This is a genomic window from Bacteroidota bacterium (genome assembly GCA_019637975.1).
Classification (GTDB): Bacteria; Bacteroidota; Ignavibacteria; order UBA10030; family UBA6906; genus CAADGV01.
The window spans coordinates 57,672-146,735 of sequence record JAHBUR010000010.1; the positions used below are offsets into that span (position 1 = coordinate 57,672).

At 51.8% G+C, this 89,064-nt stretch carries 75 protein-coding genes, 1 tRNA gene and 1 riboswitch (1 of these 77 cut by a window edge); of the genes, 17 read left to right on the forward strand and 59 right to left on the reverse strand.

What is annotated here, in order from left to right; genetic code table 11:
• The 6 genes in view from KF749_07290 to KF749_07315 are tightly spaced (at most 18 nt apart) and all read right to left on the reverse strand, a layout consistent with a single transcriptional unit that may run on beyond the window.
• On the reverse strand, window positions 1–737 hold the 5' end (the start) of the coding sequence (locus KF749_07290) for an ATP-binding cassette domain-containing protein (protein ID MBX2990957.1). Its footprint begins 790 nt before the window's first position; the window shows 737 of its 1,527 coding nt (coding positions 1–737); the start codon lies at window positions 735–737; the stop codon falls past the left edge of the window.
• Window positions 738–1,601, reverse strand: coding sequence for a hypothetical protein (locus tag KF749_07295; GenBank protein MBX2990958.1), 864 nt, complete (start codon window positions 1,599–1,601; stop codon window positions 738–740).
• Window positions 1,598–2,707 carry a hypothetical protein gene (locus KF749_07300; protein ID MBX2990959.1) on the reverse strand — a complete coding sequence of 370 codons (1,110 nt, stop codon included), beginning with the start codon at window positions 2,705–2,707 and terminating at the stop codon, window positions 1,598–1,600. The genes KF749_07295 and KF749_07300 overlap by 4 nt, the downstream gene beginning before the upstream one ends.
• Window positions 2,704–3,618 (reverse strand): hypothetical protein, encoded by a 915-nt coding sequence (locus KF749_07305; protein MBX2990960.1) that lies wholly within the window; start codon window positions 3,616–3,618, stop codon window positions 2,704–2,706. Before KF749_07305 ends, KF749_07300 begins: the two co-directional genes overlap by 4 nt.
• Window positions 3,597–5,396: a hypothetical protein gene (locus tag KF749_07310; GenBank protein MBX2990961.1), complete on the reverse strand. Its 1,800-nt coding sequence runs from the start codon at window positions 5,394–5,396 to the stop codon at window positions 3,597–3,599. Before KF749_07310 ends, KF749_07305 begins: the two co-directional genes overlap by 22 nt.
• A gap of 18 nt (window positions 5,397–5,414) precedes the next feature.
• The gene (locus KF749_07315) at window positions 5,415–7,640 is read right to left on the reverse strand and encodes a hypothetical protein (GenBank protein ID MBX2990962.1); all 2,226 of its coding nucleotides are present in this window, start codon (window positions 7,638–7,640) and stop codon (window positions 5,415–5,417) included.
• 142 nt (window positions 7,641–7,782) lie between these two features.
• On the opposite strand from KF749_07315, the gene priA reads away from it, so the two are divergent.
• Window positions 7,783–10,311: a primosomal protein N' gene (priA, locus tag KF749_07320; GenBank protein MBX2990963.1), complete on the forward strand. Its 2,529-nt coding sequence runs from the start codon at window positions 7,783–7,785 to the stop codon at window positions 10,309–10,311.
• A 2-nt stretch (window positions 10,312–10,313) separates the two neighbouring features.
• Here priA and KF749_07325 read toward each other — a convergent pair whose 3' ends face one another.
• Window positions 10,314–10,682, reverse strand: a complete 369-nt coding sequence (locus KF749_07325; protein MBX2990964.1) for a hypothetical protein — start codon at window positions 10,680–10,682, stop codon at window positions 10,314–10,316.
• 199 nt (window positions 10,683–10,881) lie between these two features.
• Between KF749_07325 and KF749_07330 the strand changes: the two genes are divergently transcribed.
• From KF749_07330 to KF749_07350, 5 genes are all read left to right on the forward strand, one after another.
• Window positions 10,882–11,259, forward strand: a complete 378-nt coding sequence (locus KF749_07330; GenBank protein MBX2990965.1) for a hypothetical protein — start codon at window positions 10,882–10,884, stop codon at window positions 11,257–11,259.
• Window positions 11,260–11,279: 20 nt separating this feature from the next.
• Window positions 11,280–11,993: a hypothetical protein gene (locus KF749_07335; GenBank protein MBX2990966.1), complete on the forward strand. Its 714-nt coding sequence runs from the start codon at window positions 11,280–11,282 to the stop codon at window positions 11,991–11,993.
• Between the two features lie 83 nt (window positions 11,994–12,076).
• Complete coding sequence (locus tag KF749_07340; protein ID MBX2990967.1) at window positions 12,077–13,144, forward strand: histidine kinase; 1,068 nt, start codon at window positions 12,077–12,079, stop codon at window positions 13,142–13,144.
• A gap of 37 nt (window positions 13,145–13,181) precedes the next feature.
• Complete coding sequence (locus tag KF749_07345; GenBank protein MBX2990968.1) at window positions 13,182–13,907, forward strand: LytTR family transcriptional regulator DNA-binding domain-containing protein; 726 nt, start codon at window positions 13,182–13,184, stop codon at window positions 13,905–13,907.
• Window positions 13,908–13,959: 52 nt separating this feature from the next.
• Complete coding sequence (locus tag KF749_07350) at window positions 13,960–14,421, forward strand: EamA family transporter (protein MBX2990969.1); 462 nt, start codon at window positions 13,960–13,962, stop codon at window positions 14,419–14,421.
• A 42-nt stretch (window positions 14,422–14,463) separates the two neighbouring features.
• On the opposite strand, the gene KF749_07355 is transcribed toward KF749_07350, so the two are convergent.
• The 3 genes from KF749_07355 to KF749_07365 form a co-directional block, all read right to left on the reverse strand.
• On the reverse strand, window positions 14,464–15,642 hold the full coding sequence (locus KF749_07355) for an aminopeptidase P family protein (GenBank protein MBX2990970.1): 1,179 nt from the start codon (window positions 15,640–15,642) through the stop codon (window positions 14,464–14,466).
• A gap of 99 nt (window positions 15,643–15,741) precedes the next feature.
• A complete protein-coding gene (locus KF749_07360; GenBank protein ID MBX2990971.1) occupies window positions 15,742–16,578 on the reverse strand; it encodes an ABC transporter permease subunit in 837 nt (278 codons plus the stop codon).
• Between the two features lie 7 nt (window positions 16,579–16,585).
• Complete coding sequence (locus tag KF749_07365; GenBank protein ID MBX2990972.1) at window positions 16,586–17,509, reverse strand: ABC transporter ATP-binding protein; 924 nt, start codon at window positions 17,507–17,509, stop codon at window positions 16,586–16,588.
• 121 nt (window positions 17,510–17,630) lie between these two features.
• On the opposite strand from KF749_07365, the gene KF749_07370 reads away from it, so the two are divergent.
• The 5 genes from KF749_07370 to clpX all read left to right on the forward strand — a co-directional run bounded on the left by KF749_07370 (window position 17,631) and on the right by clpX (window position 22,685).
• Window positions 17,631–19,316 (forward strand): GAF domain-containing protein, encoded by a 1,686-nt coding sequence (locus tag KF749_07370; protein MBX2990973.1) that lies wholly within the window; start codon window positions 17,631–17,633, stop codon window positions 19,314–19,316.
• A 46-nt stretch (window positions 19,317–19,362) separates the two neighbouring features.
• Window positions 19,363–19,444: transfer RNA gene (locus KF749_07375), tRNA-Leu, on the forward strand.
• A 54-nt stretch (window positions 19,445–19,498) separates the two neighbouring features.
• Window positions 19,499–20,773 (forward strand): trigger factor, encoded by a 1,275-nt coding sequence (tig, locus tag KF749_07380; protein MBX2990974.1) that lies wholly within the window; start codon window positions 19,499–19,501, stop codon window positions 20,771–20,773.
• A gap of 41 nt (window positions 20,774–20,814) precedes the next feature.
• Entirely contained in the window at window positions 20,815–21,429 is a 615-nt protein-coding gene (gene clpP / locus KF749_07385; GenBank protein MBX2990975.1) for an ATP-dependent Clp endopeptidase proteolytic subunit ClpP, read from the forward strand.
• Complete coding sequence (gene clpX / locus KF749_07390) at window positions 21,426–22,685, forward strand: ATP-dependent Clp protease ATP-binding subunit ClpX (GenBank protein ID MBX2990976.1); 1,260 nt, start codon at window positions 21,426–21,428, stop codon at window positions 22,683–22,685. The genes clpP and clpX overlap by 4 nt, the downstream gene beginning before the upstream one ends.
• A gap of 80 nt (window positions 22,686–22,765) precedes the next feature.
• On the opposite strand, the gene KF749_07395 is transcribed toward clpX, so the two are convergent.
• The 13 genes from KF749_07395 to tkt form a co-directional block, all read right to left on the reverse strand.
• On the reverse strand, window positions 22,766–26,305 hold the full coding sequence (locus tag KF749_07395) for a T9SS type A sorting domain-containing protein (protein MBX2990977.1): 3,540 nt from the start codon (window positions 26,303–26,305) through the stop codon (window positions 22,766–22,768).
• A 57-nt stretch (window positions 26,306–26,362) separates the two neighbouring features.
• A complete protein-coding gene (locus tag KF749_07400) occupies window positions 26,363–26,755 on the reverse strand; it encodes a hypothetical protein (GenBank protein MBX2990978.1) in 393 nt (130 codons plus the stop codon).
• 159 nt (window positions 26,756–26,914) lie between these two features.
• Window positions 26,915–27,547: a T9SS type A sorting domain-containing protein gene (locus KF749_07405; protein ID MBX2990979.1), complete on the reverse strand. Its 633-nt coding sequence runs from the start codon at window positions 27,545–27,547 to the stop codon at window positions 26,915–26,917.
• 810 nt (window positions 27,548–28,357) lie between these two features.
• Window positions 28,358–28,846: a T9SS type A sorting domain-containing protein gene (locus tag KF749_07410; protein MBX2990980.1), complete on the reverse strand. Its 489-nt coding sequence runs from the start codon at window positions 28,844–28,846 to the stop codon at window positions 28,358–28,360.
• A gap of 968 nt (window positions 28,847–29,814) precedes the next feature.
• On the reverse strand, window positions 29,815–32,112 hold the full coding sequence (locus tag KF749_07415; GenBank protein MBX2990981.1) for a S8 family peptidase: 2,298 nt from the start codon (window positions 32,110–32,112) through the stop codon (window positions 29,815–29,817).
• A 31-nt stretch (window positions 32,113–32,143) separates the two neighbouring features.
• Window positions 32,144–33,034: a DMT family transporter gene (locus tag KF749_07420; protein ID MBX2990982.1), complete on the reverse strand. Its 891-nt coding sequence runs from the start codon at window positions 33,032–33,034 to the stop codon at window positions 32,144–32,146.
• Window positions 33,031–33,696, reverse strand: a complete 666-nt coding sequence (locus KF749_07425; protein ID MBX2990983.1) for a hypothetical protein — start codon at window positions 33,694–33,696, stop codon at window positions 33,031–33,033. The genes KF749_07420 and KF749_07425 overlap by 4 nt, the downstream gene beginning before the upstream one ends.
• A gap of 18 nt (window positions 33,697–33,714) precedes the next feature.
• Complete coding sequence (locus KF749_07430) at window positions 33,715–34,074, reverse strand: carboxymuconolactone decarboxylase family protein (GenBank protein MBX2990984.1); 360 nt, start codon at window positions 34,072–34,074, stop codon at window positions 33,715–33,717.
• Between the two features lie 21 nt (window positions 34,075–34,095).
• Complete coding sequence (locus KF749_07435) at window positions 34,096–34,485, reverse strand: hypothetical protein (protein MBX2990985.1); 390 nt, start codon at window positions 34,483–34,485, stop codon at window positions 34,096–34,098.
• A gap of 165 nt (window positions 34,486–34,650) precedes the next feature.
• Window positions 34,651–36,192 (reverse strand): glucose-6-phosphate dehydrogenase, encoded by a 1,542-nt coding sequence (zwf, locus tag KF749_07440; GenBank protein MBX2990986.1) that lies wholly within the window; start codon window positions 36,190–36,192, stop codon window positions 34,651–34,653.
• Window positions 36,193–36,308: 116 nt separating this feature from the next.
• Window positions 36,309–37,424: a transaldolase gene (gene tal, locus KF749_07445; GenBank protein ID MBX2990987.1), complete on the reverse strand. Its 1,116-nt coding sequence runs from the start codon at window positions 37,422–37,424 to the stop codon at window positions 36,309–36,311.
• A 24-nt stretch (window positions 37,425–37,448) separates the two neighbouring features.
• On the reverse strand, window positions 37,449–37,898 hold the full coding sequence (gene rpiB / locus KF749_07450; protein ID MBX2990988.1) for a ribose 5-phosphate isomerase B: 450 nt from the start codon (window positions 37,896–37,898) through the stop codon (window positions 37,449–37,451).
• Entirely contained in the window at window positions 37,895–39,985 is a 2,091-nt protein-coding gene (tkt, locus tag KF749_07455; protein MBX2990989.1) for a transketolase, read from the reverse strand. Before tkt ends, rpiB begins: the two co-directional genes overlap by 4 nt.
• Before the next feature lie 302 nt (window positions 39,986–40,287).
• On the opposite strand from tkt, the gene KF749_07460 reads away from it, so the two are divergent.
• The 3 genes from KF749_07460 to KF749_07470 all read left to right on the forward strand — a co-directional run bounded on the left by KF749_07460 (window position 40,288) and on the right by KF749_07470 (window position 43,631).
• Window positions 40,288–41,655: a sigma-54-dependent Fis family transcriptional regulator gene (locus KF749_07460; GenBank protein ID MBX2990990.1), complete on the forward strand. Its 1,368-nt coding sequence runs from the start codon at window positions 40,288–40,290 to the stop codon at window positions 41,653–41,655.
• Window positions 41,656–41,733: 78 nt separating this feature from the next.
• Window positions 41,734–42,819 carry a hypothetical protein gene (locus tag KF749_07465; GenBank protein MBX2990991.1) on the forward strand — a complete coding sequence of 362 codons (1,086 nt, stop codon included), beginning with the start codon at window positions 41,734–41,736 and terminating at the stop codon, window positions 42,817–42,819.
• Window positions 42,816–43,631 carry an RNA methyltransferase gene (locus tag KF749_07470; protein MBX2990992.1) on the forward strand — a complete coding sequence of 272 codons (816 nt, stop codon included), beginning with the start codon at window positions 42,816–42,818 and terminating at the stop codon, window positions 43,629–43,631. The genes KF749_07465 and KF749_07470 overlap by 4 nt, the downstream gene beginning before the upstream one ends.
• Before the next feature lie 104 nt (window positions 43,632–43,735).
• Here the strand turns inward: KF749_07470 and KF749_07475 are convergent, their stop codons facing one another.
• The 11 genes from KF749_07475 to KF749_07525 form a co-directional block, all read right to left on the reverse strand.
• On the reverse strand, window positions 43,736–44,062 hold the full coding sequence (locus tag KF749_07475; GenBank protein ID MBX2990993.1) for a hypothetical protein: 327 nt from the start codon (window positions 44,060–44,062) through the stop codon (window positions 43,736–43,738).
• Window positions 44,063–44,080: 18 nt separating this feature from the next.
• Window positions 44,081–44,350 (reverse strand): hypothetical protein, encoded by a 270-nt coding sequence (locus tag KF749_07480; GenBank protein ID MBX2990994.1) that lies wholly within the window; start codon window positions 44,348–44,350, stop codon window positions 44,081–44,083.
• 240 nt (window positions 44,351–44,590) lie between these two features.
• The gene (locus KF749_07485) at window positions 44,591–45,217 is read right to left on the reverse strand and encodes a T9SS type A sorting domain-containing protein (protein ID MBX2990995.1); all 627 of its coding nucleotides are present in this window, start codon (window positions 45,215–45,217) and stop codon (window positions 44,591–44,593) included.
• 523 nt (window positions 45,218–45,740) lie between these two features.
• Complete coding sequence (locus KF749_07490) at window positions 45,741–47,480, reverse strand: T9SS type A sorting domain-containing protein (GenBank protein ID MBX2990996.1); 1,740 nt, start codon at window positions 47,478–47,480, stop codon at window positions 45,741–45,743.
• Window positions 47,481–47,616: 136 nt separating this feature from the next.
• Window positions 47,617–48,213, reverse strand: coding sequence for a response regulator transcription factor (locus KF749_07495; protein MBX2990997.1), 597 nt, complete (start codon window positions 48,211–48,213; stop codon window positions 47,617–47,619).
• Between the two features lie 91 nt (window positions 48,214–48,304).
• Window positions 48,305–51,451, reverse strand: coding sequence for a hypothetical protein (locus KF749_07500; protein MBX2990998.1), 3,147 nt, complete (start codon window positions 51,449–51,451; stop codon window positions 48,305–48,307).
• A 143-nt stretch (window positions 51,452–51,594) separates the two neighbouring features.
• The gene (locus KF749_07505; GenBank protein ID MBX2990999.1) at window positions 51,595–51,801 is read right to left on the reverse strand and encodes a hypothetical protein; all 207 of its coding nucleotides are present in this window, start codon (window positions 51,799–51,801) and stop codon (window positions 51,595–51,597) included.
• A 68-nt stretch (window positions 51,802–51,869) separates the two neighbouring features.
• Window positions 51,870–53,654 carry a T9SS type A sorting domain-containing protein gene (locus KF749_07510; GenBank protein MBX2991000.1) on the reverse strand — a complete coding sequence of 595 codons (1,785 nt, stop codon included), beginning with the start codon at window positions 53,652–53,654 and terminating at the stop codon, window positions 51,870–51,872.
• A gap of 158 nt (window positions 53,655–53,812) precedes the next feature.
• Window positions 53,813–55,210 (reverse strand): sodium:solute symporter family protein, encoded by a 1,398-nt coding sequence (locus KF749_07515; protein ID MBX2991001.1) that lies wholly within the window; start codon window positions 55,208–55,210, stop codon window positions 53,813–53,815.
• Window positions 55,210–55,875 (reverse strand): thiamine diphosphokinase, encoded by a 666-nt coding sequence (locus KF749_07520; protein ID MBX2991002.1) that lies wholly within the window; start codon window positions 55,873–55,875, stop codon window positions 55,210–55,212. Before KF749_07520 ends, KF749_07515 begins: the two co-directional genes overlap by 1 nt.
• The gene (locus KF749_07525; GenBank protein MBX2991003.1) at window positions 55,872–58,304 is read right to left on the reverse strand and encodes a TonB-dependent receptor; all 2,433 of its coding nucleotides are present in this window, start codon (window positions 58,302–58,304) and stop codon (window positions 55,872–55,874) included. The genes KF749_07520 and KF749_07525 overlap by 4 nt, the downstream gene beginning before the upstream one ends.
• Before the next feature lie 76 nt (window positions 58,305–58,380).
• A riboswitch (TPP riboswitch) is annotated at window positions 58,381–58,490 on the reverse strand.
• Between the two features lie 213 nt (window positions 58,491–58,703).
• On the opposite strand from KF749_07525, the gene KF749_07530 reads away from it, so the two are divergent.
• The 3 genes from KF749_07530 to KF749_07540 all read left to right on the forward strand — a co-directional run bounded on the left by KF749_07530 (window position 58,704) and on the right by KF749_07540 (window position 63,029).
• Window positions 58,704–59,870: a PEGA domain-containing protein gene (locus KF749_07530; protein MBX2991004.1), complete on the forward strand. Its 1,167-nt coding sequence runs from the start codon at window positions 58,704–58,706 to the stop codon at window positions 59,868–59,870.
• A 192-nt stretch (window positions 59,871–60,062) separates the two neighbouring features.
• On the forward strand, window positions 60,063–61,406 hold the full coding sequence (locus tag KF749_07535) for a hypothetical protein (protein MBX2991005.1): 1,344 nt from the start codon (window positions 60,063–60,065) through the stop codon (window positions 61,404–61,406).
• 186 nt (window positions 61,407–61,592) lie between these two features.
• A complete protein-coding gene (locus KF749_07540) occupies window positions 61,593–63,029 on the forward strand; it encodes a WD40 repeat domain-containing protein (GenBank protein ID MBX2991006.1) in 1,437 nt (478 codons plus the stop codon).
• 6 nt (window positions 63,030–63,035) lie between these two features.
• Here the strand turns inward: KF749_07540 and KF749_07545 are convergent, their stop codons facing one another.
• The 25 genes from KF749_07545 to KF749_07665 form a co-directional block, all read right to left on the reverse strand.
• Window positions 63,036–63,797: a hypothetical protein gene (locus KF749_07545; protein MBX2991007.1), complete on the reverse strand. Its 762-nt coding sequence runs from the start codon at window positions 63,795–63,797 to the stop codon at window positions 63,036–63,038.
• A 36-nt stretch (window positions 63,798–63,833) separates the two neighbouring features.
• Entirely contained in the window at window positions 63,834–65,198 is a 1,365-nt protein-coding gene (locus KF749_07550; protein MBX2991008.1) for an FAD-dependent oxidoreductase, read from the reverse strand.
• A 131-nt stretch (window positions 65,199–65,329) separates the two neighbouring features.
• Window positions 65,330–65,704, reverse strand: a complete 375-nt coding sequence (locus tag KF749_07555) for a hypothetical protein (protein MBX2991009.1) — start codon at window positions 65,702–65,704, stop codon at window positions 65,330–65,332.
• A 54-nt stretch (window positions 65,705–65,758) separates the two neighbouring features.
• Window positions 65,759–66,424 carry an HAD family phosphatase gene (locus tag KF749_07560; protein MBX2991010.1) on the reverse strand — a complete coding sequence of 222 codons (666 nt, stop codon included), beginning with the start codon at window positions 66,422–66,424 and terminating at the stop codon, window positions 65,759–65,761.
• A gap of 7 nt (window positions 66,425–66,431) precedes the next feature.
• Window positions 66,432–68,105: an energy-dependent translational throttle protein EttA gene (ettA, locus tag KF749_07565; GenBank protein MBX2991011.1), complete on the reverse strand. Its 1,674-nt coding sequence runs from the start codon at window positions 68,103–68,105 to the stop codon at window positions 66,432–66,434.
• Window positions 68,106–68,236: 131 nt separating this feature from the next.
• The gene (locus KF749_07570; GenBank protein ID MBX2991012.1) at window positions 68,237–69,685 is read right to left on the reverse strand and encodes a hypothetical protein; all 1,449 of its coding nucleotides are present in this window, start codon (window positions 69,683–69,685) and stop codon (window positions 68,237–68,239) included.
• Between the two features lie 16 nt (window positions 69,686–69,701).
• Window positions 69,702–70,910, reverse strand: a complete 1,209-nt coding sequence (locus KF749_07575) for an outer membrane protein transport protein (GenBank protein ID MBX2991013.1) — start codon at window positions 70,908–70,910, stop codon at window positions 69,702–69,704.
• Window positions 70,911–71,141: 231 nt separating this feature from the next.
• Entirely contained in the window at window positions 71,142–72,437 is a 1,296-nt protein-coding gene (gene fahA, locus KF749_07580) for a fumarylacetoacetase (GenBank protein ID MBX2991014.1), read from the reverse strand.
• 33 nt (window positions 72,438–72,470) lie between these two features.
• The gene (locus KF749_07585) at window positions 72,471–73,358 is read right to left on the reverse strand and encodes a hypothetical protein (protein ID MBX2991015.1); all 888 of its coding nucleotides are present in this window, start codon (window positions 73,356–73,358) and stop codon (window positions 72,471–72,473) included.
• Window positions 73,355–73,828, reverse strand: coding sequence for a thioredoxin family protein (locus KF749_07590; GenBank protein MBX2991016.1), 474 nt, complete (start codon window positions 73,826–73,828; stop codon window positions 73,355–73,357). Before KF749_07590 ends, KF749_07585 begins: the two co-directional genes overlap by 4 nt.
• Before the next feature lie 26 nt (window positions 73,829–73,854).
• Window positions 73,855–74,871, reverse strand: a complete 1,017-nt coding sequence (locus KF749_07595; GenBank protein MBX2991017.1) for a WG repeat-containing protein — start codon at window positions 74,869–74,871, stop codon at window positions 73,855–73,857.
• The gene (locus KF749_07600) at window positions 74,868–77,573 is read right to left on the reverse strand and encodes a T9SS type A sorting domain-containing protein (protein MBX2991018.1); all 2,706 of its coding nucleotides are present in this window, start codon (window positions 77,571–77,573) and stop codon (window positions 74,868–74,870) included. The genes KF749_07595 and KF749_07600 overlap by 4 nt, the downstream gene beginning before the upstream one ends.
• A 52-nt stretch (window positions 77,574–77,625) precedes the next feature.
• Window positions 77,626–78,135, reverse strand: a complete 510-nt coding sequence (locus tag KF749_07605) for a DUF1572 family protein (GenBank protein MBX2991019.1) — start codon at window positions 78,133–78,135, stop codon at window positions 77,626–77,628.
• A gap of 9 nt (window positions 78,136–78,144) precedes the next feature.
• Window positions 78,145–78,714 carry a hypothetical protein gene (locus tag KF749_07610; protein MBX2991020.1) on the reverse strand — a complete coding sequence of 190 codons (570 nt, stop codon included), beginning with the start codon at window positions 78,712–78,714 and terminating at the stop codon, window positions 78,145–78,147.
• Between the two features lie 29 nt (window positions 78,715–78,743).
• Window positions 78,744–79,124 (reverse strand): sulfurtransferase, encoded by a 381-nt coding sequence (locus KF749_07615; protein ID MBX2991021.1) that lies wholly within the window; start codon window positions 79,122–79,124, stop codon window positions 78,744–78,746.
• A gap of 303 nt (window positions 79,125–79,427) precedes the next feature.
• The gene (locus KF749_07620; protein ID MBX2991022.1) at window positions 79,428–80,021 is read right to left on the reverse strand and encodes an NUDIX hydrolase; all 594 of its coding nucleotides are present in this window, start codon (window positions 80,019–80,021) and stop codon (window positions 79,428–79,430) included.
• On the reverse strand, window positions 80,018–80,413 hold the full coding sequence (gene apaG, locus KF749_07625) for a Co2+/Mg2+ efflux protein ApaG (GenBank protein MBX2991023.1): 396 nt from the start codon (window positions 80,411–80,413) through the stop codon (window positions 80,018–80,020). Before apaG ends, KF749_07620 begins: the two co-directional genes overlap by 4 nt.
• A 34-nt stretch (window positions 80,414–80,447) precedes the next feature.
• The gene (locus tag KF749_07630; GenBank protein MBX2991024.1) at window positions 80,448–81,812 is read right to left on the reverse strand and encodes an FAD-dependent monooxygenase; all 1,365 of its coding nucleotides are present in this window, start codon (window positions 81,810–81,812) and stop codon (window positions 80,448–80,450) included.
• Window positions 81,813–81,852: 40 nt separating this feature from the next.
• Window positions 81,853–83,127, reverse strand: coding sequence for a kynureninase (gene kynU / locus KF749_07635; GenBank protein ID MBX2991025.1), 1,275 nt, complete (start codon window positions 83,125–83,127; stop codon window positions 81,853–81,855).
• Window positions 83,128–83,258: 131 nt separating this feature from the next.
• On the reverse strand, window positions 83,259–84,479 hold the full coding sequence (locus tag KF749_07640; GenBank protein ID MBX2991026.1) for a DNA polymerase: 1,221 nt from the start codon (window positions 84,477–84,479) through the stop codon (window positions 83,259–83,261).
• A gap of 73 nt (window positions 84,480–84,552) precedes the next feature.
• Complete coding sequence (locus tag KF749_07645) at window positions 84,553–85,560, reverse strand: amidohydrolase (protein ID MBX2991027.1); 1,008 nt, start codon at window positions 85,558–85,560, stop codon at window positions 84,553–84,555.
• Between the two features lie 126 nt (window positions 85,561–85,686).
• On the reverse strand, window positions 85,687–86,211 hold the full coding sequence (locus KF749_07650; GenBank protein MBX2991028.1) for a 3-hydroxyanthranilate 3,4-dioxygenase: 525 nt from the start codon (window positions 86,209–86,211) through the stop codon (window positions 85,687–85,689).
• A 23-nt stretch (window positions 86,212–86,234) separates the two neighbouring features.
• Window positions 86,235–86,654, reverse strand: coding sequence for a Rid family detoxifying hydrolase (locus KF749_07655; protein ID MBX2991029.1), 420 nt, complete (start codon window positions 86,652–86,654; stop codon window positions 86,235–86,237).
• 36 nt (window positions 86,655–86,690) lie between these two features.
• A complete protein-coding gene (locus KF749_07660) occupies window positions 86,691–88,133 on the reverse strand; it encodes an aldehyde dehydrogenase (GenBank protein MBX2991030.1) in 1,443 nt (480 codons plus the stop codon).
• A 67-nt stretch (window positions 88,134–88,200) separates the two neighbouring features.
• Window positions 88,201–88,989, reverse strand: a complete 789-nt coding sequence (locus tag KF749_07665) for an SDR family oxidoreductase (protein MBX2991031.1) — start codon at window positions 88,987–88,989, stop codon at window positions 88,201–88,203.
• Between the last annotated feature and the right edge of the window lie 75 nt (window positions 88,990–89,064).

Here is an 89,064-nt window from a genome sequence, read left to right on the forward strand (position 1 = left end):
TTCTCCAGCGCAAGCGTGTCTCCTTTCAGCGTGACCTCTTTGAATGCGAGTTTGTTCATCACATCCTTATGACTCACGTTGATTTTCTCAATCATCGAATAATCATGCGTGATGAGCAGGCAGGTGAAGTTCACTTTTCTGAACCGTTCGAGCAGCATATCGAGAAACACATCACGATACACATTGTCGAGACTTCCGGTCGGCTCGTCAAACACGAAGATCTCGTATTCGGATGGCTGCTTCCGTTCGATAAGGAGATCGATCTTCTTGAACGCCATCGCAAGCAGGATGCGCTGCTTCTCGCCGCCGCTGGGACGGTGTGGCTCCGGATACACCTCGACAATCTTCTTGATATCATCCGGCGGCGAATGTTGCCACAACGCGCCGAGGATGGTATCTTCTCTGTTCGAGAATCCAAGACTCCCCTCACGCATTTGCGTCGCAAGCGTCATCAACGGATTCAGATGGGTTGAAGGTTCTTGAAAGACAAAAAAACTTTGATGCTGCAGTTGTGCTGTTTCGGGGCGGGAAAGATACTTCCGATACGGCTCACCGTCAATGGTGATATCAAGTTCGTCGGGATCCAGAAGTCCGTATAACGCTTTTGAAATGAGCGACTTCCCAATTCCCGATTCTCCCAGAAGCAGCGTGATGCGGTTTTCCGGGATCTCGAAGTTATCAATCGAGACGAGCCTCCTTTTTCCCGCGGCAATTCTGATGGTTCGGCTGATAGTCATTTACAGTCGGTGCCTCTTCACAAATCCATTGGAGATTTTATAGAGGCACAGAAGCGTGAATACAATGGTCCACGCCGTGCTGATGCCCTGCAAGTGCTGGAAGAAGAGTGAGCTGACATTCCTGAAATTCGTCACGACCGTGCCGATGGCAAGAATATCCTGCTTGCTGTCCATCGTTGCAAGAAGTCCGCCCAGCGTTGTCGGGAAATTGCTGAGACTCACGTCGGTGGAAAGGCCGACCGACACAATGAAATCCACGCTGCATAAGAGAAAGATGGTGGCGCCAAACACCGAGATCATTTTGTGAAGAAGATGCGCACGGCTGTTCTTGAACAGAATTTCCGTATTGATAATTCTGCTTTCACTGATGCCACAGCACAGCATGGCATCAAAGAAATCCGATTTCATATAGAACGCTATTCTCTCCCGGATCACATCCGTGACTTCGAGAAAAACGAATACGCTGATGACGAACGACATCCAGACGAGTTGGGCAGTCTGCGTCCTGAGAATATCACCTTGAATGAACAGAGTGAGCACAACATATCCAATCAAGATACCGACGATTTGAGGTACTGAACGAATCAGGTTGAGAAGAAATGTCAGAAACAGATAGGGGATGCGCGTCCGCGACTCGTCGAGGAAATGCATCGCCAACGCAGCCAACCATCCCAACAGAAAGGCAAGCAACACCACAAGCGTGCCGACAATCAGCGTGTTGAGGGATGCGGCACTCAATCGGGCAAACGCCGCCGGATTGAGATATAGTGTGTTCCACAACCACAGACTGCCGAGACCCGCAAGCCAGATGAACAGCCAGAGCTTGTCTTTTGCCCGGAAGATATTTGGCCGAAGGAACCTCATTGCTGCTTGTTCCCGAATTTCCGTTCTTGCCGATGCGACCAGAGGTCAACAGCAATCTCTGTTGCCTTTACGAGAAGGAAAATGCTCAACACAATGGCAAGCACAACATCGTACTGCTTGTAGAGAATGTTCTTCAGCATCTCATAGCTCAGATGTCCCTGGATATTCAACGCCATCTCTATAATGACAAGTCCCGTGATGAGAAAGGACGCGTGTTCTTTCAGTGTCGGCTGGAACTGATGCCGCGCATTGAGATAAATATGCTGGAAGACATGCGACGGGAAGCGCTTGCGTAGCCGGAATATGCTGCCTTTTGAAATACCGTCCCCGGCGTGCCAGGCGTAGGAGTTGTAGAGGTTCTTGACAACCGCCGTTTCGACATACCCCTTCCTGCTCTCCGCAACGAGAAATGTGAAGAAGCGGTTTGTGTAATTGATGAGAAGTCCGTTCGAGATCACGCCAAGAAGGATCATGAAGATGTAGGAATCTGTATCGAATCTCGTTTTGAACGAATACGCGATAACGTATGCGGGTGCGAAAAGAACAACGTATGCCATTCCTTTGACAAGCGCTTTCACCAGAAGCCCAGCAGCCCGTGGAACCGACCGGTTGCCTGATGATGAGAGATGATCGAAGAACGTTTCGAGATATGATGAACGGCCTTGCTTCATCTGAACGAACCGGATGGTTCCCAACGTTTGGGCTCCGTAATAACTCAGCGCAAGGACAACAATGTAGATGACGATGAACTGAAGATACATACCAAGAAGGTCCTGCGCCTTGGCAGCCGTCAGCCCACGATCTCCTCCTCCGGTTTTGTACAATTCGTTGGTAAATTGCTCACGCCTGAAATCGTCAATAGCCCGCAGAAGAGAATCATTCTTACCGGAGGCTTCGGGGTGGAAGATGTTCAACGACTCACGAAACAGCGCCCTGTCCAACGGATTGCCGAAATCAACGAACTCCAACGCCACATATTTCTGAACATCACCGCTCTGCGCCGTCCTCGTGTGCAGATTCTCTTGCCGAAGCAGATGAATAAGCCCGGCAAACAGCGCCGTCACCAACAGTATGCTTACCGCATGTTCGACAAAACGTGCCTTCACTTCTTCTCTCCCCCGCTAATCTCAATGCGGCCGGGCGTGCTTGACACACGCAACGATGTTCCCAGAATTACTCCCTCAATGGATTTGCCCAACAGTCGCGTACTCTCTGAAAAAGCATCGGCAGAAGCCGCGGATTCAAGTACACACAATGCTGTGTTGCCCTGTTGCTCGACTTTCCATTGCGGCGGCTGCAATTGGTGCGACGATTCCCGATTGAAGAAGTCGTACAGCCGCGAGAGTGTAGCGTTCACTTCCTGCACGCGAACACGGATGAGCGGCAGCGTTCGTTCCAATTGTTCGAGTGTTGATGTGCCCGCTTGTTTGAGAATCCTCCAATCACGTTCCGCTCTCGATTCTCCGAACTGAATCCAGCCGAAGCGGCTTCCGGCACCCAGCGTGCGAACGTAGGCAAATCCCTGATGCTCGAACAGCCGGACGACAACGGCACCTTGAGCAAGCGGCGATTTCTGTGTCCTTGCCGGATCGTGCAGAATAACGCGGTTGCCGCTCAAGACTTCAACCGTATCGCCAAGCAGAGTCGCATTGCGATATGTTCTCTGAAACATCCCACCTTCCACTCCCGCTAGTTGCCCGCCAGTATCTTTCTCGAAAAAGTAGATCCGGTTTCCAACCTCCACCCTCATGCAAGGAGTGAAACCGTCGCCCAACATATCGTCGGGATTGAGAATTCTGAAGGGAGTGAACGGAAGAAACTCCGCCTTCTCACTGTTGGTAATTTGCTGCTGGTATTGATTGTAGACGAAAAGAAGGCGGACTTCCCCGAGAACGAGAAAGTCCGCTTTGGTGTTTGCAGAAACCGGAGACAGCAGCAGGAAAAGCGCTGTAATGACAAACGCTGTTCCGCGCATAAGCCGTATGACGAAGGAAACTACTTTGGTTGCTCTTTCCATTTCTTGATGGTCGAGAGCTGCGAGGCCACGCCGTACAAATCAATGCTTGTGCTGTCGAACTGTGTGCTGAAATACGCCAGCGACGGCAGAGAAAACATCCACGCACCGAGACTCAACTGATTTTCCAGCGCATCAATGCGGCGTGAAAATTCCTGCTTATCCCCGATCTGCCGTGTCGCCATGAAGCCGTAGATATATTGCAGCAACTGGTTGATGTCGGCCTGATCGGGGCCGCCCAGTTCGGCATCGAGCCTGAAGAAATTCTTCTCCGCCTTCCATGAAGCCGGGCTGACTCCTCCGCCGTCCGGTGTTGTCACAAGATTGATGCGGTACGTTTGCAGGTCAGGCTCACGCAGGAAAATGTCGTACAAGTCGTACAGGAAATTACTTCTGTAACCGCTGATGGCAACGAGCAGGGCGTCGTAGTTCCCCCGCTTAACGTCGTCGTTCTGCACCGCAGTCACCTTCAACCTGCCGCGTGAAATTCCCGGACTGTTGATGACATCAATCAGGTCGGCGTATTCTTCACGGAATCCAAAATTCATACACGCCGCAATGCGGACGGTATCAGGCAGAATTCCCATGTTCACAGGCATATCGGTGACAAACGGCGTCACGACGCTATCTTCGACATAGTAGGATGATGTAGGAAACACGCTCTTGTTTACATAGTCATCATAGTTGTTCCTGTTCCCCCTGTAATCAATTATGTTCCGTTGCTGGGGTGTCCCGACTTTGTACAATGCGCTGATCACCTGCTTGCCGTTGAGCATCGAACGGACAGCCAATCGTTGTTCGCGGTTGAGACGCTGCGTGTTGAACAAAACGGCAAACAGCGTCGTGCTGACATTGGACTTCACAAAGAATTTCGTGCTGTCATTCAAGATCGGTGAGAGACTGCCGAACGGCGTATCGAGCAGAACGTTGATGCGATTGTTCTTCAACTCCGTCGTGAATGTGCTGTTGTCAATGAACGGCGACAACATCACGCTGGCGATATTTGCAGTCCCGTCGGGACTCTTGTGATAATTCGAAACGCCTTCCTTCGGGGGCAACATCAGGAATGCGTTGCTGCCGATTGTGTAGTTCAACGCATTCATGTCGGAACCGTCCGGCAGAACCTTGAACGACAACACTTCTTTGATATCGGTTTCCTTCCAGATGCGGTCGCCGCGGAATCTCATGCGAATGACGTTACTCGCATCCGGTCCTTCAAAAGCAAGCGGGTCAATTGCCTGAGAGACAAGAATGTAATCGGGAGAGAGACTCCCCAGCGCCTGAATACGCCGCAGCGTGAAATTCAAATCAGCGGCACTGAAGAGATGCTCACGCGTCTTGTCAATCGACTTGAGTTCATCTTTCTCCATCGTTGCGGTATAGCTGTCGTGCCAGTACTTGTTCGTTTTGAGCCGCACCGACACGATATTGTTCTCGTCTATGCCAATCAATTCTCCCAAACCATCTTCATACACTACGCCGCTGGCATCGGCGGAGATATTAAAGAGTCCATCGAACTGGATTTCTTCCAACTTGTCCGACAGCGCCGTTGAACTCGGCAAATGCGGATCAATCGTCGGTTTTTGATGGGAGATGTAGGGGATGACGATCATCCCGCGAAGTTTATCGAGCGTGAGATAATAGTACAATCCTCCGGCTATCAACAGCAGTACCGCGATACTTGAAGCGATGATGATGTTCCGCTTCTTATTCGACTTCGGAGGCGGAGGTGGCGGAGTCCAAGCCGGGATGGCGGTTTCCTGGGTCTTTTGTTCGTCCATAGTTTCGTTCTTCCTTTGCTAATTCTTGCGGATGATCGGCACTTGCGCCATTGTGCTCACTTCAAACACTTTGTATCCGGGATACTTGAAGCGAATCTCAAGCACGTTGTTTCCGTCTTTGTCCATTTGCACAGGCGAAATCTGCGACTCGTAATTGTTGTCCGCCGTCGGTGAGGTGACGGTGTGGCGTCCCTCGTTCTTGATGACTGTCCTGTTCAGCTTGATGGATTCGAACCATGCTTGCGTACCGGCTTTCTCTGCTACCTCCTTCGGAAGCTTCACGTTAATCTCAAACACCGGGAATTGCGCCTCCGACGGAATCTTGAGTGTGACTCTGAAGAGATATTCGTTCGTTCCGCGGGGATTGGTTGTCACGGGCATGACGAACAACTTGCGGTATTCTTTCGGCCTGATAATCCATTTCGAAACATTGGGGTCGCATTCATTCACCATCGAACGAATTTGGTTGTCAGTGCCCTTATAGTATTTGCCGTGCTCGACAACAGCCCGCGCCCTGTCAACGCCGCGATCGTTGATGTTTCGTGTGAAGTCGCGGTAAATTGCCGTAATCGATGCGGCAGGGAAATCATTGAACTTCAGCTTGTCAATGTAGTTCTGGACTTCGGCGCGTTTGCGCTGCACTTCTGCATCGCCGCTCGCCGAGAAACTGATTTGATGCACGGGCAGAAACGCAGAGTCGAGATACAATGCAGGCACATTGTCAATCGCCGCTTCGTTTGCTTTCACGAACGCGTCAACCCGCTGATGCGACACTTGCTTCACACGATTGAAGATCTCTCCCTCGAAAGAGCGAACAATCCTGTTTTTCTGTTCGTTCACCGCCGGAACTCCGGCGAACGAGGCGTTGTAGTGAATTTCCCGCAGCAACGCTTCCGCTGATGCCCACGAGTTGGCGCCGAGCCGTTGCGCACATTGCTGGGACATACCGAAGAGTGTCTCCGAAGCATTCACGCGTGCCGTCGCGTTGCGAATCTCGGCATCAAGCATGGTAGCGCACACATACCGGCCGTATTTTTCAAATGACAGCCTTCTTGATTCGGGAAGTTTTGACCGGGCGTCTGCAATTTTTGAAAGGAAGTCCGAGAACAGCGCTTCGGTTGTGAGCGGGGGATTTGCGGCAAACGCCCTGTCGATTTGCTGGAACTTCTCGTTCACCAACGCCATACCCGACGCTTCCACGTTGAACCGCTCGACAAACGACATCAGTGTTCTGAAATCGGCGGGCACCTGCACACCGCAGGCTTCGTAGAGTTTTCTCGCATTGTCGGCAGGAGGAGTGATGTTGATTTTCTTTGCATCATTCTTTGCACGCAGCTGATCGTCATAGAATGATGGCGCATCGGTAAGTCGTCTGATGAATGTTGTGCGGGCTTTTTCCAGAATCGGCCGCGGGAAGCGATCCCGCTGCACAACAAACTCCGCGAACTCGGGCGCCGCTTCAAGGAATGCCCCGATATTGCCGTGCGAATCCTGCTCTTTTTTGAAAACATTCAGGACGGTGGCATAATTCTCCTGGAACTGTAACTCATCGTTTGTCTTGTTGCGTAGCGCAGCGAAATTCTCGTACGCCGTATCGCGTGAGCTGGCGATATTGGGCGGGAAGATATTCTCCAACTTCACCAACTCACCCTTCATGCCGCGGATGTTCCTCGTTGCCCCGTCCAGTTGGCGGAGTTTTTCTGCGAAGGCAAATCCCGAGAAACTGAACCGGTCGTCAATCGAGTTGTAGGTATCGCGCTCAATGGTATTGTCGGCGAGAATTTTCTTGTATTCGGTGTATTTGTTCTCGAACGTGAAGCGCCATTGCGGCACGTAGCGGTATGTCATCTCCAATTCGACATCGTACGGAACGGATTCAATCACCCAAAAATATTCGGGCGGAAGCTTGCTGATCATGTACGCACTGGTGTTGTCATGCGAGGCGAGTTCATCAGGAATCTTCTGGAAGGGCCCGTCGCCGCCGTCAAATCTATCCGTCAAGAAGTACTGGAGGGCGGACTTCGCATTCAGCTTCAGCGCAAGCACGAATTGGTCGCCTTCCGGGCGCGGAAACTTGATAAAGTACTTCTTGTCCTTGTCAAGAGTAAAATTGTCCTTGCCGTCCTTCAGCTCAATGTAGCCCCGCTCGGCGGGCGAAAGCTCTGGCTTGGGCGAGAGTTCCTTGTACGCAGCGCAGCCGCCAAGCAGAAATCCAAAGAGTATCAGGGGGAAAATGCGTTTCATTGTTGCTCTCCGTTGTCGTTTGATTTTGGGCCAGACTAATATCTGAAAGTGGGGGGGATTGTTCAAGCCTTAAGTGGTTAAGTTGGCTTAATACCTTTTGTGAGTTCTTTGCCCTTCACTCCCCTTTTCCAGATATTCTCCCATGCCAGCACTTGCCAACGTTGCACTGCCTGTTGCAGTCGATTCGACATTCACGTATCAAATCCCGCCGGAGCTTGAGCAGTCTGCCGTTATCGGCGTCCGCGTCGTTGTGCCGTTCGGCAGAAAGTACACAACGGGATTGATCGTCGATCTTCCGGTTTCAACTTCTCTCACTTCTCTCAAACCTATTAAAGATGTGCTTGATGCATCGCCTGTCGTGTCAGATGAACTTCTGCACTTGTGCAAATGGATTGCCGATTACTATTTCGCCCCTCTCGGTGAAGTGCTGAAGACCTCGCTGCCGCACGGGTTCAGTTCGTCGAGCAAGAGAATGGTAAGACTCGCAGCATCTGCAACGCCCGAACAGATTGCCGAAGCGAAGCGTATCTCGAAGCAGAGAGTACGGCTCTTCGAGCTTCTCGCACAACATGAATCAGTCCTTTCTTCCGATCTCCAAAAGAAAACCGGACTCAAGAACATCAACACCATCCTGAACGAGCTCGCTGCGGCCGGATTGATTGAGACGGAAGAAGTTCTCCCGAAACAGAAAACCAAATTGCCGACGAAGGATGTCGTTCTTCTTGACAAACTTGACTCCGAACAACTTGCGGCAGCAATCACTGGACTCTCCAAGAAAAAGAAGAAGGCCCGCCAACTGCTCGAAGCATTAGACTGGCTGAAACAGCAAGGCACGCAGGAGATTTTCTTGACGGATTTGCTGAAGAAATCGGGCACAACGTCGGCGGCTGTCAAGGAGTTCAGAACGTCGGGACTTCTTGCCGTTGAGAAGAGGGAAATCAAAACGCAACAGTCCTTCGGCACGGAAGAACAGACGCTTGCGATTGCGTTGAACGAAACCCAGCAGAAGGTTCTTACAATTTTGCGGACGGCAATGGATGCCGGTACAAACAAGACGTTCCTTCTGCACGGCGTCACCGGAAGCGGCAAGACGCAAGTGTACATCGAAGCCATCCGGCGTTGTTTGGAAAGAGGAAAAACTGCCATCGTACTTGTGCCGGAAATTTCGCTAACGCCGCAGACGGCGCGGCGGTTCAAGAGTCATTTTGAAGAACGTGTCGCCGTCGTGCACAGCAACATGTCCGCAAACGAGCGGCACGAAGTGTGGCAACGGGCGCGGCGCGGGGAGTATCGCGTCATCATCGGGCCGCGGTCGGCGGTGTTTGCTCCGCTGCAGAATCTCGGCTTGATTGTGGTAGATGAAGAGCATGAGCCGTCGTACAAGCAATTCGACGGCGTGCCCCGGTACAATGCGCGGGATGTTGCCGTTGTGCGGGGGAAAATGGACAATGCCGTCGTCGTTCTCGGCTCGGCAACACCCTCGGCAGAGTCGTATTTCAACGTCCTGCAAGGCAAGTACGACCTGCTTGAAATGCCGAACCGGGTGGAGCAGATTTCCCTACCGGAAGTTCTGATTGTTGACATGACGGAGGAAAGGAAGCGCGAGTACTTCGCAATGAAAGAGGCGGCAACAGAAGAGAATCGTGTGAAGTTGCGCGAATTTCAGCAGTCGTCGTTCTCAAATCTGCTCCGCGAGAAGATTCAGGATCGTCTGAATAAAAAGGAGGGTATCATCCTCCTGCAAAATCGCCGCGGCTTCGCCCCGTTCATTGAATGCGTTGACTGCGGCAATACGTTGATGTGCCCCAAGTGCAACGTCACGCTCACGTACCACATCACCCGCAAGCACCTCCGATGCCATTACTGCGGATTGACGAAACAACCGCCTGCCGTGTGTCCACATTGCCAAAGCATCGCGTTGCAGCAGCGTGGCGCCGGGACGCAACGCGTCGAGCAGGAACTTGCGCAACTCTTCCCTTCCGCAAAATTGCTGCGAATGGATATGGACACAACGACGCGCAAGGGCTCGCATCAGCGGCTGTTGGAGAAATTCGGTAACGGCGAAGCGGACATCCTGCTCGGAACGCAAATGGTTGCAAAGGGGTTGGACTTCGCCCGCGTCACGCTTGTCGGTGTGGTTTCGGCGGACACGCAGATGTTGCTGCCGGACTTCCGTGCCTCCGAGCGGACGTTCCAGCTACTCACGCAAGTCGCCGGCCGCGCCGGACGCAGCACGCTGAAAGGCGAAGTGGTGATTCAAACGCATCAGCCTGATCACTATACGCTCAAGCACGTCATTGACCATGATTTCAAGAAGTTCGTCGAGGTAGAATTGGAAGAAAGGAAAGAACTCGACTACCCGCCGTTTTCCCGCCTCGCACTTGTCGAGTTCAAAGGGAAGAATGAAAACAACGTCAAAGCCGAAGCCGAGCGGTTCGTCAAGCATTTGCGCGCAATCCTCGGAACGTTCACCATCCTCGGCCCGTCGCCTGCCGTCATCAGCAAAATCAACAATCAATACCGCTGGCACATCATCGTGAAGAATCTCAAGTCGAAAGACCCGGCAGGAACCGAGCTGCGTTACGCGTTGCGCAAGTCGCTTGCGGATTTCGGAAGAAGGAAGTCGTCGGTGAAACTGACGGTGGATATTGATCCGGTGGGGTTGATGTAGGGCTATTTTTCGGAATCAATGATCTTCTGGGATTGTCGCTCAACATAATAATCAATCCCGATCGCTATCGCCTTCCTCAACGGCAACGTCAACAGGATAATGACGAACCACGCCAGCAAAACGCCAATCTGTCCCAACAAGATATCCGGCACATCAATCAGCAGCATACCAACGACAACAACTCCGGTGAGTCCTGCCGTTGTCATGTAAATGAAAAACCATCCCTCCTCCTCCCTGCGCTGGAACAAGCAACCACATTGCGTGCAGCGTTCCCGCAGGACGTTCCATCTCACATAGAGATTGCCTTCGCCGCATTGCGGGCATCGCAAGCGTATTGCGTAGCGGAGAATTGAACTGAGAAAGGGTGACATTAACGAAAGAGAGTCTGTTGAACGCGCGTTGGGTCAGGCATACCCCGTCCCACTGATGAACCTGCGCAACTTACCCTGTTTCACTTTCAAAGGCAAGCTCCATTCACCGATTCGGCGCCGCCGTTCGCCTAAATCACTCTAACATCTACAGCGGCTCATCGTATATTGGTGCAGAAGCACAAACACAAAGGAGATTTTCATGGATATGACAATGCATCGTTGGGCAAACGGGAGGAACATCATCGGTGCCGCATTGATTCTGCTCGGCGCCATCATTCTGCTCATGAACATCGGAATACTGGATCGCTTTCCCATATGGAAATTCTGGCCGGTGATTTTGATGGTCATAGGCATCAACAAATTCTTCGAGCCGTACAAACGGGCTGAAGGTTTCTGGCTTCTCGGTCTGGGACTGTGGCTTCAGTGGTCTGTGCTGCGACTCTATGATTACGGATTCAGCGATACGTGGCCTGTCGTGCTGATACTGTTCGGCGTGTACCAAGTCTGGGAAGCGTTTGAACGTGATGCACGAAAAAAGCAGCGGCTTGAACAAGCAAACACGATTTCTGTACATTGAACTATCATTCGAGGATTGTTATGGAAGAGAAAACCGGATTTCGCATTTCACCCCAGATTGTTTTGGGACTCATTATCGTGGCCGTCGGCGTGTTGTTCACGCTCGACAATCTTGACGTTCTCTACGCACGTGACTATCTGCGCTATTGGCCTGCACTCCTTGTCGTGTACGGCGTTGTCAAGATGTTGAACCCTGAGCGCCACGGCGGCAGATTTTGGGGACTCGTACTGACATTTGTCGGGGCAGCCCTTCTGATTGACAAGTTGTACATTCTCGAATTCCGGCTCTGGGACTTCTGGCCGTTGCTTTTGGTTGCGCTGGGTGCTATGATGATACTGAGAACGAAACAGGCGCCGTTCCGCTCCCCGATAAACCGGTGGGACACAAAGGATGTTGACAGCGACGCCATTGTCAACGCCTCTGCATTTCTCGGAGGGTCGCGCAGGAACATCCATACAAAGGATTTCCAGGGCGGCGAACTGACCGCAGTCATGGGTGGCTGCGATATTGATTTGCGCAATGCCGCCATTGCCAAAAGTCCGGCAGTGTTCAATGTGTTCGCCTTTTGGGGCGGTATCGAAATCAAAGTCCCGCAAAGCTGGGAAGTCTCGTTCGAAGGAACGCCCATCCTCGGCGGGTTCGACGACAAAACGTTTCACCAAAGCGGCGAACCGCAACAGCGTCTTGTTATCCGCGGCACTATTGTGATGGGCGGAGTGGAAGTGAGAAACTGATTGGAGATTGGGGATTACGGATTACAAATCGATATCCGTAATCTGCAGTCTGTAATCTGTAATCCGAAATCTGTCAACACACTATGCATCCCATATTTGCCGACAAACAACGACTCGCGCTGTACATGGCAGCCTGGCTGGTTATCGCCGGGCTGCTGTGTGTATTGATGGTGATGATGAACGCCCTTCAGTGGAGTGAAGCCGTCGCTCTACTTCTTCCGATGTCGTTCATCTACGCGTTCATGTGTCTTGCCTCCCTGTACGTCTGCAAAGCGTTTCCGCTTCAACAAACACCGTTTCTCAAAACTCTTTCGGTGGTCGTTGCTGCGTCGTTTCTCAGCTCGGGCCTCTGGCTTCTGGTCGGCAAAGGCGTTGCAACGATTCTGTCACGATTCGACCTTTTCGCAGGACTCACCGTTAAATTCGACAGCGGCATTCCGCTTCTCTTCGGCATCGGAATGTTGTTGTTCGTGCTTGCAACCGTTGTTCACTATCTGCTTCTTGCGTTCGATTCGGCGAGGGCGGCGGAACGCAAAGCGCTTGAACTTCAAGTGCTTGCGCGTGAAGCGGAATTGAAAGCGCTGCGTTCGCAGATTCAACCGCATTTCCTGTTTAACAGTCTGAACTCCATCAGTGCTCTCACAGCCTCGGATGCCGCCGCAGCGAGGGCGATGTCCATTCAACTGGCGGATTTCTTTCGCACGACACTGAAGTTGGGACAACAACAGTTCATTCCGTTAGTCGAGGAATTCAACTTGGCGGAAGGGTTCTTGTCTATCGAACGGGTACGGTTCGGATCACGATTGATGTTCGAGAAACGTCTTGCAGAGGGATGCGAAAACATCCCTGTTCCTTCCCTCATTCTCCAACCTATTGTCGAAAATGCCGTGAACCATGGTATCGCGCATCTCGTTGAAGGAGGGACGGTTACGCTTTCTTCCGAGAGAAACGAATCACTTCTCCGGCTTCGTGTCGGCAATCCGTGCGACCCCGGCCGGCCCCGAAGCAAAAGCACCGGTGTCGGACTTGAGAATATCAGGCGACGACTTCGTACACTCTACGGTGACGAGGCGCGACTCGCAATCACAAATGGGACACACGAGTACTCCGTGGAATTGACTCTGCCGGTTCACCACACGAGCAATACATAACAATCTTTCACCTCCAAGACTGATGACATCGGAAGTACTGAAAGCAATTATTGTAGATGACGAGCAACTTGCGCGACAGATTGTCCGTGAGTTCCTTTCCCATCATCCCGAAATCGAAATCGTTGCCGAGTGTCCAAACGGATTCGAGGCCGTGAAGGCGATTACGGAACTCAAGCCCGACATTCTCTTCCTCGACATCCAAATGCCGAAGCTGAGCGGGTTTGAGGTTCTTGAATTGATTGATCACGATGTCACCGTTATTTTCACCACGGCCTACGATGAATTCGCTTTGAAGGCGTTTGAAGTCCATGCCGCCGACTATTTGCTCAAGCCCTTCAGTCGTGAGCGGTTCGATGAGGCATTGGAGCAAACGAAGAAACGGATTCCTGACTCAACACGCCTCGATGCCATCGCCGAAGAATCAGCTTCGCGAACAAAGCCGCTGGAACGCATCCTCGTGCGTGACGGTGCAAAGGTGCATATCATTCCCATCGAAAGCATTGACTACATCGAAGCACAAGATGATTATGTTTCGATCAAAACAGAGGGCAAGAGTATTCTGAAACAGGCGCGCTTATCGGCGCTTGAGCAACAATTGGATGAGAAGAAGTTCATCCGCATTCACCGCTCATACATCCTCAACATCGAGCGCCTTGCCAAAATCGAGCCGTATGCCAAAGATAGCCGTGTTGCGATTCTCGCGGACGGAACGCGACTACAGGTCAGCAGAGCGGGGTATGCACGATTGAAAATTCATCTCTAGGAATCTGGTTTCCTTCGAATTCTTCAATTCATCAACAATCATCTACTATCTCATGAAGACTTATATCTTGTACGCAGTTATTGCGGGATTGGCATGGGGCATTGGCGGCTATTTTGAAAAATCCGGTCTGCGCGAGCTCGGACTGCCGCCGATTGCGGGAATATTTCTGCGAACTGCAGTTGCGGTTATATTGCTGGGACTCATCTCGATTCCAGCCTGGAAAGCATACACGCCATCGTCAAGTGTGAACGGATGGCTGATGATTATTATTGGTGGAGGGATTGTCGCAGGAAGTCTGGGCATGTGGAGTTTCTACGCGTCGCTTGCGACTTCGGAGAATCTCGGCGTGACGCTTGCAGTAGCCTTCGCGCTTTCACCGATTGCCGGAACAGTAATAGGACTGGTGAAGGGAACACAAGAGATTGACATCAAGACGGGATTGGGATTGCTGGCCATCGTGGGAGGCATCATCTTGATACAGCTTGCCCACCGGAGTCCGGAAAAGATCAACTAAGGAGAAGCCCCGGTTTTGTGGCCGGGGCTTCTGACATCTCCCTTACACTCTAATCAACTCTTCCTGAATCTCGCCCGTCACTTCCGGCACACCATCGTGACGGATGAACATGTTGACTTCTGTACGGCACGCCATATTCTCGTGCGGCAAATAGATGCCGGGTTCAATCGAGAAGCAGCAACCGGGCATGAGTTGCCGCTCGTCTTTTGTTTCAAGATTATCAATATTCCCGCCGTTGCCGTGCACTTCCTCGCCAATGGAATGCCCCGTCCGATGCACGAAGTATTTTCCGTACCCGGCCTTCTTCACGACGTTACGGCATGCGTCGTCAACTTCCCATCCGCCGCAAGCTTTCCCCTTCGCAAAGCGATCTTTGACAAGCGCGATAGCCGCATTGCGCGCTGCTTTGACTGTGTTGAAAATTTCCTGGTACTTCTTCGATGGCTCGCTGCCGATGTACCCGCACCACGTCACGTCATAATAAATCGAACCCGGCTTGTCCAACTTCGCCCACAAATCAATCAGTACAGTGTCGCCTTGTTTGAACGGCCGTGCATTTTCGGGAGTCGACTCGAAATGCGGGTCGGCGGGATGTTCATTCGTTCCTACAATCGGCGGATCGACAGTGACAAGTCCGTTTTCCTTGAACCGCCGCATGATGAATTGCTGGAGTTGGTATTCCGTCAATCCGTTGTTCGTTGCAATCGCATTGCGAATCTGGTCATACGCTTCCGCACGAACCTTGTCAACAATAACACCCGCCTCTTTGTGCATCCGATATCCTTCTTCACTGATTGTCGCCTCAAACATCTGCACAAGGTCGGCAGATGACACGACTTTGTGCTTGAAACTCTTCACCAGCTCGATAATCCCCGCATCCACCATGGAGACGGCGGGAATATGATTGAGAGGAGAGTATTGCATGGCGATCTTCTTCGGCGAGCCGAGCATTTTCTTCAGCGATGAATGCAACTGCTTCCACGGAAGGAAGATTTCCTTTTTCCCGGGCAACGAGTCGAGCTTACGGGGCTCAACACTGTGAACGAGCTTGCGCGGTTCACCCTTCGCCGGAATGTAATAGAACCAGCGGCGGGTCGTCATTTTCGTGATGTCGAGGCCGAGGACTCGGTAGGCGAGATGATCACGATTGTGGAAGTCACACAGCAGCCAGCCGTCAATCTTGCGTTCGCGCAGGGCTTGTTGAATTGCGGTGATGTTCATAATTCTTCCTTGATTGAATTGAGAATGGTCAGGTTTGTTTTGACGAAGCAGCGTCTTGATTTCTGTAGTTGTCTTCATGATAACGGCAATGCCCGCCAGTTAACTCAGCACATCCTTCTTGACAAAAATATACCAAGTAACCGCATAAAAGCCAATGATGAAACCACCGAGAACGCCGCCATGCTGCGCTATCGTTTGCCAGGGAATCGGATCCTCAAAGGCCATCTGCCAGATGTTGAAATATGTGGTGAACAGGTACGGTTTGATCGATTCAAAGAACTCGATCTGGATATTGGAAAGAATGAAGAAGACGATAATCACCGTCATCGTCCCGACAATCGGGCCGATGGCATTCTCCACCAACGACGAAAACAAATATGCGAGCGAAGCAACACACCACATGCTCCACGTCGCGAGTCCGAAAGCAATCAACATTCGCAGCGGTAACTGGGTCTGCGGAAGAATAGTCAGCACCTTGCCGGCAACAAGCAAATCACCGCCACCAAACAGATACAACCCGAGGCTAAGGCTTACCACCGCGAGAAAGAGGACAAGCGAAAATGCATAGAACAGTGTTGCAACATACTTCATGAGGAGAATCTTCGTGCGCGATGCGGGACGAATCAGCATCAGGCGAAACGTACCGCCTGTTGCCTCGCCTGCAAGCTGGTCGCCGGCAACAAGAGCAATGAGGAACGGAACATGTACCCACAAGCTATTCATGATGAAATAGGTGACGAAGTATCCGTTAAAGAGATTTCCGACAAAGAAAAAATCCTGCGACAAGTCACGCGTCATCCGCCTGACCATGCCGCCCCCTTCAAGCTTTAACGCAATCTCAACCAACGGAACGAGCACGGCAATGGCGATGAACCCGATATAGGTCCGCCACTTGAGATATGTTTTGAGAAGCTCGTTGCGAAGTATCGTGTTCACGTTTCCACTACGGTTCGTCGGATGGATGGTCTGTGATCGAAAGAAAATATTCTTCCAGCGAGCGCCGCGGGATCAACGCCCGTACGTGAACGCCTTCCGTAACCAGCATGGCATTCAACTCACTGATGTGTTCGGACGGGACTGTCACATCAAGTCCTTCGTTGCGGACGAGAACATCTTGAACATCCGGGTGCCGCCTCAGTACCGCAAGCGCTTTCTCTTGCGGATGGGCATCAACCCTGACCACGCTTCTGCCGTTGTTCAACAGTTCCCCGACTTTTCCCTGCACAACGAGTTTGCCGCGGTTGATGATTGCCATTGAGGTTGCCGTTTGTTCAATTTCGTTGAGAAGATGGGAAGAGAGGAATATGGTGATGGCGCGTTCTGTTGAGAGGCGCCGAATGAGCTCGCGCACCTCCTTGATTCCTTGTGGATCGAGTCCTGTTGTCGGCTCATCAAGGATGATGAACTCCGGTGAACCGAGCAGAGCCTGCGCTATGCCGAGACGCTGCCGCATACCATGCGAAAAAGTCTTCACCCTTTCATCGGCACGTTCACGCAACCCGACAAGCTCCAACACCTCATCGATTTCCTTTGCCGAACAACCGCCGCGCAATCCTGCTACAATCTGCAAATTTCTTCTTGCCGTCAGATACAGATAAAAATCCGACGCTTCGACCAATCCCCCAACATGCGACAATATCTCATTGCGATGGTACCGCAGCCGTTTTTCAAAGAGAAAAACTTCCCCCGCGGTGGGCCGCACAAGCGAGAGCAACATGCGAATGGTTGTGCTTTTGCCGGCGCCATTCGGTCCGAGAAAACCGAATACGTCTCCCCGTCGTACCTCCAGGTTGAGGTTGTGTACAGCCCACCGATTCTTGTATCGTTTGCTCAAGTTATGTGTTTGCAACACAATTGCTTCATGCATTACGGCAACGTCACAATTCTTGATTCTCCTGAGTGATTTGACTATACTAACACTGCAATTCTTGGCATGTTACTCCTCGTTGAGAACAGCCATCACGCCCTAATCAACCGCAAATCCTGCGATGCAACCGAAAAAACGAAAGCCTGCCAAACGTACTTCTGCCCCAAAAAAGAACGACCGGCATGTGCTGATTGAATTGGTGCAGAGCAACACCCTCTTTTCCAATGTAAGCAAACGTACTCTTGAACGAATCATCTCCAAACTTGTTACGCAGCATCACAAGAACGGTGAGACGATATTTGACGAAAGCACCAAAGGCCGTGATCTGTACCTGATTTTGACGGGCAAAGTCCACATCAAAAAATATACAAAATACGGAACGGAATCACTTTTAGCAGTTCTTCATGAACGGGACTTCTTCGGCGAGTTGTCTCTCATCGGGGGCTTTCCCCGGTCTGCGCGGGCGGAAGCCGTCGGCGATTGTACGATCATCTGCCTCGGATACGATCACTATCAGGCATTGCTGAAAGAAAGCAGAACGTTTGCGCAAAATCTCTTGCAGCATCTTGCTCTCCGGCTCCGGACAATCGACCAGATGTTCGTGTCCGAGCTTGAGCGGAATGTTGCATCGTACCAGGCACAATTGGACAAGCTGCAACTTCTGATCGAGGCAAGCAAAACCCTCAACTCAACGCTTGACAGCGACGAGCTTCTCGATGTAATTCTCACGGCAGCAACCACAAGTTTACGGGCGGATCGCGGCACGCTGTATTTGATCGACCCCGTTACACACGAACTCTGGTCAAAAGTCGTAAAGGGAGAAGGGGTGGTTGAGATTCGGCTGTCGATGGGCAAAGGCCTTGCAGGGTATGTTGCGAAAACTGGTCAAACAGTCAACATTGTTGATGCGTACAAAGACCCGCGTTTCAATCCGGAGATTGACAAGAAAAGCGGTTACAGAACGCATAACGTGCTGTGCATGCCGTTGCGCAACAAAGATGGCACGATTGTCGGCGTGTTCCAATTACTGAACAAACGAGGCGGCCCGTTCACCAAGGAGGATGTCGATTTCATCGATGCATTGTCGGTGCATGCATCGATAGCCATTCAAAACGCCCAAATGATCAGAGATCTCGTTCAGAGCGAACGCCTCTCGGCGATCGGCAGAATGGCAAGTACGATTATTCATGACATCAAGAACCCGATGGCAACCATGCGCATCTACGCGCAGGTTATTAAAAGCAAAACCCAGGACAGTGAAGCCGCCGAGATCGCCGATCTGATGATGAAGCAGGTTGACCGGTTTGTGACTATGACTCAGGAAGTGTTGGACTTTTCACGCGGGGTAAGCGAATTGCATGTGGAGCCGGTTGAACTGAAGGACGTTCTTCCGGCAATCCTCACGTTTGTTGATCACGATCTTGCTAAACGCGGAATTACATTTGTGAAGAACTTCGACTACACGGGCACTGTTTTGATGGACGCCGAGAAGATCATGCGGGTATTCCAGAACATTGCCGGCAATGCCGCCGATGCCATGCCCGAAGGTGGCACGCTGACGCTGACGATCAAGCCAAAAGGCGACAGGCTTTCGTTCGAGTTCAGCGATACCGGGCAGGGGATGCCCGAAGAGATACGCGCGAGAGTATTCGAACCATTCTTCACGCGGGGGAAAAAGCATGGTACCGGACTCGGCATGGCAATAGTCAAGAAAATCGTGGATGACCACAAAGGCTCCATCGAACTTGACTCCGAGACCGGACGCGGCACAACCGTTCGTATCCTGCTTCCGCTCGAATGCCCGTAAACGTTGTGGTTCCACCCGAAAAACCGTATCTTAATTCTGCTTTTTTGGGCACGTGGCGAAATTGGCAGACGCGCTAGACTTAGGATCTAGTGGGGTAACCCGTGGGGGTTCAAGTCCCTCCGTGCCCACGTGGCGTCTGTGAACGATGAGTTTTGAGAAAAAAATGAAAAGGGATTAGCGAGTTGGAAGTAACGATCAATAGCGTTTCCGATGTTCAGCGTGAAGCCGAATTCCTCATGACGCACGAGGAACTTCAGCCGCATTTTGAGCGTGCGTACAAGAAATATGCACCGAAAGTGGAACTCAAAGGGTTCCGCAAAGGTAAGGTGCCGATGGAGATGATCAAGAAACTCTACGGCGAAGCAATCGAGCAGGATGCGCTTGACGATATCGCCAATGAGTCGTTCCGATCGGCAATGATCGAACGCAACGTTGAACCCTTGGGCCGCCCGTCGTTGACCGATATGGATTTCAAACGCGGCGGACATTTCAAATTCACCATCAAATACGAAGTCAAACCAACCATCGAATTGAAGAAATACAAGGGCATTGCCGTCGAGAAGCCCGTACACCATGTAACGGATGAGGAGGTTGAATCCGAGATCGAACGTCTCCGCCGCATCAACGCCTCAATGTTGGGGGTAACAATCGTACGCGATGAAGGCGACCACGTTATCACTGCCGATGTTCAGGAACTTGCCGAGGACGGAATGCCGTTGGTAGGCAAGAAGACGAAAGATGCCCGTTTTTCCCTTTCGGATGAGACGCTTGTCAAGGAAATCAAGGAAGTCCTCGCCAAAGCCGAAGTCGGGGGTGAATACCGGGTTCGCTTCGAACAGCAGCACGGTGACCATGCGCATTCTCATTTCATTGCGATTTCCGTAAAGAAGATTGAGAAAGTTGAACTGCCCGATTTCGACGATGCATTTGTTCAGAAGGTCACGCAGGAGAACATTGCAACAAAGGAGGAGTTCCTTGCAAATGTTCGAACCGATATTCAGTCCTACTGGGCGGAACAGTCGGAGCGAAGAGTCGCCGATACAATCATTGATGAAATCGTCAAAGCTCACGAGGTTGTTGTACCGGGATCGCTTATTGAACTCTATCTCGATTCATTTATCGAGGATATGAAGGGTCGATCACGTGACAGCAAATTGCCTGCCGGATTTGACGAGGCGAAATTCAGGAATGAAAACCGCCAGTACGCAACATATCAGGCAAAATGGGGCTTGCTGCGGGAGGCGATTATCGAACAGGAGAAAATCGCTGCAACGGACGATGAGATCGAACAATACGCCGCTGACGAGGCTGTACGACTTGGTATCAAGAAAGAGCAGGTGGTGAATTATTTCAAAAGTTCCAATGTCGGTGCGGAACGGGTTATCGGACAAAAGCTGATGAAGCTGTTGCGCGACAACGCAAAGATCACGGAACAAGTGATTGAAGAAACACGTTAAACCGGTTTACGTATCTTTACCCGAATAGAAAGGATCAGGGGATGAGTTTCAGCACACAGAGTCAATTGGTGCCGATGGTTGTGGAGCAAACGGGACGCGGCGAGCGGGCGTACGATATTTTCTCGCGCCTTCTCAAGGAGCGTATCGTGTTCATCGGAACGCCGATTGACGACACGGTCGCCAGCCTCGCCATTGCGCAACTGCTGTTTCTGGAATCAGAGGATCCGGACAAGGATATAAATCTCTACATCAACAGTCCGGGAGGAAGCGTATCATCCGGTCTGGCAATTTACGATACGATCCAGTACATTCGTCCCGACGTTGCAACGATCTGCATCGGCATGGCCGCAAGCATGGGCGCTGTGTTGCTGGCGGGCGGAACAAAAGGAAAGCGTGCAGCATTGCCGAATTCCCGCATCATGATTCACCAGCCGTGGGGGGGCGTACAGGGCACGGCATCCGACATCAGCATTCAGGCTGAAGAAATTCTCAAAACGAAAAAGCGTCTGAACCAGATTCTCTCGCATCACACAGGTCAACCCCTCGAATCCATCGAGCGCGATACTGATCGTGACCGCTATCTCGCAGCCGAGGAAGCAAAGAACTACGGACTGATTGATACTGTCTATTTCAAAAAAGAGAAAGAGAAAAAGTGAATCAGCGTACACGAGGCAACGAGAAGATCCATTGCTCGTTCTGCGGGAGAAGTCCCGAAGAAGTGCAGAGCATCATCGCCGGGCCGGATGTCTACATCTGCGATATCTGCGTATCAAGCTCCGTGGATATTATCCGCAACAATCTTGCGGCGTTCACGGCTCGCAAGGGAATGAAAGGCGCGCTTACGCCATCACAAATCAAAACCGCCCTCGATGAGTATGTTATCGGACAAGAGCAGGCGAAGAAGAGTCTTGCGGTTGCGGTGTACAATCACTACAAGCGCATCGACGAGAAAGATCGCCTGTTCGATATTGATGATGTGGAGATCGAAAAATCGAATATTCTTCTCATCGGGCCGACAGGAACCGGCAAGACACTGCTGGCAAAAACACTTGCCAGGATTCTTGATTTACCGTTTGCAATCGCCGATGCCACAACATTGACGGAAGCGGGTTATGTAGGCGACGATGTCGAGACGATTCTGGTCCATCTTCTCCAGAATGCCGAATACAACGTGGAGAAGGCGGAACGCGGCATCATTTACATTGACGAAATCGACAAGATCGCCCGCAAAAGCGACAGCGCTTCCATTACCCGCGACGTTTCCGGCGAAGGTGTGCAACAAGCGCTGCTCAAGATTCTGGAAGGAACTGTTGCCGGCGTGCCGCCGAAGGGCGGCAGAAAGCACCCTGAACAGAGTCTCATCAACATCAACACACGGAATATTCTGTTCATCTGCGGCGGCGCATTCGAGGGGCTCGACAAAATCATCGCCCGCCGCGTGAACAAGAACCCGATGGGATTCGGCGCCGACATCAAAGGGAAACACGACTCGAACGGTACGGATATGCTGCAACTGGTGCAGCCTGAGGATTTGATGAAATTCGGGCTCATCCCGGAATTCATCGGTCGCATGCCGCTGATTGCCTCATTGCATGCACTGGGCGAAGAAGCGCTGCGTAACATCCTCACCGAACCGAAGAATGCGCTTGTCAAACAGTACAAGAAGTTGTTCCGTATGGAAGGTGTCGAGTTGCATTTCGAAGACTCGGCAATCAGGATGGTTGTGCAGAAGGCCATCGAGCGCGGCACAGGAGCCCGGGCGCTCCGTTCCATCATAGAAGAAGTGATGCTCGAGATCATGTACACCTTGCCCGAACGCGAAAACGTCGCGACCTGCACGATAACAAAGGATGTCATTCTCAAGAAGAAAGACCCTCTCTACACGTTCGAAGAGAGAAAACAATCTGCATAGACACTCAGGGGGTTCTTGAAAAACAACAAAGGCGAGCTTTTCACGGCTCGCCTTTCTGTCTTATGAGAGTGCCTGCCGTTCTATCGCGTCAAGACCATCTTCCGCGCCTCCGCAAACGTGCCTGCTGTCAGTCGATAAAAGTAGATTCCGCTGGCAACCGGCATTCCTTTTGCGTTCTTACCATCCCACGCTACGGTGTATGTTCCGGCACGTTGCGTTTCGTTGACGAGTGTCCGGATTTCCTGTCCGTTGATACTAAAGATTTTCAATACCGCGTTTTCCTGTCGCGGTAACTGGTAGCTGATACGCGTTTCGGGATTGAAGGGGTTCGGAAAATTCTGTTCGAGGGCAAAGCGGGACGGCCCACCGTTCCCTTCTGCAACATCTGTAATCCGCTCCTGAATTTCGAGATTGTCAATTGCCCAGCCCCAGCCGGTGACTCCCGCATCCGTATAAAGCCGGAACCGGACAAAGATGTTCTCGCCGGTATTGAATACATCGCGGAGATTCAGTTCGTGATGGCGAAACATTGTCGCGTTCCCGGGGGTTGACGTATTGTACGCATTCAACCACGCCGGGTCGTATGTTGCATCGTAGCCGTTTGCCAGCGGAATCCAGTTAATACCGTCCCGCGTTCCTTCGACAATAACATAATCGTAGAAGGACGGATCGCCAAACGGAGCGCCCGGTTCACCGGGTTCAACAAGGGCGACGTTATCATATGCAAGATATGCGTTTGTTGGCGCAACTATAATCGGGATTGTAAGCGTATACGTGTTGTTGAGATTGTTGCCATAGGGATGGGCGGTGTGAATTCCGCCGTCCGTAAATCCTGTCGGCGTCGTAACACTGAATCCAGTCCCTGTGAAATCACTTGTTGCAGCATTGAATGTATTCGAGTAGGCGGACCGCGCAGGGGCAATCACAATAACTGCGATACTCCTTGCGATAGAGGGGTACACAACTCCCCCTTTATAGGAAGCCACTGAGACCGTCAGCGTGCGAGCTTGAAGGACAGGATATTTGACAATGGTATCGCGCATCGCAACAGGATTGGCTCCGAGCTTGACGAACGGAGTGTCGTTGATGGCAACGATGGTCGAGTCATACAGCCCGCGCAACGTCACGGGAATTGAAAGCATCCCGTCCGGTGCCTGCGCCATCGTTCCAAGCAGCGGCTTGAACGTTTGACCTCCAGCAAGACCCGGTATGTTCACGCTCCAGATTCCTCTGCCGTGCGTCGCAAGCACAACTTCATCCTCAACATGCGTCATAAACCAAATGCAGGCTGCAGGCATACCGTTATTGGCAAGATGCCAGCTTGTGCCGTTGTTCGTGGATTCAAACAAACCGATCTCCGTTCCCGCCCACAAAACGTTCGGCGTATGCGGAAGGACAAGAAGATCATACACAGCAACGTCGGGGAAGCCGTTGTTGCTCGAAGGGCCGGGTATGTACCCGCTGATATCTTCCCACGTTTGACCGAGATTGGTTGTGCGCAGAATCTTTGGTTTCTGTGCAAAACTGAAGAGAACATAGGCTGTCGAATCCTCCCACGGATGCGTTGCAAGTCCGGAAATGCCCCCCATTGTTGTTCCCGTGAAGTCGGGAACGGGTGTGAACGTCACTCCCCGGTTCGTTGAAAGATGGATCTTGCCTGTCGCATCCATTCGCGAACCGGCCCACACGATATCCGGATTGGAGCGCGAAATTCTGACATCGTGGAAAGAACTGATTGCCCCCCAGGTGCCGCTGGGAATTGAAGTCAACACCCAGTTCTGACCGAAATTGGTCGAACGGTACACGCCGCTGGCGCCGACTGCGAACAGCAAATCGGGTTCCATGTTTGTCTTGGCAATTTTTGTGATGAACGGCGCATTGCCCGAACCCGTTGCCAATCCGCTTGTTGCGGAAACAAAACTCGATCCGCCGTTCGTTGATCGTCGCAAGCCGTTGTACTGCGAGCCGCCGATGAGTCTCAACGGATCGTCGAAGTGCCAAGAGGTTTCGTATCCGTCACCGCCGATTTGGGATGTCCATCCCGTCAAGGCATTCGGATCGATGGGCGAGCGCCACGTCCCGTTGTCCTGCATACCGCCGAAGTAGGCACTGGCGCCGGGACGTTTATCAACGCCGTAGAATTGGCTCGTGATCATACCATTGCCGGGATTAATCCAGCCCGTTGAGCTATCGGTAGAAATTCCCATACCTCCATCATTCGCATTGATAATACGGAATGAATTGTTCGGCTTCGGTATAATCATGAGGTTATGATGATCAACGTGAACTGCGCCGGCAGACATGGAGGCAATCGTACGCTGGGTCTCAGAGATCATCGTGATCACATAGAGATTCACGCCGCCGACGTACACGCGGTTCTCGTTTGTCGGATGTACAACAATCGTGTTATCATACCAGCCTTGCGATGAAAGCCAATTCACGTTCGTGCCGCTTACAGTTGTGAGAGTCCAACTGGCCCCTGCATTGGTGGTAACATAGAGATTGGAATTCGGCGTCCCTTCCGAGGCCGCGTAGATCTTATTCACGTTCGATGGGGCAATCGCAAGCTCGTATCTCCCCGTCTGATCATTGATGCCGCTTGACGAAAGGAACCACGTCTCTCCGGCATCCGTCGACTTAATGATCCCCTTTTCATCGATTGCCGCATATTGAATATCAAAGTTGCCGGGTGTTTCAATTATCTGAAGTACTTTCTTTACGCGGTCGAACGTCCCGATATCAGTCTCAAGATACACTTGATACCAACTCACACCGCCGTTTGTCGATTTATAAATACCCGACTTGTTCACGGTGTTCTGTTTGTAGCGTCCCGATGAGGTTGCCGCCAAAACAACATCCGGGTTCTGCGGGTGGACAATCATCCGGGCAATGTTGTTGAAGTTATCGTTGTTGATCGTGCTGGTAAGTTGAAACCACGTTTCGCCGCGATCTGTGGACTTGAGAATTCCATCTCCATTCACGACATCCACACTGAACATACTCTCTCCTGTTCCGACGTACATGATATTCGGGTTGGAGGGAGATTGGATAATCACGGAGGCGGCAAGGTTCGGCATATTCGCCGTCAACTCACGCCAGCTTGCCCCAGCATTTGTGGTTTTCCAGACGCCCCCTCCGACCGAGCCAAAATACCACGTATTATAATTCGGGTCTGCCGGATCGACGACGATACCTCTTGCCCGACCCGGAACATTGCCCGGCCCCCGACTGATCCAGGTAAGAATGTTTGGAGAAGTCGGCGCGCTGTAGCGTGCTTTTGTCAGCTCCGTCATTTTGTGGTTTGGAGGATACGCGTGAACCGCCTCGCCGTACGGGATGCGCATTTCGTGCAGAATGCGGGCAAACTGGTGTGGTGCTTCCGCCTTTGCTTCGCCCAGCCGGATCTTTTCAAGCGTCCTGACCCGGGCAGCATTCCGGATTCCTTCGGGCGAATCGGGATCGAGTTTGGATTTGAGTTTCAGCAATTGCTGATACTCACTCACTTCCTCCGCCGTCAGATACATGGCGTCATCAGTGACCTTGTCTTTGCCAAAAAAATACACACCCGAAATGCCGAGCGTTAGCAGAACAACAACTCCGATGAGTAGCTTCCGGTTCATGATATACCTTTCGGTGATGATGAAATGATATGATGGTTGATAACTAATCCGATCCGGTTATTTGGATGAGGTTCGTGTACTCAGGTCGTAGATTTCGGTGAACGCATCCGCCGTTTCGTCGCCTGAAATGTTGCCGGGAATCCGGACGATGGAGAGTTTTCCTTCCTCCAACCATTTTACGGTTCCGCTCTCCAACTCACGCTCGTACACAATTGAGTCCGCTGTTGTTGAATAGACGAAGAATGCGAGAGGTTGAACGCCGGGTTTCGGTTTCTCTTTCTTCACACACAAAACAAACTCGCCACCGCCGGGAACGATCTCAAACTCGCCGCCGAATCTCTCGTTTGCAAAGTACTCTGCCCTCTGCTCGCTGTTCGGCGCCCCGGAACAGCCCGCAAGCAGGAGAAGAAAAAACGCAACAACACGGTTTAGCTGATAAATGCCGGTCACTGACCAATCACGTTATGGAAGTAGAATCGAGAAAACCCGGAAAGGTTTTGTCGCGAGGGCTGCGAATAAGGTAAGCATTGAACGGGGGAAAAGTCAATACAAAGGGCGGAGTTTTCTCCGCCCTTCAGGTATTTCGTTCCTGTTGAGTTACTTGCCGGGCTAACGTACGAGAAGCATCCGCTTTGTTTGCACGAACGATCCCGCCTGCAACTTGTAGAAATACACCCCGCTCGCCTGCCCGGTTGCGTCGAACTGAACCGAATGGTTGCCTGCGTTTCTTCTCCCGTTCACCAACGTCGCCACCTCCCGCCCCAACATATCGTACACCGTGAGCGTAACGTCCGCCACGACCGGCAGTTGATACGTGATGGTCGTGGTGGGATTGAAGGGATTTGGATAATTCTGAGCGAGGAAGAACTCTGACGGCACGCCGTTCTCTGTTGATGGAGTGGAGAGAACAAAACTGTTGTACAAATTCAGCGCCTGAATAGCCGTGCTCTGCAATCCCGTTAAGTTGTACGCACACACAATTGCCAAGGCGAACCGCATCGTATCGTACGGCGCGAGGTGGAACGGACCAATAGCGAGAAGAAAACGCGTGTCGGACAAGGACGGGAATTCATCGGGCGCTATCCCGCCGGAACTCATCATATCGTAAGTTGCTGCATCCGAGTTTGGTATACCGGAAAGAGGAAACCTCTGAAACGTAATGCGCGCCGAAGAGGAGGGATCCAACAAGCTGACACCAAATGGCGTCGAGCCGGAATCAAGCGGATTGGCAACGTATGCCATTCGCGTTGAGGCAAAGAAGCCCGCAAAATTACGCGTGTGGAAAAGGGGCACATCGTTTGGGCCGACATCAGGATCCGCATACATACCGATGTAGCAGCTGTCAACCGTCCGCGTTGATGTATTGATGATATGATATCGAATAATCTCTATGCCCTCGTTGATGGGAGAGTCCCACGTGAATGAACTCTGGATCACCTTCAATCCAATAGGGGTATGTCCCGCGGGTCTGACATCGTAGTCCGTATACCGGCAGAAGAAGTTCTGATCCGCGACAGGCGTGTACGCCAATGACGTCCCCCAGTATGCATCCCACCCGGGAGGTTTCGGAGTACCTTGCCCATACACTCTCCAGATGGAATCAGCAGCGGTGAGTCCCGGAGCAAACTCAGTGAGAGTTGACACGGCCTTTGCCTTCGGACCGGTTCCCGTACCTGTTGTATCAATCAATCCCCCAACCCACATCCCGCCAATGTAGAGATGTTCGATCCGTGCACCGGCGGGAAAATCCAATCCGATGGAATCATGCGGAGGAGGTGTGATGAGATACGAAACCTTGCCCATCATCCCTCGATTGTCCATTTGGAGCAACATGGTTGTTCCCTGCTTTGCAGAGACAACATTTGGCTGCGCAACGATTTGACCGTAGATGAAAAGTGATACAGCGAGGGGAACCAACAGCAGGTGTTCTGTTCGAGAGTGTGTCATAGCTCTTCCCTTTCAGATAAGAAGTGAGGAATAGTTGACAGCCGAAATATACTACACCAAATGCCGAACTGCAACGGAAATCCGCAGCCCGGCATTCGGTAAGAATTACTTCACGACCATCATCTTGCGCGTCGCAACAGAGCCGGGAATCGAAAGTCTGTAAAAATAGACGCCGCTGGCCAATCCCGAAGTATTAAATTGTACCGCATACTCACCAGCAGTCTTCACTTCATCTACCAACGTCGCCACCTCCCGCCCCAACATATCGTACACCGTGAGCGTGACACCTGCCGCTGTTGGCAGTTTGTACGTGATGGTCGTGGTGGGATTGAACGGGTTGGGATAATTCTGAGCGAGGAAGAACTCTGACGGCACGCCGTTTTCTGTTGATGGAGTGGAAAGAATCAGACTGTTATATAAGTTCAATGCCTGAGCAGCGGCGTTCTGCAATCCCGTTAAGGTATATGCGCACATAATTGCTACGGCAAACCTCAATGTATCGGAGGGCTGCAAGAAGAACGGGCCGATAGCAAGGAGAATTTGAGCGTTGTAGAGTGACGGGAAGTCATCAGGGGCAATAGTCCCGGAACTCATCGCAAGATATTTTGGACCATCCGGGCTTGGAATATTGAAAAGGTAATATCGCTGAAACGTGAGACGCTCCGATGAAGGCGGATCCAACAAACTGATCCCGAACGGCGTCGAACCGCTGTCAACACGATTGTGGACATACGCCAACCTGTTGAGTGAATAGTAGCCTGTATGGTTGCGAAGATAGTATTGCGGTACGCCTGACGGACCGACATCAGCGTCGGCAAACATACCGACATAACAGCTATCAATCGTTCGTTGTGAGTTGTTAATGATATGATAGCGCATAATCTGAATAGGAGAGTCCCACGTAAATGAACTCTGGATCACTTTCAATCGCATCGGAACATGAGCCATGGGCCGTATATCATAATCGGTGTAACGGCAAAAGAAGTTTTGATCCGCAATCGGCGTGTATGCCAACGACGTTCCCCAGTATGCATCCCAGCCCGCGGGTTTTGGCGCGCCTTGGCCGTACACTTTCCAAATTGAATCTGACTGAGATTGGACCGGATAGAATTCATACAATGGACCGGCATATCCCTCGTACGCCGTCGAAACGACTCGAATCTTCTCACCAGTTCCGCTGAGTGTCGTATCAATCAATCCACCAATCCATAATCCGGCGGCATAGAGATGTTCAATCCGTGATTCAGCAGGGAATTCCAATCCGATGGAATCTTCCGGTGGTGGAGTAATGAGATACGAGACCTTTCCGATCGCTCCCCGATTGTCCATTTGAAGCAGCATGGATGTTCCCTGCTTTGCAGAGACAACAATTGGCTGCGCAGCTATTTGACCGTAGATGAAAAATGATACAGCGAGGGGAATCAACAGCAGGTGTTCTGTTCGGGAGTGTGTCATAGCTCTTCCCTTTCAGATAAGAGAAGTGAGGAATAGTTGACAGCCGAAATATACTGCACCAAATGCCGAACTGCAACGGAAATCCGCAGCCCGGCATTCGGCAAGAATTACTTCACGACCATCATCTTACGGGTCGCAACAGAGCCGGGAATCGAAAGTCTGTAAAAATAGACGCCGCTGGCCAATCCCGAAGTATTGAATTGTACCGCATACTCACCAGCCGTCTTTACTTCATCTACCAATGTCGCTACTTCCCGACCGAGAAGGTCAAACACCTTCAGCGTCACATGGTTGGTATTCGGGATTTGGTATTTGATGTTTGTTGTCGGGTTGAACGGGTTGGGATAGTTTTGAGAAAGAATGAATGCAGCGGGAAGTTCGGGAATCCCGGTCACATCCGTTACGATCAGGTTCAACGAATTGGCAATGCGCAGTTTGCCGAACCCCCACGTTGTGTTGGGAACGGTTCCGGTGTACTGATCGGCGATGGCGCCGGCTTGCAGAAGCGCCTTGACGTGCCTGTGTCGCAGTGTGGTGTCGGCTTGAAGCAGAAGTGCCGCTGCACCGGCAACATGAGGCCCGGCCGAGCTTGTTCCTCCGAACCCGGTGTACGTTACGTTGCGCCCGATGGTGTACACTGTACTGCCGGGCGAGGCAACGTCAACAATGCGGAAGCCGTCGAGACGGGTTCCTTTTCCGCTGAAGGTATTGATGTTGGTGTCGTTGGATTTGTTCTTGTACGCGCCTACGCCGATGGCGCTATCGGCGGTGGAGGGCCATGTTGCCGTATTGTCTTCGGAGGGAGAACTCCAACGCGCCAAGCCGCTCCAACTGAATCCGTTGTCGCCCAACATACAATCAATGCGCTTCGCCGTACCGCTTGTATTGACAACGCGAAGATTGTACGTCGTCGAGCCGCTTGATGCGATATACACAGCCATCATTGTGGTGTTGCGTGATGACGTACCTTTGTTGGAGTAAACGGATTTAGTCCCGATCGTGATCGTCGAACCGTCACCCGGCAGCGGCACAAAGCTGCTCGATGCAACTTGGAGCGATACGGTAACATCACTCGCGTTTCCCATCCATCTGACTGAAGGCCATACTTGCGATGACGAACCGCCCGTGAAGGTAATCGTTGTCGAGTCGCTGGCATTGACCGTGACTGTTTTCTGCATAAATCCGCCGGTGAGATTGCCGGCAGGCATTACTTGTACGATGCCGTTCGCCGCATACTCGTTGATCATGATTTCTTCGTTCGACGAACCGTCCAGATACTCCCACACCCATTCTCCATCCTCCACCAAAAACACATCGGCGCCCTCAGCCGCGGCCCATGCCATCATAGCCGCCAGTCCGGTAAAGAAACGGGGAGTGTTGTTGTACTCGATTGATCCGAAAATCATGTCGGCACCGGGGGCAATTCCGGCGAGACGGTGAACACCTTCGATTCCGCCGACGGCAATTCCCGCAACCGAAGTTCCGTGTCCGCCGTACGGGCCGGTATCAGGATTCGCATTGATCAAATCAATTCCGCGTCGCCGTACAACTCCGCTTGTTTCTCTGATTGCCCGGATCTTCGATGTCTTCAATCCGACCAACTTCTCCCCCACATTCAGTCGATTGTTGCCGTTTGCATCAAGCGCAATGAACCACTGCTCACCGTACGTCGGCGATGCTTCGGTGAATCCGGCACCGGTACCGGAGTTTCTCGTGCCGTCGTTGTTCGCATCATTGTAGAGAAAATCGAGATTCACGTCGTACACACCGCCTGTATTGCCGGAGTAGGAGATTTCACGGTATCGGAGGATTTCGCCCGGATCGGCAATTCCGTTTCCATTCAAGTCTACGGCATCAGTTCCCGGATCGAATACGCTGTTACTGTTGACATCGAGCCAGTTGAGCGTATCGCCATCGGCGAAGAAGAGCATCGGGTGAAAGAAATCCACACCCGTATCGAAGTCGGCAATGATCGCGCCTTTCCCGGTGATTTTTCTTCCAAGCTGATCGTTGCGCTGCCAGACAGTATCGGCCTGAATTTGCGGACGGCTGACATCGAGCGGAGGAACTCGGACGGGACGCCACGAAGGTTGAACGGCAATAATTCCGTGAACACGATCAAGCTTCTGCATATCATCAAACGTAACTTCAACGGGAAAGACTGTCTCGGAACCGAGCCGCTTTCCGTTGTACATCACAAAACGTACTCCCGACCGTTCCACAAGTTGAAGCAGGGCCTCATCCGGCTTTTCCGAAAATCTGATCGTGGCAGAAACCGGCACATCAACCTGTCCCGCTGCCTCGGCCTGACGTTTCAGAAAATCGAATCGAAAGTCAATACGAGATGATTGAGAGAAGGCGGAGAAGGCTCCGCACAATAGCAAAATGAGAGAAATGGTTTTCATGAGATTCCCTTCTGATCATAATTGATGAATATTAGCGCCGCGCAATCCACACACCTGCAATAGTAATCGCGGAGCCGAACACTTGAATCAGATATACTTGCTCGTCGAGCACAACGTACGAGACAACAAAGGCAAGGACCGGAACAAGATTACTGAAGCTGCTCGTCTTTCCCGGGCCCAGTCGTTGAACGCCGTACGACCAGAATGCGTTCGCAAGCCCAATCGAAAGAATCCCGGACACAATTGCCGCAACCCAAATTGTCCAGCCAACTGATGACCAGTCCGTCATGATTGCCGAAGGTACAGCCGCAAGCACAAGCCCTACTGCCCCGATGCCAATCATCATTGTTGCAAGATGGAGTGATGAGTAGCGGACAAGCAGAGGTTTTTGGAGATTTGTGCTGAATCCCCATAAAATCGCTGCCGCGAGGCAAACGAGATCGCCAATAATTTCATGTCCGCCCAACTGGAGTTTTTTTCCGCTTCCCGCAATAATCATGATCACGCCGGCAAGGGAAAGTCCCATGCCGAGCCACATCATTTCTTGAATTTTCTCCTTGTGCAACCGCGCGTGAAAGAGGATTGTCCACAGTGGAGACGTTGCCATGAGAATGGCGGCATTGCCCGCTGTTGTGAGCGCGAGGCCGACAATGAACGCGCATTGATACAACACGTTCGCAATAAATCCGGCCCGGAGAATACTCTTCCAATCTGATTTCTGAACGGGAGTCCAAACCGATGTCGAAAAGAACATCGCCGCCAGCACAAGAAATGCCACGACAAAACGGATGCCGTTGAACACAAACACGTCAAGATGGGAGATGGCAAACTTGGCAATCGGGAAATTGGTTGCCCAGATGATGACGACGAGAAGGAGAAGCAGTTGTGCACGCTGCTGGCGAATGCGCTCAAGCTCAGTCATGCAGCAGCCTTTGATGTGCTACGAGGCCGGCAGGCTGCAATGTACCCGCCGACATACAACGCCAGTCCGGACACAAGCAAATCGTACCGGTACGGCAGCGGCATACTGCCACGAACTGTCGCATCTGTATCGTTCATGAATGAATAGAGAATAGCCGCCGTGCCGAGAATGGCAAGCAACCAACTCAGGATGGCGGGAGCAAAGTACTTGTGAAGCGCAATGCGATAGACGATATCAACACCAACGACAACCAAAAGAGCCGCGATCAAGCCCGCTGACACTACCGGGCCAATCCACGGAACAGGAATCAAAAAGAGAACATCCCAATCAGTGAGCGAAGCCGGCCAGTCGAGAATCACCTTGAGCCACACATAATAGAAAATATCCCACACGCCGAAGGCAATACAGAAGTATCCGAATTTCTGCCAGCCTCTTCCCCCGGCAACAATTCCTATTGCAGCAAGCATTACAATCGTGGCTGCCTCGCGGGCAAGTTCAACCGCAAGATGCGTTGTACTAATCATCTTCAGCGGAAAGCTGAAGCCCTCAGGGTAGTACAGCGCGCGCAGATAGACGACGATGCTCGACTCGACAAACGCAAAAGCGATGGCGAACAATGCCACCCAGACAAGTTTCCGCACCGGAACATGATCACGCGTCATCTGTTTGCCTTTCAGCAATCACGCGTTGTTCTGTTCCGGTTCGTTGTATTCATCGAGAAATGCAACGGCACGGCGCAAATGCGGAATCACAATCGAGCCGCCGACGACCAGCGCAATGCTGAACACATCGTACAGTTCTTCGTTTGTGACGCCTTCCTTCCTGCACTCTTGGATGTGATAGGCAATGCAATCATCGCAGCGCAGAACCATCGAGGCGACGAGGCCGAGCATTTCTTTCGTTTTGACATCGAGAGCACCCGGCTCGTATGTCAACGTATCAACTCCGAAAAATCTCTTGATGGGCCGGTTTTCGATGGCGAGTATCCGCTCGTTCATTCTCGAACGAAAGTCATTGAATTCTTTTACCCTGCCGGACATACTTTTCTCCTTAGAAGTGGTTTAGTGGGATTCCAGCGGCGGCAGACTGTGCTTTACCTGCAGAGCCCGCAGTCTACCGATAGCTTCAAACGCTTCTTGCCAGCCGCCGTCAAGAACATCTTTCATGATTTCTTTGGTCTCGGAAATTGCCGCGTGTGTTGGTTCCGTCGAAGAAAACGGAAACGGAATGTGCAGGTATTCCTCGAGGGCCGCGATGTTCTGCCACACGACGGCGAATCCCGCGAACATTGTCAGGACGGCAAGCAGAACTTCCATTGGTCCGGCAGTTCTTCCGAACTGCCATCCGAGCGGAATACTCAAGCATCCCAACAGAACAATCACCCATCCCGTAATCGACGTCAGCCGGTACCGTTTCAGCACTTTGTAAAAGCCAAAATAGAAAAATTGCAACTCTGCGTCAGTCAACATTGCGTATAAGTTGGCGTTACGGTGAACACTATGGGCTTCATTTCAAAATGAACACGTCGGGCACCATCCTTCCGGCATCAGAAACAGTTGTCGCAGAAAAATGAAACTATCACAGCGACAATGAAGCTGGTATCAGCGAACTTCCGATCACGGAAATCTCCATCGTCGACCGTCTTTTGCGAGCAACTCATCGGCCTCTTTCGGACCCCACGTTCCTGAAGTGTACTCGTATATGTTGGAATTCTTGTTTGCAATCCATCCTTCATGAATAGGTGTGATGAATTGCCAGGCAACGTCAACGCTGTCGCCGCGGGCGTACAACGTCGCGTCTCCCAGCATGCAATCGAGAATCAGGCGTGTGTACGCATCGGTAAGATGTCCTCCGAAGGATGACCCGTAGCGGAAGTCCATCGTTACGGGACGCATCCGCAAGGACGAGCCGGGAATTTTCGAACTGAACTTGAGCGAGATGCCCTCATCGGGCTGGACACGAATCACAATAGTGTTGTGATCGATCGAGTCCGCAGGCAAATGCCTGAACAGATGGTGGGGAGTTTTTTTGAATTGAATGGCAATCTCCGTCACCCGTTTCGGCAACCTCTTTCCCGAACGAACATAAAACGGGACATCCGCCCAGCGCCAACTATCGATTTGAAGTTTCAACGCCACGTACGTTTCCGTCACGCTGTCCGGCGAAACGCCCTGCTCGGATTTGTACGCAGGCACAGAAGTACCATTCACAGTCCCGCTTGCATACTGTCCCCGCACCGAGTATTCGTGAACCTCTTCAGGCCGGATGCTGCGGATTGCCTGAAACACCTTCTGTTTCTCATCACGTACCTGTTGGGCATCGAACAAGACGGGAGGTTCCATTGCAGTCAGCGCGAGCAACTGCAGCATGTGATTCTGAATCATGTCGCGCATTGCCCCCGCATGTTCATAGTATCCGCCACGGTTCTCGACACCCACGGTTTCAGCCGCCGTTATTTGAACGTGATCGATGTAGTTTCTGTTCCAGATCGGCTCGAAAATCCCGTTTGCGAATCTGAACACCAACAGGTTCTGTACGGTTTCCTTGCCGAGATAGTGATCAATGCGGTAGACCTGCTCTTCATCGAACACACTCAACACTTGGCTGTTCAGTTTGCGGGCCGAGTTCAAATCAACCCCGAACGGCTTTTCGATGATGATCCGCACCCAGGCGTTCTGTCCTCCGGGTTTGTTCATCGCCGCGCCCGCAAGGCCTCTTACGATTGGCGAGTACATGCCCGGCGGAGTTGAAAGATAAAAAAGGACATTCTCCCCCACCTCTCTTGCTGCATTGATAACTTCAAGTTCTTTCTTCAGCTTTGGATATTCTTCCGGCCTGCCCGGATCGATAGTCACGTAGAACAATCCGCGAACGAACGTCTCCCATAGAGCCTTCTCGGAATCCTGAAATCTGCCGAATTCTTTCAAAGCTTTTAGCATGTAATCGCGGAACATTTCATGCGACATGCCTGTTCTGCCCGCGCCAACAATGGTGAAACCGGATGGAAGCACACCTTGCCGGGCAAGATCAAAAATTGCGGGAATGAGTTTCCGTTTCGTCAAATCGCCCGAAGCGCCGAAAATCACCATTGTACACGGGTCGGGCATTTTCTCGATGCGGCTTGATCCGGCGAGAGGATTGGGAAGTTCTGATTGCATAAGAGGTTACGGATTATTGAGTACGTTTGACTCGCAAGAAGGAAAGCCTTTCACCCGCAAAGGATGAAAGGCTTCTTCGGACACTCGGACAGAAACGAATCCGGATCACAGGCCAATTACATACGGGCTGCAGAAAATTCATTCCGCTTGTTCTGAAGATTCTGATAGAGGCCGTCAAACGATTTTTCGAAAGCGGCAACGCCGTCATCTTCAAGCTTCTGCAAAACCCATCGCATGTCAATACCTGCACGCGCAACATCGCACAGTGCCTCAAGCGCCTTGTCCATATCACGCTCGACAGTGAGCGCGGGCTTTGCATGTTCGAGAATCGCGTTGTATGTCGCCGGGGGTACGGTATTCACCGTGTACCGGCCAACGAGGGTCTCGACATAGAGCAAGTCGCTATAAGCGGGGTTTTTCGTTCCGGTACTTCCCCACAACGGACGCTGCGCAACGGCTCCTTTTGCCTTCAATGTCTTCCATCGTGTTGATGAGAACACATCCTTGAACGCTTGATAAACATACTTGGTGTTTGCGACTGCTGCTTTGCCCATGATGGCCTGCATCGCAGGATCGTTCTTCTTTGCAAGAAGATCATCAACCAGTGTATCAATGCGACTGACGAATACACTTGCAACAGAAGCAACATCACGAACGGGAAGTCCGACCTGAACTCTCCGCTCCAACCCTGCAACGAATGCCCGCGTCACCGCCCGATAGCGATCAACAGAAAATATCAGTGTAACGTTGATGTTGATTCCCTCGCTGAGACACTGTTCTATTGCCGGAAGCCCTTCCTTTGTAGCAGGGATTTTTACCATAAGATTCCTCCTGCCGACGAGATTCCACAGAAGGCGTGCCTCTTCAATCGTTTCTTGCGTCATCCGGGCTTTTGAAGGGGTCACCTCTATGCTAACGTACCCGTCGCGGCGGTTTGTACGCTCGTACACCTCGTGCAAAACGTCGCACGCCATCTGAATATCAGTCACCATCAACGCACGAATAATCTCCGCAGTATCGATATCCGGGTTCCTGGAAAGCAATCCGGCAATCTGGTCGTCATAATCCGTGCTGCCTGAAATGGCCTTGTCGAAAATGGTCGGATTGGAAGTAACGCCAAGCAGTCCTTCGTCCACCATTTTTTTCAGCTGGCCCGATTGCAGAACGTTTCGGCTGATGTTATCATACCAGATGCTCTGCCCGAGCTGTTCCAGTTTCCGGATATTCGTCATGTCGATGTTCCTCACTGTACAATTTTATTGTTGCTGTTGTTCAATATCGAGAATTTTCTTCAGTCTCCGGACGTGCCGTTCTTCATTGGTAAATCGCGCTGCCAGAAATGCCCGCGCTATTTCAAGTGCGGGCGCAACTCCGATGACGCGTGAACCGAGGCATAACACGTTCATATCGTCATGCTCGACGCCCTGATGCCCCGAGTATGTGTCGTGCGCAAGTCCCGCCCTGATGCCTCTGATTTTGTTCGCCGCGATGCAAGCACCGACTCCGCTGCCGCAGACGAGGATGCCGCGTTCCACTTCCTGTGTTGCAACCGCCTTCCCGATTTTGCGGGCAAAATCGGGATAGTCCGAAGCCGTTTCGTCGAACGCTCCAAGGTCAACAATGTCGTGGCCGTCTTTCTTTAACTCGGCAATGAGTTGGTGTTTGAGGGCGAATCCGGCATGATCTCCCGCAAGGGCGATTTTCATGCAAGCACCTTTTTTGCTGCTGCGACCACGGCCCCGGCTGTGATGCCAAAGCCCTTGAAGACTGCATCAACCGGAGCCGACATGCCAAATGTTGTCATCCCCACAAACTCGCCCTGCTGTCCGATGTATCGTTCCCATCCCAACTTCATTCCTGCTTCAACGGCAACGCGTGCTGTAACGGAAGGAGGCAATACACTTTCTTTGTACTCCCCGGATTGTTTTTCAAACAGTTCCCACGAAGGCATGCTGACAACGCGGGCACGGATTCCTTCCGAAGAAAGCTGTTCGTACGCTTTGACGGCGAGCGATACCTCCGACCCGGTGGCAAGAAGTAATACATGCGGATTCTTCTCGCCGATCAAAATGTAGGCGCCACGTGAAAGGTTCGCAGCAGAAGCACACTTCGTTTGATCAAGAACGGGCAGTTTCTGCCGTGTTGTGGCAAGAACGACGGGGCCGTCACGATGTTCAAGCGCGAACTTCCACGCGTATGCTGTTTCGTTCGCATCGGCGGGACGAAGAATAATCAAGCCGGGCATGGCACGCAACGATGCGAAATGCTCAACTGCCTGATGGGTCGGGCCGTCCTCGCCAAGCCCGATGCTCTCATGCGTGAAGACGAAAATGGTCGGATATTTCGATAGAGCTGCGAGCCTGATGGAGGGTCGCATATAATCAGTAAAGGCGAAGAACGTCGCCCCGTACGGAATCAGCATGTCACTCACAGCAATGCCGTTCATGATGGCGCCCATGCCGTGCTCGCGCACGCCGTACCGGATGTAGCGTCCGAGCCTGTTCGTTTTGCTGAAATCCGTCGAGCCTCTGAATTTTGTATTGTTCGATGGAGTCAGGTCGGCCGAACCGCCGAGTACAAGCGGCAGCTTCGGCATAATTGCATCGAGCGTCTTCCCCTGGGCTTCACGCGTGGCAAGCGGCGTAGCCGGATCGAACTTCGGAACATTCTCTTTCCATATCATTTCCCAGTTCCCGGGGAGTTTGCGCTCCGTAGCCCGCTTGAATTCCCTTGCCAGGTCGGGATGCGCGTTCTCGTAACCGGCAAACAACGAGTTCCATTCCGCTTCTTTCGTGGCACCTTTCTCAACTTCTTTCCGGAATACTGCCAGCGCTTCATCGGGGATGAAGAGTTTCTTCCCGGTATCCCATCCCAGTTGTTTCTTCGTTAATCTAATCTCATCATCACCGAGAGGCGAGCCGTGAGCATCGGCGGTATCGTGCTTGTTGGGACTGCCGTACCCGATGTGTGTACGCAACTTGATCAGTGAAGGACGATTGTTTTCGTTCCGCGCTGCAATTAGCGCCTTTTCAATGGCGTCGAGATCATTGCCATCTCCGCCGACTGTTTGAACGAACCACCCGTATGCTTCGTAGCGCTTTGCCGAATCCTCCGTGAAGGCAAGATCGGTACTTCCATCGATGGAAATATGATTGTCATCGTAGAGTACAACGAGTTTGTTAAGACCGAGAGTTCCGGCAAGCGAACACGCTTCCGATGAAACACCCTCCATCAAACAACCATCTCCCGCTATCACATAAATGGTGTAGTCGATAACCGGAAAGCCATCACGATTGAAGTATGCAGAAAGATACTTCTCCGCCAACGCCATCCCGACAGCATTCGATATTCCCTGCCCCAACGGACCCGTTGTCACTTCAACCCCCGGGGTGTGTCCGTATTCCGGATGGCCCGGCGTTTTGCTTCCCCACTGTCTGAAATTCAGAATCTCATCAAAAGACAAATCATACCCTGTCAGATGAAGCAATGAATACAATAACATGCAACCGTGTCCCGCGGAAAGCACAAATCTGTCACGATTCACCCACTTCGGGTTGCGCGGGTTGTGCTTGAGATGGCGGGACCACAAAAGATATGCGGCGGGCGCCATTCCCATCGGCATTCCGGGATGTCCTGATTTGGCTTTTTGTATCGCATCAATCGAAAGACAGCGAATAGTGTTGATGCAAAGTTCGTCCGATTCGGTCTGGCTCGGATGCCTCGGAAGTTTCGAGAGTTTATCCAATTGATCAATTGTAATTGAGGGGGATGAACCGGAGGATACGCTTGACATTAAAAAATTCCTTGAAATTCATCTGGAATGTTGAAACTAAGTCCTCTAAAGATAGGCATTTCTTTATGATTTTCAATCATTTTGCCATTGAACTTGCTCGAACGGAAGGCAGGTCACATTTTTACATATATATTTTGTAAAAACTACTAAAGATGTCTGTCCTTATGTCCGATAATCTGTAAAGAAACAGGTAAGTTCTACATAAATCGGTCAAAAGCGTTACAACTCTTGCTCAAAGGTGGATGAGTTTGGAGAATTGTGCTGCTTCGAGTAAGTAAAGTTCACATTTGAGGGGGTATTTTATGGCAAAGAAGGATCAAACAATTCTGGTGGTTGATGATGAGGAAACATTCAGATATATGCTCTCGACCCTTATCTCCGGGGCAGGATACACGGTTGAAACTGCGTCGGACGGCATAGCCGCAATCAACGCCATCCAGACAAGTCTTTACGATGTGGTTCTCTGTGATGTAAGAATGCCGAAGGTAGATGGCATTGAAGTGTTGAAATTCATCAAGACAAACTATCCCCGAACGGAAGTTGTGATGCTTACCGGAACAGCGGACGTGCGGATTGCCGTTGAGTGTATGAAAACCGGCGCGTACGATCACATTCTCAAACCCACAACATCGGACGATCTTCTTTCAACCATTGAGCGGGCATTGGAACACCAGCAACTTATCCGCAACAATGCCGTGATGAAAACTGAACTCGAACGGTTGCAAGGCAACGGCGACATCATTGGCGAAAGTTCGGCCCTGCGCAGGGTGCTGGACGTTGCAGCAAAAGTCGCTCCGACCGAATCAACGGTCTTGATTCAGGGGCCGGGCGGTACCGGCAAGGAACTGATTGCAAACTACATCTATCAACGCAGCGAACGGTACGGATTGCCGTTTGTGACGGTCAACTGCGCCTCCATTCCCGATACACTGATCGAGGCCGAACTGTTCGGCTATGAGAAGGGCGCCTTTACCGACGCCCAGAAGATGAAACCGGGCATTGTTGAAATAGCGGACAAGGGAACCCTGTTCCTCGACGAAATCGGCGACATCAGCCCGATCGTGCAGCCGAAAATCCTGCGTTTCATTCAAAGCGGGGAGTTCCGTCGTGTTGGCGGCAACCAAATTCTGAAAGCGGATTGCAGAATTCTTTCCGCCACGAACAAGAACTTGAAAGAGGAAGTGAAAGAAGGGCGGTTCCGTGAAGATTTGTTGTACCGTCTGAACGTCATTACCATCGAGTTACCTTCATTACAGCAGAGGCGTGACGATATTCCGCTGCTTGTCAATTCGTTCCTCACAACGAAAATGAAAACCCGCGTGCCGAAGTCGATCTCCGACAAGGCAATCGAGGTACTGCTTTCGTACGATTGGCCGGGAAATATCCGGGAGTTGGAGAACGTTATCGAGCGGGCGGCGATTCTTTGCCAGAATAACATCATTGAACCGCGGGATCTTTCGTTGCCGAATTCGCCGATGACGCTTCCTGCCGCGACCGACCGCGACAGCAAGGTCGGCACGACAATTCCCTTAAGGGAAATCGAGCGCATGCACATCGAAGCCGTGCTGCGAAGTTTGAGAGGCAATAAAACCGAGACGGCGAAGATTCTCGGCATCAGTCTGAAAACACTCTACACGAAAATCCAGCAGTACCAGCTTCGCTGGAATTAGGCAGTTCCCCCGACCATTGCATCATTGGCACGCAACTCGTAGTTTATTGCAGCCAATGATGCAATGTGAATTGTTGACATGATGCCATCTCCTCCCCACTCCCTGCTCCGAAGAAAGTCATTCGTATCACTGCTCTATCTCTTCACCGCAATGTATGTATTCGGCGTGTGGGTGTGGAGTGCAGATACGCCGACAACGTCGTTCAACAGTGACCCGCGTTCAAAACTCTCTGAACTGATTTACGGAACGGCACACAAACCCTACGTGCAGCGAGTGCTTGTGCCGCTTGTTACCCGAGGCGTTTTCTCGATCGTTTCAGGCTCCGCCATTGATTCAATTGAGAAGAGTCTCCTTGAACTTCCGAAAGTTCAAAAGGAAACGGCACGATTGGGTTGGGAGACGGATTTCTTCATGGAATACCTCATCGCTCTCGCATTTGCATTTGCCACGCTTGTGGCATTTCCATTTGTCATTCGAGAACTCTGGGCGAGGCTTTACAATACCGACGAGTCGATTACCGATATCATTCCCCTGCTTGCCCTGCTGGCACTTCCGCCGATATTTCCAACGGGGCCGCATTACATTTATGACTTGCCGGCGTTGCTCCTTTTCACGTCAGGCATGCTCTTCATGATAGAACAACGATGGGCCTTGTTCTATACAATCTTCGCTCTCGGATGTCTCAACAAGGAAACGATGGTTTTGCTCGCGTTGCTGTTTGCGATGTTGTATAGGAAGGAAATGGGGCAACAGACCCTTGTTCTTCATCTAGTTGCACAAGCATTCCTTTTTGCCGTGATCAAGCTGATCATCATGAATGCATTCGCTGACAATCCGGGGCCTGTCATGGATTTTCACCTCAATCTCAATCTGCACATCTTGCTATCGGGGTACAATCTCGTCCCAATGATTGTCGCGGGATTTACTTTGTGGTTGGTTTTCAGCAACTACAACAGCAAACATGTTATTCTCCGAGCGGCGTTATTGCTTGCTGTTCCTCTCGGATTTCTCGTATTGGTGAGCGGCGTTATCACCGAACTGCGGGCTGTTCTCGAGCTGTATCCAATCGTCTTGCTGCTTGCGCTGCACACCATCTTCTTCACTCTATTGAAAGTTCCGTACCAGAAAGAGCCTTTCCCCATCAATCCGGCGACGGGCAGATGAGTAATTTGAATATCGAACACATCATATCTCTCGACTCCCCGCAGTTGCAACCATACCGCACACTCCGCCGTCCGCAGGATCATCTTGATCAGGGAATTTTTGTTGCAGAAGGTGAGAAGGTTGTCCGCCGTTTTCTTGATTCGGATTGGAAAGTAATTTCCCTCTTGTTAACCCCTGAATGGTTGGAAGCAATCGTTCCTTCAACCACAGAATCTAGGTTGCGCGCTGCACAGATTTTCGTTGGAGGAAAGAATCTGCTTGAAACGATTGTCGGATTTCCCCTGCATCAAGGAATCATGGCAGTAGGAGAAGTGCCACGTGAAGCATCATTGGAGGCAACAATTCAGCGACTTCCCTCCCCGCATTTTCTTGTGGCGTTAGATGGATTGGTTCACGCCGAAAACGTCGGTGTTGTTGTTCGGAACTGCGCCGGATTTGGCGTTGACGGCATTCTCATAGGCAAAACGACGGCAAGTCCGTACCTTCGACGGGCTGTGCGCAACTCGATGGGCGGGATTTTCAAACTCCCCTGCAAGCACGTTGATGATTTGGCTGTTTCACTTGCATGGCTGAAAAACAACTACGCCACGCGCATCATCATCGCAGACGCACACGCTGAGACAACCGTTGACAGGGCGAATTTCTCAGGCAACATCTGTATTGTGTTCGGAAACGAGGATGCGGGAGTTTCCGAAGAAGTAAATGCCATAGCCACCGACCGAGTGCGCATCCCGATGCACAACTCAACCGACTCCCTCAACGTCGCCAGCGCAAGCGCGGTGGTGCTGTGGGAGGGAAGGAGGGGGAGATAAGATGCGAGCAAAAAAAATTGACTACATTCATCAATCCAACCCGGCAGTCTCCTGTCGGCAAGTCGGGATTGAAGCGGACCAGATTGAAATTCTGATGAGACTCGCTACTTGAATTTCACCGCAATGCCAGAAGCTCCGTTGCCGTACTGCACGAATCCAACGACAGCGTCAGCTCCAATCTTCGCTGCTTCCTCCTTGATGCGTGCAATATATTTTGCTCCATTAAGTTCATTATGCAAGGACACTGCAACGCTCCCCAATTCAACATAAGAGCGGCCAATGTCCTTCGAGGCATATATTCTTATTGTTTCCGAAGCGGTGGCCTGTTCTGATGTAATGCCGGGATTCAAAGTACTGAAGCCGGCAGTAGAGCCGCAACCTGCAAGCAAGGAGCCCAAAACACAAACCAGGATGACGGAATATGATTTCATTACGCTTGCTCCTCACTGTTATTGATATTTGACAACCATCCCGTGAACTCCATAAATTGACTCATAAATAGGGATGAAAAGAATGAACCCGGAGAGAATAACGTGAACGTCACTGCGGCTGTTGATGATCGCATTACCGCCTGCACTAGCGGCTTTTTCTCTGGCAAACTTTGATGCTTCGTCAAGTGAACTGCCTCGCGCAAAGACATACCCGATTTCCGTAATCGGCTTATCCAAGCTCTCATTTGTTGTGATGAGAATTTTGGCCGGCTCAGTTGGCGGGAACATTTTTTCTTCGTTCGTAGGAGCAAGGATTACGGGCTTGACACATGCGACAGCAAAAATTGCAAGCGCAGAGATCACACAGGAAAGCAGAAATCGAGACATAGTGAGTACCTTTCGCTTATGGGAAAAGTTTTCTTATACAGTGACGCCTTTCGTTCGTTACCTATTCCATCATGCTCGGCTTCGTTCTCCGAGGTCATTGTCCAAACCGAGTCTACCAAATCAAAGAGACTACCATCGACATCACCGCAACAGCAAAAGCTTCCTCGTCTCCACAAACCCTCGTGCTGAGCCTGTCGAAGCACTCACGGCCTGCATTCTGTACAGGTACACGCCACTCGCAAACGCCGCAGCATTCCACGTAGCCGAGTACGTTCCTGGACTCATTCGTTCGTTGACGAGCGTTGCCACTTCGCGGCCGAGGAGGTCGTAGATCTTTAGCGTGACGTCACTGGCGATGGGGATTTGGAAGCTGATCTTCGATTCAGGGTTGAAGGGGTTGGGGTAGTTTTGGGAGAGGGAGAAGATACTTGGCATACTATCCCCCTCTTTAACCGCTGTTACCGTGTCGTAGAGACGCCAGTTTCCTTCGAGGTCACCGTGGTTTTGGTAAATCGAAAAATCACGAATGTCATCGACGCCACCTCCCAATATTCCTAAGTCCTCAGCAATTTCGAATCGCCAGTAAGCAACAAGTCCGCTGTCGGCCGTGCTGTAGTACGGAGGACCTAACGTATCGTTCATGGTCGACTGAATCTGCTGTGCGGTACGAGATTGATTCCATATTCTAACTTCATCAATGATCCCCGTTGAAAAGGTGTTCACATTGCCATAGATTGCAGCTCCTATCAGAACCTTGGCATCCGACATATAGAAACCTGCCGAGCCCCTACGTTTACCTCGCAGAACCCCGTTTACATAGATTCTCATTGTATCATCTGCCACGCTGTAGGTTGCAGCAATGTGGGAGAATTGTTCTAATGGCAACACGCTGTCCGCATATAATTCAGGAGCTCCGGTTATTCCATCAGGCGATATCATATACAACGGACGCGACACAATACTACCCGTGGCTAACCACCAGCTTCCTCGCACTGAAGCCTCGGTTTTCCATTTAGTCATGATTGGACCGTAATGTAAGCTTGGTCTTACCCATGTTTCTAGCGTAAGGTGTTGACCCATCCCCAAACTCTGGCTACTCGGGATTCTCATATACGCACTGCTTCCATCCAGCCAAAGCCCACGACCAAGAGGAGGCTGCGCAACAAGAAGCGAAGTCCAGAACAACAACAGCAACGAACAATGAAGTGGCTTCATTTGAACACTCAAGACTCTGGAACTGCTAAGAATCGTACGATTTCAAACTTCTATTCCCAAAAAAGTCGACTCAGTTTCAACGCAACAGCAAAAGCTTCCTCGTCTCCACAAACCCTTGTGCTGAGCCTGCCGAAGCACTCCCTGCTTGCAAGCGGTAGAAATACACCCCGCTCGCAAACCCCGCAGCATTCCACGTAGCTGAGTACGTTCCCGGATTCATACGCTCGTTGACGAGCGTTGCGACTTCGCGGCCGAGGAGATCGTAGACCTTTAGCGTGACGTCACTGGCGATGGGGATTTGGAAGCTGATCTTCGATTCAGGGTTGAAGGGGTTGGGGTAGTTTTGGGAGAGGGTGAACGTATTTGGATACTGCTCATCAGGTTGCTCAATAACAGTGATGATTGGTCTGAACCTCCACGTAGGCGACCAAGCGCTTGAATCAACCGTGTTTGCGGCCTTTACGTGCCAATAATAATAATCAGCCGACGGAAGCGCGTTAATCATTTTGAATGATAAGGAATCGATTGATGAAACATCAAGGACATTGTTCTGAAAAGTAGAGTCCGGAGATACTTGTAGACGATATCTCAAGGCGGCTGGGGAGATCCTCCATCGGAACTCTGGAGTTTGCCCTGTTCCAACGCTGTCATTTCGTGGGAAGACGGGCTGAGGCACGTGCGGCACTGAGTTGCTTGTAAAGACATTCACATCATCAATATGGAACCCCTTGAGACTGGGACAACCAAAAGTATTACAGAATCCTGTGAACGTAAAAGCAACGCGAATGCGTTTTCCAGAGAAACTTGTCGGTAGGGTGAGTAGAGGAGCTATCCAAGGTGTTGAAGTAGAATACGATGCCAACACTGTCTCTTGGCTCCATCTTCCTCTACCAGAATCCTCCACCACAGAGACTCCCGCACTGGTGTAGCCAGTTCTTTCAAGGGTATACCGAAAACGCAATAGTAAGTCTTCGTTTGTTCCGAGGGCGGGGACACCCATACTAGGTGAAAAAAGTCTAACGGTGTAGGACGATGCAGGCACATGGCGACGATTGAGGTTAGTGCCGGCCAAAATGGGCTTACTAGGCGGAACAACAAATGTATCTGTCCCGACGCGGAAAAGGCCGTAATTATCCCACCACTTGTCAGCATCTGCATCAACGGTCCAGTCCTGGTCAAAGTCCCAAGCAATCGGAAGACCGTTGTTTCGGAACCGAGACTTTACAACCCGAACATCGTCAATTCGCCACCCTCTTCCACTAGGACATCCAAAGGTATTGCAGAAACCGTACAAGCGGAACCCTATGTTCACTCTCCTTCCTGCATATTGTGAAATAATTATAGAAACATCCCTCCAGTAATCGAGATTTAGATTCGAATTGTACTCCACAGATACAGTCTGCCAGGGCCCTTGATTTCCTGCCGAGTCCAGCCTAACCGCAACATATGCCCTGCAATAGGCATTGATGTTGTACCAGTGAGTAAAACCTATTCTCAAGTCTTCATTGTCTGAAATTCCGGGCAAAAGGATTGGGGGGGAAACAAGATATGTATCGAATCCAGTTGCGGGAACGTCACCGTTAAGAACTCCACCGCCAATTTTTCCGATCCGTGCAACATTGCTTGGTAGTGTTGTATCTTCTCCGACACTCCATAACCCGTTCGTTACCTGCCACAATCCCGGCCCAAATTCAAAGTCCTCCAAGAAAATCACTGAATCTGGACTATTTTGACAAAATACTCTGGTGGCCTCACCTATGCACAATGACAGTAAGAAAACCAGTGCAAGCCCCCATTTCCTTGTGGTTGCGATCATTGCTGCCTCCTACTACTCATGAGAAACATTCTTTTACTCAAAATATTACTTGAATGAATATGAACATGTAACCACCCCCAAGGGTGGTATTGTGGCTAGGGAGTTTTAGGGGAGGGGGTGACCGCAATCGGTAGGATTACCGCGACTGCATCTTCCTATAAATATTCCTGATGTGAAACTTCACCGTGTTTTTTGCGATGAAGAGCTTGTCGGCAATGGCTTTGTAGCTGTTGCCCTGGTCGAGGAGGGTGAGGACTTCGTTTTCGCGGGTGGTGAGCGGCTCGGGGGGCGGGGCCTTTTGGAAATGGCGGATCACTTTGCGGGCAATGGTCGGACTCATGGGCGCGCCGCCATCTACTGCTTCCGAGATGCCGTCGAGAAGCTCTTCGCGGCCCGCACTTTTGAGCAGGTAGCCTGTCGCTCCGCGGGTAAGCGACTCAAAAACGTTCTCGTTCTCTTCATGCACGGTGAGCATGATGACCTCTGCCGCCGAGAGTCTCTCTTTGAACATCGCCACTGCATCAACGCCCGTCATATGTTGCCGCTGACCCGGCTTATCGAACCCGATGTCGAGCAGGATAACGTCCGGCTTGTCGCGGGCGATGTTCCTGAGTGCAGACTCGCAGTCGGGATATTCGCTGACACACTTGAAGCCCCTCGCTCCGTTGATGAGTTTTGCGATGCCCCGGCGAAAGGAATCGTCGTCGTCAATAATGGAGATTTTGATGGTCATGTCGCCGCTTTGTCTGGTCTATTCAGGACACGGCGGAGCCGTGTCCCTACAAAAACCCATCGGTAGGGACACGCCTCCCGCGTGTCCTATTCTAGAATACTGCTGCGATCTTCTGAGAGAAATATACCCCTCGCATCCGCATGGAAACCACCACCCGCAAGGGTAGTTTTGCTGTGAGTGTGACGCGGGTTCCGATGCCGTTTGCCGGCTCGACGGTCAGGCCGCCTCTGAGGAGGGCAGCCCGGCGTTGCATGTTGTCCAATCCGTTGATGCGGGTGAGGTTCTCCTTGCTGAATCCGGGACCGTCGTCAGCGAGCGAGGCGACAAGCAAGCGCCCTTCGAGTGTGAACGTGAGGACGACGTTTGTGCATCCCCTCGCATGTCTCGCAACATTGTTCATCGCCTCCTGAAAGATGCAGAGAAGATTCTCGCGCCATCGCATGTTGAGACGGATGTTCTCCGACTCTTCCGGAAGCGCTGCAAGAGAAAATGCAATATCCAAATGGTCAAACAACTTGCCGCCAAATCCTGCAAGATGAAGGGCGAGGTCACGCAACGAGCTGAGCGTGGGATCCTGAAGCCATGTCGCCTGACGAACACCGAGCGAAAGTTCGTCAATCAGTTTGGTGACATCCTCCAGCGTTCTTTCCGCGGTTGCGGAGCCGTTCTTGAGGTCCTGCCGGGCAGCTTCCGTTTGCACTTTCAGCGTCGAGAGTATTGCGCCTCCCCTGTCGTGAACATTTGCTAAAATCCTTCGATGCAGTTCCTTGTCACGTTTCCTTCTTCTCCACAACGACGTAATGGCAACAATTCCCAACACAAACGGCACACCCGTGAGAAACCACCACGCTACCCAAAAGGGCGGGGAGATAGTCACGAAAAGTGTTGCAGGATTCGTACTCCACACGCCATCTCTGTTTGCGGCTTTCACTTTGAATGCGTACTCGCCAGGCTGCAAATCCGTGTACGTCATCTCCCGTTGACTGTTGAGCACGTTCCATGTTGTGTCATGCCCTTCGAGCATGCATGAGTACCTGTTTCTTGCAGGATCCTGAAAATGAAGTCCCACAAAATCGAATGTGATTGTGTTATCGGAATGAGAGAGCGAAACCTTCTCCAGAGACGAAATCGGCACTCGGAAGTCAACCCTCTTTCCGAATTTTTTGAATCCCGTGATGAGTACGTCGGGAGAAACGGGGTTCATGTTCTCTGCAGGGCGGAAGCTGTTCAATCCCTGAGGCCCGCCGAAAAACATTCTGCCATCCTTCAACTTGAGTGTTGCACCGAGATTGAATTGGTTGCTCTGCAATCCGTCAGCCACGGTGTATGTTCTTACAAATCCCGTAGTCGGATTGAACCTGCACAGTCCGTTGTTTGTGCTGAGCCAGAGATTCCCGAAATCGTCGGCGAGTATGCCGTAGATCGTGTTATCCGGCAGGCCGTCCCTTTCCATGTAATGTGTGTACAATCCCCGAGTCTTGTCGAAACGCTTCAGCCCTGCGCCGTACGTTCCAAGCCACAAGATGTTGGTGTCAAAAGGGTCGGATGCAACGCAGATGACTCGTGTCTCTGGAAGCACGGGGTACTTTCCTTCTTCAAAGGTATGTTGCAGTTCATGCGTCTGTTTGTCGAACCTGAGAAGACCATCGTTCCACGTTCCGAGCCACAGTGAGCGTCCGTCATCACATATTGAAAGAACCCACCAGTTGGGATCGTTGCGAAGTCCTGAAGAAGGGAACCGTCGGAATTTCCCTGTAGCGAGATCTATCGAAGCCAATCCCCCTTGATTACTTCCCACCCACAATGTCTTTCCTCCATCCCCGTGGAGGGTGTAAACATTTTTGTCGTCTCCTCCGTTCGGCAACTTGGGAGGAATAACGGGATGCGAAATCTTCCGCGTCTGCATATCAACCTGCATCACGCCTCCGGAGAGCGTGCCGAGCCAGAGAAAACTCTCATGTTCGACGATTGCGCGTACAGGGAATTCTTTCAGGGGAGGAGTATAGTCTCTGAATTCTTTCTTCTCCTCATCAAGAACACACACGCCGTTATCGGTGCCCACCCAGATTCGACCGTCCTTTCCCTCCGAGAGTGACCAGACAGAATGGTCGCCGCGCAGAAGCTGGCGTGAGGAACTATGCTTGTATAACAAAAACTGCTCGTGTTGCCGTCGCACTGTTCTCACTCCATCTCCACCTGAACCAATCCAGAGCATACCGCTCCGATCCGCGAAGAGGGTTTCTATCTTACGAGTGATTTTTGGTTGCGGCTCGACCGGGGTAAGTTTCTTGGTTCCGATATCCAGCCGCGCCACCGAGCCATCTGAGAATCCGAAGAGGAGAATCGAATCGCCTTCCGGATACATCTTCAACACAGGGCCACCGGCGAATTGACTTGGCGGTGGAACGGGAAGTTGTGTGAAGGTACGAAATCGTTCCAGTTTGGTATCAAAAACTACGACACGCCCGGTGATCGTCGCTGCATACACGATGTTTGGGAAGACCGGGTTTGAAGAACTCAAGGAGATCAAAGAATTATGGCCGTTCTCTCTCGTATCGGATGAATCTACCAGGAATCTCTTTAGAACCGAAGCATTCGCTGACAGCATCGTCAACCCGACCTCCGTTGCCAACCAGATGTTGCCTTCGTTATCTTCACAGATTGCACGCACATTGTCACTGCGGTCGCACAGTGCCAAACGTGGTTGATGTGGAACCGGAAAGAAGCGGGTGAACGTCTGATTCTCAGCATTGAATCGGTTGAGACCATGCTCGGTGCCGACCCAGACCGTGCCTCGTGAGTCCTCGAAAAATGAGATAACTCCGTTATCGCTGAGAGCCCCGGGATTGTACCAATCGGCGCGCCATCGTTCGCATTCGCCCGTGTGTGTATTCAGCCTGTTGAGTCCGCCGTTGTCCGTGCCTACCCAAAGGACGTGGTCGGGCTCGAAGGAGGGCTGCAAAATTGCTGTAACGTAGCTTGAACTGAGGGTTTTCTTGTTCTGAGGATCGGAAACAAATTTCTGAATGGAATACCCGTCGTACTTGTTCAGTCCGCTTCTCGTTCCGAACCACATGAAGCCCCGGCGGTCCTGGTAGATGCAGTGAACATTGTTCTCGGAAAGGCCTTGATCAACAGTGAGATAAGTGATTTGTCCGCGCGCCGATGTATGTGCAAACAGTGACAGGCACGAAAGCAGAGCAAGGTGAGTTATAAGGAAGATTTGCCAGCTTGGCATTGCTTATCACCGGGTCAGTCAGAATTGTGATAAAAGCAACTACGGGAGCTACCCTTCGGTATTGAAGGACAGCGCAAAAAAAGGTAGTGCTGCAAAAAGAGAAAGTCAAGGAAAATTACAATGTCAGAAGCTGTCCCTCGAATTCAGCGCTTTGAGTCGATCGGTACCGGGTTGAGGCACACGACTTCTTCAGAAGGCGCTACGTTCGTGAGCGCATCGTTGAGTCTTGACCGAAGGGCATCACCATCTCCACCGTCAGGCAAGTCCATAAGCCTGCATGCACGACGGAGTTCTTCCGCTGAGCGTGTGGGGTCATTCACCCAATCTACTGCTGATTGTTTGGAAGGCATCTTCTTTCCTTCACAACAAAAAGAGCGGGACTGCATGCCCCGCTCCTTGTTTTCTACAACATGCAACTTTATTTCAGCAGAATAAGCTTTTTCACATCACCGAACGACCCGGCTGCCATACGGTAGTAGTATATGCCGCTGGCGAGATTGGCCGCATTCCACGTCACCTCATACGTACCCATCGGCTTCACGTCGTTCACAAGTGTTGCCACTTCACGGCCGAGCATATCGTACACTTTGAGTGTCACTTCACTCGTCTGCGGCATGCTGAACTTGATTGTGGTAGACGGGTTAAACGGATTCGGATAATTCTGCTCAAGCGCGAATGTCCCCGGCAATTCGTTTGTCGGCCGTACATCCGTAATAATGTTCGAGCCATCATAGAACACACCGGTGGGCCCGAGTTGCGAGTAGATCACACCGCCTCCGAATGCAGCCGCCCCGGTTCTGAAGCCGGCAACGCTTGGCGCAGTGGAAGTGCTGGCGTTGCGATTCTCATTCACAATCTGGCGGGCTGTGAACGGCGGATTGAATGCGCTCGTGTAAATGACGGTATCGCGCGACGGCCCCTTCGACACGTAGGCAACTCTGAACGCACTCTGCGCCTCCTGACAGTCAAGGTCCGCACGTTGCTGATTGTTGGCTTGAGGCTGGAGAATCTGATCCAACGTCCAGTTTGCAAGCGCCCACGCCCCCGTTGGACTGGTGGCATAGCCTATATTATCAACACCCGCCTGAGTCCGAGTAAACATTACCATCAGCGCGTTGTTTTGCCGGCTCGCCACAAAGCTGGTTCCAAACTCGGGATCCGCTGTGTTTGCAACATTGATCTGGCTCCACGTTGAGCCGGTTCCCAAACCCGAGAGCGGAATCCTCTGCATCCGGAGGTTCGGGTTGGTCGCCGTGATATCGTTCGTTAACACCACACCGATCGTGTCCGACCTGAAATTGTAGTCGATATCAAGATCGAAATCATTGAACGAGTTACGCGCCGTGTCCAATGCCCACGTCACTCCCCAATTTGTCGAAAACGACGCGAGTGCCTGGTTGCCGACACCGGTGGTCGAATCCACGTTCTGAAATGCGGCGTACCAGTACGTTAATCCGGCGCTCCACATGTACCCGTCGGAAACAACTGCGGGATTGATATGTCCCCTTCCTGCAGGGCGAGTAGCAATTCCGGTAGCCCTGAAGCCGGATCCATTCTCAAGACAGGAAAACCAGAACAACTGTCCGCCATATCCCGACGCTGCAGTCGTCCGGACAGCAGTAAATCCGAGAACGTGATTGTTCACTGAATCCGTGACAAAAAAATCAAATGAATGCCACTTTGTTGTTCCGCCGGGGGAAATATTGAGAAGGCGAGTCCACGAAAGCCCCTGATCAGTCGACCGGAAAACACAGATCGAATCCCTGTTGCTGGCAATGTATGCAACGTACTTATTTCCCAAACTATCAACGCGAAGCCTGAGGCTCTTGGTGTTTCCGGCTGTAAGCGGGCTCAAGATGTCCGCAGGTGAAATCGGAACATCTCCCGGACCCCAATCATTGGATGTCCCGTTCCCGTTTGATAAACCCGGAAGAACAGCATACGGATCGTCAGGAGCGGGAGCAACCCGGGAAAAGGCATTTGCATACAGGTGGTTGTATTGTGAGGTGAGGGTTTCGTACAGCGCGAGATTTTCGGCGCGGCGGGCCGCAACAATATCAGCCCAAAGTTGCGCTCGGGGGGATGTGTCGACAATTTCCACTGCTCCTATGCCTGCTTCACGCGCAATGTCCTCCGGTGTTTGGGCAAGCACGGGAGCGAAAGCAACTAGACAGATGAGCAAAGCTTTCGCCAATTGTGTCATGGCTTCTCCTTACGTGTTGTGGTTGGATGGTTAGTTGGCCGCTGTAGCGCGGAAACTCTCAACTCACTCAACATCTCATGCTCAAGCTTATCGACGCATATGCAAGGAACAATGTATTCATTATGTAAAAAGGAGAACTCATTTGCAAGCACATGGGTTCATTTCTGCCTCTCCCGGTAAAGTACTCCGGCCGTCCACACTGTTGCAGAAATCAACAGCCCCGGGTAGATTGGCTCAATTTCAAACGGATACAGTGCAGAGTTTCCAATTTCCCCCGTCCATCCAAGGAGCAGCCATGTTACCGAGCCGACCCAGCCGAACAGCATTGACGTAAATGCAAAACCGGACGATATCCTCAACCTTTTAGAATAGCTCGCCATCAGCGGAATCAACAGACCCGGCACGATAACCGTCCCGATCGTGTACCAAAGCTTGATGACGGAGGGGATCGCAATACTCAACGCTATTGAAAGCGCGGCGGTAACTATGAGCCCGGCCTTCGTGTAGCGCGCAACGTTCGAGTCATCGCCCTCATTCTTCCACCTCCACACAATATCACGCCCCAATGTCGTTGCGGAGATGAATGCCAACGTGTTGAGGCTCGACATGATTGTGGCAAGCATCCCGATGTAGAACATCCCCTTCGCAATTGGAGGGAGCGTTACTTCGGCGAGAAGAGGAAACGCCATAACGGGTTGATCAAGCAGAGGAAGCGCGGCACGGGCGTACAATCCTGCTGTTGCTGTCATCGCATCGAAGATGAACCAAAAGATGATAGATATGAGAATACCCCGTTGCGCGACTTCTCCTGACTTTGCAGCATAGCATCGTTGGTGAAATGCCGGATCCACCAGCGTCCACAACGCAATGAAGAACCACACCAACACGAACTGAATCGAATTCCCGCCGTTCCATGTCAGATGCAGATGCGGAACATTTCGTTGAATGAAATCGAACCCGCCGAACTTGTCGTAGGCGAACGGAATGATTACTGCGAAGCCGATGAACATGAGAACAAACTCGAACACATCAGTATTCACATCCGCCCGGAATCCGCCGAAGTACAGATATACCGTCGTCGAGATTGTGCCGATGAACAAGCAGGTCACGTACCCCCACCCTGTTACCAGTTGCAGCAACATGGCAAGCATCAGCACGTATGGTGCGGGAGTTGTAAGAATGAATGTGAGAATCGAGCCTAATATCGCCGTCTTGCGGTCGTATGATTGCTGGAGTTTATCGGGGATGGTGAGAAGATTGGACTCACGAATACGCCTGGCAAGAAACAGCGCAAACAGGAGGGCAAAGATGTAATACGGCACTCCTTGCACAACCCAGTTGGAGATTCCGTAGAGATACGAGAATTCCCCGACGCCGAGAATGCCACCGTACCATGTTGACACAAGCGTCATCACGAACAGCGGCAGGGTCAACGAACGACCTGCAAGCAGAAAATCGGCCGCTTCGCTTTTTGACTTTGAGAGAAATCCGATAAGAAGAACCGCGACAAAGTATGCCGCAATCAGCAGAAGGTCAACCGTGGAAAATGTTACCATCAATCCAACATCGTGAGTGGATTCCGAAGTGAAGGAACGATCATCAGCATCTTCCCTCTCTTTATATCAACAGAGAAGGGAGATTTCACAACGACGTTGCTGACGCCTATCTCCCCCACCTTCATCGAGGCATTAAGAAGCCGATAGCGCAAACCGCGCAGCGTAATCCCTGCACATTCACCGAACGGCACAAGGCTGATCGTCGTTCCGATCTTTGCGCTCAGGCGTTTCTTCTTCTCAAGAGGCATCGCCAACCACGAATCGCCGACCAAGGATATGTCCAGCGAAGATGTGTAGTTCCAGATAATCGAAAGATTGCCGAGCGTATGATCGAGCCTTTTTCCGGTGGCAGCAACTATTATGGCTTTCCTCACCTTAATTTCAGCCAGAAAATCCAGCGCCTTTTCGAGGTCAGTATTATCCTGACGCGGAACGTGCAGGAGTTGTGCTGCGGGGAAGTATCGCACGGTTTGTCTCGTGACAGAATCAAGATCACCGATGATGACATCGGGCCGGATGCCGAGCGAACGGGCAACATTTGCCCCGCCATCAGCAGCAACGATGACGTTCGAGCGACGGGCAAGCTCGTGTACGAGTTTGCGTCCCGGCGGTTCACCGTTACAGATGACGAGCGCTCTCCGGAATCGTGATGAGGATTGCTTCATAAGTTGATTGCCATGCTGAAGAAGATGTTCCTTTCCGCGCCGACAAAGAAATCCTTTCCCTCGCCGTACGTTGCGTAAAAACTATCGAAGATATTGTTGACATGCAGCTTCAGTTCAACTCCGATATCGCTCAGCACATTTTTCATAGAATAGCTTACCAGCGCATCACTGACAAAATACGGATCGACGGTGTTTTGTTCATCCCTGAAGTTATCCGTGTACTGCTTACCGACGTACCGGCCTGCAAGTGACAGCAAAAGGTTTTCGTACCTGTACGTGAGCCGGAGATTTCCCAACACATCGGGGAAGCCTGCAATGGGATTCCCTTTCAGATTGAGAGGAGGGCTGGTCGAATAGTCCGTGTGCCGGACAAACCTGTTGCGGCTGAATGTTGCATTGCCGCTCACTTCAAGTCCGTCGATCAGGCTTGCCCGAAGGCTCAGTTCAATTCCGATATGCCTTGTGCGATCGGCATTTCCGGTGATCGGCTGGCCGAAACGATCCACCTGACCGCTTTTTACGATCTCATCTGAAAATTCCATCCAGAAAACATTTGCCATAACCTTCACCGTTTCATCGGAGAATCCTCCACCCAACTCGACATTCAACAAGCGTTCGGGTTTCACAAGCGGCGAGCCGAAATCAAATCCGCCGGCGGCTTCCGGCGCAAACTGCGGAACAATGGCTCCCCACGATTCGGGGGTGCTTGATTCTGCCGCATCGTACAGGTTCTTCAACCGCGGCTCCCGCGATGTGTATGCAACACTGATGTAGCTATTCCAATTCTCGTCGAAGTTATGGTTGAGTCCTGCACGGGGATTTATGAAATGATACGGAACTGAAAAATTCGTGCCGACATATTTCTCATCATACAATCTGTACCGATTGTACGCATACTGCACGCTGATCATTCCGGTCCAGTCGGGTCGGAAACGATACAACTCTTGCGCGTACAGAGAAAAAATGTCCTTTCCCCCTTTGTAATCGTAGTAACGGTAATTTTGAGGAAGTGAAACAGGAAGCAGATCGGCACGTTTCAAATTCCCCCAATGATCGGACCGGTGAATGCGAAGCTCCGAGCCGATCACCAGTTCGCCGTTATCATGTTTTAGTGTCACACGCGGCAACCAACCCCATTGTTTGTTGCTGACGACGGCGTGGATAAGCGCCCTCGACATATACAGCGTGTCGGGATCGCCCGTTATGTCGAAGCCGTTTTGTCGCGTAATGCGAAAATACGAATACGGGGCCCACGATCCGTCATAGTCGAAGAAGCCATCGCCTGTGACGAGAAACAGAGTATTGTTGAGTGTAAGATTGTCGGACAACCGCCATTCGTGGAACAATTCGTAATGCGGTTGGGAGAAATTCTCGATCTCATCGTCGCCTTGAATCGGATTGGCGCGGCGCTTCTCACGATTCTTCACGTCCTCTTTCGGGATGCCGTAATACGCGAGATGGTCGGAAACCGGCCCTCCGTAAAAATTCACCTGCGTCGTCATTTCTTCATCATAACGAATCAGGCCAAGGAAGTAGCTGTTGAAATCCACCCACGAACGTTCGCGATAGCCGCTACTCAAGATTTTCGAGAGACGGCCATGAATGGCGTATTGGTTGTCGATAAGTCCCGAATTGAACGATGCTGAGTAGCGGCGTGTATTGTAACTCCCGACGCCGCCGGAGAACTGAAAAAGCCGCTCGCGTCCGAAGTTATTCGTGACGAGATTCACCGAGCCGCCGATAGCAGGAGAGCCGTAGAATGCGCTGCCCGCTCCGCGTTGAACCTGAATATCCTCGACGCTCGCAGCAATGTCCGGCATATCGAGCCAGTACACATTATGATCTTCGGGATCGTTTTGGGGAATGCCGTTTACCATCACGGCAATACGCCGCGCATCGAAGCCGCGAATGTTCAGATATGTATAGCCGATACCGTTGCCCGCTTCAGAATAGAATGTTGTGGAGGGAAGTTCGGAAAGAAGGACAGGAATATCCTGCGTTGAATACCGTTCGCGGATCTGTTCCCGTTCGAGAGTTGAGAATGTTGCAGGCGTTTCCCGTTCCCTTCCGCGTGTAGCGGAAACGACTATCGGTTGGCCGACAATCTCCGATGGAGAAAGTGAGAATGTAAGGGACGCAACACCGCCGCCAACCACGACAACTTCCTTTCTCAGCGCAGAATACCCGACAAATGATGCACGCAATTGATATGTCCCGGCTTTCACATTCCCAATTGTGAATTCACCGTCGGCATCAGTTGTCGAGCCGAGAGAGGTTCCCCTGATCGTGATGTTGGCCCCGAGCAACGGATTCATCGTCGATGCGTCAACAACTTTCCCCTTGATTGTGCCCGTCTCCTCTGCAAACGAAAAAGCGTAGAGGAGAAATGAACACAGCACAATCTGCAAAGTGGTTTTCGTTCGTCTCATAATTCCTTTCTCCAAAAACAAATGCCGTTTCCCGTTGCGAACCTGCAAAAGGAAACGGCAGAAAAAGAAATCAAGAACGAACTTGGTTCCGTTTCCCTACGCCGGTATTGTCCGGATCAGGTTCTTAGGGTTTTATCTCAGCCCCGTCCCGACGAAGTCGGGATCGGTACACCCCTAACGGTTTTCTGTTATGAATATACACCATTCGCACCGCGAATTCAACTTCACAGGGTACAACTCTTGACTCTTGGCGCGGAGCTTCTTAAGTTGATTCCAGCATATCGTGGCTCGGGCCGAACCCCCTTTTCGATGCCACGCCTTTCTGTACGAGTTCTTTACGTAGCCGCATCTCCAATAAATCCCGGATGCATTTCCCTCTTACCAGAAATGAGGAGCCCTATGAACTCTTTCTCTGTTCTCTTTCTCATCTTACTTATCGCAATGCACGCAAGGGCTGAGTCCCCTTTTGCAGCGCCGGATGATACAACACGCGGATACTGCAGCCTGAGCATCACGTCTTCTCCGCCGGGAGCAGAGGTGTTGCTCAATGGGAAGATTTTCGGTGTTACCCCGATCGTGTGCGGCGATCTGCCGCTTGGCAAGCACATATTGCGTTTGCGGCTCGAGGGCTTTCTGGATCATACCGACACGTTGACGTTTGATTCGGCTAAAGTGTTCGTCAGAGATATCCAGCTCATTGAGCCCGGAACGTTGACAATTACTTCCGACCCTCCGGAGGCGGATGTGATTATTGACGGCTCGAACATCGGAAAGACGCCGATTGCCGGACTTCGCATGAAGCCGGGAATCATCTTGCTTCGCGTGACAAAAGTGCATCATACCCCGTTCGAGCAGAGTGTTGTGATCCAGCAGGACAAGGAAGCAAATATTGCCGTTCAGCTTCTGCGAAGGCAAGGTTCGTTGACGGTTCACGTCACGCCTTCAAACGCCGACGTGTTTGTTGACGGAAAGAATATCGGGAAAGGTTCGATCGAAAATTATGAACTTGAAGCCGGCAGGTACTTGATCTCTGTTGAGGAAGGCGGCCACAAGCTGCAGCACAACATCTTCGTTCCTCCCGGTTCGAGAGTGGAAGTACAGGCAACGGTCAACCAGTATTCTCTCGCGGCCTTCCGGACATCGCTTCTGGCCCCGGGCTTGGGACAGTTCATGGACGGAGCGGCTGCAAAGGGAATCGCTATGATGGGAGCCTTCGCTGGAAGCACATCATTTCTGATTGCTTCACTCAGCGACTACTCGACAAAGCAAGAGAACTACACACTTCTCCGGCAGGCATACCGTTCGGCAAACACGGAGGCGGATGCACTCGCCGCCGGAACCAAGGCGCTGGCGGCTCATCAGGATATGGAATCGAGTTTCAAGAAGCGGAGAACGGCCATCGTGCTTATCGGCGTGGTGTATGCAGCAATAGTTCTCGATGCGTATCTGCATCACACGCGCGTCGGGAGTTTCGAGGCTGTGCCTCAGAAACTCTTCTCATCTCTGCACCCTGTCCTTTCCGCCGATGGGCATTCGATGTCGGTCGGCATTCAATTGAACTTCTGATTCCCGAGGTGACTCATGAGATTCCGCTCTGTTTTCAGCCTTCTCTTTTGCCTCTTGTTCTGGCAAACATCATGTACACTGGAAGATTTCCAACTGGATAATCCGAAAGACCCCAACTCGAATCTTTACACCCCGGAAGCAGCATCTATATGGGGATTTCCCCTGGTCAATGCGGAAGGAATTTACCTTTCAATGATACTGCCAAATTCGAAATATGTATCTTCCCTTGTTTTCGAACGTCGCACGGCGAATCAACCATACACGCGCATTGCAGAAGTCGCGGGAACGGTACGGGTGTACACCGACACGAATGTCACGGCCAATGTGGCTTACACATATCGAGTCTCGTCCGTCTGGCAAGGCCGCTCTACCGTATCGAACGAAGTCACGGTCACCTGGCAGTTCGCTCCTCCAACCAACGCATCCGTTTTCGTCCCTATGATGACAGCCGGAGTGGGCGTATCCTGGGCGACGTATTCGGGTTTGGCAGCCGGCTTCATACTGGAACGCTCGGCCAACGGATCAATCTTTTCAGAGATTGCGAGGATTCCGAACAACACAAGAACGGCTGTCGACTCGACGGCAACGCCGGGGAATGTATACTCGTACAGGGTTCGCTCTTTTACATCGCGCAACGTGAGCGAGCCATCGAACATTGTTCGCGCACAGTTCCTGCCTATTGGTCTTCACACTCTTCCGACAAAGACCTTGGTTGGCCCCACTTCCTCGTTGGCGTTCTCACCTGACGGGAGTCATTGGGTATCCGGAGCTGCCGGAACGTGCCATGTGTGGTCCTTGGGAACATCGTCTCAATTGCTCGAGCTTCAGAATCCGGGTATTACATCCGTTGCCTCGAGCGGAGCCATGGTGGCAGTGAGCGGTTCAACAAGGTCAATTGCATGCAGATTCGAGCCGTTTGGAACCCTGGTCATTACCCCTGCCGTCCGCGGAAATGCAATTACTTTTTCGCCCGACGGTGCCCACATTGCCGCGTGCATCACGCAAGGGGTTGCTATTTCGTTCTCCGGATCCGGGGCACACGTACGGACAATCGCGTACGATTCAACGCGTTCTGTAGCCTATCGGCCCGACGGCACCATGGTTGCGGCAGGAGCAGACGGCGGAGTCGGCCTCTGGATGGCTGCATCCGGAAGCCTTGTTCGTTCCATACCGATTCCAGGCAACACGAGTATTCGCGTCGGGTTCTCATCCGATGGCACCAAACTTGTCAGCGGCGGAACTGACGGTATCGTACGTATCTGGGATGTCGTCAGCGGCACAGAGGTTCTCTCTTGGAATGCGGGTGAACCCATCACAGCATTCTCCGTCAAAGGACAGAAGGTGATAACTGCGGGAGCCCATGATGCGAGATTGTGGGATCTGGCTTCGGGCACTATTGACCTGGCGTTTTCAGGCGGGACGTTGATACCAACTGCGGTCGATATCTCAAATAACATGCGGATTATCATGGTTGGATATTCGAATGGGACGGTAAAATTCTGGTCATTGGGAAATCATTGGTGGCCTACTCCCTAATAAGGAGGATTGCCACCAAAAGCGAATTTCATCACTATTTCCAATTCTATTTGACAATTTTCGTTCTTTTTGAATTCTGATGTCCCGAGGTGACTCATGAGTTTCCGTTCTGTTCTTCATCTACTTGGCTTTTGCTTGCTGATGCAGACATCCTGCACGATTGAGGATTTTGCATGGGATAATCCCATGGACCCCAATTCCGAACTGTACCAACCCAAGACGCCGACTCTGTTTGCACACCCGCTCGTCAATCTGGAAGGAATCAGACTCGTGGTCTATGTGCAAAGCCCCGCTTACATATCCACGTTTCTGATTGAGCGGCGTTCAGGCGGCGGGGCGTTCGCGCGTGTTGCAGAAATTCCCGGGGGAGATCGCGAATACATCGACACCACGATTTTGACAAACACCACGTACACGTATCGCGTAACCTCCTTTTGGAAGAAGAACTCAGCCTCTTCAAATGAATCATCCGCTACATGGATCTTCTCTCCGCCGACGGGGGCCGCGTTCTTCGTCCCTATGTCAACGGCCGGAGTCGGCATGACATGGACGCTCTATTCCGGCTTCGCCAGCGGATTCATTCTCGAACGGTCTGCGGATGGGCAGAATTTCCATGAAGTGTCCAGACTGCCGACCGATGTACGAATTGCAGTAGACTCCACTGTGACGCCAGGCAACCAATATTCATATCGTGTTCGTGCATTCACTCCACGAAGTATCAGCAATCCTTCAAACACGGTTCGCGTACAGTTCCTGCAAGCAGCGCTGTATTCACTACCGCCAAAGCACTTGCCCTCATCGGTCACGTCGGTTGCATTTTCGCCCGATGGAAGGCATTGGGTATCCGGCTCGGGAGAGTTGTGTCAGACGTGGACGTTGGGAACTTCGTCCCAAGTTGTGGAAATGCTGAACCCCCTTGTCACGGCAGTTGCCTCATCGGGACCCATTATTGCGGCAAGCGGAACAACCCGCTCGATAGCATTGAGATTCGAACCGTTTGCAACCATGGTGATTTCTCCGGTCGTTCCGGCAAAAGCCATCGCATTTTCCGTGGATGGTTCGCGGATCGCCACGTGTACCGTCCAGGGAGTTGCAATCTCCTTCTCCTCGTCAGGAAGCGACTTGCGTTCGTTCCAATATGACTCAACCCGCTCGGCGGCATTTCGTCCCGACGGGTCAATGTTCGCCGTCGGCGCGGATGGCAGAGTCGGAGTCTGGCTGGCAAGTGCAAATACGTATACTTTCGTACACAGTATTCAGGTTCCCGGCAACAACAATATTCGGGTCGGGTTCTCCTCAGACGGAACCCGGATCATTGGTGGCGGTACCGACGGGATAATTCGGGTCTGGGATGCGGTCGCCGGCACCGAAGTCAACTCGTGGCACACCGGCAGCCCGATCAAGTCCCTTTCATCAGTGGCTGGACAAATATTGACTGTCGGCGGCTCCGATGCTCATTTGTGGGATTTCAACAGCGGAACGCTTGATCATACCTTCCCAAGCGGAGGATTAACGCCGACAACGGGTGACTTGTCTACGAATGGCAGGTTGGTTCTGGTCGGACATTCGAACGGCACGGTAAACCTCTGGTCGTTCGGAAATCATTGGTGGATAGTGCCCTAAACAGGCCTATGTCTCCTGATCAAACCCCGGTCGGATGAATTTCCTGGCATCAGGAAACTCTTGCTCAAGAGACTTGCGCATTTGTTCAAGCTGCACAATGACGTCCCACAAGGCATCGGACTCGGAATGCAAATGCTGCGTCAATTCATGCCACGCCTCACAAGAGCGGTCAATGCAAATAAGCGCCACTTTCGTCGAGCCGTTGATGTAGTGTGAATCTCCTCCCACTATTCTTCTGGTGGCCAGAGCGTCGATCACCTTTTCAAGGATCAGGCTTCGGTAGCGGTAAATGACTTCATTCGCATTTTCGATGGCATCGAACGTCGAACGCGGATCGCTAATTCCCATCTCGTCCTCGCTTTCCAGCTCGTCGGCTTTTTCTTCGTACACGCTTCTGCTCTTTTCAAACCACTCGCCGACAAATGTGCCGTATCGCAGAACCTCGATGGCAAGCGGAAGCTCCCGCACTTCAAGGCACATATCCTTGTACACCTGCCGGAATGACTGCAACTCCTCGTCGGTGAAATTCAGCCCGTCGTCACCCAGGATCTCTTTCATCGTCTCGATGGAAAGAATGTACGGTTCTTCTATTGCATCAAGAAACTCTTCCACCGTCTGGTACGTCCCCTCCCTCAAGGGGCCTTCGTCCATTGCATAGGCATAGCAGCGTTTGGTGAACGCGCATCGTTCACACCAACGATCACAGTACTCGTCAATGCCCTTGATGAAGGGTGATTGCCTGTCAGCGGTTGAGTCTTCATTCGCCATTGTCAGTCCATATTGTGTTGAGATGGTGGGAAGCTGTCAGGAATTCAACAACGCCCTCGCCGCCTCTTCGCCCGTCACCACCGCGCCTTCCATGAATCCCTGCCAGTCTGCAATATGCTCGCCCGCAAAGAACACCCGCCGGTGCGGCTTCGCCAGAACGGGCTGAAGTGTAAACCACTGATCCTTCCCGTAGATAGCATACGCCCCCATCGAATGCGGGTCGTTGCCCCAGTAGTAGTTGACTTGCCGGACAATCTTTTCGGATACATCGCCGAAGCCGGGACGCAGCGCATCGGCGATGATGCGTTTGCGGTACTCGTTGTTCTGTCGCGCAATCACATCCGCTTTGTCGCCAATCGAATACGAAATCAAAACACCTTGTGCTGACTGCTGGCTTTTTGTGGCGTGATAGAAGTAGTGGGCGTTAGAGTCTGTAAGAAGATCAAATGCCTCGTCCTGCCAGAACCGTTCGTTGAACAGGACGGCATGTTTGTTAATGCGGGAATATTGCAGTGCATTCAACGCCATCATTTTCTCTTTCGGTAATTCCGGTGACCATTGAATGCTGCCGATGGCAAATGTTGGAATCGTGCAAATGACGAAATCGCAAACGAATGTCGAGCCGTCTTCGCATGTAACGGTCGTTGATTTGCTCTCCTGCTTCACGGAGGTGACCTTGTGCTGCAGCTTGACTTTATCGAGTCCGATGTTCTCCGCCATTGCATGAGGGAGCCGGCTGTTGCCACCGCGGATTTTCAAATCCATTTCATTCTTCGGGCTTGATTCCGCATATTCGGTGATTGCCGGATAGCCGGACACATGCCGGATACTCTCGCCGAAATCCGTGCTATCGGCAAGTTCCCGCAAATCCAAATCACGCTCATTGATGCCGTGATTCACCAAATGGCGCCACCAATCTGTTCTATCAAGCCCCCGCTTCTGTACTTCCGACATCTTCCCGAAATCCGCCAACAACTTCTCGAACTTTGCATTCCATTCTTGCGAAAATCCCCACTTCCCGGACGGCGAGTATTCGTTTTTATAGATGAGATGGGTTTCGAATTGATTATTGAAGAGTTCGAGATTGAATTCCTTGCACAAAGCAATGACTCGTTCGTGCGAGTTGCCGACCCATTCGGCGCCGAGTTCGATGGTGAGTTTCTTCTCATCATCGATTTCATGGGAGAGAACCCTGCCGCCGATTCTGTTGCGGGCTTCAAGAACAACAACCTCGATGTTCTGCTTCGTGAGTTCGTATGCCGCCGAAAGTCCGGCAAGTCCTGCGCCGAGCACAACTACACGGGGCTTCTTGTTCTTTGCCTGAGAGAACCCTTTGTCCGACAGCATCATGCCGGCAGAAAGGATTGCGGATTGTTGCAAAAACTCGCGGCGGGTACTCATACGGAAGCCTCCGTGAATATGATTGTAAGAGAACGTTAAATTGAAAAGAAAAGGCCGGTACGCAAACAAACGTACCGGCCCAAATCTACAACGTGAAGAGTTGGATTGCAAGATGCAGCCCGATGTTTTCCCTATTCGGTTTTCTTCAATACCCGCGCAGAAACAAACGACTTGACGGTCAACGCTACGAACGCCAGACAAATTACTGCCATAATAGATTGAGCAATTGCAGCTTCCGGACGATCAATGGCCTCACCACCCATCATTCGAAATACCTTCCAAATTCCGCCAACTGAACCGATAAATCCAAGTAATCCCACAACTGCGGCAGCGTGCATTGCATGTTTTCGCATGTTTTCGTTGCGTGCAATGATTCCAAAGGTAAGCAACAACAAACCAATAATTGCGGGGATCAAGGCTGTAATTGATGCTGCTCCTGTAGCAATGTAACCGACAATTCCGAGCACAATCAACACGACTCCAAAGCCGACTGTGGTATTTGCCATTGTATTTCTTCTCCTATAAATGTTATATAAAGAAAACCGCGAGGTATTGGACGACTATATGATCTGAGGTAGAACGTGGAGAACATCCGAAAGCGATTGTTCAACATGAAGCGCAAACGCAACAACATCTGCCCCCGGGGGCTTCAGATCCGGCACGATGATCACCGACATGCCGGCGGCATGCGCCGATCGGGCACCTGCATCCGAGTCTTCAAGAACAAGACACCCGTTCGCGCTTACGTCTAATCGTCCGGCTGTCTCAAGATAAATGTCGGGGGCAGGTTTACCCCGATGTACGTCGTCGCCTGAAACGACAACCCGAAACCGTTCGAACAGTCCCGTTCGCTTCAACTTCATTGCCGCGCGTTCCCGCGTTGACGATGTTGCAACAGCTTTGCGAATCCCCCTCCCGTCTAAAAAATCAAGCAACTCAAGCAATCCCGGTTTTAACGGTATGCCGACGTTGATGATATGATCGTCCGTGTATGAGAGACGGAGTGCCTTCAACTCATCCAAAGCCACTTCCTCGCCGAGATTCCTGCGAAGAATTGCATCCGAGTCGGGACCGGTTCTGCCGATCATTTCATGCACGACGTGCTCGGTCAGCGGATAGCCCATTTCGGAACTTGCCCGCAACCATGCATCGGAGGCAATCCGCTCGGTATCAATCATGAGACCGTCAAGGTCGAAAATCACCGCCTCGAATTTCGTTCCGGGCATTCGGCGGTTACTCCCTCATCAGTTTTTTGTACTTGATGCGATGCGGCCGGTCGGCGTCGATGCCGTACCGCTTCAGCATATCCTCGTGATATTCGGAGTAGTTGCCGTCATACCACACAACTTTGCTGTCGCCTTCAAAAGCAAGAATATGCGTTGCGACACGATCGAGAAACCAGCGGTCGTGGGAAATAACAACGGCGCAGCCTGCAAAGTTCAGCAACGCTTCTTCCAGCGCCCGTAACGTGTTGACATCGAGATCGTTTGTCGGTTCGTCGAGAAGCAGTACGTTTGCGCCTTCACGCAGGACTTTGGCAAGATGCACACGATTCCTCTCGCCCCCGGAGAGGATTCCGACCGGCTTCTGCTGATCTGTTCCGCTGAAGTTGAAGCGCGCAACATACGCTCGCGAATTCATTTCACGATTGCCGAGCATGATCAAATCTTCGCCACCGGAAATTTCCTGCCAGATTGTTTTGTCCGGATCGAGCGGGCGGTTCTGATCGACATAGCCGAGCTTGACTGTATCACCGATTGCAAATGTACCGGAGTCGGGTTTTTCATCCCCCGTAATCATTCTGAAGAGCGTTGTCTTTCCTGCACCGTTCGGGCCGATAATGCCGATGATACCGCCGGGCGGCAGCATGAAGCTCATATCTTCGTAGAGAAGATTTTCGCCGTAGGCTTTGGCGACATTCTTTGCCTCGATCACCACGTTGCCCAACCGGGGGCCGGGCGGGACGTAGATTTCGATCTCCTCGTTCCGTTTGTCTTTTTGCTCGGCGAGCATTTTTTCGTAGGCGGCAATGCGCGCTTTGCTCTTGGCGTGACGCCCTTTCGGATTCATCCGGACCCATTCCAACTCTTCCGCTAATGCCCTCTGCCGCTTCGATTCCTGTTTCTCTTCAACCGCAAGTCGCTGCCGCTTCTGCTCAAGCCAGGACGAATAGTTACCCTCGAACGGAATGCCCTCTCCGCGATCCAATTCCAAAATCCATCCCGCAACATTATCAAGGAAGTAGCGATCGTGCGTCACCGCGAGAACCGTGCCTTTGTATTGCGCAAGATGCTGCTCAAGCCATCCGACCGACTCTGCATCAAGATGGTTGGTCGGTTCGTCTAACAGAAGCACGTCGGGTTCCTCCAGAAGCAAACGACACAGTGCAACACGGCGCCGTTCGCCACCCGAAAGAACTTTCACGGGCGTTTCGCCCGGCGGACATCGCAATGCATCCATCGCTTGCTCGAGCTTGCTGTCAAGATCCCATGCATTGAGATGATCGATCCTCTCCTGCAGCTTTCCTTGTTTCTCCAGCAACGCATCGTAATCCGCGTCGGGCTCCGAGAATTTTGCGCTGATAGCTTCGTACTCTTTCAGCAACTTCACTGTATTTGAGACGCCTTCCTCGACGATATCCTTTACCGTTTTTGAGTTATCGAGTTCAGGTTCTTGAGGGAGATAGCCGAATGTGATCCCTTTCTGTGCTGTAATGTTGCCGAGATAGTCTTTGTCAACACCGGCAATGAGCTTGAGCAGAGTACTTTTTCCGGCGCCGTTCAGGCCGAGCACACCGATTTTCGCCCCGTAGAAGAATGAAAGGTAGATGTCTTTGAGAATTTGTTTGTTGGGCTTGACGACTTTCCCGACCCCAACCATCGAGAAGTTGATCTTGTTGTCACTCATGAAGAAATGGATTCCTGATTTTTGAATTGTTCAATATAACGAAAATGAGGGAAGGGAGAAAACGCTGAAGGTGACGAAACACAAACCCCGCATCGCTGCGGGGTTCAGTTATTGAAGCAACTCCGTTAGGGCTATTCCTTTCCTCCCCACAACAACTCAAGATCACGAAATGCCTCAACTGGTATTGAAGCAATCGCATCAGCAGGGATTTTGCCGGGCGGACAAGGGATCGCCGGGATTCCCGAGACATGTACCATCGCGAGACTCATGCCCCAAGTCGCGTTGATGACCTTGATGAACTCGTTGGCCATCACCCCGGCTCCACGAGAAGAAGGATGAACGCCGTCAAGACTGAACAGTCCGCCGGTGATATAATCCGTTGTGAATCTTTGCCCGCAGGAATAGAATCCATTTGCCTTCACGTTGTTGAAGAATGTATTGATGTCAACAAGCGCTGCGCTGTTGGCACTTGCAGCGGCTGCAATCACCGCGTTGAAATCGGAGATAGCTGTCGCGGCAATAGCCTGCTCATCTGCGTCGAGTGTCAACGCATCGGGCCACGGGTTTTGCGGATGCACCCCGAACGGCTTTGTTGTATCAATGCCTGCCGGCAGCGCCGGGTAGTTCTTGTCCCGATACCACTTGCCTCCGGGCTGGCCAACAAGCGAGGCATACGTGCTGCCGGCAAGTGTGAGCAGCGGAGCGTTGGCTTCCGAGCACCGCGTGGAATCAAAGGCAACACCTGTATTGCCATGCTTCTGATAGCGAAGATATACTCCCGACGGCAATGATGCAGCTACCTTCTGTCCGATGGTTGTGAAAAACGGAATGGCGGTTACATTGGGAATATTCGCCACCACAATCTTTGCATTCGGCAAAGCGGCCCTCAACGAGTCGAGGGCTGCCCTGTACAAAGCGGAGAAGAATATACGTGGAGTAGGCGAACCCGGCGATACACCGCCGCTTGTTGCATAACCGAGAACGTCGTTGTTGCCGAGCCAGAATGTTACTAGATCGGGGTTGAGCGAGCGGGCCTGAGCAAGAATGCTCTTTCCGAATGCCGCCGAACGGAGAATGTATGGGAACATGAAGTTGTTGCGCAACTGTGCCTTCACCGTGAAGTCGGTTGTGTCAAGAAAATCAAACACAACAGCGCCCGGAACACCAAGATTATCGTACGGACGCGCTAACGCCGTATTCTTCGGTACTCCGGTTGCAGGGTTCGGTTGTATCATCGGTCCGTTCATGCTAATCAACTCCATCCGGCCACCGGTTCCCGGATCGCCCCACAGCGGCTGCTCAAAACTCCCGATGCTTCCGCCTGCTTCCATGATTTGGTGCGCTATGAGATTGGGAAAACTGTAACATTGAGCGGATTCATACAGTGCAGCAGATTGGTATCCTGCAGTAAGACTGTTGCCAATGGCAACGTACTTCGCAATCGTGTTGGAGCCCAAGTGGTTAACGGGGCCGGTCGGAATATCTTTGTGGCATCCGCTGCTGAATATCAAGAGTGGGATGATTGTGAGAATGCAGACGATGAGTTTCATGGTAGTGTTCCGAAATCGAAGCGTGTTCATGGTTTTCCTCCATTCATCACAACGTGTAACCGAAGTTGACTGCGAGCAGATGCACCAACGTTTTATAGGTACCGTCGAAGCTTATCTCGGGAATCGTATTTTCCACTTTTCGGTCACGGAAGTCGAGATACAGGTATGCAATATCGATGCTGAAATGCGGCGAGAAGAGATAACCGAAACCAATGTTGTACCCGTCGCGGTCGGCATCGGGAAGCATGGGCTCCATGTATTCCGATCTGACCGGAGACCGGTCGTAGAAATATCCGGCGCGGATTCGCCAGTCATCGTTGAGCGCGTATTCGCCTCCAAAACGGATGATGTATGAGTCCTTGTAGTTTTTCGGTGCGACACTCTTCGAATTGTTGGCCTTGAACTCAAGAACGAGTTCGTTATAGGACGACCATCCGACAAACTGATAGTCTGCTTCAAGCTCCAACTCTTCGAATGGCTTGTACGCTACGCCAATCAAGGCCGTTGCAGGAAGCTCGATGGAACTCGCCGCGTCACCATTCGGCAGCACACCGTAGCCGGGTGTGAACGTCGCTTTCCCCGTTGCATCAACTTTGACTGGACTCCGGTACGAAGCGCCGACGGAAAACCCGGGAGCGATTTTGAACAATGCACCGGCATTGAATCCCCAGCCCGTTGCATTCATATCAATGCTGACTCGCGGGTCTCCGAATCCTGTGTTGATTGCGCGCTCGAGCAATACACTCCCCGTCACAAAGTTCACGCCCGCTCCCACGGAGAAATCCTCCGTGATGCGGTACGAGAGAGTGGGGGAGATGAAAAACGTCTTTAAATCCACTTTCGTGGTGAGAAATCTTCCTGCCCAATCCACATTCCATTCCGTGCCGAGACCGTAGGGATTGTTGACACCTATTGCAGCAGTCAAGCCGTCGGCCATTGGATATGAAAAGTAGATGTTGATCGGAGTGAACACGTTTTTTACCAGGTCCGTTTGCTCATTGGAATTGTGCTGGTACGGACCGTAGAAAGATGTCGCAGGAATAATCAGCGTTGCTCCCGCATACGCCGAACTCTGTGTTTGAAAAGCCAATCCGGCAGGATTGAAGTAGATTGCCGAAGGATCATAAGCCCGGGCAGCAAAGGCGCCTGCTTGCGCCATCGCCCGTGCTCCGTGCTCGTTAAGCTGAAATCCGCCGGAGTATGTCAACGATGCAGCCATCAAGCTAACGAGAAACACCAAGGGAAAACGTTTCATGCGTTTCATAAAAGAGAACTCCATGTGATACAGAAACCGGGATTGTAGCAAAAGGCAACGCCGACACAGCCCACAGAGGGGCCTGCCGACGCGTTACGTGCCGCTTCTTGAACAAAGAACAGAAAGGATAAACTACGGTATTAGAATGGTAGAACGGAAGAAACAAACAGCGGTTTACCACCCCGCTGTGAAAAAATATGAAACGGAAGTGAGAGAAACAAACATGACCAATCAGGTCACAGTTCTGCCCCGGCACTCGCCAAAACCGATACGAACGCAACCGGGCTGCACGCAATATCCGCGAATAGTCACTTCATCGCCATCTTCAAGGAACCTGCGCGTTTCGCCGGTTGGTAATGAAAGTGGCTCTGTGCCGCGCCATGTTCGCTCCAGCAAGCAGCCTCGCGATTCCTTCGTCGGGCCGGAGACTGTGCCACTTGCAAGCAAATCGCCCGGACGAAGGTTGCATCCGTTGCTTGTATGATGTATCAGCATTTGCCCGATCGTCCAGTACATATCACGGAAGTTCCCATGGCTGACGAGAAACGGCTCCATCTTTGCATCCTGCATCTGTTGCGTACGAAGAAACACTTCCAGTATCAAATTCACTCCTCCCCTCATCCCATTCGCTGACGAGTCGAGATACGGTAGCGGCGCGGGGTCGTCAGCAGGACGCGCAAACGCAGGACAGCGGAAAGGCTCAAGGGCATCAAGCGTAACAATCCACGGAGAAAGAGTCGTCGCAAAACTCTTCGAGAGGAACGGCCCGAGTGGTTGATACTCCCATTTCTGAATGTCTCGTGCCGACCAATCGTTCACCAAACAAAGACCGAAGATATGGCGTTCGGCCTCGGTAATAGGAATGGGCTTGCTTAATTCGTTTCCCGGCCCGACAAAGAAACCGACTTCAAGTTCGTAATCAAGCTGTTTGGACGAGCCGAACACAGGGGCAGGTGCATCATCAGATTTCGTCTGCCCGGAAGGGCGTTGTACCGGCGTTCCGCTGACTACAATGGACGATGCGCGGCCGTGATAGCCAATCGGCACATGCTTGTAATTCGGCAAAAGCGGGTTGTCGGGACGAAACATGCTGCCGACGTTTGTAGCGTGGTAGATCGAAGCATAGAAATCCGTGTAGTCGCCGACGGCAACCGGCAGTTGCATGTCAACAGCAGTCAACGGAACGAGACATCGTTCAATTGTCCCGCGTTCTTCAGTATCTGAGAGAAGAACACTCAGGCGTTTTCTCAGTTCCGACCAATGCGTGCGTCCGAGAGAAAGAAGCCGGTTCAACGTGTCGCCGGAACACGCTTCAGCAGCTTCTTCCGCGAGCCCGGTGAACACTCCTTCGTTGCGTGCGGCCGTGATATCAACCGCCTGATCGCCGATTGCCACGCCGACATGATGCAGGCCGGTGACCTTCTTCCTGAAAACGCCGAACGGCAGATTTTGTATCGGAAAATCGTTTCCCGGAATGTTGGCGGAAGGAATCCAGGAAGTGAGTCGGGGATTGTGGGTTTCGTTCATGATACATGGTTGCGGTTTCGTGTTCGATAGCGTTCACATCAACTGCATTCTCCTCAAATCATCCATCGGTTCACGGAACGAACAGGAGCCGAACGAGATGGCAACGTGTTGCCGGACTTCCTGCAGGTCGCTGGCTTCAAGATGATGTTCATGCCATGAGATGTGATTGTCGTTCAGTGCCAATGCCTCCGGTGATTCTTCTTCAAGAACTTTCACGGTATCGTCAAGACTCATCCCCTTCCGCGCAAAGGCCGCTGCGAGAAACACGTTGAGATAACCGTACATCTTCCCCTGTTCACTGTCGGGCTTGTACGTGAGATTGTATGCGGCCCGGATGGGATGATGCAACCCCGCGGTTGCTTTGAATGCAACATTCTCCTTCACACACGCATGAATGAACCGGGCAAGGTCCTGGCTTGACGGGAATACATCAGCAGTAATTCCTCCGGTTCGGACTTTTACAGAGCGTCTGTGTCTTCCGATTTCGGCAATCAGATCAGCCGGGTCTGTTTGAATGGGAATCTCGATGAACAGCTGAAGTGACGCGGGAACTGCAGCCGATACATTTCTGATTTCATCTGCGCTCGCCGCCTTGGCCTCGATTGTGTCAATCAGAGCTTTTGCGATGCAGCGATCGTTGAAAGCTGCAACTTGCCGTATTTCCAAACGGGGGTTCGGGCCGGCAAGGGCGCTCAACTTCCAGACAGGTGAGCCCGACAGCATTGGCATAGCCTCCTGCGCAAATTCATCAAGCCGTGCAACCGGCACGATGAACCGCCCGAGCGCCCACGCATCGTTTCCGCGCAGATAGGCATCGTAGTTCTTGACTGCTTCCGCCATTGAAAGCCCGGCGGGCGGAAAAAGCCCGGCGTAATCCACGATGCCTGCGAGCAGAGTTGTCAGCGTACGAGTGGGTTTCATTTGCCGTGGTTCGGGGCCCAGGCGCGAAGGGACGCAAAGACTTTTTCGCAGCTGTGCCCTTTCCCTTCTTCCAATTCGCTGGTATCCTGGGAGTGGAGCAATCGGCCCGTTTCATCCAACACAAAGAGATGCGGATATCCGGCAACCTTCGGGTATCGGGAGAGAACTTCTTCGTTTTTGTTGTTCTTGCTCCAGTTCACTTTCACCACGACGAAACTGGCATGAAGGAATTCGTTCAAGTCGGGATTCCGCACGAAGAGTGAATCCAAACGGTGGCACCACACACACCATTCGCCGCCGACATCGAGCAAAACATTTCTGCCCGACCGCTTCGCTTCTGCAACCGCAAGTTGAATATCAGCAGCGGCGTTACGCTTCTCATCAAACTTCTCAAGCGGTACCCACAGTGGTGTGTCACGGACTTCCGTTCGCGTCTGGGCAATTGCATGAAGGCTCGAGAAAGCAACCATGGCAGCAGCACAAAATATCCGGATCGCTATTCGACCAAACACCATGTTACACTCCCCTCTCTGTTAACGAAGCCATACCTGTTGTTCAGTTTCACAAACCCGCTTCCCTGATGGAAGTCCCACGCCAGGTCAAATTGAGGTTGAACCACCATCTGCCCTTTTGTATCAATGTAGCCGTACTTCCCTCCCGCGCCAACAACCGCAAGTCCTTCGGAAAAGCCGCCTGCATCATCAAACGAGGGTTGAATAACCATCTCTCCGTTTCTGTTCACAAACCCGAACTTGCCGCCTCTCTTCACCCAAGCGTATCCCTCGGAAAAATTGGAGGATGTATCTCTTCCCAACGTGAAGAGCATTGTTCCGTTTTTATCGATGTATCCCCACGCAACGCCCTTGCGCACGCGTGCGAGACCCCCGGTAAATGCAAACGCGTCGTCGAACTGCGCAGGTATCTTGATGGTGCCCGCGTGATCGATGTACGCCCAAAGTCTGCCGGTGTTCACGGCGGCAAGGCCTTCGGAGAAACTCAGCGCGTTGTTGTAGCCTTCTTCGATGACGACATTGCCTGTCGAATCGATATAGTCAAAGCGTGTGCCGATTGTGATAATCCAGAGAAATTTTCTGAGTGAACGCACCCACGCGCGGCCTTCGTAGAAACTCCCGGCGTCGATATACTCCGGTTCGATAACGATTTCTCCGCGCTTGTTGCTGAAGCCCCATTTTTGCCCGCTAAAGACCTTGGACATCCTGATGCGCGCAAAGCCGCCGGAGAAATTATCGGCGTCGCTGAATTGCGGCTCGATTACATACTTGCCCGTTGTATCAATGTAGCCCCACAACCCGTCATTCTGAACCAAGGCAAGCTGTTCAAAGAACGGAAGTGCAACGTCGAACTGCGGCTGAATAACGACATTCCCCTTCCTGTCGAAGTAGCCGAACTTCCCATCCCCGGCAAAAGGAATGTAGATGGATTTTGTTTTCTGTGCCGACACAGGCTGGATCAGCGCAAGCACAGCGACGAGACTTATCAGCAGTGATTTCATCGAACTAACGTCATCTTCTTCGTTTCCGAGAAGCTGCCCGATTTGAGTTGATAGAAATAGACCCCGCTTGCCAATCTGCTCGCATCAAACTCGCGTGCGTGACTTCCCGCCTGAAGTTCGGAATCAACAAGTGTCGCGACTTCTTTTCCCGCGACATCAAACACCTTTAACGAGACAAGCCCGGCTTTCCCGATGTTGAACCGGATCGTTGTCGTCGGATTGAACGGGTTGGGATAATTTTGGTCGAGTGAAAAGTTTCCGGGCAGGCTCGACTCTTCTACACTTGTGGGAGATTCGGGGAATTGTGTCGTGAAAACGCCACGGGCATGCGTTCCGATTGCCAGTGTTCGATCGGAAGCGCGATAATCCATATATCCGATCAGAATATTGCCGATTTCATTTGCCGCGGCTTGTGCCCACACCGTTGATGAACCGTTGAGACTGTTCGTCATCAGCACGCCGATGCTGGTTCCGAGAACCACATTCAACTCCGTTCCGATATGAAACACTGTCGCCCAGCGAATTGAAGGTCCGTCGGGGCCTGCAAGATTTCCTTCAACATCAGTCCAAGTTGTGCCGCCGTTTGTTGTGTACCAAAGACTCTGAAACTCATAGTTGCCGAACGCAACAAGCGCGTTGTCGGAATTTGCCGGATCAACAGCGACGCAACGCACAAACCCGCCTTGCGCCGTTCCGCCGTTAAGTCCGGGGGGAGTAACATCCGTCACAACAGGCGATGCGCCGTTTGCGTCGTCAACTCGTTTCACAATGCCGTCTGTTGTGCCGTAGTACACGACATTGGGGTTGTTGGCTGTCGATACGCCAATAACACTGACGGCGCGTACCCATCCCGAAATCGTTCCGGGGTCTGTTGCCGTGAGGGGAGTCCAACCGGTTGTGTTGGTGCCGTTCGGCGCGTTACTGTTCCGCCATATTCCTGTGTACATTGTCGGGGAGGTACTCTTACCAGCTCCGTAATAGAGAATTCGGGAGTCATTCGGGTCAAGAGCAATCGGGTTTACAAACAACTGCCGTGTGGAACCTGAAGGGGCAAAAGAAGCATACCCGGCTCCGTTACGCGTTTGCCTGTACAGCGGGCCGTTCTGCGATTGTGTGTACAGACGATCGTCGGCAACAGGCGGAAGGGCAACGACTGTTCCGTCTCCACTCGTCACCATATCCCACGAGGACATGCCGGGGAGACTTGTTCCCTGCGACCCGTTGTCTTGCGCACCGGCCAACACATAGTGATCGCCGCTGTCAGGCGAAATGGCAACCGAATAGAATTGCGTGACGTTGTAGCCGTTGTTCAGGCTTGTCCACACCATCGGGTTCAGGCCAACGTCATCTGTGCGTGATATTCCCCCGTCATGCCCGGAGTAATAGACATTCGGATTTCCCGGTCTGAATGCACCGGCGTGAAGATCGGGATGATGATTGCCGTTCGGCCAGTAACTATAGCCGCCGATGTTCGCCGTTGCGGCAGTTGAGGTAAACCCGTTTGACGATCTGTACAAGTCTGTTCCGCCGATCAAAACAAAATTCTCGTCATCGGGTTTTACCTGAACAATCTGATCGTATCCCGTTTGCGTATTCATGCTCGGAATATTGGCGGATCTGTTCTCCCACGTTCCTCCTGAAACTGAATAGGTGTACTTCCAGAGTTGGTGTCCCGCGCCGCCGGAAACATTATTCGCCCTCTCGATGAAGATGTACACAACATTCGGGTTGGATGGTGCAAGACCAAAGACAATACGTCCCGAGCTTGTCGGAAATGTCGCGGGGGCAATATTCGTCCAGCTCGCGCCATCCGGCGAACGCCAGATTTTTGGAACACCCGCCTGCTTCGTAAATCCGTACACGACACCCGTTGAGGTAACTACGACATCAGTCGCAAACCCGCTCGACAAGGCAACGGCCGAGTCCGACCATTGCACAAGAGTCCAGGATGTCCCCCCGTTTGTCGAGCGATAAATGCCGTCCCACGTTGCAGCATAGACTTCATCTTGAGCGAGGTTGGCGGGATTCGTGGCAACATTCCAAACGAAATCGAACGACTCGGTAGTATGTGGTGTGCCGGAAACAGTCGAGGGAATCAGAGTCCACGAGTCGCCGTTGTTGGTTGATTTGTAGATACCGTCGCCACGATAGAATGCTCCCCAACGTGTATCGTTGGTTGTTGAACCCCGAAACTCCCCGGTTCCCACATACCAGATGTGGGTCTTCCCCGCACGTGTATCTTGCGCAATACAGCTTGTTGTATGAATTTGATCGGGAGTGAGTGTGAGGCGCCACGAATCGCCGTCGTTGGTCGTCTTCCAGATTCCGCCGGCAACACTTCCTGCAATCAGCGTCCCGACATTTGCAAGATCTGCCGCAAGTACGCGGGTTCGTCCGCCGACATTGTCGGGGCCGCGTTCCGTCCAGACTAACGCAGGGGCGGCACTTCCCTTTGCAAGCGCCATGTGTTCCCGCGTTGGAATCCGCTTGGCAAATTCGCGTTCAAGCCGGTAGATTCTCTGCGGAATCGCATTTGTCACCGGATTTCGTTGAATGAGAAACTCGTACTCATCGCGGGCACGCGGATTTTCCGGCGTACCTGTGGATAGCGGAACGGGATCAAGGCCGGCTGTGTAAGAATACAACATCATCAGGCCAACAAACAGCAAGGCTCCCGCCAAGAAAATAGCTGACTGTCGCATAACATCCTCTTGTATTGTTATGTCGTAAGAAATGAACTTTCTTGATGGGAAGCTACCACAACTTTGTGGCAGTACCGCCGGGAAAATCGTAGAGTTTAAGGTCGGATGCGGTGATCATTTTCGCCAGCATGAGAATTTGGCCGGTATGCATCGAGAAATGCTCGACAACGTGGTACATCGCTTCAAGGACTGTCACGCTATTTCCCTGTATTTCACGGACTTCGGCAAGCGTCGACGGGTTGAGCAATGCCAACACGCGGCACCCTTGCGATACGGTTCCTTCGAGTTTCGCAAGGAGTTCTGCACGGGGGATGGGCGAACGTTCGTTAAATTCTCTGTCTCTCTCTCGAATCACGGGTTGTTTCCCGACTCCGCCAACGATCCATTGATTGACATTTCCGGACAGGTGAAGAATCAGGTTACCAATGCTGTTCGATGCCTCGTTGGGCCGCCACCAGACTTGTTCATCCGTCAGCATTTCGACAACTGCCCGGATTCGAGGAAGGAAGTCGCGTTCGAGCAATTGAGTGGAATGAGTAATGAAAGATTGTGCAGTATCCATGGTTGCCACTTACGGCTTGAATCGGACGAGATAGGTACGGATGTTCGGGTCGTTCAACCCGACTTCGAAGTCGGCAATCCCTACGCCGCCAAGAGACTGATGCGCGCCGAAGATAACAGCGCAGCGCAGCCCGTTATCTTCCTGTATATCTTGTATAATTGCGGCGTGCCCAATCCACCTGCCGTTCCTTTTGTTCCAGTATTGAATGAAGTCTCCGGGCCTGGCTTCAGATGGTTGAATGATCTCCCCCTTGTTCATCTCGACCAGCGCAGTTTGAATCCCCCGAATCCTCTTATCGTCTTGATTGATGAGTCGGGGAAGGTTACTCCTGCGTCCGACATTGCTGATCAGAATTGCACGCCGCTCCTCGGCAGTCAACTCCCGTTTGAGCAATTGTTCCACGACCACCACAACAAACTGCACACAATTCACCTGCTTCCTGTGCGGGCGATGCCCGTATCTCCAGTTCTTGAAATCTGTTTCAGCCAGCCGGACGCTCACGAGCAGAGGATGCTCGGCTAAAGCCGATTCGAATGCAAAGAACAACGCAACGAAGCACAGAACAAAACGACAATTCATGTAACAAGTACCCCCGTTTCTTGAACTCCTTATTCTTCGCGTGCAGTTGTCACGACTCCGTTGGCTTTCTGCCAAGCCCTCCAACCCCCTGCCAACGAAAAGACGTTCGTGTATCCCATTTTCTGAAGATTATCTGACGACAGGGCGGAACGATATCCGCCTCCGCAATAGAGAACGATTTTCTTAGATTTATCCGGCACGGCCCGTTCAATCTCCCGTTCAATTATTCCTTTGCTCAGAAAGATTGCTCCTGCAATATGCGCTTCGTCCCTTTCATGTTCCTCGCGCGTGTCTATTAATACAAAATCATCGGCGTTTTCGAGGCCCTTCTGCACATCGTCAACGGTGGTTTCGCGCACACGGGTTTTGGCGTCGTTCACCAACGCGAGGAAGCCGGGACTGTGATTCATTGGTTAAAAAAGGGTATCGGGGAAGTTGTTGAAAAATGGTACGCAGAAGAATCGGAAACCGCAACAATCTGGCGCACATATCACAAAAAAAATCGGTCCCGCTACCTGTGCAACGGGACCGTCTATACTACTGGAGTCTTGAAAGCTGTTGCTAGCAGGCCTTTCCAGAGGCTCCTATGTTAATCTTCAAGATAGGATCACCTCGCTTTCCCAGGGCGACAACATCGTACCAGAAATTCCCCTGATCGAATCTCCGGCACAGCGTGATCTACGGCTGTAATCTATGATGAACAGAGTTGAAAGTCAACCCAATTTTTTCGAATGTGCTCCAGCGCTCACCAGTTTCCCGGAAGACCCGGCATCATTAACGATGCCGTGACGTCCGACATGGACAACTGTTTGCTGCAATGATCTGTTGTCGAAGTACTGTTTCAGTGTAAACCGAACCGAGCTGAACGCGATTTCCTTCCAGGGAATTTCGGGTTCGGAAAACAATGCCACTGCTTCTGTCTCCGCGCCGGGAGAGAAATCCGTTTTCGGTAATTCTGCAAGAAAGAACATGTACACTTGTGCAAAGTCGGGAATGCTGTACACCGAAAAAAGCCTGCCGATCACGACTTCTGCATTTGCCTCTTCGCGGGTCTCTCGCATTGCCCCCTCTTCAATCGTCTCGCCCTTCTCAAGAAATCCCGCAGGAAGGGTCCAGAATCCTTTTCGCGGTTCATTCGAACGTTTACACAGCAGGACTTTGTTTCCGCTTACCGGAAGGCAGCCCACAATGATCCGGGGATTCTCGTAATGGATTGTGTTGCATGCATCGCAAACATGGCGCTGTGTGTGGTCTCCTTCCGGAACTGCTAACCGGACAGGCTTGCCGCATGCGCTGCAGAATTTCATGTTACTTCTTCCATTCGAGGCGCGTTGCGCGCAAGGTAAAACCGTCCGATTGCGACATCGAACTCCGATCCGTCTTCCGACTGCATCCGGTACGTCCCCTCCATTGTTCCCCATTCCGTATCAAGAGGGCAGAAGCTGGTATACTCGAATACATCGCCCGGCGCGAGCCGTGGATACTTGCCCACAACGCCCGGCCCTTCGACATCTTCCCGGTCACCATTTCCGTTAATGATCACCCAGTGCCGCGAAATCAGCCGGGCGAGTTTTGTTCCTTCGTTCGAGATGAAGACTCTGTACGCAAAGACGAATTTGTTTTCAGACGGATGAGATTGGTCGGCAAGATACGTTGCAACGGCACGTACGCGAATTCCTTCCGTTGTTGTATCCGAGATGAGCGAATGAGGCATATCTGCACCTTCACGATTACTACTCGATGTAATCCAGTTCTTTGCTGATCAACAAATCCGCTTTGCGCAAGTCAACCTCCTCGGGGCGCGTAATGTGCCGGCACAATTCATCAAGAATTCTCTCCTGAATCATGCCCCGGCTGTACGCAACCGAATAGGGTATCCGGCGAAACGTGACCATGGTATATTTGGGGACGAACAAACCCGGATATTGTTCTTCGAGAATCCGCTCGACTTTCTTCTTGAGCTGGAATTTCGGTTGCGTAACATAATCGCGCATTTCAACAAAATTCTCGACCGCAAGATCTGCAATAGCGTTGGTATCCTTGACCCGCGTTTTCTCAAAGCCTTCGAACACCTCTTTCCAGTCAACCTTGTCGGGCGTGCGCCCATACGACATTTGACGTTGAATGAGGCGACTGATATGCGTGCAATCTTCAAACGCACAATTCATTCCCTGCCCGAAGAACGGAACGATTGCATGCGCGGCATCTCCCAACAGCAGGGATTTCCCCTCCACGTGCCACGGCAAGCCCTTCACGGTTACCATTGAACCCGTCGGGTTTGCAAAGAACTCGTTTGTAAGATCGGGAATTAGCGCGGTTGCGTCGGGGAAATACTCGGCGAAGAACAACTTCACTTGTTCTTCGGAGTTCAAACTCTCGAAACTTTCCTCGCCTTTATGGGGGAAGAAGAAGGTACAGGTAAAACTCCCGTCAAGATTGGGGAGGGCGATGAGCATGAATGTTTTTCTCGGCCAAATGTGCAGCGCATTCCTTTCAATCACATGCTTGCCGTTCGGGCCCGGAGGGATCGTCAGCTCTTTGTAGCCGTAGTCAAGATGGTCGAGCGTGAATTGGCTGATATTCCCTTCCACCATTGCGGATCGGATTGCAGAGGCCGAGCCGTCGGTACCAATCACAGTCCGGAATTGCAGTGTAGATTCCTCGGCCGTGGTTTCGTTTACGAACTTCACATCGCCCGTCTCAAAATCCATTCCCGCACATCTCGTGTTGAAGTTGATGTGAAGATTCTTGTTTTTCTCCGCCGCTGTCATAAGCGCCTTGTTCAGCTCTGAACGGGATATGGCGTAGATAACCTCCGACTCGTCTTTGCCGTAGCGCTGAAAGATAAGTTCGCCGGAGACCGGATGAATCATCCGGCCGCGCATGGAAATGGCAATCCGCATGATTCTTTCGGCAACGCCAACCTCCTCCAGCGCGTGAATGCCTCGTGCTGAAAGCGCCAGATTGATTGACCGTCCGCCGCCGATATCCGTTTCACGCATATCCGGTCTGCGTTCGTACATCTCCACCTGAAAGTTCTTTTTTGCCAGATAGATGCCGAGCAGAGAACCGGCAAGGCCCGAGCCAATAATCGCAATTCTGTTCTTCAATACAGTAACCGAATCCCTTCTATAGTTATCAACCTCCGGCTTCCGTGCCGGATGCAAGAATTTCTACAAATCGAAACACATCGATAAAGGAGTTGTACAGCGGAACGGGAGCCACGCGAATCACATCCGGCTCTCGCCAGTCGCATACCACGCTGTTCGTCATGAGATGGTCGAAAATCTTCTTCCCTCCCTTTCTTGTACGGATGGAGAGTTGACATCCTCGTTGGGCGGGATCCGCGGGCGTAATAACCGAGAACACCTTACTGGGATGATTGTTGAGAAGATATTCGAGATACGATGTCAATCGTACGCTCTTTGCGCGTAATGCGTCCATTCCAACTTCGTCAAATATTTCGAGAGAAGCACGCATTGCCGCCAGCGGAAGAATCGGTGGATTGCTGAGTTGCCATCCTTCGGCGCCGGGAATCGGGTCAAACGTCGGACCCATATTGAACCGTATGTCTTTGCTCTGCCCCCACCATCCTGTAAATCGGGGAAGAGTCGGATTGGTTGCATGACGTTCATGAACGAAACAGCCGGCGATATTTCCGGGTCCGGCGTTCAGGTATTTATACGAACACCAAACGGCAAAATCCACGTTCCAATCATGGAGATTGAGCATGAGATTCCCCGCCGCATGCGCAAGATCGAAGCCGACGATGCAACCTTGAGCCTGTCCCGCTTTCGTGATCCGTTCCATGTCGAATGCCTGACCGGTGTAGTAGTTGACTCCGCCGATCAGAACAACGGCAATTTCATCGCCGTCGGCATCCAACACATCCTCAATATCTTCGGTGCGGAGACTTGTCTCCCCCGCACGCGGCTGCAATTCAATCAGCGAAAGCTTCGGGTCGAATCCGTGAAATCGTATCTGCGATTCCACTGCATACCTGTCCGAGGGAAATGCGTGTGCCTCGATGACGATCTTGTGCCTCAATGTTGTCGGGCGGTAGAAGGACACGAGCATAAGATGAAGGTTCACGGTAAGCGTGTTCATCACAACGACTTCAACCGGTTTTGCGCCGACCAGCCGTGCCGTTTGTTCCGTCAACAATTCATGATACGGCATCCAGGGATTCTTCGCGTGAAAATGCCCCTCGACGCCCAACATCTCCCAATCCTTCAACTCCTGCTCGACAAAACTCCGTACCGATTTCGGCTGAAGTCCGAGCGAGTTGCCGCAGAGGTAGATAACGTCGTTGCCGTTCTTGTCTTTGGGGATAAAGAAGCGGGCGCGGAACTGCTTTAGCGGGTCTTCGGAATCAAGCTGCTCAGCATATTTTTTGTCTGCAGTGAAGTTCATCGTGGGTTCATAGAGTTTGTAGAGTTTGAAGAGATTGTAGAGTTCATGGAGTTCGTAGAGTATTGTGAAGTTTGCGGGGAGAGGGTTGATCAACTCTATAAACTCCAAAAACTCATATCAACTCTAAAAACTCAATCCCCATCGAACTCAAAATCTTCAAGTTCGGGAATATTGGTAAATGCAATTCGTGTCGGTGCCGCGTGTCCTGTTACTCCGCCGAAGTGAACGGCCATCTTGCCGTACTTGGCGTTGAGCTTGTCCATTGCTTGTGCAAGGCCCGTTCGCTTCTCTTCGTCGAATATTCCGAAGTTGTGCAGATCATCGGGCACAAGATTGTACAGCGTTACACCGACCGCCAACGGCTTGCCTGTTTTCGGAATGTCCTTCCATAACTTCTGAAGAGCTTCGAGCAATGTCAACGTATCCTGACATTCCACGAAGTTCACATGCGTTTCCCACTTCGGACGATTCATGAACTTCATGTACAACGCAAGACTCGAACACCAGTAGTTCATGCGACGGAGTCGGGACGCAGCTTTGTGAACGAGTTTCTGCGCAACGCCGAACGCCCCCTCTTTTGTCCGCTCTGCCGGAGGCAATACATGTGAGTGGCCAACTGTACGCCGATGCGTTTCGAGCCCCTCAACATCCTCGCCACGCAGGAGATGCCAGAAGCGTTCGCCAACGACCCCGCCCCAGATCTTCCTCATCGTCATCTCGGAACAATCGAGCAACTGCTTTACGGTAAAGATCTCATGCTCTTGCAGTCGCTTCTCCATCTGCGGGCCAATGCCGGGGAAGTCTCTCGTCTGTAATGTGAGCAAAAGATCGGGCAAGTCTTTTTGTTCGATCACCGTCAATCCATCGGGCTTCTGCATGTCACTGCCGACTTTTGCAAGAAAACGGTTCGTTGCCAGTCCGATTGAACAGCGAAGCGTTGAGCCAACTTTTTCACGAATTGTTGATTTGATGGAAAGAGCAAGAGCTTTTGCCTTCTCCGTGTTCTGTTGGCTCCCCGTCAGTTTGCAGACCATCTCATCAATCGAAACAACGGCATGCACCGGCACACACGATTCGACTGCCTCAACAATTTGATGATGGTAGCGAACATAATGATCGTGCCGCGCCTGAATGCAGAGCAAACCGGGACACATCCTTTTCGCCTCGTCAACACGTGTTCCCGTCTTCACACCAAAAGCCTTCGCCTCATAGCTCGCCGCGATGCAGAACGTTGTATCAGCCATCAGCGGAACAACAGCTATCGGCTTTCCCCGCAATTCGGGATGCAATTCCTGTTCCACCGATGCGAAGTAAGAGTTCAGATCGAGAAAAAGCCAGCTTACCAACGCAATCCCCTTGGTGTCCGTTGAGTCTGTGCAGTCTTTAGTCTGTTCAATGCTCTCGACTACTTAGTCTAAACAGACTTCATAGACTGTTCTTGCCTAACCATTCCATCGCCGTTCCACTCAACAATCTCGACGTTGTCTTTTCACTCAACTGCATCGACTGAATGAGAGAACCCGGACTCGCTTCGCCCAACGGAAACGGATAGTCAGAGCCGAGGGCTAATTTCTCTTCTCCTACCAAATCAAGAAGATATTGTAACATTACTTTGTCATGAACAAGGGTGTCGAGATAGAATTTGCCGAGATAGTTTCTCGGATTGATCTTGTTATGAACCGCCACCAAATCCGGCCGGACGTTGAAGCCGTGTTCAATCCGTCCGATTGTAGCTGGAAACGAACCGCCGCCGTGCGCGAACGCGACACGCAGTTTTGGCAATCGTTCAAACACTCCGCCAAAAATCATCGAACAGATCGCGAGCGAAACTTCCGCCGGCATGCCGACAAGCCACGGCAACCAGTACTGTGGCATCCGTTCCTTCCCCATCATGTCCCAAGGATGAACGAAGATTGCGGCGCCTAGTTCCTGGGCTGCCTGAAAGACGGGAAAGAGATGCTCGTCGTTCAAATTCCACTCATTCACGTGCGAGCCAATTTCAATGCCGGCAAGTTTCAAATCCTTCACGCATCGCTCAAGTTCTTTGATCGCGAGATCAGGCGCTTGCATGGGAACCGTGCCAAGCCCGACAAACCGTTTCGGATGAGCAGCGACGACCTCTGCAATATGGTCATTGAAAAACGTCGCAAGGTCGAGTGCATCATGCGGATTCGCCCAATAGCTGAACATGACCGGCACCGTTGACAACACTTGAACCGTGACGCTGTGCCGGTCGCAATCATGCAACCGGACATTCGCATCCCACAGATTCTCTTCAACATCACGGAAATGTTTGCCGTCGATCATCATCCGTCCGCAGCCGGGCGCATGGTGTTCCAGATTCACCCAGCCGCCGTAGCCGGACTTCGCCTTCATGTCGGGAAGCTTCGGCGGTAGGATGTGTGTGTGAATGTCGATTTTGTGCACGAGGATGGAGCAGCTTTAGTTGTTCGGGCGGAATTCCCTTCTCCGCCACTTCATTCAAAGTGAACGGAGCTTACTATAATCTAAGAACAATTACAGGAAGTGGCAATCTCCAACGAGGCGGCATCCTACTCCTTACGCCGGCTTCTTCGGCCTCTCCATTCTCGTTCCGCACTTTTTGCAGGTACTATTCTCCGCGTTATCGTAGAAGCGCTCGAAGATCGGCGGCAGTTGGGTGACAATGTTGTCGATGTAATGAAATTCTTCATACATCTTGCTGCCGCATTTTTCACAATACCACAGGAAGCCGTCAAGTTCTTTTTCGGCACGCTTGTGTTCGATGACGAGTCCGACCGTATTCGGGCCCCTCTGCGGCGAATGCGGCGTGCGCGGCGGCAGCAGGAATATCTCGCCCTGGCGAATAGGAATATCCTTCGGCTTTCCCTCATCAACCACCTTCAGGACAATGTCGCCTTCAACCTGGTAGAAGAACTCTTCTCCCTCGTTAAGGTGGTAGTCTTTTCGTGCATTCGGTCCGCCGACGACCATGACGATCGTCTCCGCGTCTTCGTACACGCATTTGTTACCGACCGGCGGTTTGAGCAGATGACGGTTGTCGTCAATCCATTTTTTGAAGTTGAGCGGCGCTGTGAGAGCCATGACATTCCTCCTAATTGAATGATTTAGACTGTTGCTATCACCTTGAGTTCAATCGCTATCGGCGTTGGCAATGCGTGCACTTCCACCGTTGTGCGGCACGGCTGATTCTCTTTGAAATATTCTGCGTAGACTTTGTTGTATGCCGGAAAATCCCTTTTCATGTTTGTGAGAAAAACCGTCACATCTACAATCTTGTCCCAGCTCGAACCTGCATCTTCAAGAATTGCCCGGACGTTTTTGAAGACCGAATGACATTGCGTTTCAATGTCGTACGAAACAATACCGCCGTTCGCATCAAATTCAACGCCGGGAATTTTCTTCGTCCCTTTCTCCCTCGGCCCGACTCCCGAAAGAAACAAGAGGTTGCCAACACGCCGCGCATGCGGATAAAGCCCCACAGGCTCCGGCGCTTTTGATGAGTGAACTATTTCCTTCGATTCCATCAACAGACTAAACAGACTGAATAGATCAAACAGACTTCATATCTTGATGCACACATTCTTCGGCTCGGTAAAGAACCGTAACGCCTCAAGTCCGCCTTCTCTTCCGACTCCCGAATCTTTCATACCGCCAAACGGCGTTCGTAAATCGCGCAACATCCAGCAATTCACCCAGACGATGCCGGAACGAACCCGCGCCGCAACGCGATGCGCCCGGCTCAAGTCATTTGTCCAGAGAATTGCCGCGAGGCCGTATTGAGTGCTATCAGCAAAATACAAGACTTCGTCTTCCGTATCAAACGGCGTTAACGTTACCACCGGCCCGAAAATTTCCTCTTGATTCGTTCGACAATTGTGCGGCAGTCCTTCAATCACCGTCGGCTCGACGAACCAGCCGTATTTGCATCGCCCTTCCGGATGCACACGATTGCCGCCACAGAGAATCGTTCCGCCTTCGGTTTGCGCAAGTGCAATGTACGACAGAATCTTCTGAAGATGCGGCAGGGAATTGATTGCGCCCACTTGTGTCGTCTCTTCCATCGGATCCCCGATGCGGAGTTTTCTCGTCCGTTCTAGAAATTCATTTTTGAACTTCTCATACAACGGCCGCTCGACGAAGATGCGTGAGCCGCAAAGACAAATCTCTCCCTGATTCTCAAACGAAGATCGTATCGTTGTATCCATCATCTTCTCAAAATCACAATCAGCAAAGATCATAGCAGGGTTTTTGCCACCCATTTCAAGGGATAATTTCTTGAACATCGGCGCGGCGGCTTTGGCAATTTCAGCGCCGGTTTTCGTTCCGCCGGTGAACGTGATTGCCGTGATTTCCGGATGGGCGCTGATTGCCGTACCCACTTTGTTGCCGTATCCGTGAACAATATTAAGAACGCCCGGCGGGAGTCCCGCCTCGATACACAACTGTGACAGCATGTACGCCGTCATCGGAGTCAGTTCGGATGGCTTGCCGACAACGCAATTTCCTGCTGCAAGGGCCGGGGCAATCTTCCATGTGAAAAGATAGAGGGGGAGATTCCAGGGAGATATGGCGCCGACAATGCCGAGCGGTTGCCGCAACGTATAGTTGATTATCGTATCACCCATCGGATGCGCATCGCTCGAAAAGTGGAGAATGGCTGTTGCAAAGAAACGGAAGTTTCGCGCCGCACGAGGAATATCGACACTCTTCGCAAGCCAAACAGGTTTTCCCTGATCGGTTGATTCGGCAAGAGCAAGCTTGTCGAGATCACGCTCGATAAGTTCCGCAATGCAAAGAAGAATTTGCGATCGTTGCTCTGTTGGCATTGTTGACCACGCAAAAAACGCTTTGTTTGCTGTTTCAACAGCATGCTGCACATCCCGATCATCCGAGTCCGGCAGTTGCGAATACACCTCACCGGTCGCCGGATTGTAGTTCTGGATGTACTCCCCCGAAACAGGTGGGATCAGACTACCGTTTATGTAGTTCTTGATTTGTTCCATGGATTTTTCAACAACAAGGCACAACGGAACACGAAGGCTCTATGTATTTCGTGTGCAACATGTTCTGCTATAGACTCAACGTTCGCCCGCCGTCAACCGGAAGATTGATGCCGTTGATATACGACGCCGCCGGGGTCGCGAGAAACGCCACCGTTGCGCCGAACTCCTCCGGCATTGCGAAGCGTCCCGCCGGAATTTCCGCAATCATTTCGTTCGTAATCTGCTCGATCGTCTTTCCGCTTTTGTCCGATTTGGATTTGATGAGTGCATCGAGACGCCCGGTTTTCGTCATGCCGGGAAGAACATTGTTCACCGTAATGCCGAACGGGCCGAGTTCGCCGGCAAGTGTCTTTGCCCATGATGCAACAGCGCCGCGAATGGTATTCGACACGCCGAGCCCCGCAATCGGTTGTTTCACCGACGTTGAGATGATGCTGATGATGCGTCCGAAGCGTTCGGCTTTCATGCCGGGAATAACCGCCTGCGCAAGGATGTGACTACACAAGAGATGCGCCGAGAACGCGTCAACAAATTCCTTTAGCGCCGCGTCCACAATCGGCCCGCCGGGCGGCCCGCCGGTGTTGTTCACGAGAATATGAACGGGTGGGTTCTTTTTCACAAATTCATTCACACGCTCGCCCACCTGTTTCACATCGGAGAAGTCTGCAACAATGAAACCATGTTTTTGGCCTTTGCCGGTGTCGAGTTCGGATTGAGTTTTTCGCAACGATTGTTCATTGCGCGCCATCAGAACAACCGAGGCGCCGAGGAGGGCCAGTTCCACGGCACTCGCTTTCCCGAGTCCCTGCGTGCTGCCGCAGACGATGGCTGATTTACCTGTGAGGTTGAGATTCATGATTTTCTTAAACACGAGGGCACAAAGGGTACAAAGTAATTTCTATTTTTCCTTTGTGGAACTTCGTGCTACATC

Excerpts from the sequence above, each read along its gene's own strand:
- KF749_07295 (MBX2990958.1), bottom strand. The coding sequence starts at position 1,601 with ATGAGGTTCCTTCGGCCAAATATCTTCCGGGCAAAAGACAAGCTCTGG.
- KF749_07305 (MBX2990960.1), bottom strand. The coding sequence starts at position 3,618 with ATGGAAAGAGCAACCAAAGTAGTTTCCTTCGTCATACGGCTTATGCGC.
- KF749_07310 (MBX2990961.1), bottom strand. The coding sequence starts at position 5,396 with ATGGACGAACAAAAGACCCAGGAAACCGCCATCCCGGCTTGGACTCCG.
- KF749_07315 (MBX2990962.1), bottom strand. The coding sequence starts at position 7,640 with ATGAAACGCATTTTCCCCCTGATACTCTTTGGATTTCTGCTTGGCGGC.
- priA (MBX2990963.1), top strand. The coding sequence starts at position 7,783 with ATGCCAGCACTTGCCAACGTTGCACTGCCTGTTGCAGTCGATTCGACA.
- KF749_07325 (MBX2990964.1), bottom strand. The coding sequence starts at position 10,682 with ATGTCACCCTTTCTCAGTTCAATTCTCCGCTACGCAATACGCTTGCGA.
- KF749_07330 (MBX2990965.1), top strand. The coding sequence starts at position 10,882 with ATGGATATGACAATGCATCGTTGGGCAAACGGGAGGAACATCATCGGT.
- KF749_07335 (MBX2990966.1), top strand. The coding sequence starts at position 11,280 with ATGGAAGAGAAAACCGGATTTCGCATTTCACCCCAGATTGTTTTGGGA.
- KF749_07340 (MBX2990967.1), top strand. The coding sequence starts at position 12,077 with ATGCATCCCATATTTGCCGACAAACAACGACTCGCGCTGTACATGGCA.
- KF749_07350 (MBX2990969.1), top strand. The coding sequence starts at position 13,960 with ATGAAGACTTATATCTTGTACGCAGTTATTGCGGGATTGGCATGGGGC.
- KF749_07355 (MBX2990970.1), bottom strand. The coding sequence starts at position 15,642 with ATGAACATCACCGCAATTCAACAAGCCCTGCGCGAACGCAAGATTGAC.
- KF749_07365 (MBX2990972.1), bottom strand. The coding sequence starts at position 17,509 with ATGCATGAAGCAATTGTGTTGCAAACACATAACTTGAGCAAACGATAC.
- KF749_07370 (MBX2990973.1), top strand. The coding sequence starts at position 17,631 with ATGCAACCGAAAAAACGAAAGCCTGCCAAACGTACTTCTGCCCCAAAA.
- clpP (MBX2990975.1), top strand. The coding sequence starts at position 20,815 with ATGAGTTTCAGCACACAGAGTCAATTGGTGCCGATGGTTGTGGAGCAA.
- KF749_07395 (MBX2990977.1), bottom strand. The coding sequence starts at position 26,305 with ATGAACCGGAAGCTACTCATCGGAGTTGTTGTTCTGCTAACGCTCGGC.
- KF749_07405 (MBX2990979.1), bottom strand. The coding sequence starts at position 27,547 with ATGGCATACGTTGCCAATCCGCTTGATTCCGGCTCGACGCCATTTGGT.
- KF749_07410 (MBX2990980.1), bottom strand. The coding sequence starts at position 28,846 with ATGAGTTCCGGGACTATTGCCCCTGATGACTTCCCGTCACTCTACAAC.
- KF749_07415 (MBX2990981.1), bottom strand. The coding sequence starts at position 32,112 with ATGAAAACCATTTCTCTCATTTTGCTATTGTGCGGAGCCTTCTCCGCC.
- KF749_07420 (MBX2990982.1), bottom strand. The coding sequence starts at position 33,034 with ATGACTGAGCTTGAGCGCATTCGCCAGCAGCGTGCACAACTGCTTCTC.
- KF749_07425 (MBX2990983.1), bottom strand. The coding sequence starts at position 33,696 with ATGACGCGTGATCATGTTCCGGTGCGGAAACTTGTCTGGGTGGCATTG.
- KF749_07430 (MBX2990984.1), bottom strand. The coding sequence starts at position 34,074 with ATGTCCGGCAGGGTAAAAGAATTCAATGACTTTCGTTCGAGAATGAAC.
- zwf (MBX2990986.1), bottom strand. The coding sequence starts at position 36,192 with ATGCAATCAGAACTTCCCAATCCTCTCGCCGGATCAAGCCGCATCGAG.
- tal (MBX2990987.1), bottom strand. The coding sequence starts at position 37,424 with ATGACGAATATCCGGAAACTGGAACAGCTCGGGCAGAGCATCTGGTAT.
- rpiB (MBX2990988.1), bottom strand. The coding sequence starts at position 37,898 with ATGAAAATCGCCCTTGCGGGAGATCATGCCGGATTCGCCCTCAAACAC.
- tkt (MBX2990989.1), bottom strand. The coding sequence starts at position 39,985 with ATGTCAAGCGTATCCTCCGGTTCATCCCCCTCAATTACAATTGATCAA.
- KF749_07460 (MBX2990990.1), top strand. The coding sequence starts at position 40,288 with ATGGCAAAGAAGGATCAAACAATTCTGGTGGTTGATGATGAGGAAACA.
- KF749_07465 (MBX2990991.1), top strand. The coding sequence starts at position 41,734 with ATGATGCCATCTCCTCCCCACTCCCTGCTCCGAAGAAAGTCATTCGTA.
- KF749_07470 (MBX2990992.1), top strand. The coding sequence starts at position 42,816 with ATGAGTAATTTGAATATCGAACACATCATATCTCTCGACTCCCCGCAG.
- KF749_07475 (MBX2990993.1), bottom strand. The coding sequence starts at position 44,062 with ATGAAATCATATTCCGTCATCCTGGTTTGTGTTTTGGGCTCCTTGCTT.
- KF749_07480 (MBX2990994.1), bottom strand. The coding sequence starts at position 44,350 with ATGTTCCCGCCAACTGAGCCGGCCAAAATTCTCATCACAACAAATGAG.
- KF749_07485 (MBX2990995.1), bottom strand. The coding sequence starts at position 45,217 with ATGTCGGATGCCAAGGTTCTGATAGGAGCTGCAATCTATGGCAATGTG.
- KF749_07490 (MBX2990996.1), bottom strand. The coding sequence starts at position 47,480 with ATGATCGCAACCACAAGGAAATGGGGGCTTGCACTGGTTTTCTTACTG.
- KF749_07495 (MBX2990997.1), bottom strand. The coding sequence starts at position 48,213 with ATGACCATCAAAATCTCCATTATTGACGACGACGATTCCTTTCGCCGG.
- KF749_07500 (MBX2990998.1), bottom strand. The coding sequence starts at position 51,451 with ATGCCAAGCTGGCAAATCTTCCTTATAACTCACCTTGCTCTGCTTTCG.
- KF749_07505 (MBX2990999.1), bottom strand. The coding sequence starts at position 51,801 with ATGCCTTCCAAACAATCAGCAGTAGATTGGGTGAATGACCCCACACGC.
- KF749_07510 (MBX2991000.1), bottom strand. The coding sequence starts at position 53,654 with ATGACACAATTGGCGAAAGCTTTGCTCATCTGTCTAGTTGCTTTCGCT.
- KF749_07515 (MBX2991001.1), bottom strand. The coding sequence starts at position 55,210 with ATGGTAACATTTTCCACGGTTGACCTTCTGCTGATTGCGGCATACTTT.
- KF749_07520 (MBX2991002.1), bottom strand. The coding sequence starts at position 55,875 with ATGAAGCAATCCTCATCACGATTCCGGAGAGCGCTCGTCATCTGTAAC.
- KF749_07525 (MBX2991003.1), bottom strand. The coding sequence starts at position 58,304 with ATGAGACGAACGAAAACCACTTTGCAGATTGTGCTGTGTTCATTTCTC.
- KF749_07530 (MBX2991004.1), top strand. The coding sequence starts at position 58,704 with ATGAACTCTTTCTCTGTTCTCTTTCTCATCTTACTTATCGCAATGCAC.
- KF749_07535 (MBX2991005.1), top strand. The coding sequence starts at position 60,063 with ATGATACTGCCAAATTCGAAATATGTATCTTCCCTTGTTTTCGAACGT.
- KF749_07540 (MBX2991006.1), top strand. The coding sequence starts at position 61,593 with ATGGACCCCAATTCCGAACTGTACCAACCCAAGACGCCGACTCTGTTT.
- KF749_07545 (MBX2991007.1), bottom strand. The coding sequence starts at position 63,797 with ATGGCGAATGAAGACTCAACCGCTGACAGGCAATCACCCTTCATCAAG.
- KF749_07550 (MBX2991008.1), bottom strand. The coding sequence starts at position 65,198 with ATGAGTACCCGCCGCGAGTTTTTGCAACAATCCGCAATCCTTTCTGCC.
- KF749_07555 (MBX2991009.1), bottom strand. The coding sequence starts at position 65,704 with ATGGCAAATACCACAGTCGGCTTTGGAGTCGTGTTGATTGTGCTCGGA.
- KF749_07560 (MBX2991010.1), bottom strand. The coding sequence starts at position 66,424 with ATGCCCGGAACGAAATTCGAGGCGGTGATTTTCGACCTTGACGGTCTC.
- ettA (MBX2991011.1), bottom strand. The coding sequence starts at position 68,105 with ATGAGTGACAACAAGATCAACTTCTCGATGGTTGGGGTCGGGAAAGTC.
- KF749_07570 (MBX2991012.1), bottom strand. The coding sequence starts at position 69,685 with ATGAACACGCTTCGATTTCGGAACACTACCATGAAACTCATCGTCTGC.
- KF749_07575 (MBX2991013.1), bottom strand. The coding sequence starts at position 70,910 with ATGAAACGTTTTCCCTTGGTGTTTCTCGTTAGCTTGATGGCTGCATCG.
- fahA (MBX2991014.1), bottom strand. The coding sequence starts at position 72,437 with ATGAACGAAACCCACAATCCCCGACTCACTTCCTGGATTCCTTCCGCC.
- KF749_07585 (MBX2991015.1), bottom strand. The coding sequence starts at position 73,358 with ATGAAACCCACTCGTACGCTGACAACTCTGCTCGCAGGCATCGTGGAT.
- KF749_07590 (MBX2991016.1), bottom strand. The coding sequence starts at position 73,828 with ATGGTTGCTTTCTCGAGCCTTCATGCAATTGCCCAGACGCGAACGGAA.
- KF749_07595 (MBX2991017.1), bottom strand. The coding sequence starts at position 74,871 with ATGAAATCACTGCTGATAAGTCTCGTCGCTGTGCTTGCGCTGATCCAG.
- KF749_07600 (MBX2991018.1), bottom strand. The coding sequence starts at position 77,573 with ATGCGACAGTCAGCTATTTTCTTGGCGGGAGCCTTGCTGTTTGTTGGC.
- KF749_07605 (MBX2991019.1), bottom strand. The coding sequence starts at position 78,135 with ATGGATACTGCACAATCTTTCATTACTCATTCCACTCAATTGCTCGAA.
- KF749_07610 (MBX2991020.1), bottom strand. The coding sequence starts at position 78,714 with ATGAATTGTCGTTTTGTTCTGTGCTTCGTTGCGTTGTTCTTTGCATTC.
- KF749_07615 (MBX2991021.1), bottom strand. The coding sequence starts at position 79,124 with ATGAATCACAGTCCCGGCTTCCTCGCGTTGGTGAACGACGCCAAAACC.
- KF749_07620 (MBX2991022.1), bottom strand. The coding sequence starts at position 80,021 with ATGAAATTCTGCAGCGCATGCGGCAAGCCTGTCCGGTTAGCAGTTCCG.
- kynU (MBX2991025.1), bottom strand. The coding sequence starts at position 83,127 with ATGAACTTCACTGCAGACAAAAAATATGCTGAGCAGCTTGATTCCGAA.
- KF749_07650 (MBX2991028.1), bottom strand. The coding sequence starts at position 86,211 with ATGGCTCTCACAGCGCCGCTCAACTTCAAAAAATGGATTGACGACAAC.
- KF749_07655 (MBX2991029.1), bottom strand. The coding sequence starts at position 86,654 with ATGGAATCGAAGGAAATAGTTCACTCATCAAAAGCGCCGGAGCCTGTG.
- KF749_07660 (MBX2991030.1), bottom strand. The coding sequence starts at position 88,133 with ATGGAACAAATCAAGAACTACATAAACGGTAGTCTGATCCCACCTGTT.
- KF749_07665 (MBX2991031.1), bottom strand. The coding sequence starts at position 88,989 with ATGAATCTCAACCTCACAGGTAAATCAGCCATCGTCTGCGGCAGCACG.